Annotated in this window: 98 protein-coding genes and 1 pseudogene (1 of these 99 only partly in view); 83 read left to right on the forward strand and 16 right to left on the reverse strand. The window is 41.7% G+C overall.

Annotation, left to right across the window (positions count from 1 at the left end; translation table 11 throughout):
- The 6 genes and pseudogenes from LQ203_RS27670 to LQ203_RS14865 all read left to right on the forward strand — a co-directional run.
- Window positions 1-107, forward strand: a pseudogene (locus tag LQ203_RS27670) (permease DsdX); its annotated part reaches 43 nt to the left of the window's first position; the annotation flags it as partial.
- 22 nt (window positions 108-129) lie between these two features.
- On the forward strand, window positions 130-1,674 hold the full coding sequence (gene gntK, locus LQ203_RS14845; RefSeq protein ID WP_230159153.1) for a gluconokinase: 1,545 nt from the start codon (window positions 130-132) through the stop codon (window positions 1,672-1,674).
- A 94-nt stretch (window positions 1,675-1,768) separates the two neighbouring features.
- A complete protein-coding gene (gene ybaK, locus LQ203_RS14850; protein ID WP_230159154.1) occupies window positions 1,769-2,245 on the forward strand; it encodes a Cys-tRNA(Pro) deacylase in 477 nt (158 codons plus the stop codon).
- 90 nt (window positions 2,246-2,335) lie between these two features.
- Window positions 2,336-3,454, forward strand: a complete 1,119-nt coding sequence (locus LQ203_RS14855) for a PRK06851 family protein (protein WP_230159155.1) — start codon at window positions 2,336-2,338, stop codon at window positions 3,452-3,454.
- A gap of 166 nt (window positions 3,455-3,620) precedes the next feature.
- Window positions 3,621-4,490, forward strand: a complete 870-nt coding sequence (locus tag LQ203_RS14860; RefSeq protein WP_230159156.1) for a Cof-type HAD-IIB family hydrolase — start codon at window positions 3,621-3,623, stop codon at window positions 4,488-4,490.
- 27 nt (window positions 4,491-4,517) lie between these two features.
- Complete coding sequence (locus LQ203_RS14865) at window positions 4,518-5,612, forward strand: sorbosone dehydrogenase family protein (RefSeq protein ID WP_230159157.1); 1,095 nt, start codon at window positions 4,518-4,520, stop codon at window positions 5,610-5,612.
- A gap of 120 nt (window positions 5,613-5,732) precedes the next feature.
- Here LQ203_RS14865 and LQ203_RS14870 read toward each other — a convergent pair whose 3' ends face one another.
- Window positions 5,733-5,993: a hypothetical protein gene (locus tag LQ203_RS14870; protein WP_230159158.1), complete on the reverse strand. Its 261-nt coding sequence runs from the start codon at window positions 5,991-5,993 to the stop codon at window positions 5,733-5,735.
- A gap of 17 nt (window positions 5,994-6,010) precedes the next feature.
- Window positions 6,011-6,865 (reverse strand): hypothetical protein, encoded by an 855-nt coding sequence (locus tag LQ203_RS14875; RefSeq protein ID WP_230159159.1) that lies wholly within the window; start codon window positions 6,863-6,865, stop codon window positions 6,011-6,013.
- A 139-nt stretch (window positions 6,866-7,004) separates the two neighbouring features.
- Between LQ203_RS14875 and LQ203_RS14880 the strand changes: the two genes are divergently transcribed.
- Complete coding sequence (locus LQ203_RS14880; RefSeq protein WP_230159160.1) at window positions 7,005-7,424, forward strand: MarR family transcriptional regulator; 420 nt, start codon at window positions 7,005-7,007, stop codon at window positions 7,422-7,424.
- Between the two features lie 18 nt (window positions 7,425-7,442).
- Window positions 7,443-8,648 (forward strand): MFS transporter, encoded by a 1,206-nt coding sequence (locus LQ203_RS14885; protein ID WP_230159161.1) that lies wholly within the window; start codon window positions 7,443-7,445, stop codon window positions 8,646-8,648.
- Between the two features lie 147 nt (window positions 8,649-8,795).
- Here the strand turns inward: LQ203_RS14885 and bshB2 are convergent, their stop codons facing one another.
- The 3 genes from bshB2 to pdxK all read right to left on the reverse strand — a co-directional run bounded on the left by bshB2 (window position 8,796) and on the right by pdxK (window position 10,847).
- A complete protein-coding gene (gene bshB2 / locus LQ203_RS14890; RefSeq protein ID WP_230159162.1) occupies window positions 8,796-9,461 on the reverse strand; it encodes a bacillithiol biosynthesis deacetylase BshB2 in 666 nt (221 codons plus the stop codon).
- Between the two features lie 86 nt (window positions 9,462-9,547).
- Window positions 9,548-9,895, reverse strand: coding sequence for a YojF family protein (locus LQ203_RS14895; protein ID WP_096339115.1), 348 nt, complete (start codon window positions 9,893-9,895; stop codon window positions 9,548-9,550).
- A gap of 124 nt (window positions 9,896-10,019) precedes the next feature.
- Window positions 10,020-10,847: a pyridoxine/pyridoxal/pyridoxamine kinase gene (pdxK, locus tag LQ203_RS14900; protein ID WP_230159163.1), complete on the reverse strand. Its 828-nt coding sequence runs from the start codon at window positions 10,845-10,847 to the stop codon at window positions 10,020-10,022.
- Window positions 10,848-11,252: 405 nt separating this feature from the next.
- Here pdxK and LQ203_RS14905 point away from each other — a divergent pair, with 405 nt between their 5' ends.
- The 4 genes from LQ203_RS14905 to LQ203_RS14920 are packed head-to-tail and all read left to right on the forward strand — an operon-like array spanning window position 11,253 to window position 13,610.
- A complete protein-coding gene (locus LQ203_RS14905; protein ID WP_230159164.1) occupies window positions 11,253-11,873 on the forward strand; it encodes a molybdenum cofactor guanylyltransferase in 621 nt (206 codons plus the stop codon).
- Window positions 11,874-11,875: 2 nt separating this feature from the next.
- Window positions 11,876-12,340: a molybdenum cofactor biosynthesis protein MoaE gene (locus LQ203_RS14910; RefSeq protein WP_230159165.1), complete on the forward strand. Its 465-nt coding sequence runs from the start codon at window positions 11,876-11,878 to the stop codon at window positions 12,338-12,340.
- Window positions 12,333-12,566, forward strand: a complete 234-nt coding sequence (moaD, locus tag LQ203_RS14915; protein WP_230159166.1) for a molybdopterin converting factor subunit 1 — start codon at window positions 12,333-12,335, stop codon at window positions 12,564-12,566. Before LQ203_RS14910 ends, moaD begins: the two co-directional genes overlap by 8 nt.
- Before the next feature lie 24 nt (window positions 12,567-12,590).
- The gene (locus LQ203_RS14920) at window positions 12,591-13,610 is read left to right on the forward strand and encodes a MoeB/ThiF family adenylyltransferase (protein ID WP_230159167.1); all 1,020 of its coding nucleotides are present in this window, start codon (window positions 12,591-12,593) and stop codon (window positions 13,608-13,610) included.
- Between the two features lie 78 nt (window positions 13,611-13,688).
- Here the strand turns inward: LQ203_RS14920 and LQ203_RS14925 are convergent, their stop codons facing one another.
- Window positions 13,689-14,036, reverse strand: a complete 348-nt coding sequence (locus LQ203_RS14925) for a general stress protein (RefSeq protein ID WP_230159168.1) — start codon at window positions 14,034-14,036, stop codon at window positions 13,689-13,691.
- Window positions 14,037-14,173: 137 nt separating this feature from the next.
- Window positions 14,174-15,607, reverse strand: coding sequence for a phospholipase D family protein (locus LQ203_RS14930; protein ID WP_230159169.1), 1,434 nt, complete (start codon window positions 15,605-15,607; stop codon window positions 14,174-14,176).
- Between the two features lie 151 nt (window positions 15,608-15,758).
- On the opposite strand from LQ203_RS14930, the gene LQ203_RS14935 reads away from it, so the two are divergent.
- The 3 genes from LQ203_RS14935 (at window position 15,759) to LQ203_RS14950 (ending at window position 17,350) form a co-directional block, all read left to right on the forward strand.
- On the forward strand, window positions 15,759-16,439 hold the full coding sequence (locus tag LQ203_RS14935; protein WP_230159170.1) for a uracil-DNA glycosylase: 681 nt from the start codon (window positions 15,759-15,761) through the stop codon (window positions 16,437-16,439).
- Between the two features lie 263 nt (window positions 16,440-16,702).
- Complete coding sequence (locus LQ203_RS14945; protein WP_230159171.1) at window positions 16,703-16,960, forward strand: YwdI family protein; 258 nt, start codon at window positions 16,703-16,705, stop codon at window positions 16,958-16,960.
- 21 nt (window positions 16,961-16,981) lie between these two features.
- On the forward strand, window positions 16,982-17,350 hold the full coding sequence (locus LQ203_RS14950) for a DUF423 domain-containing protein (RefSeq protein WP_230159240.1): 369 nt from the start codon (window positions 16,982-16,984) through the stop codon (window positions 17,348-17,350).
- A 113-nt stretch (window positions 17,351-17,463) separates the two neighbouring features.
- On the opposite strand, the gene gerQ is transcribed toward LQ203_RS14950, so the two are convergent.
- Window positions 17,464-17,973, reverse strand: coding sequence for a spore coat protein GerQ (gene gerQ, locus LQ203_RS14955; RefSeq protein WP_230159172.1), 510 nt, complete (start codon window positions 17,971-17,973; stop codon window positions 17,464-17,466).
- Window positions 17,974-18,393: 420 nt separating this feature from the next.
- Window positions 18,394-19,143, reverse strand: coding sequence for a hydrogen peroxide-dependent heme synthase (hemQ, locus tag LQ203_RS14960; protein ID WP_230159173.1), 750 nt, complete (start codon window positions 19,141-19,143; stop codon window positions 18,394-18,396).
- 258 nt (window positions 19,144-19,401) lie between these two features.
- Between hemQ and pta the strand changes: the two genes are divergently transcribed.
- Both pta and LQ203_RS14970 read left to right on the forward strand, forming a co-directional pair.
- Window positions 19,402-20,388, forward strand: a complete 987-nt coding sequence (pta, locus tag LQ203_RS14965; RefSeq protein ID WP_230159174.1) for a phosphate acetyltransferase — start codon at window positions 19,402-19,404, stop codon at window positions 20,386-20,388.
- Between the two features lie 34 nt (window positions 20,389-20,422).
- Window positions 20,423-21,271: a lipoate--protein ligase family protein gene (locus tag LQ203_RS14970; protein WP_230159175.1), complete on the forward strand. Its 849-nt coding sequence runs from the start codon at window positions 20,423-20,425 to the stop codon at window positions 21,269-21,271.
- A 220-nt stretch (window positions 21,272-21,491) separates the two neighbouring features.
- Here LQ203_RS14970 and LQ203_RS14975 read toward each other — a convergent pair whose 3' ends face one another.
- Complete coding sequence (locus tag LQ203_RS14975) at window positions 21,492-22,238, reverse strand: RsfA family transcriptional regulator (protein WP_230159176.1); 747 nt, start codon at window positions 22,236-22,238, stop codon at window positions 21,492-21,494.
- Window positions 22,239-22,528: 290 nt separating this feature from the next.
- Between LQ203_RS14975 and LQ203_RS14980 the strand changes: the two genes are divergently transcribed.
- From LQ203_RS14980 to LQ203_RS14990, 3 genes are all read left to right on the forward strand, one after another.
- Complete coding sequence (locus LQ203_RS14980; protein ID WP_230159177.1) at window positions 22,529-22,750, forward strand: DUF1450 domain-containing protein; 222 nt, start codon at window positions 22,529-22,531, stop codon at window positions 22,748-22,750.
- Window positions 22,751-22,987: 237 nt separating this feature from the next.
- On the forward strand, window positions 22,988-24,295 hold the full coding sequence (locus LQ203_RS14985) for an HD domain-containing protein (protein ID WP_230159178.1): 1,308 nt from the start codon (window positions 22,988-22,990) through the stop codon (window positions 24,293-24,295).
- 32 nt (window positions 24,296-24,327) lie between these two features.
- Window positions 24,328-24,837 (forward strand): YwgA family protein, encoded by a 510-nt coding sequence (locus LQ203_RS14990; protein WP_230159179.1) that lies wholly within the window; start codon window positions 24,328-24,330, stop codon window positions 24,835-24,837.
- A gap of 29 nt (window positions 24,838-24,866) precedes the next feature.
- Here the strand turns inward: LQ203_RS14990 and LQ203_RS14995 are convergent, their stop codons facing one another.
- A complete protein-coding gene (locus LQ203_RS14995; RefSeq protein ID WP_061465772.1) occupies window positions 24,867-25,052 on the reverse strand; it encodes a 2-hydroxymuconate tautomerase in 186 nt (61 codons plus the stop codon).
- A gap of 145 nt (window positions 25,053-25,197) precedes the next feature.
- On the opposite strand from LQ203_RS14995, the gene LQ203_RS15000 reads away from it, so the two are divergent.
- Both LQ203_RS15000 and LQ203_RS15005 read left to right on the forward strand, forming a co-directional pair.
- Window positions 25,198-25,854 (forward strand): site-2 protease family protein, encoded by a 657-nt coding sequence (locus LQ203_RS15000; RefSeq protein WP_230159241.1) that lies wholly within the window; start codon window positions 25,198-25,200, stop codon window positions 25,852-25,854.
- Window positions 25,855-25,892: 38 nt separating this feature from the next.
- On the forward strand, window positions 25,893-26,402 hold the full coding sequence (locus tag LQ203_RS15005; RefSeq protein ID WP_230159180.1) for a YwhD family protein: 510 nt from the start codon (window positions 25,893-25,895) through the stop codon (window positions 26,400-26,402).
- 147 nt (window positions 26,403-26,549) lie between these two features.
- On the opposite strand, the gene LQ203_RS15010 is transcribed toward LQ203_RS15005, so the two are convergent.
- Entirely contained in the window at window positions 26,550-28,619 is a 2,070-nt protein-coding gene (locus tag LQ203_RS15010; RefSeq protein WP_230159181.1) for a PBP1A family penicillin-binding protein, read from the reverse strand.
- Window positions 28,620-28,826: 207 nt separating this feature from the next.
- Between LQ203_RS15010 and speE the strand changes: the two genes are divergently transcribed.
- The 4 genes from speE to argS all read left to right on the forward strand — a co-directional run bounded on the left by speE (window position 28,827) and on the right by argS (window position 32,946).
- A complete protein-coding gene (gene speE / locus LQ203_RS15015; RefSeq protein ID WP_053348438.1) occupies window positions 28,827-29,654 on the forward strand; it encodes a spermidine synthase in 828 nt (275 codons plus the stop codon).
- Between the two features lie 14 nt (window positions 29,655-29,668).
- Complete coding sequence (gene speB / locus LQ203_RS15020; protein ID WP_230159182.1) at window positions 29,669-30,547, forward strand: agmatinase; 879 nt, start codon at window positions 29,669-29,671, stop codon at window positions 30,545-30,547.
- Between the two features lie 284 nt (window positions 30,548-30,831).
- Window positions 30,832-31,272 (forward strand): DUF1934 domain-containing protein, encoded by a 441-nt coding sequence (locus LQ203_RS15025; protein WP_230159183.1) that lies wholly within the window; start codon window positions 30,832-30,834, stop codon window positions 31,270-31,272.
- A 3-nt stretch (window positions 31,273-31,275) separates the two neighbouring features.
- Window positions 31,276-32,946, forward strand: a complete 1,671-nt coding sequence (argS, locus tag LQ203_RS15030) for an arginine--tRNA ligase (protein ID WP_230159184.1) — start codon at window positions 31,276-31,278, stop codon at window positions 32,944-32,946.
- Between the two features lie 142 nt (window positions 32,947-33,088).
- Here argS and uvsE read toward each other — a convergent pair whose 3' ends face one another.
- Both uvsE and cls read right to left on the reverse strand, forming a co-directional pair.
- Window positions 33,089-34,042, reverse strand: coding sequence for a UV DNA damage repair endonuclease UvsE (gene uvsE / locus LQ203_RS15035; RefSeq protein ID WP_230159185.1), 954 nt, complete (start codon window positions 34,040-34,042; stop codon window positions 33,089-33,091).
- A 28-nt stretch (window positions 34,043-34,070) separates the two neighbouring features.
- Window positions 34,071-35,273 (reverse strand): cardiolipin synthase, encoded by a 1,203-nt coding sequence (gene cls / locus LQ203_RS15040; protein ID WP_230159186.1) that lies wholly within the window; start codon window positions 35,271-35,273, stop codon window positions 34,071-34,073.
- Between the two features lie 293 nt (window positions 35,274-35,566).
- Between cls and LQ203_RS15045 the strand changes: the two genes are divergently transcribed.
- The 10 genes from LQ203_RS15045 (at window position 35,567) to LQ203_RS15090 (ending at window position 49,439) form a co-directional block, all read left to right on the forward strand.
- Complete coding sequence (locus LQ203_RS15045; RefSeq protein WP_230159242.1) at window positions 35,567-37,696, forward strand: (Fe-S)-binding protein; 2,130 nt, start codon at window positions 35,567-35,569, stop codon at window positions 37,694-37,696.
- A 196-nt stretch (window positions 37,697-37,892) separates the two neighbouring features.
- A complete protein-coding gene (locus LQ203_RS15050; RefSeq protein ID WP_230159187.1) occupies window positions 37,893-39,083 on the forward strand; it encodes an acetyl-CoA C-acetyltransferase in 1,191 nt (396 codons plus the stop codon).
- Window positions 39,084-39,113: 30 nt separating this feature from the next.
- The gene (locus tag LQ203_RS15055; protein ID WP_230159188.1) at window positions 39,114-39,965 is read left to right on the forward strand and encodes a 3-hydroxybutyryl-CoA dehydrogenase; all 852 of its coding nucleotides are present in this window, start codon (window positions 39,114-39,116) and stop codon (window positions 39,963-39,965) included.
- A gap of 35 nt (window positions 39,966-40,000) precedes the next feature.
- On the forward strand, window positions 40,001-41,137 hold the full coding sequence (locus LQ203_RS15060) for an acyl-CoA dehydrogenase (RefSeq protein ID WP_230159189.1): 1,137 nt from the start codon (window positions 40,001-40,003) through the stop codon (window positions 41,135-41,137).
- Window positions 41,138-41,166: 29 nt separating this feature from the next.
- Complete coding sequence (locus tag LQ203_RS15065; RefSeq protein ID WP_230159190.1) at window positions 41,167-42,306, forward strand: acyl-CoA dehydrogenase; 1,140 nt, start codon at window positions 41,167-41,169, stop codon at window positions 42,304-42,306.
- A gap of 100 nt (window positions 42,307-42,406) precedes the next feature.
- Window positions 42,407-43,057: a TetR/AcrR family transcriptional regulator gene (locus tag LQ203_RS15070; RefSeq protein ID WP_230159191.1), complete on the forward strand. Its 651-nt coding sequence runs from the start codon at window positions 42,407-42,409 to the stop codon at window positions 43,055-43,057.
- Window positions 43,058-43,068: 11 nt separating this feature from the next.
- Entirely contained in the window at window positions 43,069-46,335 is a 3,267-nt protein-coding gene (gene icmF, locus LQ203_RS15075) for a fused isobutyryl-CoA mutase/GTPase IcmF (protein WP_230159192.1), read from the forward strand.
- A gap of 136 nt (window positions 46,336-46,471) precedes the next feature.
- Entirely contained in the window at window positions 46,472-46,633 is a 162-nt protein-coding gene (locus LQ203_RS15080; protein WP_230159193.1) for a hypothetical protein, read from the forward strand.
- A 201-nt stretch (window positions 46,634-46,834) separates the two neighbouring features.
- The gene (gene rpoE / locus LQ203_RS15085; RefSeq protein ID WP_356714543.1) at window positions 46,835-47,425 is read left to right on the forward strand and encodes a DNA-directed RNA polymerase subunit delta; all 591 of its coding nucleotides are present in this window, start codon (window positions 46,835-46,837) and stop codon (window positions 47,423-47,425) included.
- 406 nt (window positions 47,426-47,831) lie between these two features.
- A complete protein-coding gene (locus LQ203_RS15090; protein ID WP_230159195.1) occupies window positions 47,832-49,439 on the forward strand; it encodes a CTP synthase in 1,608 nt (535 codons plus the stop codon).
- 43 nt (window positions 49,440-49,482) lie between these two features.
- Here LQ203_RS15090 and LQ203_RS15095 read toward each other — a convergent pair whose 3' ends face one another.
- Window positions 49,483-50,013: a DUF2529 domain-containing protein gene (locus LQ203_RS15095; protein ID WP_230159196.1), complete on the reverse strand. Its 531-nt coding sequence runs from the start codon at window positions 50,011-50,013 to the stop codon at window positions 49,483-49,485.
- Between the two features lie 315 nt (window positions 50,014-50,328).
- Here LQ203_RS15095 and LQ203_RS15100 point away from each other — a divergent pair, with 315 nt between their 5' ends.
- The 46 genes from LQ203_RS15100 (at window position 50,329) to spoIID (ending at window position 94,884) form a co-directional block, all read left to right on the forward strand.
- Entirely contained in the window at window positions 50,329-50,700 is a 372-nt protein-coding gene (locus LQ203_RS15100; RefSeq protein WP_061465740.1) for a response regulator, read from the forward strand.
- Window positions 50,701-50,944: 244 nt separating this feature from the next.
- The gene (locus LQ203_RS15105; RefSeq protein ID WP_230159197.1) at window positions 50,945-51,802 is read left to right on the forward strand and encodes a class II fructose-bisphosphate aldolase; all 858 of its coding nucleotides are present in this window, start codon (window positions 50,945-50,947) and stop codon (window positions 51,800-51,802) included.
- Window positions 51,803-51,986: 184 nt separating this feature from the next.
- Entirely contained in the window at window positions 51,987-52,637 is a 651-nt protein-coding gene (gene fsa / locus LQ203_RS15110; protein ID WP_230159198.1) for a fructose-6-phosphate aldolase, read from the forward strand.
- A 210-nt stretch (window positions 52,638-52,847) separates the two neighbouring features.
- A complete protein-coding gene (locus tag LQ203_RS15115; protein WP_230159199.1) occupies window positions 52,848-54,131 on the forward strand; it encodes a UDP-N-acetylglucosamine 1-carboxyvinyltransferase in 1,284 nt (427 codons plus the stop codon).
- Window positions 54,132-54,230: 99 nt separating this feature from the next.
- Window positions 54,231-55,193, forward strand: coding sequence for a class II fructose-bisphosphatase (glpX, locus tag LQ203_RS15120; RefSeq protein WP_230159200.1), 963 nt, complete (start codon window positions 54,231-54,233; stop codon window positions 55,191-55,193).
- A 327-nt stretch (window positions 55,194-55,520) separates the two neighbouring features.
- Window positions 55,521-56,810: a transcription termination factor Rho gene (rho, locus tag LQ203_RS15125; protein ID WP_063234168.1), complete on the forward strand. Its 1,290-nt coding sequence runs from the start codon at window positions 55,521-55,523 to the stop codon at window positions 56,808-56,810.
- Between the two features lie 149 nt (window positions 56,811-56,959).
- Window positions 56,960-57,160 (forward strand): 50S ribosomal protein L31, encoded by a 201-nt coding sequence (gene rpmE, locus LQ203_RS15130; protein WP_034315847.1) that lies wholly within the window; start codon window positions 56,960-56,962, stop codon window positions 57,158-57,160.
- Between the two features lie 138 nt (window positions 57,161-57,298).
- Window positions 57,299-57,904, forward strand: a complete 606-nt coding sequence (locus LQ203_RS15135) for a thymidine kinase (protein WP_230159201.1) — start codon at window positions 57,299-57,301, stop codon at window positions 57,902-57,904.
- A gap of 272 nt (window positions 57,905-58,176) precedes the next feature.
- On the forward strand, window positions 58,177-58,632 hold the full coding sequence (locus LQ203_RS15140; protein WP_230159202.1) for a hypothetical protein: 456 nt from the start codon (window positions 58,177-58,179) through the stop codon (window positions 58,630-58,632).
- Window positions 58,633-58,794: 162 nt separating this feature from the next.
- The gene (gene prfA / locus LQ203_RS15145; RefSeq protein WP_230159203.1) at window positions 58,795-59,865 is read left to right on the forward strand and encodes a peptide chain release factor 1; all 1,071 of its coding nucleotides are present in this window, start codon (window positions 58,795-58,797) and stop codon (window positions 59,863-59,865) included.
- Window positions 59,858-60,727, forward strand: a complete 870-nt coding sequence (gene prmC / locus LQ203_RS15150; protein ID WP_290370590.1) for a peptide chain release factor N(5)-glutamine methyltransferase — start codon at window positions 59,858-59,860, stop codon at window positions 60,725-60,727. The genes prfA and prmC overlap by 8 nt, the downstream gene beginning before the upstream one ends.
- Window positions 60,728-61,033: 306 nt before the next feature.
- Window positions 61,034-61,969, forward strand: coding sequence for a stage II sporulation protein R (spoIIR, locus tag LQ203_RS15155; RefSeq protein ID WP_230159204.1), 936 nt, complete (start codon window positions 61,034-61,036; stop codon window positions 61,967-61,969).
- 282 nt (window positions 61,970-62,251) lie between these two features.
- Window positions 62,252-63,301, forward strand: coding sequence for an L-threonylcarbamoyladenylate synthase (locus LQ203_RS15160; RefSeq protein ID WP_230159205.1), 1,050 nt, complete (start codon window positions 62,252-62,254; stop codon window positions 63,299-63,301).
- A gap of 75 nt (window positions 63,302-63,376) precedes the next feature.
- Window positions 63,377-63,943 carry a manganese efflux pump MntP family protein gene (locus tag LQ203_RS15165; RefSeq protein ID WP_230159206.1) on the forward strand — a complete coding sequence of 189 codons (567 nt, stop codon included), beginning with the start codon at window positions 63,377-63,379 and terminating at the stop codon, window positions 63,941-63,943.
- Window positions 63,944-64,077: 134 nt separating this feature from the next.
- Window positions 64,078-64,521, forward strand: a complete 444-nt coding sequence (locus LQ203_RS15170) for a low molecular weight protein arginine phosphatase (RefSeq protein ID WP_230159207.1) — start codon at window positions 64,078-64,080, stop codon at window positions 64,519-64,521.
- A gap of 21 nt (window positions 64,522-64,542) precedes the next feature.
- A complete protein-coding gene (locus tag LQ203_RS15175) occupies window positions 64,543-65,832 on the forward strand; it encodes a HAMP domain-containing methyl-accepting chemotaxis protein (RefSeq protein ID WP_230159208.1) in 1,290 nt (429 codons plus the stop codon).
- Between the two features lie 128 nt (window positions 65,833-65,960).
- Window positions 65,961-66,407 (forward strand): ribose 5-phosphate isomerase B, encoded by a 447-nt coding sequence (gene rpiB / locus LQ203_RS15180; RefSeq protein WP_253074192.1) that lies wholly within the window; start codon window positions 65,961-65,963, stop codon window positions 66,405-66,407.
- An 82-nt stretch (window positions 66,408-66,489) separates the two neighbouring features.
- Window positions 66,490-67,083: a TIGR01440 family protein gene (locus tag LQ203_RS15185; RefSeq protein ID WP_230159210.1), complete on the forward strand. Its 594-nt coding sequence runs from the start codon at window positions 66,490-66,492 to the stop codon at window positions 67,081-67,083.
- A 384-nt stretch (window positions 67,084-67,467) separates the two neighbouring features.
- Entirely contained in the window at window positions 67,468-68,709 is a 1,242-nt protein-coding gene (glyA, locus tag LQ203_RS15190; protein WP_230159211.1) for a serine hydroxymethyltransferase, read from the forward strand.
- A gap of 237 nt (window positions 68,710-68,946) precedes the next feature.
- Window positions 68,947-69,576, forward strand: coding sequence for a uracil phosphoribosyltransferase (gene upp / locus LQ203_RS15195; protein ID WP_034315825.1), 630 nt, complete (start codon window positions 68,947-68,949; stop codon window positions 69,574-69,576).
- A 24-nt stretch (window positions 69,577-69,600) separates the two neighbouring features.
- Window positions 69,601-70,743: a UDP-N-acetylglucosamine 2-epimerase (non-hydrolyzing) gene (gene wecB, locus LQ203_RS15200; protein ID WP_230159212.1), complete on the forward strand. Its 1,143-nt coding sequence runs from the start codon at window positions 69,601-69,603 to the stop codon at window positions 70,741-70,743.
- A gap of 86 nt (window positions 70,744-70,829) precedes the next feature.
- Complete coding sequence (locus LQ203_RS27525; RefSeq protein WP_290370592.1) at window positions 70,830-73,058, forward strand: S8 family serine peptidase; 2,229 nt, start codon at window positions 70,830-70,832, stop codon at window positions 73,056-73,058.
- A 286-nt stretch (window positions 73,059-73,344) separates the two neighbouring features.
- Window positions 73,345-73,728 carry an ATP synthase subunit I gene (locus LQ203_RS15210; protein WP_230159213.1) on the forward strand — a complete coding sequence of 128 codons (384 nt, stop codon included), beginning with the start codon at window positions 73,345-73,347 and terminating at the stop codon, window positions 73,726-73,728.
- A gap of 6 nt (window positions 73,729-73,734) precedes the next feature.
- Window positions 73,735-74,451, forward strand: coding sequence for a F0F1 ATP synthase subunit A (gene atpB / locus LQ203_RS15215; protein WP_230159214.1), 717 nt, complete (start codon window positions 73,735-73,737; stop codon window positions 74,449-74,451).
- Between the two features lie 72 nt (window positions 74,452-74,523).
- Complete coding sequence (gene atpE, locus LQ203_RS15220; RefSeq protein ID WP_034315818.1) at window positions 74,524-74,748, forward strand: F0F1 ATP synthase subunit C; 225 nt, start codon at window positions 74,524-74,526, stop codon at window positions 74,746-74,748.
- Between the two features lie 150 nt (window positions 74,749-74,898).
- A complete protein-coding gene (gene atpF / locus LQ203_RS15225) occupies window positions 74,899-75,417 on the forward strand; it encodes a F0F1 ATP synthase subunit B (RefSeq protein ID WP_230159215.1) in 519 nt (172 codons plus the stop codon).
- Window positions 75,414-75,950, forward strand: coding sequence for a F0F1 ATP synthase subunit delta (locus tag LQ203_RS15230; protein ID WP_230159216.1), 537 nt, complete (start codon window positions 75,414-75,416; stop codon window positions 75,948-75,950). Before atpF ends, LQ203_RS15230 begins: the two co-directional genes overlap by 4 nt.
- A 24-nt stretch (window positions 75,951-75,974) precedes the next feature.
- Entirely contained in the window at window positions 75,975-77,483 is a 1,509-nt protein-coding gene (gene atpA / locus LQ203_RS15235; protein ID WP_230159217.1) for a F0F1 ATP synthase subunit alpha, read from the forward strand.
- 37 nt (window positions 77,484-77,520) lie between these two features.
- Window positions 77,521-78,381 (forward strand): F0F1 ATP synthase subunit gamma, encoded by an 861-nt coding sequence (locus tag LQ203_RS15240; protein WP_230159218.1) that lies wholly within the window; start codon window positions 77,521-77,523, stop codon window positions 78,379-78,381.
- Between the two features lie 87 nt (window positions 78,382-78,468).
- Window positions 78,469-79,866, forward strand: coding sequence for a F0F1 ATP synthase subunit beta (gene atpD, locus LQ203_RS15245; protein ID WP_230159219.1), 1,398 nt, complete (start codon window positions 78,469-78,471; stop codon window positions 79,864-79,866).
- Window positions 79,867-79,891: 25 nt separating this feature from the next.
- Window positions 79,892-80,293, forward strand: coding sequence for a F0F1 ATP synthase subunit epsilon (locus tag LQ203_RS15250; RefSeq protein ID WP_230159220.1), 402 nt, complete (start codon window positions 79,892-79,894; stop codon window positions 80,291-80,293).
- A 362-nt stretch (window positions 80,294-80,655) separates the two neighbouring features.
- Complete coding sequence (locus tag LQ203_RS15255; protein ID WP_230159221.1) at window positions 80,656-81,030, forward strand: NADH-quinone oxidoreductase subunit A; 375 nt, start codon at window positions 80,656-80,658, stop codon at window positions 81,028-81,030.
- Window positions 81,021-81,533: an NADH-quinone oxidoreductase subunit B gene (locus LQ203_RS15260; RefSeq protein WP_230159222.1), complete on the forward strand. Its 513-nt coding sequence runs from the start codon at window positions 81,021-81,023 to the stop codon at window positions 81,531-81,533. Before LQ203_RS15255 ends, LQ203_RS15260 begins: the two co-directional genes overlap by 10 nt.
- Window positions 81,534-82,652, forward strand: coding sequence for an NADH-quinone oxidoreductase subunit C (locus tag LQ203_RS15265; protein ID WP_230159223.1), 1,119 nt, complete (start codon window positions 81,534-81,536; stop codon window positions 82,650-82,652). It abuts the gene before it with no gap.
- 5 nt (window positions 82,653-82,657) lie between these two features.
- Complete coding sequence (locus LQ203_RS15270; RefSeq protein WP_230159224.1) at window positions 82,658-83,755, forward strand: NADH-quinone oxidoreductase subunit D; 1,098 nt, start codon at window positions 82,658-82,660, stop codon at window positions 83,753-83,755.
- On the forward strand, window positions 83,756-84,763 hold the full coding sequence (gene nuoH / locus LQ203_RS15275; RefSeq protein WP_230159225.1) for an NADH-quinone oxidoreductase subunit NuoH: 1,008 nt from the start codon (window positions 83,756-83,758) through the stop codon (window positions 84,761-84,763).
- Between the two features lie 33 nt (window positions 84,764-84,796).
- On the forward strand, window positions 84,797-85,216 hold the full coding sequence (nuoI, locus tag LQ203_RS15280) for an NADH-quinone oxidoreductase subunit NuoI (RefSeq protein ID WP_048685828.1): 420 nt from the start codon (window positions 84,797-84,799) through the stop codon (window positions 85,214-85,216).
- Window positions 85,213-85,731, forward strand: coding sequence for an NADH-quinone oxidoreductase subunit J (locus LQ203_RS15285; RefSeq protein WP_230159226.1), 519 nt, complete (start codon window positions 85,213-85,215; stop codon window positions 85,729-85,731). The genes nuoI and LQ203_RS15285 overlap by 4 nt, the downstream gene beginning before the upstream one ends.
- Window positions 85,728-86,042: an NADH-quinone oxidoreductase subunit NuoK gene (nuoK, locus tag LQ203_RS15290; RefSeq protein ID WP_057911923.1), complete on the forward strand. Its 315-nt coding sequence runs from the start codon at window positions 85,728-85,730 to the stop codon at window positions 86,040-86,042. The genes LQ203_RS15285 and nuoK overlap by 4 nt, the downstream gene beginning before the upstream one ends.
- A gap of 34 nt (window positions 86,043-86,076) precedes the next feature.
- Window positions 86,077-87,951 carry an NADH-quinone oxidoreductase subunit L gene (gene nuoL, locus LQ203_RS15295; RefSeq protein ID WP_230159227.1) on the forward strand — a complete coding sequence of 625 codons (1,875 nt, stop codon included), beginning with the start codon at window positions 86,077-86,079 and terminating at the stop codon, window positions 87,949-87,951.
- A complete protein-coding gene (locus LQ203_RS15300; RefSeq protein ID WP_230159228.1) occupies window positions 87,948-89,471 on the forward strand; it encodes an NADH-quinone oxidoreductase subunit M in 1,524 nt (507 codons plus the stop codon). The genes nuoL and LQ203_RS15300 overlap by 4 nt, the downstream gene beginning before the upstream one ends.
- 3 nt (window positions 89,472-89,474) lie before the next feature.
- Window positions 89,475-91,001: an NADH-quinone oxidoreductase subunit NuoN gene (gene nuoN, locus LQ203_RS15305; RefSeq protein ID WP_230159229.1), complete on the forward strand. Its 1,527-nt coding sequence runs from the start codon at window positions 89,475-89,477 to the stop codon at window positions 90,999-91,001.
- A 148-nt stretch (window positions 91,002-91,149) separates the two neighbouring features.
- Entirely contained in the window at window positions 91,150-91,392 is a 243-nt protein-coding gene (locus LQ203_RS15310) for a DUF1146 family protein (protein ID WP_061465671.1), read from the forward strand.
- 162 nt (window positions 91,393-91,554) lie between these two features.
- Window positions 91,555-92,304 carry a YwmB family TATA-box binding protein gene (locus LQ203_RS15315; RefSeq protein WP_230159230.1) on the forward strand — a complete coding sequence of 250 codons (750 nt, stop codon included), beginning with the start codon at window positions 91,555-91,557 and terminating at the stop codon, window positions 92,302-92,304.
- Window positions 92,305-92,336: 32 nt separating this feature from the next.
- Window positions 92,337-93,638, forward strand: coding sequence for a UDP-N-acetylglucosamine 1-carboxyvinyltransferase (gene murA / locus LQ203_RS15320; RefSeq protein ID WP_230159231.1), 1,302 nt, complete (start codon window positions 92,337-92,339; stop codon window positions 93,636-93,638).
- A 208-nt stretch (window positions 93,639-93,846) separates the two neighbouring features.
- Window positions 93,847-94,884 (forward strand): stage II sporulation protein D, encoded by a 1,038-nt coding sequence (gene spoIID, locus LQ203_RS15325; protein ID WP_230159232.1) that lies wholly within the window; start codon window positions 93,847-93,849, stop codon window positions 94,882-94,884.
- Between the two features lie 20 nt (window positions 94,885-94,904).
- On the opposite strand, the gene LQ203_RS15330 is transcribed toward spoIID, so the two are convergent.
- Window positions 94,905-95,330 (reverse strand): VanZ family protein, encoded by a 426-nt coding sequence (locus LQ203_RS15330; RefSeq protein WP_230159233.1) that lies wholly within the window; start codon window positions 95,328-95,330, stop codon window positions 94,905-94,907.
- 152 nt (window positions 95,331-95,482) lie between these two features.
- Between LQ203_RS15330 and LQ203_RS15335 the strand changes: the two genes are divergently transcribed.
- Window positions 95,483-96,421: a M23 family metallopeptidase gene (locus LQ203_RS15335; protein ID WP_230159234.1), complete on the forward strand. Its 939-nt coding sequence runs from the start codon at window positions 95,483-95,485 to the stop codon at window positions 96,419-96,421.
- Window positions 96,422-97,184: the final 763 nt, after the last annotated feature.

A 97,184-nucleotide genomic window follows, 5' to 3' on the forward strand; every position in this document is an offset into this window, starting at 1 on the left:
AATTTTACTTTAACAGTTTTACAAACGTTAAAATCTTGGACGGTTATGGAAACGATAATATCAGTCGTTTCACTATCCTAATCTTACTATTGAATTCAATTGTTTAAGAGAAAGGAGCATGATGTAAGTATGAGACATTCAGGTTATATGATGGGGATCGATATTGGTACGACGAGTACGAAGGTCGTTCTTTTTTCAAAAGGAGGGGAGGTTGTACAATCTTGTTCGAAGGGATATCCTCTTCACAGTCCAACTCCTTCCGTTGCGGAACAAGATCCCGAAGAAATTTATAAAGCTGTCATTATTGCAATTGGCGAAGTTATGATTACAAGCGGAATAGAAAAAGATGAACTTGGTTTCATATCGTTCAGTTCAGCGATGCATAGCTTGATCGCCATGGGGAAAGACGGTAATACGCTAACGAATAGCATTACATGGGCAGATAATCGTAGTGTAGCCTATGCGGAGAAATTGAAGGCTTCAGAACAGGGGATGCGACTGTATCACAGGACGGGAACTCCCATTCACCCGATGTCCCCAATCACAAAAGTAATGTGGTTAAGAAATGAGCATCCAGGGATTTTTAACGAAACCGACAAATTCATAGGAATCAAAGAATACATCATCTATAAACTTTTCAATGAGTATGTGATGGATTATTCACTCGCTTCTGCAACGGGCATGTTCAATTTGAATGAATTGAAGTGGGATGAAGAAGCACTTGCCATTGCTGGAATTGGGGCAGATAAGCTGCCAACACTTGTTCCAACAACCCATATCCTCTCTGGATTAAGTCCGGAATTAGCGGCAAAAATGAACATTCAGCCAGGTACCCCGTTTGTTATTGGTGCGAGTGATGGTGTGCTTGCGAACTTAGGGCAAAACGCCATCAAGCCAGGTGTTTTGGCAGTGACAATCGGAACGAGCGGTGCGGTTCGAACCGTCAGTGACCGACCGCTTACAGATCCGAAAGGCAGGACATTCTGTTATGCCCTTACGGAGAATCATTGGGTAATCGGAGGACCGGTCAATAATGGGGGAATCACCTTCCGATGGGCAAGGGACCAATTAGGCCGTGTTGAAATTGAAAAAGCGAAGGCTTCGGGACAAGACTCATATGAGATATTGACGGACATGGCTTCAAATATTGCCCCTGGCTCCGACGGATTGATATTTCACCCGTATATGGCTGGGGAACGAGCGCCATTATGGAGTGCCGATGCAAGAGGCTCCTTCTTTGGACTGGCTCTTCATCACACTCGTGACCATATGGTCAGAGCAGTACTTGAAGGTGTGATGTATAACTTGTACAGTGTTCTCCTTGCTGTAAGAGAGCTGACAGGTACTCCCGAGAAAATTCATGCAAGCGGTGGGTTTGTCCGCTCGAAGCTATGGCGTCAAATCATGGCCGATGTATTTAATCAGAACGTGACAATTCCTGAAAGCTTTGAAAGTTCAAGCTTAGGTGCTGCCGTTCTTGGGTTATACGCTTTAGGGGAAATCGAAAGCCTCGATGAGGTTGAAGGCATGATTGGTGCTACAAATGAGCTTGTTCCAATCGAGCAGAACGTTAAAGTGTATGAGGAATTAATGTCGATTTATTTATCCGTAAGCCGCCAATTGGAAGGCGACTATAAGAGGATCGCTGATTTTCAAAGACGTCATTTAGAATAATTTGATGGAAAGCACAGATGCGCAGGCACTGTGCTTTCTTTTTCCCTATATTTAAAAATGGTAAGATGGAAAAAAAGCAAAGGGGAATGTTAAGATGGGAGCCAGTAAAACGAATGCAATGCGAATTCTTGATAACAAACGTATTGAGTATGGCATGATGAGCTATGATGCCAACGATGGAAAAATCGACGGGATCACTGTTGCGGACAAAATTGGAAAAGCGCAAGAAACCGTTTTTAAAACGCTTGTTACCCATAGCGGGCCGCAGCAGCTATATGTATTTGTCATTCCTGTAGCCACTGAACTGGATTTGAAAAAAGCAGCGAAGGCGGCAGGGGCAAAAAAAGTTGAAATGCTTGCTGTTAAAGATCTACAAAAATACACAGGGTATATACGGGGAGGCTGCTCACCGATCGGTATGAAAAAGCAATACCCGACCTTTATCGACGAAAGTGCATCAAGGCTGCCGGAAATCATCGTAAGCGGTGGGAGGATCGGGACACAGATTGTCTTAAAGCCCTCGGAATTCCTAGAGGTCACACAAGCCGATGCAGTGGCCCTTATAAAATAATCGTTTCCACCCTTAGGCATTCACCTATTTGTTTTTTTCTGCATACGCTGTCTTGAAGATCACATCTTTATTGTGAGGGAGAGTGTGAAAGTGACTGGAAAAGTGATGCACTATTTCGCTGGAGGCAATACGGCTAAAGGTTTTTATAGTTTATATGATTCCAATTTAGCAGGTTTGGAAAGACTATTCATTTTAAAAGGCGGACCTGGTTCGGGCAAATCAACCATTATGAAAAAAATCGGCCAAGAATGGCTGGATAAAGACTATGACATTGAGTTTTTACATTGCTCGTCCGATAATGATTCCATTGATGGAGTAATCATACCGGCTTTGAAAATCGGACTTGTGGATGGGACAGCGCCGCATGTGATTGAACCTAAGGCGCCAGGGGCCATTGAGGAGTATGTCAATCTAGGGGCTGCCTGGAATTCTCAGCAGCTGGCTTCTGAAAGGGCGACTATCATAAGGCTGACGAATGCGAGAAGCAAGAGTTTTGAGAAGGCCTATTCCCTTTTCGCTGAGGCATTAAGGATACACGATGAATGGGAAGATATTTATAAGGCAAACATAGATTTCGCTAAATTGAATGGGTTGACCAATAAATTGATAGAAGGATTTTATAGAGATATCGTCCTTAACAAGAAGGCTGATGTTCGCCACCGTTTTTTAGGTGCTGCCACACCGAAGGGAGCGGTTGATTTCATTCCCAATATCACGGAGGGTGTACAAAAACGCTACTTTTTAAAGGGCCGTCCGGGTTCAGGTAAATCAACGATGCTGAAGAAGATTGCAAAGGCTGCAGAGCAAAGAGGCTTTGATGTGGAAGTGTATCATTGCGGTTTTGATCCGCATAGCTTGGACATGGTAATCGTCCGGGAGGTAGGAATCGCCATTTTTGACAGCACATCACCACATGAATATTTCCCAAGTTGTGAAGGTGATGAAATCATTGATATATATAAAACAGCCATCCTGCCAGGAACAGATGAAATTTATGCCGATCAGATAAAGGATGTTTCCTCCAGGTACAGGGATAAAATGAATGAAGCGACAGCAAATCTGGTTAAAGCAAAAGATGCGCATGACGAACTCGAAAAGATTTATGTAAAAGCAATGGATTTTACAGCCATCGATGACATTCAAAGTGACATCAACGAACAAATTATTGAACGGTCACAGGCAGTTGATAGCCAAACCATTCTACATTAAGACAAAACTGCACCTATCTCAATTAGGTGCAGTTTATTTATATACATAATTGGAGCTTTTACATGACTGAATTCACACCAAGGAATATATCCAAGTTTGTAAAACGTGTTTATCCAGTCTCTTTCGGTTAAAATAGGAATTATATTGAAAAAAGGAGCGGGTTGAATTGATAAAGACGATAGCGATTGATATGGACGGAACATTGTTAAACAAAGTGCAAAAGGTCAGTGAGGCAAATAAAGACGCAATACAAAGGGCTCAAAGAGAGGGCGTGGAAGTGATCATTGCTACTGGAAGATCCTACGTGGAAGCTAGGTTTGCATTAGATGAAGCAGGCATCGTTTGCCCTGTCATCTCAGTAAATGGTGCTGCCCTTTTCACGGAGGACGGAAAGATTGCCACTTCCAATCCGATGTCAGTTGGGACTGCTAGCATGGTTGCTAAATTACTCGAAGAACGAGGAGTTTATTTCGAAATTTATACGAGTCAGGGAATCTATTCTAAAAACTATGAAAACGCCATATCTGCTTTGGTGGATGTATTTGTTACAGCCAATCCGGACGTTGACCCTGAGAGGATGAGGAAATTTGCAGAGGAGCGTTTACAGCTTGGACAAGTTACGTCCATTTCCGATTATTCCGAGTTATTCAGCCATTCTAATGTGGAATATTATAAAATTCTCAGCTTTTCAAAGGATTTAAGTTTATTGAATCAAATTTCTTCTGAATTAAATGAGGAGGATGGAATTACAGTCACCTCATCAGGACGTGAAAATGTGGAAATCATGAGTGGGGCGGCTCAAAAAGGTACGGCACTTGAAACATATGTGAATGAAAAATCCGGCTCGATGCAGGAAACGATGGCTATTGGGGATAATTATAATGATGTATCCATGTTTGAACGAGTAGGTTTGTCTGTCGCGATGGGAAATGCACCGCTCGATATTCAAAAAATGTGTGATGAAGTAACAGGCAAGAATGATGAATCCGGTGTTGCGGAGGCCATTTTAAAGGTACTTAAACAGTCAGCCTATTAAACTCATGAATCGAAAGGGGAAAAGCTTTTGAAAAGATGGATCTTATTTTTCCTTATGACTACATTTACTTTAATTGGGTGTAACATGAATGAAAAGGACGGTAATACCAAGTCTAAGCCTGATAAAGAAGTGACGGGCACTTTAGGACAAGATCCGGATGTTCTGGTAACGAACCTGCATGCACCATGGTCGATTCAGAAAAATGGGGGCACGATGTATGTGTCAGAGCGGACAGGAACTATCGTAGAATGGGACAAGGGTAAGATGACAAGGCAAAAGGTCAACCTTAAAAAGCCATTGTCGGCAAAAGCGGAAGCTGGGTTGCTTGGATTTTTGTTAGCTCCCGATTTCGCTAAGAGCGGGCAAGCTTTCGCTTATTATACGTATGAAGAAGGTGGCGATTCCATCAACCGAATCGTCCTGCTGCAAAAGGTTGAGGATATGTGGCTGGAGAGGGAAACCTTAATCGACCGAATACCAAGCGGTGATTTCCATCATGGTGGCCGGATCAAGATCGGACCGGATGATAAGCTATATGCTACAACTGGTGATGCAAGAAATTCGGAGATCGCACAAGACATTGAATCTTTAGGCGGGAAGGTTTTGCGCATGAATCTGGATGGCACCGTACCAAAGGATAATCCTTTCAGGAATTCATATGTCTATTCATACGGTCATCGGAATCCACAAGGTCTGGCATGGGATGAAGCGGGACAGATGTATGAAAGTGAGCACGGAGATTCGGCACACGATGAATTAAATAAAATTGAACCAGGTAAGAATTATGGTTGGCCAGTGATACAGGGCGATGAGAAAAAAACGGATATGGTAAATCCATTGATTCATTCCGGTGAAAATACATGGGCCCCTTCTGGAATGGCTTATTTTGACGGGAAGCTTTATTTTGCAGCCTTAAGGGGCGAAGCGCTTAAGAGCTATGATGTAAAGAACGGAAAACTGACTAATATCATTACGGGTTCGGGAAGGATACGTGATGTATTCGTAGATGAAGATTACCTTTATTTTATAAGCAACAATACGGATGGCCGTGGAAACCCTGATGAAAAAGATGATAAACTTTATCGTTTACCACTATCTCGGTTAAAAGGAAATATGCCTTGAATTTATCAAGTCGTGATTTATAATAACTCTCATGTTCCAACTGTTTCGAATAGAAGAACGAAAGGAGCCTTCGCTAAATAGCGGAGGCTTCTTTTGTTTAGGGGCTTGAAGCATCGATCCCTATGTAGCAGCATGGCATCGATTTAATGCCCCAAGCTCACGAGTAAGTCTCGAACTCGAGTAGCGCATGAATTCACGAGTAAGTCTCGAACTCGAGTAGCGCATGAATTCACGAGTAAAAGGGCAAAACTCACGAGTAAACGTCCCAAAACTCACGAGTAAAGGGGCAAAACTCACGAGTAAACGTCCCAAACTCACGAGTAAAAGCGTCAAACTCACGAGTAAAGGCGTCAAATTCACGAGTAAAGGGGCAAAACTCACGAGTAAGCACTCCAAATTCAAGAGTAAGGCTCGAATTCATGAGAAAACGCGTCAAACTTACGAGTAAACACGCGAAACTCACGAGTAAGCACTCCAAATTCACGAGTAAGGCTCGAACTCGAGTAGCGCATGAATTCACGAGTAAAAGGGCAAAACTCACGAGTAAACGTCCCAAACTCACGAGTAAACGCGCGAAACTCACGAGTAAGCACCCCAAATTCACGAGTAAAAGCGTCAAATTCACGGGTAAAAGGGCAAAACTCACGAGTAAGCACCCCAAATTCACGAGTAAGGCTCGAATTCATGAGAAAACGCGTCAAACTTTCAGTAAACGTCCCAAACTCACGAGTAAAAGCGTCAAATTCACGAGTAAAGGCGTCAAACTCACGAGTAAGGCTCGAATTCATGAGTAAAGGCTTCAAACTCACGAGTAAGTCTCGAACTCGAGTAGCGCATGAATTCACGAGTAAAGGCGTCAAATTCACGAGTAAATGTCCGAAACTCGAGTAGCGCATGAATTCACGAGTAAAAGGGCAAAACTCACGAGTAAAAGCGTCAAATTCACGAGTAAAGGCGTCAAACTCACGAGTAGACGCGCGAAACCCACGAGTAAGGCTCGAATTCATGAGTAAAAGCGTCAAATTCACGAATAAACGTCCCAACTCACGAGTAAAAGCGTCAAATTCACGAGTAAATGCCCGAAACTCACGAGTAAGCACACCAAATTCACGAGTAAGGCTCGAATTCATGAGAAAACGCGTCAAACTTTCAGTAAACGTCCCAAACTCACGAGTAAAAGCGTCAAATTCACGAGTAAAAGCCCGAAACTCACGAGTAAGGCTCGAACTCACGAGTAAACGTCCCAAACTCACGAGTAAAAGCATCAAATTTGTTGTGTTAAAGCCGTGGAGATAACGGCAATCTAGTTGTTTTTCTTCATCTGAAGGCTGGACATTTCTAATTTACAGGTGTATAGTTACCTAGGTAACTATAATATAGGAGGAAATACTTTTGTCCTTTCATAATGGTTTTTTTCATCATAACTTACAATTTTCAAGGTCATTTACCAAAAAGTTGAATGAACAATTGGCTAAGGTTGATCTTTTTCATTCCCAGTGGCTGATTGTTTATTATCTGTATCAGTATGGCTGTTCTACGCTTGTTGAAATAAGTACTTATCTAGATGTGGAGAAACCGACGGTAACCCGGACGGTAAACCGTTTGGAAGAACGTGGTTTGATTGAACAAATCCCAGGAAAGGATAAGCGGGAGCGGAGAATACAGTTAACGGAGCCTGGTGTAAGGACTTATCAAGAGGCCAAAAAGGTAGTTGAAGAATTTGAACTTCAATTAATGACCGGTTTGGCTGAAGAGGATCGAGAAGCAACGTTACGAACTTTATTATTTCTAAAGGAAAAATTAAAACAATAGTAAGGAAGAAGGATTGAAATGAATCAAAAACCGAAATTGTGGACGAAAGACTTTCTGATTGTGTCGTCTGCGAACTTTTTTCTATTTTTAACTTTTTATGTCTTGATGGTGACATTGACCATTTACACGATTGATAACTTTCATGCATCGCAAGCACAAGCAGGACTTGCCTCAAGTATCTTTGTCCTCGGGGCCGTGCTTGTTAGACCGATTGCAGGGAAAAAAATTGACAAGATCGGCCGCAGAAAGATGTTGCTGGGATCCTTGGTTTTATTTCTGATTGCGTCCGTTGGTTATTTCCTCGTGAATAGTTTATCCCTCTTATTGATCGATCGACTGATTCACGGATTTGCTTTTGGCCTTGCCACTACGGCAACTGGAACGATTGCTGCAGATATCATTCCGAATGAAAGACGTGGGGAAGGTACAGGTTATTTTGCCATGAGTACAAACTTGGCAATGGCATTCGGTCCGTTTATTGGATTGCTGATCACACAGCATTTTAGTTATTCCATCATTTTTTATGCTGGCTCTTTATTTGCTGCATTTTCTTTAGTCGCATCGCTATTCATGAATGTTCCTGAAGGAGAAAAAGGAAAAGCTTCACCGCAAAAAGGGTTTAAAATCAGTGATTACTTTGAAAAAAGGGCCCTGCCCATTTCCATTTTTATCGGATTTGCCGGATTTACGTATTCGAGCATCTTGTCCTATTTAACATCTTTTGCAAAAGAAATGAATCTAATGGATGCCGCAAGCTTTTTCTTTGTGGTATTTGCTGTATTCCTTTTGGCGTCCCGTCCGTTTACAGGACGAATGTTTGATGTGAAGGGAGAGAATGCAGTTATCTATCCATCGCTCTTCCTATTTGCCGTCGGTATGGTCATCCTCAGTCAATCTCATCATGGAATCACGCTTCTGATTGCCGGTGCCTTTATTGGAGTGGGATATGGTACGTTCCAATCAAGCTGTCAAGCTATTTCCATTAAAGAAGCCCCATCAAATCGGATGGGATTAGCCACATCCACGTTTTTTACAATGTATGATTTTGGGATTGGTGTTGGCCCATTCCTATTGGGATTCCTCATTCCATTTACCGGGTTCAAAGGTTTGTTCATAGGAATGTCGATCTTTGCATTCATTCTTATTGGAATTTATTTCTTGGCACATGGTAAAAAAGCCTCTGTAAGAAAGAAAATGCAAATAGAGGAACGTTTGTCTGCTTAATTTTTTGGATGCCTGTATAAAATCGAAAATTTTGGGGATGCTTATATTATGATTGATTTTCCAAAATATCCCCCTTTTCTCCGCCTGTAATCCACAGGCGTTTTTTTTTATGTCATAAACAAAAAAACCGCCTTATCGGCGGTTTCTTTAAAACTTATAGGTCCATAATCGTTCTTTGCGGATCCAGTCAAGAAAATCAGCGTCCTGATTTTCGAATTTCTTTTTCCATTCGATCACCATTGCCTGCGTTTGCGAACGGTGTGCAGTAAATGCTGCTACCTTTTTTTCTTCGACGGCAGAGATATCATGGATGATGTCAGGGTGCCCTAACTCGTCGATGCAGTTATTGGAGAACGCGACACAATGAAGTTTAGGTCTCTCTTTTTCTTCCATTCTTTCCACAGCCCGAACCACAGCCCGTGCTGTCGCTTCATGGTCTGGATGGACACTGTACCCTGGGTAAAACGTAATGATCAATGAAGGATTCAATTCAATTATGGCATCCGTAAATAATGAAGTCAGCTTTTCATCATCTTCGAATTCTATCGTCTTATCACGCAAACCTAGCATGCGTAAATCTTGGATGCCAATCGCATTCGCTGCATCGATTAATTCCTTTTGGCGAATTTTAGGGAGCGATTCTCTTGTTGCAAATGGTGGATTTCCTAAATTACGTCCCATTTCTCCTAGTGTTAAGCATAAATAGGTAACAGGCGTGCCCGCTTCTCTATGGAGGGCAAGTGTTCCAGAAACCGAAAAGGCTTCATCATCGGGATGTGGGAATATAACGAGTACATGACGTTCTTTTTCCAAGGTATATTTCTCCTTCCGTTCTACTTACAGTGGGGTATTATTATCGGTGAATGGTAGTTATTCATCGTATATCAATCATGTTGTAATCATTCAAAGGGAGTGGGACTGAGTTGCATGGAGACAGCAAGCTTTCCGGAAAAATCAAGACCTGCCAACAGCAGTCTCCCTTGTTCATCCATTTCGAAGTGGTTCACGCCTTCTGCATATACCCAGCCAATATTGAGCTTTAAGCCGATGCGATAAGGTCCATCGCCAACTATCTTCCCGTGTTCATATTGTATTAAAGCATTACGAATATAAGCGCCTGCCGAAAAGAAAGCTTCATCTACATGAGTGGCATAGGCACCATTTGTCGTTTCAAGGTGAAGATATACATCTTGTCCGGCAAAAGAATCAATAGCATTTTGCACCTCTGTACGGTCTATAGGTTTCATTCTATAATTTCCTCCTTAACTGGGCGGCTAGATAAGCTTTTCCTTCTTTCTATTTTACTAAATAAAAGCAAAAAAAGCGAAAAAGGCCGCTCGATTAATTTGAGCGGCCAGTAAATTAGATGTTTTATTTTTGTGTGTGTTGAGCAGCACCATATTTATGGTATGCGCCATGATTGACAGGTCCTACATAGTCATTCATCCTCCAAGAATGGCGAACTGCTTCGGTAATGAAGTCTTTTGAAATATAGATAGCCTCACGTGGACTTTTTCCTTCAGCCAATTGAGCGGCAATGGCTGCTGAAGAAGAACAGCCGGCACCATGTGTATTGGTTGTTTCGATTTTCTCGGATTCAAGAATCTCGAATTCGTTTCCGTCAAATAAAAGGTCGATTGCTTTGTCATGATCGAGCTTATTTCCGCCTTTGATCAAGACATATTTTGCACCAAGTGCATGGATTTTTTCAGCTGCACCCTTCATATCATCGATCGTTTTGATTGGCGCTGTTCCTGCTAACTGAGCAGCCTCGAACAAGTTTGGCGTAACAACAGTTGCGCGTGGGACAAGAAGGTCGCGCAGAGCTATGGCCGTTTCTGGGTGCAATACTTCATCTTCACCTTTACATACCATAACTGGATCGATAACGACTTTGTCCAGTTTCAACTCGTCTATTTTACGGGCAACAAGTTCAATGATTTCTACTGATCCAAGCATTCCCGTTTTCATGGCATCAATGCCGATTGATAGAATCGTTTCGATTTGGGCTTCCAAAACCTCGACAGGTGTGGGGAAAACATTATGAGACCAGCCATTCTTAGGATCCATCGTCACGATTGTCGTTAAAGCGGACATACCGTAAACTCCAAATTCTTGAAATGTCTTTAAATCAGCTTGAAGACCTGCACCGCCGCTGGAATCCGATCCAGCAACTGTCATAGCTCTTTTCATAGTCATTATGTGACCTCCTCAGGAGAATTAGATATCGATATTATCAGCATACCAGGTAATATCCTGTTTTTAGAATATACCAAAATTTCTTTTATGTAAAACTTAGTTTTCACCTTAAAATGATTGCCTTTAGGATGGACATGGCATGGCCTCGTATAAGCTTTTTTTAAAAGTGGATGAATACATGGTATTGAGAATTGAATAGATGGAAATCCTGCTTTTTAGATTGGTTCATCCAAGAAATATGCGCTATTCAATCTTTTAATATGTAAGCAAAGTTTGTGAAAGTGTCATTATTCTCAAAGTTGATTTAAAATATTTAAATATAGTGGATGCTATTTTAAAGGACACAATTATTATACTTTACCGTAGGATGTTGGATTAAACCCCAAAATAGGAAGGGTGAGTCTGATGGAATGGACGATGTTGCTTTTAGCTGGTGGTAAATCAAGCCGTATGGGTGTGAATAAAGCCCTGTTGACAATAGGGGGAGTTGTGAACATTTCAAGAGTTGCCTCCGAGCTGAAAAAGGTGTCGGAAAAAATTCTGGTCATTACAAATACATTTGAAGATTATCGCTTTCTGCAGCTTCCGTTAATATCGGATTTACATAAAGATCAAGGACCTCTTGGCGGATTGCATGCAGGGATGAGCTCCTCGAAAACAGATCTGCAATTCCTGACAGCCTGTGATATGCCCTTTGTGAGTGCAGAAGCCATAAAAGAAATCATTTCTTTTTATGAAACGGATTTCGATGCTGTCATTCCAGAAATAAATGGCAGGATCCAGCCGCTTTTTGCTGTTTATCATAAAAGGTGTCTTCCTGTATTGACAGAGTGTTTAGTAAAGCACGAATTAAAAATGGGTCGGTTTTTGGAAAAGATTTCGGTGAAAATCGTAAAGGAAACGGACTTTATGTTATATCATGAGAATCCTGAACATTTTCAACACCTCTTTTTCAATATGAATACGCGGGAAGATTATCAAGAAGCAGGGTATATTAATCAAACTGAATTATATAAAGGGTGGTAGACATGAATTATCATATTTCAAAAGAGCCTATTGTCATCCAGGAAGTGATAGATAAAGTAATCGAGCGGAATGCAGGTGCCATTACGACCTTTATTGGTACAGTAAGGGAAATGACCAAGGGAAAAAAGACACTTTTCTTAATTTACGAAGCATATGTACCGATGGCTATTAAGAAATTGGAGCAAATTGGATCTGAAATTAAGGAACGTTGGCCTGATGCAGAAACGGCGATCACCCATCGAGTTGGCAAACTTGAAATCACGGATATCGCAGTCGTTATTGCTGTTAGTACGCCACATCGAAATGATGCATATGAAGCAAATAGGTATGCGATTGAAAGAATTAAAGAAATCGTCCCAATTTGGAAAAAAGAACACTGGGAAGATGGGGAGACATGGGTGGGAAACCAGCTGGAAACTGTTCCTTATCCAACAGGAAAACCAATAGAGGTGGATAGCAATGATTAATGTACTTTTATTTGCCCAATTGAAAGATGAGCTAGGCAAAGAGACCATTTCTATAGAAGGAAATGGAATGAGTGTGGCCAAGCTTAAAGGAAAGATGAAGGTGGAATTTGAATTGGAAGGTCTCGAAACCGTGATGACAGCGGTCAATGAAGAATTTGCCGATGATGACACGATTTTATCTGATGGAGATACAGTAGCCTTCATTCCACCTGTCAGTGGAGGCTGAGCAAATCGGTAAGGAGGTTTCAAAGTGACAGAGCGATATTCAAGACAGACCTTATTTTCCCCCATCGGTGAAAGGGGCCAATTAAAAATTCAGAAGAAGCATGTCTTACTTCTAGGGGCAGGGGCTTTGGGGTCTGCAAACGCAGAAGCCCTTACCCGTGCAGGAGTGGGGAAGCTTACTATTGTGGACAGGGATTATGTCGAGACTAGTAATTTACAGCGCCAGCAAATGTATACGGAGCAGGATGTGGCGGAAAAACTGCCAAAGGCTGAAGCGGCAAAGCGCCATTTACTTGATATTAATCATGAAGTGGATGTGAAAGCCGTCATCATGGATGCCACCGCCCAGAATCTTGAACAGATGCTTGGTGATGTTGATTTGATATTGGACGCCACCGATAATTTTGAAACAAGGATGATCATTAATGACCTGTCACAAAAACTTCGTATTCCGTGGATTTATGGGGCATGTGTCGGCAGTGTCGGCATGACCATGACCATCCTGCCAGGTCAGACACCCTGTTTGCACTGTTTACTTAAAACGATCCCCATCCAAGGAATGACCTGTGACACAGGAGGGATCATATCACCAGCTGCAACGATGGTGGTAGCCCATCAAACCGCTGAATCTTTGAAAATACTTGTTGAAGATTGGGAATCGGTTCGACCTGCACTCGTTACATTTGATTTGTGGCGCAATCAGTACCAAACTGTTAAATTAACAAAAGCGAAAAAGAAAGATTGTCTCTCTTGTGGTGAGCAGAGGACATACCCTTTTTTAACTATGGAAAATGCAACGAAAACTGCGGTTCTTTGCGGCAGGGATACTGTACAGGTCAGACCGCCAAAACCTTTGAAACTGCAACTTGAGAAGTTAGCCAAAGATTTGAACGGAAGTGGTTATTTGGTGAAGTTCAATCCATTCCTGCTCTCTTGTGAAAAAGATGGGGAACGTATTGTCATTTTCGAGGATGGCCGGGCATTGATTCACGGTACAAAGGATATGGTTCATGCAAGGGCCACTTACCAAAGTATCCTGGGATAATGAATAGTAAAAAGCGAGGCCGCCGGTTTTGGGGCCTCGCTTTTAGATGAATCCATATAGGGTAAGGGTTAACGGATATTAGTGTGTAACCTCATCTTTATTCTCTTGTTTGGAAGCAACGATGACGACTTTCCCTTCGTCAAGTACTTCCTCGTAACGTTCTGCTTCCATATCCGTAAGACCAAGATTGCTCATGCGATTACGAAGTTCGTCCCCACGTGATTTAAAGAGATTTCCAACCGTATCAAGGAAGCCTTGTTCCTTCATGCCTACATCTTCCGTATTTGTATTCTCGGTAAGGTGCTTCGAACGCGTTTTATCATGGGCAAACAAATATACATCGTCCTTCGTATATCCTGAAGTAACTAAATGATCGATTTTTTCCTTTGCTTGTAAACCGTTTTCTACTACATGTACTTGATACATATAAACTCCTCCTTGAATTTTAGTGTAAGATTCTCTTGGTAATAGGTAAATAGAATCTTGCTTATCGTGGTTGTTGATTGGCTATAGTAGTATATAACCTTGTTTGGGCATCGATAAACATCATTCACCGAAATAATTTAGTAAGTGGTGAAGCGGAGCACCTTTTGAATGCGATAGGTCAAATATTTGAAAACAGGTAGCTTCTTTTGATATTCACTATAATCTACAGTGTATGTTCCATCTTGATTTGTCCAAAGTCTTTGAAAATAGTTTTCGACATCATTAGAAACGTCCGCATCATTTGGAGCATGGATTTCAATATTTGCTTCAAGATTATAGTCATCTAGATTGCGTGTGGTGTAATTAGCCGATCCTCCAAGAACAATCGTTTCTTTAGGCGTTTGTATCATCATCAGCTTTGTATGGAACTGTTCTTTTTCTGTTTTATACCAGCGAATCGAGATGTTATCATCTCCCAGTTTATCGAATTCAGCGGCAACTGGAAGATTAGGAAGCCCGATTTTTTCACTTCCGAACGCGTTTTGATTCGGATCCAATATCATTTGAATCTTCACACCTCGTTTAGCTGCATCCGTTAACGCCTCGACAACATCGCGATCAGCAATGTAAAACATGGCAAGATGGATTTTGTCCCCTTTTTTCGTATCCCTTATTGACTTAAGGACATGTTTATTAATTTTTCCTTCCGTTAGCAATTGTACGGATATCTGACCCTTATCGGCAGTTGCCCCTTTAAATTCCGGAAATGTCTTTGGGCCTCCTGAAAAATCGTAAGCAGCTTCTTCCGCTTTAACAAAGTCACCGATGATATTCCCACCCATCTGAAACGCAATATTGGAATGGAATCCACTTGCGTCATGAGGATTGGCCGATGAGATGATGGCCGTTTTTTCAGTAGCGACCACTTTTCTGTGATTGGCCTTGATATTCATCAGTCTAAGATAAGAACGCATGGTGACCTTTGGAGCACTTTTTGCCATGGGATTCACAATCCAGCCTTCCCCGCTTTCACCGAACCATTGGAAAAAGGTCCGATACACACCTGAATAGAGAGGATTCGGATCTCGAAGCCGGTCTAAATTGGTAACGATAACATCAATGCCATTTTGCTTCATCGTTTCGAGTGCCTCTAATTGGTAGGCATTATAGGAAGTATTCACTTCATCAGTAATGAATATCACCTGGAGTTTTGGTTTCTTTTTCTTCTGGTCTATCAATTTATCCGTCAGGGTCTCGGATAACTTTGGATAGTTTATCTTTTCATCATAAAAAGCATTAAACAAAAACATATCGATTACGATATAAGAATCAGCATCCTCAATGGCTTGATTAATGGTTTGGAAAATTCGCCGCTCATGCTGAGGATTCCCTTGTTCATCGTGATAGGAAAGGTCATAGATGAAATCAATATCCTCGACATGATGAACCTTCCCTTCATATGAAAGGCCTTCGGGGAGGGGCTTGTAGCTGTTATAGACGATCACGGCTGTAATGACGATCAAAATGCTGACAAGCAGATAAAATCGTTTTCTTTTGTACCATTTTTTCATAGGGAATCCTCCAACAGAGTTAAATGACGTGCTAACTATCTATCTTCCCAAGTTAGGGGTATATAGAAACATAAATCGTAATCTATGGAAACGGGTAGGGCTATTAGTTTGATATAATATAGTTTCAAAAAGAGGAAAGGGGCTATGGCAAATGAAAAAGCAGTTATTAACAAATGATTGGTGGCCTCTATTGGAAGAGGAATTCAAAAAAAGTTATTATCAAGAGCTAATGGAATTTGTAAAACAAGAATACAGTCAGCAAGTCATTCATCCGGATCAGGATGACATCTTCAATGCGCTTCACTTTACTTCATATGAAAATGTAAAGGTGGTCATCCTGGGACAGGACCCTTACCATGGACCGCATCAAGCGCATGGCCTTAGTTTTTCCGTAAAGCCGGAGGTTCGCATCCCACCATCTTTAAGAAATATCTTTAAAGAGTTACACACTGATCTAGGTTACGATGTTCCAGACAATGGTTACCTTGTTGAATGGGCGGAACAGGGAGTGCTTCTATTGAATGCAGTCTTGACCGTCCGTGAGGGAGAAGCCCACTCACACCGGGGAAAGGGATGGGAAACCTTTACAAATCAAATAATTCGTCTGCTGAATGACCGGCAGAAACCGGTCGTTTTTATCCTGTGGGGAAAACCGGCTCAAACTAAAATCCCTTTGATTGATGAAAACCGGCATAAAATCATTAAGTCAGTCCATCCAAGTCCGCTGTCGGCATCCCGTGGTTTCTTTGGCAGCAAACCGTTTTCCAAAACAAATCAATTCCTGATTGAATCAGGGGAAAATCCAATTGATTGGAAAATCTCAAAGCGATGAAGAAAATGGAACGGGTGAATTGTATGGCGTGCCGCCATTTTTATATAACTTGGGATCCAACCTTCCCAAAAGGCTGCCGTGCTTTTCAATTCAAAACATCCAGGCTCCCCTCTCTTGATGTTTTTCGCTCATCGGGACAGCCATGCTTGAAATTTCAATCCAAGCCAATTGATAAGTAGGGGAATATCCAAGGTGTTTTCTTCTCTGATTTTTGCTATGCTAGTTATGAAAGTTTTGACCTGTATATAGACGAGGTGGTAAAGTTGGATATTTCATCAAAACAAATGTTAGATAAGATCGAAGAGCTTGTTTTGAAAGCGAAACAGGTAAATTCAGAGGATAAGGTGCAGGGGTATGTAATTGCCATTAAAGCTCTATGTGAAGTAATGGTTGATGAAAAAGCTGGGAACATCAGCATTCCGAAGCCAATCACAATGACCCAGTCCGTTATGCCGGCTACATCGAATGTAGAACCGGTTAAAATGGATGAGGCCAATGGGGAGTCCTTATTCGATTTTTAAGAGAAGGGGAGCGAAATGCTAGTGAAACTGTTTATCATTTTAGGTGCATTGAATGCGTTTATTGCCGTAGCACTTGGCGCTTTCGGTGCACATGGGCTGGAAGGGAAAATTCCCGATAAATATTTAGAAACGTGGCAAACCGCTGTTCAATATCAAATGTTCCATGCGGTAGGTTTATTAGCGATCGGTTTACTGGCTGGGAAGATTTCAAGTCCGCTAATCAATTGGTCTGGCTGGCTTATGCTAATAGGAATCATCCTGTTTTCCGGAAGTTTATTCGTTCTAAGCGTTACGCAAATAAAAGTGCTAGGGGCCATCACACCACTTGGCGGAGTGTCATTCTTGGTTGCTTGGGTCTTGATGATCATTGCTGCATATAAGTACTTGTAATTAAGTTAGCTGATCTTTCTAAGGTCAGCTTTTTTAATTCGTTATGGAAAAACGATCCATAAAGAAGAGCCTCAAAATCAAAAAGATTCTGAAGCTTCTTTATGGCATCCTCTTTACCTTGGCGAATAGGTGGCAAGCCCAGCGCCTCCAAATGGGTATTCATATTCGATTTCTTCATCAAACGTTATATAATCTAAGTATACCATCGGGATTAAGTACCGTTTTCCCGTTTGAGGGTCGCTTATGATCAAATGATCTCGGCCCGCAGCCTCGATGATTCCTTTGAAGATTTTTGCATTCCATTCCTTGTTGTTTTCAAACGTCGTATAAACAGTGGCTAATTTTCCTTTATTCAATCTCAAGATGTTCTCGATGTACGATGCTTCGACTGGAAGCATGCCAGGCACCTGCGGACCGGAAGGGGACGGCATTGGCGCTTGTTGTGGCGTACCCGCTGTGGTGGGCTGTTGCTGTTGGTATTGTGGTTGTTGGTATGCTTGCTGCTGGTAAGCTTGTTGCTGGTAAGGTCCCTGCTGCTGCCGCGGGTCAGCCTCATTATTTTCATAGGGGTAATAGGGGCTTCCTCCGTACGGATAATTACCATAAGGATTATTTTGTGACATTGCATTCCCTCCTAATTCAAGGTTTATTTGTTTTTGTGGAATTTGGACAATCCGAGAGTGTGGACTGGGAGAAACAGTGCGATTTATAGCGACCGGTAGTATTGTATTTGTTTGTGAAGTTCTGACAATCCCCGGGTGGCTTAAAAACCCACAATGAATGTTAAATGATACGTAACGGTTGCCTTGCATGTTTTACGGGTAAGGTTATACCCTCTTGTCGGCTAAAAAGTAACGTTCCTTCACCTCGCTGGAGTTAGGCATTGCCTTGGTCATTTTTCTGGAAGTTGATTGGGACTGTGAAAAAATAAATTCATCACTATTGAAAATGTATGGGATATGGGGTGGATTTATTCCACAGCCGGGGAAAATAAAAAGGAGATGGAGCAAAAAAAGCTTCCGGAAACCGGAAGCTCACTCGTCTTATACGTATAGGAAAGAAGATACATTTTCTTCCGGCAGGATATTGCCTACAAAGAAAGAGCCGAACGCAGCGTAACGAGCACTTACTTCATCAAATCGCATTTCATAGATTAACTTTTTGAATTGAAGGACATCATCTGCAAATAGTGTAACGCCCCATTCATAATCATCAAAACCGACAGAACCGGAAATGATTTGTTTTACTTTACCTGCGTAACTGCGGCCAATCAAGCCGTGGGAGCGCATTAAGCCTTTGCGTTCTTCCATGGAAAGCATATACCAGTTATCATCACCATCACGGCGCTTGTCCATTGGATAGAAGCATATATGTTTGGACTTTGGAAGGATTGGATACAATCTAGAACGTACATGAGGGTTCTGGTAAGGGTCCTCACCATCTCCACTTGCTAAGTAATTGCTTAATTCCACAACGGAAACGTATGAATAAGCAGGAACTGTATATTCGGCAAGTTTCGTTTTGTTGAATTCGGTTTCAATTGCATTCAATTCCTCCATGGTCGGGCGGGCGAACATTAGCATGAAATCCGCTTTCTGACCAACGATGGAATATAGGGCGTGGCTTCCTTCATTGTCACTTTGTGTCATATTCCATTTATCCAGTAAACCTTGGAATTCTGAGATAGCTAATTGGCGTTCGTCACTTGATAACGTTTTCCAAGAAGCCCAATCGATCAGACGGAAATCATGTAAACAATACCAGCCGTCCAGTGTTTGTGCTGCTTCACTCATTACAATCACTCCTAAGTCTTATTATAACTTTAATATAACATAGTTTCAGTATAAGGAAATTTATATCAACCCGCAAACACCATCACTGTTTTTAGGTGTTCAAACAAATGTCAAAATTGCCGAATGTCAGGGTACCAAAGTGGCTGGAATTTACCTTGCTCCTAGAGTATTCTTAAAAGAAGACGACTTTGGAAAGATTACCAGATGGTTAAATATAGAAAAAATAGGGGAAACGTATCTAAAAAGGAGGAAGTGCCAGTGAGTGATTTATTTGAAATGCTGGAATCAAAAATTATGGGGCATAATTTAAAGATCGTTTTTCCGGAAGCATTGGATGAACGAATTTTGGGAGCGGCAGGAAGGCTTGCCAAGAGCAAACTAATGACACCAGTATTGATCGGAGATATTGGTTCGATTACTGAAAAGGCTAAGGATTTAAAAATCTCCCTTGATGCAATCGAAATATATGATCCGAAGAATTATATCATGATGGATGAAATGGTTGAAGCGTTTGTAAAGGTCCGTGAAGGTAAAGCGTCTGATGTACAAGCACGTGAAACCTTAATGGATGAGAACTATTTTGGAACCATGCTCGTCCATATGAAACTGGCACATGGAATGGTGAGCGGTGCAACGCATTCGACTGCAGATACGGTTCGTCCCGCCCTAAGGATCATCAAAACAAAGCCAGGAGTCCAAAAAACATCAGGTGTATTCATCATGGTCCGTGATGAAGAAAGGTATGTGTTCGCGGATTGTGCGATTAATATAAACCCTAATTCTCAGGATCTCGCGGAGATTGCCGTAGAAAGTGCAAAGACGGCACTCATGTTTGATATCGAACCGCGTGTGGCGATGCTGAGCTTTTCGACGAAGGGGTCGGCGATATCACCCGAGACCCAAAAGGTCATCGATGCTGTCGATTTAGCAAAAGAAATGGATCCGCAAATCATGCTGGATGGGGAGTTTCAGTTTGATGCGGCTTTCGTTCCTTCGGTAGCAAGAAAAAAAGCACCTGATTCTCTTATTCAGGGAGATGCGAATGTTTTTATTTTCCCAAGTCTTGAAGCGGGGAACATTAGCTATAAAATGGTACAGCGTTTGGCTGGCTTCGAAGCGGTCGGCCCGATCCTTCAAGGGCTGAACCGTCCTGTAAATGACCTTTCAAGGGGATGCAATGAAGAGGATGTATATAAACTGGCCGTCATTACAGCTGCACAAGGCTTTGTGGCTCAGTATAAATAGGCCATTTCAGGATTAAATGTAGAGGGAGTTTTCTATGAGTGAAACAGAATCATTATTAATGCAACAAGAGTGGCGGGTTATTGATCAATCTTCCGTAGGGCCTCAGTTTCCTGCTCTAGAGTCCTTTGCCATGGATGATACATTTTGCGCTTCTGTAGGGTCAGGAAAATCAGCGGCCGTAGCCAGAGCGTGGGTACACCATCGAACCATCGTCCTGGGTATACAGGATACGAAGTTGCCTTTTCTTAAAAAGGGTTTGGATCATTTAGAAGAACATGATTTCCAGGCTATCGTTCGGAATTCCGGAGGACTGGCTGTTGTGCTTGATGAGGGGGTCCTCAATTTCTCGCTCATTTTTCCGGAAAACGAGCAGAAAATTGAAATCAATCGAGGGTATGATGCGATGTGGGAGCTTATCCAATTGATGTTTTCCGATTTCCCAGTCAGGATTGAGGCAAGGGAAATCGTTGGTTCCTATTGTCCTGGAAGCTATGATTTAAGTATAAATGGGAAAAAGTTCGCCGGTATATCCCAACGCAGGATTCGTAATGGCGTAGCGGTGCAAATCTACTTATGCGTCAATGGGAGCGGGGCTGAGCGGGCAAGTCTCGTAAAGGGTTTTTATGATGCAGCTAAAGGAAATGCAGAAACAAAATTCCTCTATCCTGATATCGTACCTTCTGTTATGGCATCACTTTCAGAATTACTGGACGTACAATTGAGTGTTCAAGATGTGATGCTCAGGTTCCTACATATATTGAAGGAACACAGCGGAAGGATATTCTCTGACAACCTTTCTGTTGAGGAATGGCCGATGTATGAGGCGTACTTAACAAGAGTGGCAGAACGCAATGATAAAGTATTCGATGCATTAAAAGATTAAACATGTAAAAAGCCGTACCTATAAAAGGATCGGCTTTTTATATTTAATACGACCTTAGCATTCACTGAAACTGTAAAAGGGACTGCATGATTGGTAGCAGAGGTTATACTGGACTTTAAGCCATGAAAAAAGAGCCTTATTTAGACTCTCTTTTTCGAATGGAGATGAATGGGCCTTTATCATGTGGTTGATCTAAGTAACGGAACCCCACATTATTTCATTACTCGGCCATTTTCTCCAAATTGCCATTCCGATCCATCTTGAACTTTGTTGCCGGGCGTTCCTCTTCCTCTAACAATACCAGCTTTCTTGCTCGATTCATGATATTCATCAAAGTCTCATAATCTTCTTGCATCAAACCGCTATTTTGTTCTAGGTGGCTGATCTTATTCTCCAATTCTTCGTTTCGCTTTTTCAAACCCTTAATTTCAAGCTTCAATCTTTCATTTTCGGTTTTTAATACTTCGGCTTGAAGCATTCTGCCGTTCATGGATTCTAAATAGGCGATGACGGTATCAAGGTTCATGACCTTATCCATGATTACTGGAGTATTCTGTGGCTTAGGGGTTAAAGCTTCCGCCACTACAAATTCTTCTGCTGCTTCATAATTGGTAGTATCGACTTCGGATTCCAACTCTAGTTCCTCTTCTAGTACATGTGGAACCATTATGTCGGAAATCGTAGGGGACGGCGGTGTATAAAGAAGCCGTTTTTTCCCTCCTTGATCTTTTCCAAGAATCCTTTGTCGCTGCTTACGTTGTTTTTTAGCTAGGGATAGCGCTTTATCATAATTATGGCGGACAACTGCATTCCAACGGAATCCGCATGCGGCAGAGGTGCGATTCAGCTTATCCCCTACCTCTTCAAAAGCATTCAGCTGTGTGCTGCCTTCCCGCACATGGCGCAATACCGTTTCTGCCAAAAGCAAATCATCTTCTTCTGTCCAGGCGTCTTGACGAACCTTCATTTCTACATACTCCCTTTCTGGTAACTTTTAAAATAAATAACTATATAAAATATCCTGTGGCAATGATTTATGGTGTTCTACTAGCATTTTGGACAAAATTTGGTTTTTTTATACAAAAAGGTTAAAAGGATACTAGTTTTTTGATTAAATACATCCTTTGCATCTGGCTGCACTTTCCTTTTCACATCATCCTGCCCTCTTGATATTCATAGGTAGAAACGGTAAAATACCCTTTAGTTGTATCAATGGAATGAAAAATAGTTTGTCATGGAAAGGATGGTGACCGAAGGATGTCCAATGAATTCAGAGTGTGCGATGACTGCTTGGCGGTAAACATTAAAACGTTGATCCCCCGTCTTGAAAAGCTTGATCCCGACGCGAAAATTGAAGTGGGCTGTCAATCCTATTGCGGTCCAGGCAGAAAGAAATCATTTGCTTTTGTCAATAACCGTCCAGTTTCTGCACCGACAGAAGACGAGTTACTAGAAAAAATTGATAAAAAACTAAAGTAGGATCCATGATAGGTATTTTAAGTGGATTGAATGCTTTTGATAAATGGAACAAGCTATCCATCACCCAGATTCAACACACTGCGGTGATTTTTTATTTCCTTATTTTCGAGACAAAATCCGTCGTGAACTTCCGTTTTCTTACAAAAAGGTCCCTCATACTTGCAAGGGGGAAGTTAGGGTTTTCTGTCAAAACACGCTATAATGAATGCATCGAGATTATGAAAAAGAGGGTAGTTCATGGAATATTCCGGCGAAAAATTACAAGAAGAAAAAGTATTCAAGGACCCGGTGCACCGATATATACATGTTCGGGACCGGGTTATATGGGATTTAATAGGGACGAAGGAATTCCAGCGTCTTCGCAGGATTAAACAACTTGGAACGACTTATTTAACCTTTCATGGTGCGGAGCATAGTCGGCTTAGCCATTCGCTTGGAGTATATGAGATTGTCAGAAGAATCGTCGATGATGTTTTTGAGGGCAGACCGGAATGGAAGCCAGAGGAACGGTTACTGTCCCTGTGTGCAGCCTTGCTGCATGATTTAGGTCATGGCCCTTTCTCTCATTCTTTTGAAAAGGTGTTTGACCTGGATCATGAGCAATTCACGCAACAGATCATTCTCGGCGATACGGAAGTGAATAAGATCCTGCTTAGGGTAGGGCGTGATTTTCCTAAAAATGTGGCTGAAGTCATTGCGAAAACCTATAAAGGCAAATTAGTAGTCAGCCTGATTTCTAGTCAGATCGATGCTGATAGAATGGACTATTTACAGCGTGATGCTTACTTTACGGGCGTGAGTTATGGACATTTCGATATGGAAAGGCTTTTGCGGGTAATGAGGCCAAGGGAAGAGCATGCCGTCATAAAACAAAGCGGGATGCACGCGGTTGAAGATTATATCATGAGCCGCTACCAAATGTATTGGCAGGTTTATTTCCATCCCGTTACGAGAAGTGCGGAGGTTATACTTACCAAGATTTTACACAGAGCAAAATATTTATATGAATCCGGATATGAGTTTGCTCAAGAACCGCACCATTTTTATTCATTGTTCAAGGGAGAAGTGACCCTAGCGGACTATTTGAAAATGGATGAAGCCGTGATGCTCTATTATTTTGAAGAATGGGAAGAGGAAAGCGATGCGATTTTAAAGGATTTATGCATTCGCTTCGTCAACCGGAAACTATTTAAATATGTGGAATTCCATCCATCAAACAGTCAGATGAACAGATTGATGGAATTAAGGACGTTATTCAAGAAGGCAGGTATCGATCCGGATTATTATCTCGTCGTCGATTCTTCATCAGATCTGCCATACGATTTTTATCGTCCAGGTGAGGAAGAGGAGAGGCTGCCGATTCACTTGCTGAAAAATAATGGCGAAATTCGTGAATTATCTCGTGAATCTGAAATTGTCGATGCAATTTCAGGGAAAAGAAGAACGGATCATAAGCTGTATTATCCAGCTGATATATTGCGTGATGAATCTACGAAGAAAAATATTAAAAAACAGATTCGTAAGCTTTTGGAGCTTTCGGATTAAAGCGGTACATTTTTGGTGAGGAGTGACGAGCCTTGTTTAAGGATCATGCAAACATTATCAATGCAATTTCTACTGCCGGTGAAATCTCGGGTCGGAAAAAATTACAAAAAATCGTATATATCGCAAAGAAGCTGTCCTTTCCATTTCATGAAAAGTTTCAATTTCACTTTTATGGACCATATTCGGAGGAGCTGACCTTACGGATTGAAGAGCTCTGTGAAATGGGTTACTTGAATGAAGTAAGGGAAAAAAAAGCGGGGTATTATCAATATTGTTATTCAATAACGGATGCCGGCCAGGATTTCCTATCCATTCAGGAAGTGGAGATGCCAGCTCTTGGGGCATGCTTACTGGATATGAACGAACAGAATGCCCGGTTTTTGGAGCTTGTTTCAACGGTGTTATACTTCGACACACTTGAAAAAGAGGAAGTCACCGAGAAAATTTTTACACTGAAAAGCAAACAAAAATATACGCCTGAAGAAATTGATGAGGCATATGAATATATTGAGCAGTTAAAAACAAAAGCTAAGCCGAATTGATGGCTTAGCTTTTCCCCATTATGTAAATCTTATTGGTCGCTTTTGCGGACACCGGCTACTGCTAAATGATTTTTTGACATTTCTTCAATGAAAATCGTCACGGCTTCAGCTGGTGCTCCGGTTGTTTCCGTAACGGCTGCAGTCACTTTTTCGACTAAAGCCTTTTTCTGTTCGTCTGTACGGCCTTCAAGCATTTTGACTGTTACATATGGCATCTCTTTTCCCCCCTTTCTCTCTTATCTTGTAGTGTTTCACAATGGAAAAAGAAATGCAAGACACGGAAGTCAGAGTTTTTTCACTTCTTGATCTTTTGATGTATACTAACGGTAATATATATTGGGGGAGAAGCTATTGGAGCAAATAGAAAGGTTTTTGGCTTATAGGTTGGAAGAACTTCCATATGTCATTGTGTCACTGTTAATCGCATTTACGGTTCATGAATTTTCCCATGCTTATGTGGCTTATAAGTTCGGTGACCCGACTGCAAAGAATGAAGGAAGAGTCACATTGAACCCGATTTCGCATTTGGATCCGATTGGAACATTGTTAATATTAATAGCTGGATTTGGTTGGGCGAGACCTGTACCGGTCAATCGTTTTCATTTTAAGAATCCAAAATTGGCAGGAGTGCTCGTCTCTTTTGCCGGTCCGTTTAGCAATTTGATTGTTGCAATTTTGGGGTTTTTAATTTTTTACGGGTTGCTAGCGGCAGGAGTTGGACCTGATTTACCTTTTTTCGTCGAGCCCTTCTTAAATGTGCTCATAAATTTAAATGTCCTTTTATTTGTATTTAATCTGATACCGCTGCCGCCGCTCGATGGTTATAGGATCATTCAGGATCTTGTTTCAGCAGACTTGCGGGCAAAAATGACCCAGTATGAGCAATATGGCTCCCTGATTTTTTTGATTTTGATCATCACGCCGCTGAGTCAATATACAATTAGGCCGATTTTGGATACTGGTATTAAATTTGTAGGTGGCACCTTGAGTCAATTTTTTTCACTTTTGTTTTTTTAACCAATAAAGAATGACAAACCATAAAGGGGGATATAAACATGGAAGAACAACCAAAGAAAAAGGTAGGCTTCAATATTATAAAAAACGATCCTACAGAAGGTCATGGCGGATATGGGGCAGGGGTTTTGACGCTCGATAATATTTCTCCGGTCATCATTGATGTGGACGCAGGTGAAGCCGAAGTAGATATAGGAGCGATGCATGCGAGAAGTGTAGTGGAAAAAGGGATTAAATTTTTAAAGACCAAAGAAGAGGTCCCGAATGCCAAACCTTACTGGCTTGTTTGGGTGACTATTGAAGCCACTCAAAATGGTCCGCATTATGCTGGTGTGACAGCCTGTGAAATGATGGTCGACCGGTCAATCAGGCGTGGGTACAAATCCCTTCCGGAGCATGTTAACCGGATGGATAAATCGCTAAAACGTCAGATCATCGTCGACGACATGGACGATAAATCAAAACGTGTGCTCGCAGACTTCTTGAAAAACCATGATGCAGGCATGTGGGAACGCTCGTCCGCCCAGGTCAAGGAGTCATTGACGGTTTAAATGTGATTTATGGATGAAATGTGAAGTTTAGTGAAAAATGCACTTGTAGGAAACGAATAAAATCAGTAAACTTAAAGACAGCAGTTTAGACACTGTGGAACTAGGACAGAAAAATCCCGAAGCCGCTACCGGCTTCGGGATTTTTCGTTATCCCCATGGTTTTAGGACTTTTTTATACCACGGGGTCCGCTTTTGTTCTTCATCTTTTGGCACAGGTCCCGGATTCTCACCCTTAAAGTGCTCTGCACAGTATTCGACAGGTTCGGTGCCCTTAACATAATAAGTCAATCTCGAGACAGGGCAATCTTTTGTTGCCAACTTACCGCTTACTGGATTCACGTTTACCCCGATTACATTTTCCGTTTCCTTAAATGACTTTGCGGGTTTCCCTTGTAGGCCCTTTTCCATATAGGATGCCCAGATTTTCTTTGCATAGCTTTTTTCTGCTGGAATCTCAATTTTTTTACCTTGATCATACCCAGTCCAGACTCCAGCTACAAGATCCGGCGTGTAACCAATCATCCAACTATCTGTCGGGGTCGAACCTGATTTACCGGCATATGGGCGGGTCAATTGGGAGCTAATTGTGCTGCCTGTCACTTTCGTATAGCCATTTAAGGTTTCATCGAAAACCCCGGTAAGCATCTGAGTCATGACAAATGCTTTATCCGCATCCAGAATCTGTTCAGGTTTCTTATTTTTATCAAAAATCACTTCACCTTTTTGGTTTTCAACCCTTTTGATGAACACGGGTTCAACCTTCTTGCCACCATTAGCAAGGATACTGTATGCATTAACCATTTCAATCGCCCTCACACCTGATGTGCCGAGTGCCAGGGACGGAACGGCATCCATTTTCGCTGTGATGCCGAAACGATGCGCCGTATCAACCAAAGATTGTTCCCCAAGGAACAAGTGTGTTTTTACGGCGAAGATATTATCCGAAAGAGCAATGGCTTGAGCCATCGTGATTTCGCCATCCGCATATTGATGGTTGTAATTATGCGGTGTGTAAGTTGAGTGACCATCATCGAAAGAAAATGTGGTGGTCTCGCTTTTTAAAGTGGTGGAAGGTGTGAAACCATTCTCCAGGGCTGAATAGTATAGCAATGGTTTCATAGTGGAACCGGGCTGGCGAACGGCCTGTGTCGCTCGATTGAATGGCGACTCCGTGTAATCTTTGCCACCTACCAGTGCTCGGACTTCCCCGGTGTCCGGTTCCATTGCCACTATCGAAGCTTGAAGGCCAGAAGATTTGGGTATGGTAGTAGATAGAACCTCTTCAGCCGCATCCTGCTGGGTTTCATCCAGTGTGGTATACACCTTAAGCCCACCGAGCTCGATCGTCCGGTCATCTAAATGAAGCTGGGATTTTAATGCCTGTTTGACTGCATCCTGGAAATAGGGTGCGGTTTTATTGGTAACCGTTCCGTGCTTGCCTTTTAATGTAAGTGGTGTTTGAAAGGCTTCAGCGATATTTTTCCGCGAGATGTAGTTTTTGATTTCCATGGCTTGCAGGACAACTTTCTGCCTTGATTTCGCTTTTTCCAAGTTATCCAATGGAGAGTAGCTGGAAGGTCCTTTAGGTATTCCGGCCAGCATGCTCGCTTCAGGGAGAGTCAAATCCTTGGCATCCTTGCCAAAGTAATATTGACTGGCGGCCTGAGCTCCATAGGCGCCATGACCGTAGTAAATCGTATTTAAATAGCCTTCTAGAATTTCCTTTTTGGAATAGTTCATTTCCAGCCGTATCGTATAAAAGGCTTCATTAAACTTTCGCGTCCACGTTTTGTCATGGCCGAGAAATAGATTCCTGGCATATTGCTGGGTAATCGTGCTTGCACCCTGGACTTTGGACATTGCCCGAATATCAGCAAGAATGGCTCCGCCGATCCTTTTTATATCAAATCCATTATGAGTGTAAAATTGACGGTCCTCAACAGCGACAGTTGCTTTGATGAGCTGTGGGGAAATCGATTCCATTCCAGCCCAATAACGTTTCTGGCCATTATCGGTTTCACCAATAACATTTCCGCTGTCACTATAATAGAGAGTCGACTGAGGCACGACCAAAGGCGGCGGACCTAATATTTTTGCGTACACCAGCAAAGAGAGAAGCAATACAAAGAGTATTGTAAGCCCGATTGTGGCAAGAATAATGAAGGCACGCACATATTTAGTTGTCCTTTTAAATCGTTCGCTTGGAATTAACTCCAATTGCTTTCACCTCTCTTATTTTTTTTAAAAAAGAATCTATTACTATTATGGAAAAAAAAGAAATTTTTAAACATAAGAACTGCATTTATGAAATTTAACTTGCAATTCTGCTAGATTCGTCTATAATTTTTCTAGCTAATGACAATAACGAAAATGGGGAACCTATTAGGTGACTGACTATATGAATTGGAAAAGGAGCGTTAATAAATGAGCATTTGGTTTACTGAGAAACAAACAGAGAATTTTGGTATTACGATGAAAGTGAATCGTACTTTACATACGGAGCAAACTGAGTTTCAAAAGCTGGATATGATTGAAACAGAAGAGTGGGGCAATATGCTATTGCTGGATGACATGGTAATGACTTCACAACGCGATGAATTCGTTTACCATGAAATGGTAGCCCATGTTCCTTTATTTACTCATCCTAATCCAGAGAACGTTTTGGTTGTAGGCGGAGGAGACGGTGGAGTTATTCGTGAAATCCTAAAACATCCAAGCGTAAAAAAAGCTACATTGGTGGATATCGATGGGAAAGTTATCGAATACTCTAAGAAGTTCTTACCTGAAATTGCGGGTATGCTTGAAGATCCACGTGTAGATGTACAAGTAGGGGATGGCTTCATGCACATCGCCAAAAGTGAAAATGAATATGACGTGATCATGGTTGACTCAACTGAACCAGTTGGACCCGCTGTCAACTTATTCACTAAAGGTTTTTATGCTGGGATTTCCAAAGCATTGAAAGAAGATGGGATTTTTGTGGCACAATCCGATAATCCTTGGTTTAAAGCAGACTTAATTCGCGATGTACAACGTGATGTGAAAGAGATATTCCCAATCACTAGCCTTTATTTAGCGAATATCCCGACATATCCAAGCGGCCTTTGGGCGTTCACGATCGGATCAAAAAAATATAATCCACTAGAAGTGACAGAAGACCGTTTCCATGAAATCGAAACGAAATACTATACAAAAGAACTTCACAAAGCAGCATTCGTTCTGCCTAAATTCGTTCAAGATTTAGTGAAATAAGGGAGGCATTAACCATGAAATTCGATGAAGCCTATTCAGGCAATGTATTCATTAAAAGCCACCCTGTTTTTGAGGAATCAGAAGCAGTGCTATACGGTATGCCGATGGACTGGACGGTAAGTTTCCGTCCGGGTTCTCGCTTCGGCCCTACCCGAATTCGTGAAGTTTCAATTGGTTTGGAAGAGTACAGCCCGTATTTGGATCGTGAATTAGAGGAAGTTAAATTCTTTGATGCCGGGGATATTCCATTACCATTCGGCAATCCGCAGCGCAGCATCGATATGATTGAAGAATACGTCGACAGCTTGCTGGATGCAGGTAAGTTCCCAATGGGTATGGGAGGGGAACACCTTGTCACATGGCCTGTCATTAAAGCCATGTACAAAAAGTATCCTGACATGGCCATCATCCATATGGACGCCCACACAGATTTACGTGAGGACTATGAGGGTGAGCCGCTTTCACATGCGTCCATCATCCGCAAATCTGCGGAGCTTATCGGTCCAAAAAATGTTTACTCTTTTGGCATTCGTTCCGGATTAAAAGAGGAATTTCAATGGGCAAAAGAAAACGGCATGCACATTTCTAAATTTGAAGTTCTTGAACCTCTGAAAGAAGTATTGCCGCAGTTAGCGGGTCGTCCAGTATATGTGACGATCGACATCGATGTTCTTGACCCTGCGCATGCACCGGGAACAGGCACCGTTGATTGTGGAGGCATCACTTCAAAAGAGCTTTTAGCTTCGATTCATGAGATAGCAAGATCTGAAATTAATGTAGTGGGCTGCGATTTAGTTGAAGTGGCACCGATCTATGATCCATCCGAGCAAACAGCGAACACGGCAAGCAAGCTGATCCGCGAAATGATTTTAGGATGGGTCCAAAAAGGTTAATCGTTAATGGACGGAAGACTTGACTGTTCCTGTTTTTAAACGGGAATGGTCTTTTTTTATCCATACCGGGAATAATGGATTTTGCAACAAGATGGGCTCTTTTTTAGTAATTCCACCCCATTTGGTCATTATTGCGTTAAAATCAAATGACGGCACCACAATGATTTCGCCAGTTTATCCTCGCCTTATGGATTTACAGTTTATTTTCCGCTCCAAGTTGAAACTTCCTTGAAGAATATTTATACTTATAAAGTTAAGAACGAGATGATGAAGGAAGTGTAGCTTTGACTCTTCATGATATAGATAAGCATACAATTAAAGTGACCTTACAGACAAAAATTAAGCATGGCTCAGAAATGGAAACGTATGAGCTGGTCACATTTGGTACAAAAATGTATAAAGGCTCCGATTTGTATCTGCAATATAAAGAGGAAAATGAAGCCGGTCAAACACAAACGACCATCAAGCACAAAACGGATGAAACGATCCTTCTTAGAAATGGTGCCATAAAAATGAGGCAGCTTTTTCGCTTGCAGGAAGCGACAAATGGACATTATGAAAGTATATATGGCAGGTTAGGGTTACGGACGACCACGAAGAAAATTCATCACCAATGGGATGAGCAGGCAAAACAAGGGAAACTTGTCCTTAAATATACGTTACATATGCAGGGAAGCGAACCTGGTCAATATGAGATGACGATTTCCTACAAGGAGGAAGCATAACACATGAATATAGTTAAAGAGGTACAGGAAAAACTGAAAGAAGAAATTAAAGCGGCAGTCATAAAAGCTGGTTTGGCATCGGAAGAGCAGATTCCAAATGTTGTATTGGAACTTCCAAGAGATAAAACACACGGAGATTACTCCACGAATATGGCGATGCAATTAACGAAGATTGCAAAGAAAGCACCAAAAATGATTGCTGAAGCGATCATTGAAAACTTTGACAACTCAAAAGCATCCATCGAAAAAATCGAAATTGCAGGACCTGGTTTCATAAACTTCCACATGAATAATTCTTATTTGACGGAATTGATTCCTGTCATTTTGAAAGTGGATGAAGCATATGGGGAAAGTGACTTTGGAAAAGGGGAAAAAATCCAGGTGGAATTCGTTTCCGCTAACCCAACCGGAGACCTCCATCTTGGTCATGCCCGTGGAGCAGCAGTCGGTGATACACTATGTAATGTTTTGTCTAAAGCAGGTTATGATGTTTCACGTGAATACTACATCAATGATGCGGGAAACCAAATTAATAATCTGGCCATTTCCATAGAAGCACGCTATTTCCAAGCTCTTGGCCTTGAAAAGGATATGCCAGAGGGTGGTTATCATGGCGAAGATATCATTGGAATCGGTAAAACGCTTGCAAGTGAATATGGTGATAAATATGTAAATGCCGACGAAAAAGAACGTTTTGAATTTTTCCGTGAGTATGGCTTGAAATATGAATTGGAAAAACTGAAGACAGATCTGGGCAATTTCCGTGTGGGATTTGATGTATGGTACTCTGAAACATCCCTTTATCAAGATGGTAAAATCGATGAGGCACTAAAAGTGTTAAGGGAAAGGGGCCATATCTATGAGGAAGATGGGGCAACATGGTTCCGCTCAACGGAATTGGGCGATGATAAAGACCGCGTGCTGATCAAACAGGATGGTTCTTACACATATCTGACACCGGATATTGCATACCACCGAAATAAGTTGGAGCGCGGCTTTGAAACGTTGATCAATATCTGGGGTGCGGACCATCATGGCTATATCCCGCGTATGAAAGCGGCAATCGAAGCATTGGGTTACAACCGCGAGCAGCTTGAAGTAGAAGTCATTCAGCTTGTTCATCTGTATAAAGATGGCGAGAAAATGAAGATGAGTAAACGTACTGGTAAAGCAGTTACGATGCGTGACCTTATTGATGAAGTAGGTCTGGATGCGACCCGTTATTTCTTTGCGATGAGAAGTGCGGATACACATATGGACTTCGATTTGGATCTTGCGGTATCTCAATCCAATGATAACCCGGTTTATTATGCACAGTATGCTCACGCACGTATTTCAAGTATTTTACGCCAAGGTGAGGAACAGGGATTCAGCTATGAAGGAATCACTAATTTCTCTGCACTTTCTACTGAAAAAGAAGTGGAGCTTTTGAAGAAATTAGGAGAGTTTCCGCAGGCAATAGCCGAAGCTGCCGAAAAACGGATGCCTCACCGCATGACGAATTATATATTCGACCTAGCTTCTACATTCCACAGTTTCTACAATGCAGATAAGGTTTTGGATGTTGAAAAGATGGAAAGAAGTAAAGCACGTCTAGGACTGGTCAAATCCGTCCAAATTACTTTAAGAAATGCATTAGCTATAATCGGTGTTTCAGCACCGGAAAAAATGTAATCGAAAAAGCGACTTGATTTACCATCCTGGCTCTCGCTTTTTAGCGGGCGGTCCGGGAGCTTCCGTTCCAATCAATTTTGTTTTGAAATTAGACAAATTGAAGCGACTGTTTCTAGCGAAACAGTCGCTTTTTTTAGGTTGGCTAGCATTCGACGGCACCACCGCTTACCCTTTTTACACCACGAACCTTAGATATATCTTCAACCAGCTGCAACATCGCCCGATCCTTCATCTTAGCTTCGATCATGAAATCCACATCTTGTCCAAGTTCCCTAAGTACTTTAAAAAGGGGCATGATGAATTCCAAATCGATATAATCAGCATGTGAGCGAAATTCCCCAGCGGATTTTGGGGAAGAAATATGAATCTTTGGTACAACACCTGCCTGACTCCAAGTGGAGATCACCTCGGTGAGCAGCTCGTTAAGCGGCTCATTTGAAAGATTTGCGAGATGGTGGTGGTAATCAAAGACAAGTGGAATCCCTTCCTTCTTACACACACTCAGGGTTTCTGACGCCGTATAGGTTTTATCATCATTCTCAAAGGTCATCCTTGCTTTCACGTACCCAGGGAGCAGCTTAAGATTGTCATGAACCCTCACGATGGCGGATTCTTTATCTCCATAGGCTCCGCCGACATGGATATTGATGAAAGAGGAGTCCGCAATCCCCATAGCATCAAGCATTTTATAGTGGAACTCCATATCTGTTACGGCATTTTGAGTAATCCCGGGTTTGGGGCTTGTGAACAACGTAAACTGATTAGGGTGAAAACTAACCCTCATTTTGTGTGCAGAAACCCAATCGCCAAGCTGTTTCCACTCTTTTTTAAAGGGATCGACGAAATCCCATTCAATTTCGGGATGTGTGGCTAAAGGAACGATTGAACTCGACATCCGGTAGATTTCTATTTGATGGGCCGTATTATATTGAAGGACCCTTAAGGTATTTTCAATGTTCTGCCTTGTCACACTCAGAAGCTTTTCCATCCCCTCGTCTGGGCCAAGCATGTTGTATCGCTTGAAAGTAACAGTCTTAGCTGGAGAGGCTTCCCATAAACAGGTGGCGTTTGATACAAATCCAAATCTTATTTTCATTATATATTCTCCTTAAACATTCGGGGTGTTAAAGAAAAGGAGAAAGGAGGGAAGCCAGTGATTCTTTTGCTGTACGGACTACATTCATCGAGGAAAGCGAGTCCCCGCACAATGGCTTGGATTCAGCAAGGTCAACTGCCAATTCCTTTTCTGCATCTTCTATAAATGTCCGGTCAAATATCAAACAATTGATTTCACTATTTAAAAAACAACTGCGTTTATCAAAGTTAGCCGTACCGATATCACAGATTATATCATCGATCAGTATCACTTTAGAATGGTAGAACCCTCTCTGGAATTGCATGATGGATGCCCCTTCTTTTATTAGTACCCGAAAATAGGGAAAGGAAGCCTCTTTGACAAGGGTGTGATCTGAATTTTCGGGAACGATGACCGTCACGGAAACATTGCGTGCAAGGGCTTCCCTTAATTCGTGAAACAGAGTATTGCTTGGAATGAAGTACGGCGTACCGATAATGATTTTTTCATTAGCTTGCTGAATCAAACGTGTCAAGGTCGGTTCAAGCTCATTTCCATTCGAGACAACAACCTGATGCGCCTGCGACCCGGGAGTCAAAGTTGGAAAATAAGCAGGCCTACCCCGATAGTCCTCGTTTGTATCGTAGAACCAATCCGTGAGGAAGACATCCTGTAGGTCCTTTACCCCCTCACCGGTCATTTTCAAATGGTAATCTCTCCAAGGATTTAGCTTTTCCCCTTGGTTTATATACTCCTTACCGATATTAAATCCGCCTAAATAGCCAATCTTACCGTCAATCACCGTTATTTTACGATGATTCCTTTTTTGTATTGTATAGAAAAGGAAGGGGAGTTTCGGTTTATAGCTGAAAGAAAAATGAACGCCGCTTTCTTTTAGCTCGTGAATGCTTTTGCGGGAAATCTTCTTACTTCCAACCCAATCGACTAAAAGTCTCACTTCGACGCCCGCTTCCGCTTTAGTTTGCAGTAACTTCAAAAAGTCCTTGCTGAATTTATCGTTATTTACAATATAAAAAAGGATATGGATGGAATCCTGAGCTCGTTTGATTTCTTTCATAAAATCATCAAACAGGATTTTTCCTGATGTGTATACGGTCATGTCGCTGTTCCGAGGCGGATATTTAATGTTCGTTGCCTGCTTCATAAAGCGCTTATGCCCTAATTTAAGGTCAATCCAGCACCAAGTGAAGATCAATAAAAAAATAGAAGCAAGCATGGTGATTATTTTCAAAAAAATCCCCCCTAAATGATTTCATTTAGTTTGGCTCAAATTCCCTGTAAGTAACCATCAAAAAGGGATGAAGGGAAACGCATTTTTTTTCGAAATATAAAAGGGTAATTTACAGAATTGTCGAACTATACAATAAGGTGTAGAAAATCACATATTTTTTAGAAAGAAAAAAGTTGACTGAATGCTCATTCATTATATAATGGAATTAATCAAATTTCAGAAAAATGCCAAATTTCCTAAAATGGTTACCTGGCATTTTACAATTTACTTAGAGGGGGAAAGACTGCATGGAAATGAATGGCTTACTGTGGATCAACTTAACTGCGTTCCTACTTGTAACCGCTTACGCCGCCGGTTTATTTATCTATTTGATAAAGACTCGTATAGCTTATATAAAACTCGGCAAAAAAGTGGAATTCGATAACCGTGTGAAAGATCGTCTTGTGAAAATAGGGGTTTATGTATTTGGTCAGAAGAAGCTCTTTAAAGATAAGAAGAGTGGAATCATTCATGCCATGCTTTTTTATGGTTTCATCTTAGTGCAATTCGGTGCACTGGACTTTTTCGTTAAAGGCTTAAGACCAGGATGGCATTTACCGTTTGGTCCTCTATATCCAGCCTTTACCTTCTTCCAGGAGATCGTGACGCTTACGGTTCTAGTCGCAATCCTTTGGGCTGCTTACCGTCGTTATGTGGAGAAGCTCGTTCGTTTGAAACGGGATTTCAAAGCAGGATTGGTTGTTATTTTCATTACAGGAATCATGATTACCGTGTTGTTGGGGAATGGAATGGGAATGATTTGGCATGAACATGACGCAACTTGGTCAGAGCCAGTTGCATCAGGCATAGCCTTCCTATTCGGCTGGATGGGAACAACAGCAGCGACCGCTGTTTTTTATGTAGCTTGGTGGTTGCATTTACTGATCATCTTATCGTTCCTTGTTTATATCCCACAATCTAAACACGCTCACTTGATTGCCGGTCCAATAAATGTATTCCTCAATCGTATGGACAATCCAGGTAAATTGAAACCAGTTGATTTGGAAGAAGAGGTTCTGGACAAAGAAGGTAATCAATATTACGGTGCCAAATATATCGAAGACTTGACGCAGTATCAAATGGTGGACCTATATGCCTGCGTGGAGTGTGGACGTTGTACGAATATGTGTCCGGCAACTGGCACCGGTAAAATGCTGTCACCGATGGATATCATCATCAAAATGCGAGACCATTTAACAAATACAGGTGCCGCTGTTACGACAAAGCAGCCATGGGTACCATCTTTCGTTTTTGGAAATACGAAAGGAAATAAGATAGCGCTGGCAAGTAGTGGGCAGGGAGCGCAGGAATCAGCAGCTGCATCTGAAGCTTACAGCCCAAGCCTGATTGGCGAAGTCATTACGGAAGAAGAACTTTGGGCATGTACCACTTGCCGGAACTGTGAAGATCAATGCCCTGTAATGAATGAACATGTGGACAAAATCATCGATATGCGCCGTTATTTAGTGTTGACTGAGGGCAGGCTTGATCCGGATGCCCAACGAGCAATGACGAATATTGAACGTCAAGGAAACCCATGGGGCCTTAACCGTAAAGAGAGAGAAGATTGGAGAAGCCTCCGGGAAGATGTTAACGTTCCTACAGTGAAGGAATTACAAAAGGCAGACGAAGATTTCGAATATTTATTCTGGGTGGGCTCCATGGGCTCGTACGATAACCGAAGCCAGAAGATTGCCCTTTCTTTTGCTAAGTTAATGAATCAAGCGGGCGTCAAATTTGCCATTCTGGGCAATAAGGAGAAAAACTCAGGGGACACTCCTCGCCGATTGGGTAATGAGTTTGTTTTCCAGGAGCTTGCCATGAAAAATATCGAAGAATTCCAGAAGAATGAGATCAAGAAAATCGTAACGATTGATCCACATGCATACAATATCTTTAAGAATGAGTATCCGGATTTTGGTTTGGAAGCGGAAGTGTATCACCATACTGAATTGTTAGCCAAACTAGTAAGCGAGGGCAGATTGGTGCCGCAGTATCCGGTGAATGAAACGATTACATTCCACGATTCCTGTTACTTGGGAAGGTACAATGAGGTGTATAGCCCACCGCGTGAAATCTTACAATCCATTGATGGTGTAAAACTTATTGAGATGGAGCGTAACCGCGAAAAAGGCATGTGCTGTGGAGCTGGAGGCGGTTTGATGTGGATGGAAGAGGAAACCGGAAACCGCATTAATGTTGCACGTACAGAACAAGCACTGGCCGTCAGCCCAACAGTTATCAGTTCCGGATGTCCTTATTGCCTGACCATGCTATCTGATGGAACGAAAGCAAAAGAAGTTGAAGAAAACGTTAAAACATATGATGTAGCTGAATTACTCGAAAAAGCGGTCATTGGTGAAAATAAAACGATGGCATCTTAATTTATAAGACAATTGCCTGCTTCTTCTATAATGATATGGATGTAATGGAAGCAGGCAATTTTTTATTATTTACAAACAAAATATTTTCATTTATGTAAAAAATATGTAAGATGATATTAAGCGCTTACAAAACTATTTTTTTTAACTCTATATTGAGCGAGCGTTCAATCAATGTTACTTAAAGGAGGAAATAATGATGTCAAAAACAGTGATTATTAGTGGTGTGAGAACACCTTTTGGTAAATTTGGCGGAGGTCTTAGCAGTTTGACAGCATCACAGCTTGGTGGAATAGCAATCAAAGAGGCACTTGAGCGGGCAGGGATTGAAGGCAGCCAGGTAGACGAGGTCATCATGGGGAATGTGCTTCAAGCGGGCCAGGGACAAATACCGTCACGGCAGGCGGCTCGTCATGCCGGCATGCCTTGGGAAGTGAAAACGGAAACGATCAATAAAGTGTGTGCATCAGGACTTCGCAGTGTCACATTGGCTGATCAGATCATTCGCTTAGGTGAAGAAGAAATCATTGTTGCAGGCGGGATGGAATCGATGAGCAATGCACCATATATTCTTCCAAAAGCGAGATGGGGCTTAAAGATGGGGGATGCACAGCTGAAGGATACAATGATTTCGGACGGACTTAGCTGCAGCTTTACAGGCGTTCATATGGGCACTTACGGAAACAGCACGGCTGAGGATCTTGAAATCTCCCGTGAGGAACAGGATAGCTGGGCTTATGAAAGTCATCAAAAAGCGATAAAGGCCATCGATGGCGGCATTCTTGCGGAAGAAATCGTTGCAGTACACGTCCCGGTTAGAAAGGGCGAACCAATTACCATTGAACATGATGAAGCTCCAAGAAAAGATACATCTGCTGGAAAGTTAGCTAAATTAGGCCCAGCTTTTAATAACGAGGGTACCATTACGGCAGGTAATGCACCAGGCGTCAATGATGGTGCAGGAGCACTCGTATTGATGAGTGAGGAACGTGCGGAAAAAGAAGGGAAAACGCCTTTTGCTTATATATTAGCTCATGCTGAAGTGGCTGTAGAGGCGAAGGACTTTCCTAAGACTCCAGGTTTGGTTATAAATGAACTTCTGAAGAAGACAGGTAAATCGATAGAGGACATTGATCTATTTGAGGTGAACGAAGCATTTGCAGCGGTGGCACTAGCCAGTGGGAAAATTGCCAACATTGAGCCGGGAAAAGTGAATGTTAACGGAGGGGCTGTAGCACTAGGTCATCCAATCGGGGCTAGCGGGGCACGCATCATCATCACGCTGATGCATGAACTGAAACGCCGTGGAGGAGGATTAGGCATTGCAGCAATCTGTAGTGGCGGCGGACAGGGAGATGCCATTCTAATCGAAGTGCCAAAGCAAGGATGATAGTTTCATAGATAATGAGGAGGGATTTTCATGAGCATTCAAAAAGTGATGGTCATTGGCGCGGGACAGATGGGTTCTGGCATTGCCCAGGTTTGCGCAATGAGCGGTTATGAGGTTCTTTTACATGATTTAAAAGATGAATACGTAGAAAAAGGCTTAGGGACAATTTCCAAGAACCTTTCCCGGCAAGTTGAAAAAGGAAAAATGGAAGCAAAGGATAAAGATGCAACACTTTCCCGGCTGACTTCGTCGACGGATTTAAAAAATGCAGCTGAGGTTGATTTAGTGATTGAAGCGGCAGTGGAAAATATGGAGATAAAAACAAAAATATTCGCAGAGTTGGATGAAATCACGCCACAACATGTAATTCTTGCATCCAATACTTCTTCACTTCCGATAACAGAGATAGCAGCTGCTACGAAAAGACCGGATAAGGTAATTGGCATGCATTTTATGAACCCAGTGCCAGTCATGAAGCTCGTTGAGATCATCCGCGGCCTTGCTACAGCGGATGAAGTGTATAAAAAGGTTGAAAATATGGCCGAAACCTTGAACAAGGTACCGGTGGAAGTCAATGATTTCCCAGGTTTTGTAGCGAATCGGATTTTGATGCCAATGATAAACGAGGCCATTTATACCCTTTATGAGGGCGTTGCCACTAAAGAGGCGATTGATGATGTGATGAAGCTAGGAATGAACCATCCGATGGGCCCGCTAACGCTAGCTGACTTCATTGGGCTCGACACATGCTTATACATAATGGAAACCCTTCACCAAGGGTTGGGAGACGATAAATACAGACCGTGTCCCCTGTTAAGGAAGTATGTAAAAGCAGGATGGCTAGGCAAGAAGTCAGGACGGGGCTTTTACGAATATAACTAATCATAGAAAGATTTGCAGCTAGGGAGGGATGAAGGATGGATTTAAAGTTTACAGAAGAACAGGAAATGATGCGGAAAATGGTAAGCGCTTTTGCGGAGAATGAGATTACCCCTCATATCGAGGCAATGGAAACAGGCGTGTTTCCAAAAACAATTCTGCAAAAAATGGGTGAGCTTGGTATGATGGGAATCCCGATTTCAGAAGAATACGGTGGCGCGGGTATGGACTTCATGTCTTATATCATCGCCATTAACGAGATTTCCAAAGTAAGTCCAACTCTCGGTGTCATACTGTCCGTTCATACTTCTGTTGGAACAAATCCAATCGTTTATTTTGGAACGGAAGAGCAGAAGCGAAAGTATGTGCCTAAGTTAGCCGCTGGTAAATATTTAGGCGCCTTTTGCTTGACTGAGCAAAGCTCAGGTTCCGATGCTGCGAGTTTGAAATCGAAGGCAGTGGCAGTAAAGGAAGGCGGAGAATATCGAATAAATGGGTCCAAGGTTTTTATCACCAATGGTGGGGAAGCGGATGTGTTTATTGTTTTTGCTTCAACCGACCCTCAGAAGGGAAGCAAGGGAATTTCTGCTTTTATCGTAGAAAAAGGGACTCCAGGCTTAATCATCGGTAAAGATGAACGTAAAATGGGCCTTCATGGATCGAGCACTGTACAGGTGACGTTCGAGGATATGAAAGTGCCTGATGCCAATCTCTTAGGCAAAGAAGGTGAAGGCTTTAAGATCGCAATGGCCAACTTGGATGCTGGAAGGATAGGCATTGCTTCTCAAGCTCTGGGAATTGCGGAAGGCGCCATGGAACATGCTGTCCAATATGCAAAAGACAGAGTTCAATTTGGCAAACCTATTGCAGCACAACAGGGGATTGGTTTCAAGCTTGCTGAAATGGCAACGAGTATAGAAGCTTCAAGGTTACTAGTCTATCGCGCGGCTTTTTTACGCTCACAGGGATTGAAGTGCGGTAAAGAGGCGGCCATGGCTAAGCTATTCGCTTCGAGGACGGCTGTTGATGTGACGATAGAAGCAGTCCAGGTATTCGGAGGGTATGGATATACAACGGAGTATCCGGTCGAACGCTATTTCAGGGATGCAAAGATAACCGAAATTTATGAAGGAACCAGTGAAATACAGAGAATGGTCATAAGTAAGAATCTATAATACAACGAAAAAGACGGGGGAAGATAGCCATGCAATTTAAACTAACGGAAGAACATGAAATGATCAGAAAAATGGTTCGTGACTTTGCCCAGAATGAAGTGGCTCCGACAGCTGCTGAGAGGGATGAAGAAGAACGATTTGACCGTGAAATCTTTGACAAAATGGCTGAACTTGGATTGACAGGGATTCCTTGGCCGGAGGAATACGGCGGAATTGGAAGCGATTACTTGGCGTATTGTATTGCGATTGAAGAACTTTCCCGCGTATGCGCTTCCACTGGAGTGACTTTATCAGCCCATACTTCCCTTGCAGGATGGCCGATATATAAATTTGGTTCTGAAGAGCAGAAACAAAAATACCTTCGTCCAATGGCACAGGGCGAAAAAATCGGTGCATATGGGCTGACTGAACCTAGCTCAGGCTCTGACGCAGGGGGTATGAGAACGACTGCAAAGCTTGTAGGTGATGAATATATCATCAGCGGTTCAAAAATTTTCATTACGAACGGCGGGATTGCTGATACCTATGTTGTCTTTGCTTTGACTGACCCTGAATCAAAACAAAAAGGAACGAGTGCCTTTATCATTGAAAAGGATTTTCCGGGTTTTAGTGTGGGCAAAAAAGAGAAGAAGCTGGGGATCCGTTCATCACCGACCACGGAAATCATCTTTGATGAATGCCGAGTGCCTAAAGAAAATCTCCTTGGTAAAGAAGGAGAGGGGTTTAAAATAGCGATGATGACGCTTGATGGCGGACGTAACGGAATTGCCGCCCAGGCCGTGGGGATCGCCCAGGGTGCATTGGATGCCGCGGTGGGTTATGCAAAAGAGCGCGTCCAATTTGGCAAGCCAATTTCTGCACAGCAAGGTATCGGTTTTAAATTGGCGGATATGGCAACCGGTGTCGAAGCATCTAGACTATTAACCTATCAGGCTGCATGGTTGGAATCTGTAGGCCTTCCATATGGAAAAGAGTCGGCCATGTCCAAACTTTTTGCTGGAGATACAGCCATGAAAGTGACGACAGAAGCCGTGCAGGTTTTTGGAGGTTATGGATATACAAAGGATTATCCTGTAGAACGGTATATGCGTGATGCGAAAATCACCCAAATCTACGAAGGTACACAGGAAATTCAAAAGCTGGTCATCTCACGGATGATTACTAAATAGGATTGAAAATGAGGTTTTCCGATGAGGCACTGCCCTTGCCGGAATACCCTTTTCAATTTCTTTGGAAATAAAATGATGGGTTTCAAAAAGGAGTTTGAAAATGGAGAAAAGAGAAGTTCTTGCGTCGGTGAAGGATGAGCGGCTGGTAGAAAAAAGGCGTACACAAATGATTAAAGGGGCGGTGACCCTTTTTAAGGAAAAGGGATTTCACCGTACGACAACCCGGGAAATAGCCAAAGCGGCCGGCTTTAGTATTGGCACGCTATACGAGTATATCCGAACCAAGGAAGATATATTGTATCTCGTCTGTGACTTTATCTACGATGAAGTCCAGGAAAAGCTTCAGAAAGAAATAGATCAGAGCGATGGGACACTGGAAAGCTTGAAGCTTACGATCGCCTATTTTTATAAAGTGATGGATGATATGCAAGACGAAGTGCTGGTCATGTATCAAGAGGTGAAAGCACTGACGAAAGATGCTTTACCTTATGTATTGAATAAAGAACTTCGGATGGTAGGCATGTTTGAAAAGGTCATAACAAAATGTGTTGAGAATGGGGAGCTATTGTTGACGGCAAAACAAATAAGCCTTGTTTCTCATAACATTTTCGTCCAGGGACAGATGTGGAGTTTTAGAAGATGGGCATTGCATAAAGAGTATACGCTTCAAGAGTATGTTGAACTACAGACGCAATTATTGATTCAAAATATATCGCTTCAGATAAATACTGAAATAAATTCGTTTCAATAAGGAGGAGCTCAATGGGTACAGTTGAGGTGTATAAACCGAAAAACCATATCAGATTCGTGACAGCTTCGAGTTTATTTGATGGACATGATGCATCTATCAACATCATGAGGAGGATCCTTCAGTCCAGCGGCGCGGAAGTTATTCACCTGGGACATAATCGCTCGGTGGAAGAAATCGTGAATGCGGCTATCCAGGAAGATGTCCAAGGCATAGCGATGTCATCCTACCAAGGCGGACATGTTGAATATTTCAAATATATGTATGACCTTTTGAAGGAAAAGGGAGCCCAGCACATTCGGATTTTTGCCGGCGGTGGCGGGGTCATCATTCCGAGGGAAATCAAGGAACTCCATGATTATGGGATTGCCCGTATTTTCTCCCCTGATGAAGGGCGGGAGTATGGGCTTCAGGGCATGATAAATGTATTGATGCAGGAGTGTGATTTCTCGACAGTCAAACCATCTTTACAGGAGCACTTTGATGAACTGATTGCAAGGGGAATAAATGCGATTGCGCAATATATTACCTTTGCCGAAAATAGACACGATGTTTCACATGAATCAGCGGCAGCGGTGGAGAGCCTCTTTGAGCAGATCAAGACATCCGAAAAGAAGGTTCCTGTCCTGGGGATTACAGGGACGGGCGGAGCGGGGAAGAGTTCTTTGACTGATGAATTGATACGCCGATTCATTAACGAAATTCCAGATGAGAAAGTGGCCATTCTATCTGTCGATCCGACCAAACAAAAAACAGGCGGTGCCTTGCTGGGTGACAGGATAAGAATGAATGCGATCTTTTCAGAGCGTGTTTATATGCGGAGCTTGGCCACGCGTCATTCAAAAAGTGAGTTGTCTTTGGCGATAAAAGATGCCATTTCGGTCGTTAAGGCAGCGGGCTTTGATTTAATCATCGTTGAAACGAGCGGAATTGGTCAGGGAGATGCAGAAATTGCCGAGATATGCGATGTATCCATGTATGTAATGACAAGTGAATTCGGTGCACCTTCCCAACTTGAAAAAATTGATATGATTGATTATGCAGACTTGATAGTCATTAACAAATATGAGCGCAAAGGATCTGAGGATGCAAAGAACCAAGTTCAAAAACAATATCAACGAAGTCGTACGCTTTTTGATCAAGATCCATCTGAGATGCCAGTATACGGCACAATAGCTTCCCAATTCAATGACCCAGGTACCAACGCTTTGTTCGCTGCATTGATTGAAAAGCTTAATGAAAAATCCGGAACGGGCTGGCGTACTGCCTTTTCGAAAGAAGCGGATGTTTACAAGCAAAATGTCATCATTCCAACCGATCGGCGTTATTACTTACGTGAAATCAGTGAAACGGTCCGAACATATCATAAGCGCGCGGCTGAACAAGTACGTATTGCCCGCAGGCTTTTCCAACTTGAAGGAGCCATTGAAGCAGTTAAGGAAAATGAAAACAATGAAGACATGGTAGCTTCTTTGGAAAATTTGAAAAAGGAAACCGCTTCCGAGTTATCTTCAGAATCAAAAAAAATCCTTTCAGGTTGGATGGATTTGAAAGAAAAATATTCAGGGGAGCAGTTTGTAACAAAAATCAGGGATAAAGAAATCGTCACAAAGCTGAAAACTAAAAGTTTATCAGGCTTAATGATTCCGAGAGTGTCACTGCCTAAATATGTGGATTATGGAGAGATTTTAGGATGGGTATTCCGTGAAAACGTTCCGGGCTTTTTTCCGTATACAGCCGGAGTCTTTCCATTCAAGCGTGAAGGGGAAGACCCAAAGCGGCAATTTGCCGGTGAAGGATCACCCGACCGAACCAACAGACGTTTCCATTATTTATCAAAGGATGATAATGCTAAGCGGCTAAGTACGGCTTTCGATTCCGTAACGTTATATGGGGAAGACCCTGATCATCGGCCTGATATCTATGGAAAGGTAGGGGAAAGCGGAGTCAGTATCTGTACGTTGGATGACATGAAAAAACTGTATGCAGGCTTTGACCTATGCCACCCCTCAACCTCTGTATCCATGACCATCAATGGACCGGCACCCATCATTTTGGCGATGTATATGAATACTGCAATCGATCAGCAGATTGAACGAAAAGAAGAAGAGTTAGGCCGCCCCCTTACGGATGCAGAAGTGGAAGAAGTCCAGGCATATACTCTTCAAACTGTACGCGGAACTGTTCAAGCGGATATTCTGAAAGAGGACCAAGGACAGAATACATGCATCTTCTCTACGGAGTTTGCCTTAAGGTTAATGGGGGATATCCAAGCATATTTCATTGATCATAAAGTAAGGAATTACTACTCCGTATCCATTTCTGGTTATCACATTGCCGAAGCGGGCGCCAATCCCATTTCACAACTGGCTTTTACACTGGCGAATGGCTTTACTTATATCGAATATTACTTAAGTCGCGGAATGAATATTGATGATTTTGCCCCGAATCTATCTTTCTTCTTCTCTAATGGGCTCGACCCGGAATATACGGTTATCGGGAGGGTGGCAAGAAGGATTTGGGCGACCGTCATGCGGGATAAATATGGTGCGAATGACCGTAGCCAGAAGCTGAAATATCATATACAGACTTCAGGACGCTCGCTTCATGCTCAAGAAATTGATTTTAATGATATCAGAACGACACTTCAGGCGTTAATGGCACTGCAGGACAACTGTAACTCCCTGCATACCAATGCGTACGATGAAGCCATCACGACGCCTACCGAAGAATCCGTACGCCGTGCGATGGCCATCCAAATGATCATTACAAAAGAGCATGGGCTCTCAAAAAATGAAAACCCGATGCAAGGTGCCTTCATCATCGAGGAAATGACGGATCTGGTTGAAGAGGCTGTATTGCAAGAGTTCGATCGCATCAATGATCGAGGCGGTGTATTGGGTGCAATGGAGACGCAATATCAGCGCGGAAAAATCCAGGATGAATCCATGCATTATGAAATGAAAAAGCATACGGGGGAATTGCCGATCATTGGGGTCAATACGTATTTGAATCCTAATCCTCCTTCCGAAGAGGCTGTGAATAATATGGAAATCGCCCGTGCAACAAAAGAAGAAAAGGAAGGGCAAATCATAAACTTACAAGCATTTCAGGAAAGGAATAAGGAGATTACTGATGAAGCCCTGACAAAATTAAAATTGGCAGCCATGGATGGGAACAATATCTTTGCTGAACTCATGAATTGTGTGAAAGTGGCCAGCCTGGGCCAGATAACCCGTGCGCTGTATGATGTTGGCGGACAATATCGAAGAAATATGTAGAGGTAAGAAGGGGGATCCAGGTAGGGTCCCCTTTTTTGATAACTTCCGTATTTTTTTCACAAAATGTAAATTTTCCCTTATAATTAATTGGAAAAGGGGCAAAAATGATGAATCAGCCCCCATTGGAGTTGAGGAAATGAACCTGAAAATGATTGGATTAATCATAGGTTACATTCTTGCCATCATTTTTTTATTTGAGCTGTATGAGCATCAATTGGGTGCCATTTCTTTTTTTATCCTGGCTATTGTTTTTTTTTCGGCAGCCTATCGTCAGAAATCGAAGAAAGAGAGTAAATAATTTTTGCTTTTGGGTTCCTGATAACATAGACATCAAGGTAAATCTGTGAAAGTATCAGATAGAACTAGCATAAACCCATTTAGATTGTTTATAATGGAGTATATGTCTAGCAGGAATTGTCGTTATTTTATCGAAATACTGTTTTAGATTATTTTTTTATGTAAAAAAACACGGCATTCAGTGTTTGAATAGAGAAGGGAAGTGCGGAATTTGAGTTTAAAACAATACTCAAAAGAGCAATTATTGGAAATGTCCTTAATAGAGATGGCATATGATTTATTAGTGGAAAGAAATGAACCGATTCCATTCAAAGATTTAATAAGTGAATTAGCTTCGCTGCATAATTTATCTAAAGCGGCAGTGGCAAAAAAAATTGCACAATTCTATACGGATTTAAATGTGGATGGCCGCTTCACTTCACTTGGTGACAACCGCTGGGGATTGAAAACATGGTATCCAGTTGACCAAATTGAAGAAGAAGTCGTACATGTTGTAAAACCGAAAAAGAAAAAGAAAGCTAAAAAAGCTGCTGTCGTTATCGATGATTTTGATGAACTTGAAGATGAAGATCTTGATTTTGAAGAAGATGTCGATGATTTGGACGAGGATGAAGATGACGAGGAAGATGATATCCTAGGTTCTCCAGTTCTCGACGAAGTGCTATTGGATGATGAAGTGGATGAAGATGACGATCTGGAAGAAGAAATAATTGAAGATGATGCATTTGTCCTGGAAGATGATGAGGACGAAGATGAAGACGAAGAAGAATTCGATGAAGAGAAAGATAAATAAATAATCGCCCTTGACTTTTTGAGGCGAAATTTGTAGAATCATTTTTGGGCTCCTTAAAAAAGGACACAATGATTAAATTATACCGCTCCCTTACTTTTATTGTAAGCGGAGCGTTTTTGTTTTTAATGATGGAATGAATAAATGACATCATTTTTTTATTTTTAAAAATGATTTCTCGTAGAATTGTAAAAACTATAGAGAACATATTTTGTTTTACTGTCATTTAAGGAAATTTTCTCTTGTTCATGCATCCTGCATGACTCTCACTAAAGACCTTTAAGTGATTAATGGTTTGTACTTGTTTACGTTTTTTTTGCTTTTAACCGCTTATATGGCGGCGATCTGATGCAAGTTCGATCTCATGGTGAACAGCATTGGAAGAAAACATTCTATAGGAGGATATGAGATGACAAAATATATTTTTGTGACAGGTGGAGTAGTTTCTTCCTTAGGAAAAGGGATAACTGCCGCTTCTTTAGGTAGACTTTTAAAAAATAGGGGATTGAATGTTACGATTCAGAAGTTTGACCCTTATATCAACTTGGATCCTGGTACGATGAGTCCATATCAACATGGTGAAGTGTTTGTGACGGATGATGGCGCTGAAACGGATTTGGATCTAGGACACTATGAGCGTTTTATTGATATCAACCTTGGTAAACACAGCAATGTGACGACAGGTAAAATTTATTCAACCGTCCTGAGAAAAGAACGACGCGGCGATTATTTAGGCGGAACAGTTCAAGTCATTCCCCATATAACGAATGAAATTAAAGAACGGGTTTTCCGTTCAGGTAATGAAACGAATGCGGATATAGTCATAACTGAAATTGGCGGTACTGTAGGGGATATCGAGTCTCTTCCATTCCTTGAAGCGATTCGCCAAATTAAAAGTGATATCGGAATCAATAATGTGATGTATATCCACTGTACACTTGTTCCTTACATCAAAGCTGCTGGTGAAATGAAAACAAAACCGACACAGCATAGTGTAAAAGAATTACGCAGTCTGGGCATTCAGCCGAATATCATCGTTGCACGTACAGAAAGCCCAATTTCACAAGATATGAAGGATAAAATCGCTTTATTCTGCGATATCGATAAAAATTCAGTTATTGAATGTCTTGATGCGGACACGCTTTACTCCATCCCTCTTGCGCTTCAAGCACAAAATATGGACCAAATCGTTTGTGATCACCTGAAATTGGACTGTGGCGAAGCGGATATGGAAGATTGGAAGGAACTTGTCAAAAAGGTCACTTCTTTATCAAAGAAAACGAAAATCGCGCTTGTCGGAAAATATGTTGAATTGCAAGATGCTTATCTTTCTGTAGTGGAAGCACTTAAGCATGCAGGCTACGCATTTGATGCAGATGTTGAAATCGAATGGGTGAATTCTGAAGATGTAACAAAAGAAAATGTTGCAGAGCTTCTTCAAGATTCAGATGGAATCCTTGTTCCTGGTGGATTTGGAGACCGTGGAATCGAAGGGAAAATTATAGCTACCGAATATGCCCGCACGACAAAAACACCATTCTTCGGAATCTGTTTAGGCATGCAGTTGGCATCGATTGAATATGCACGTAACGTATTAGGATTGCCGGAAGCACACTCAGCTGAAATAAAAGAGGATACTCCAGATCCAATCATCGATCTTCTTCCTGAGCAAAAGGATGTAGAAGATTTGGGTGGTACACTGCGCCTTGGTCTATATCCATGTAAGCTTATCGAAGGAACTAAAGCATACGAAGCATATAATGACGAGGTTGTTTATGAACGTCACCGTCATCGTTATGAATTCAATAACCATTACCGTCAGGCCATGGAAGAGGCAGGATTCATCTTCTCCGGTACAAGCCCAGATGGTCGTCTAGTTGAAATCGTTGAATTAAAAGATCATCCTTGGTTTGTGGCTTCTCAATTCCATCCGGAATTCACGTCACGTCCAAACCGTCCACAGCCACTATTCCGTGACTTCGTCGGTATGTCTTTAAAGCGCAGCGAAAAACTTTAATACAAAAAAAAACAGCCTTTGGGCTGTTTTTTTTGTTTAATAATTATTCTTCATCTTTATATTCTCGTATAATTTCTTCAAGTGTGAATTTAATTCCATAATAAGCGAAAAGAGCAGCAATGAGGGTGGGGTACCCATATCGATTGCCGGTTTCATCGGGAATCAATCCTCGTTGGATTCGTAAATCGATATGTACGTCAGCCAGCTCTGAAAGAGAATCTTCTTTAGGAGGAACGGATGTAGATACCGCAACAAATGGTATATCTTTTTCCTTTAGTTGTTGTGCCAGCTTCAATGCTTCCATATCATCGGAATGGCGACTGAATATAAGAAAACGATCTTCTCGGGAAATGGTTTCGCCTTCTTCGTACCTTTTTACGCTTGGAAATGGTTCTGCCCCTTCCACAGCCTCGGCAGTGACACCTTGCATTTCACCAAAACCGTGAATGAAAATGGAGCCATCCCCAACCGCGGCCTGGGCGAGCAGGCGACCGGCATCCTCCATTTCAAAGGTTTCATTTTCAATCATTTTTTTAAATAAACCGCTTATCTGTGTTGAGAAAATTTTTAACATGATCAGGGACTCCTTTAAAAAATAGTACCTTTATTATAAAGGACTTTCCCTTGCATTGACAGGTTTCGGGGCTTTTGATCCTAAGGGTTGAATTTACTAAATCGATCGAAAAAACAAAAAAATTAAAATTCCTTTTAGCTATATAGCAGGAATTTTGTTACAATTATCGAATATGAACAAAGAAATCATGAATGAGAATAAATGCATTAGGCCTCACAATTTGACGCAATCTATGTAACTACCCTTTTTTGGGTAATATGTCGATTAGGCTGATACATTTAATTTTATAAAATCTGAAAGAGTAGAGGTGATAAAATGTCAGGGAAAATATTAATTGTTGATGATCAATTTGGGATACGTATTTTATTGAACGAGGTTTTACATAAAGAAGGGTACGAAACATTTCAAGCCGCAAATGGCATTCAAGCCCTGGAAGTGCTAAATAATCATTCACCTGATCTTGTATTACTGGATATGAAGATTCCGGGAATGGATGGCATAGAGATCCTGAAAAGGATGAAAGTGGTCGATCCGGATATCCGGGTCATAATCATGACCGCATATGGTGAACTTGATATGATTCAAGAAGCAAAAGATTTAGGGGCAATGACCCATTTTGCAAAGCCATTTGATATTGATGATATCAGAAAAGCCGTTCGTGAATATTTACCTATTCAGTCCAGTTAATGGTCTGAAATTTAATAGGATGGACTGAAGAATTGTCGCGGCTATCTTTTTAAGATGGGCCGTGTTTTTTTGGAATGAAATTTGAGACGCGATATAGTGTATTTGTTGCTGTTTTTTTGATGTATTGATATGCTAAAAGAGGAGAGATATTCTGATTAATAAGCGTATGCTACTTTGGTTTTAGGGAATATCTAGAAAGAATTAACTTTAAAAATAAAAACACCCACTAGTAGGAGGAAATCGAATGCCTTTAGTTTCTATGAAAGATATGCTGAATAAAGCTCTTGATGAAAAATATGCAGTAGGTCAATTCAATATCAACAACCTGGAATGGACTCAAGCTATTCTAGCTGCTGCAGAAGAAGAGAAATCTCCAGTCATCCTTGGTGTTTCCGAAGGGGCTGCCCGGCATATGGGTGGTTTCAAAACGACTGTCATGATGGTTCAAGGATTGTTGGAAGACATGAAAATTACAGTTCCTGTGGCCATTCACCTTGACCATGGTTCAAGTTTTGATAAATGTAAAGAAGCCATCGAGGCTGGATTCACTTCAGTAATGATCGATGCATCACATCATCCGATTGAAGAAAACATCGAAACAACTAAGAAGGTTGTTGAATTCGCTCACGCACGAAATGTTTCCGTTGAAGCAGAAGTCGGCACAGTTGGTGGACAAGAAGATGATATAATCGCTGATGGAGTCGTATATGCGGATCCTCAAGAATGTGAACAATTAGTTAAGGAAACGAATGTTGATTGTTTTGCTCCAGCATTGGGATCCGTTCACGGGCCATATAAAGGTGAGCCTGACCTTGGCTATAAAGAAATGGAAGAAGTACGGGATTTAACTCAAAAACCTTTAGTTCTTCATGGCGGCACAGGCATTCCTACTAAAGATATCCAAAAAGCCATTTCACTTGGAACATCAAAAATCAATGTGAATACGGAAAACCAAATCGTTTTCACAAAAGCTGTCCGTGAGATTCTAAATAACGATGCAGAAGTATACGATCCGCGTAAATACATGGTTCCTGGCCGTGAAGCGATTAAGGAAACTGTCATCGGCAAAATTCGTGAATTTGGTTCAAACGGTAAAGCATAATTTCAAATGCAACCAGGGCTTACATCCCTTAAATGCATGAAAACAAAGGTAATAACTCCATTGGGGGGCATCCCCCCTAATGGTTTCTTTTAAATGCAGGGCGGAATAGGAGCTCTATTTTTTGAACAATTAGATTTCAAAAAATAGAGAATGAAAAAAATCGATTACATACGGAGGATAATTTATGAAATTCTTTATAGATACAGCAAACATGGAAGAAATCGAACAAGCGCACCAACTTGGCGTTTTAGCAGGAGTTACGACTAACCCATCCCTTGTTGCAAGAGAAAAGGGAGTTTCTTTCCATGACCGCCTTAAAGAAATCACAAACCTTGTTAAGGAATCCGTTTCTGCAGAAGTCATCGCGCTTGATTTTGAAGGAATGATGGCTGAAGCGAAAGAACTTGTTGCAATTGCACCTAATATCACGATTAAAGTACCAATGACTCCAGACGGTTTGAAGGCTGTTGCAGCTTTAACAAAACAGGGTGTCAAAACAAATGTAACCCTTATTTTCAGTGCTAACCAAGCATTATTGGCTGCTAGGGCTGGAGCAACTTACGTATCGCCATTTTTAGGGCGCTTGGATGATATCGGCCAAAATGGTTTGGATTTAATCTCGGATATTGCTGATATCTTTGCAATCCATGATATCAATGCCGAGATCATTGCAGCTTCTATCCGCCATCCGATGCACATTACGGAAGCGGCACTTAAAGGAGCGCATATTGCAACAATCCCTTATAAAGTTTTAATGCAATTATTCCACCACCCATTAACGGACAAAGGAATTGAAGCTTTCTTGAAGGATTGGAATTCACGTACAGAAGCATAATTCCTTGCCGCTAAGTCGCTATAGATTGCACCGGTAAAATAAAAATTAACATAAATTAGAAATTTTTATCTTTTTTTTACATGAATTTTCTACTTTTGTGTAAACTAAAGAACTAGATAGTGAATGTTGTCGGATTATGCAATTTTCTTGTGGTAAAATATTACTTTTGAAAAGTAGCTTCTAAGTGCTTAGCGTGGAAGGGAGTATATTATGGAAAAACTTAAAATTGCCGGTGGCTATCCTTTAAAGGGAAGCATTCGTGTCAGCGGTGCAAAAAATAGTGCGGTCGCCCTTATCCCTGCAACAATTTTAGCGGACTCTCCTGTAACGATTGAAGGCCTGCCTGATATATCGGATGTACAGATGCTGAAAGCGTTAATGGAGGAAATTGGCGGCGAGGTTTCCTTTGATGATGGAGAAATGACAGTGAATCCCAGCAAGATGATTTCAATGCCTCTTCCCAATGGACGAGTGAAGAAGTTACGTGCCTCTTATTATTTAATGGGGGCTATGCTTGGTAAATTCAAGAAGGCAGTGATTGGCTTGCCTGGTGGCTGCCATTTAGGACCTCGCCCAATAGATCAGCATATAAAAGGGTTTGAAGCACTTGGCGCACAGGTGACGAATGAACAAGGAGCCATTTACCTTAGGGCGGACGAGCTACGGGGCGCACGCATTTATTTGGATGTCGTTAGTGTCGGGGCAACGATTAATATTATGCTTGCCGCCGTTTTGGCCAAAGGCCGCACCGTGATCGAAAATGCTGCGAAAGAACCGGAGATCATTGATGTTGCCACTTTGTTGACTAATATGGGTGCGAAAATCAAGGGTGCCGGAACAGATATCATTCGTATTGATGGTGTGGAAAGTTTGCATGGGTGTAAACATACGATCATACCAGATCGGATTGAAGCAGGGACTTTCATGATTTTAGCCGCTGCAGTCGGTGAAGGAATCTTGATTGATAATGTCATCCCCCAGCATTTGGAGTCATTGACTGCTAAAATGAGGGAAATGGGTATAAATATTGAGGCCGGTGATGATCAGATATTTGTCTCACCAGGAGAAAAATATAAATCCGTTGATATTAAGACATTGGTTTACCCTGGCTTTCCGACAGATCTTCAGCAGCCTTTCACGTCTCTTTTAACAAAAGCAAGTGGTTCGAGCATGGTGACAGATACGATTTACGGGGCACGATTTAAGCATATTGATGAGCTGCGACGCATGAATGCTAAGATCAAGGTCGAGGGCAGAGCGGGCATCATTGATGGTCCTGTCCAACTTCATGGAGCAAAAGTGAAGGCGAGCGATTTACGTGCCGGAGCGGCTTTAGTCATTGCTGGCTTAATGGCCGAAGGGATTACTGAAGTGACCGGGCTTGAACATATAGATCGTGGATATAGCCATCTAGTTGAGAAACTTTCAGGTTTGGGAGCAACGATTTGGCGTGAAGAAATGACACAAGAAGAGGTGGAGCAGCTGAAAAGCTGATCCCTTTTCTTGTTACCTCATTGTGTTACTATATATGATATAATGTGTTATACTAATATATAAATAAATCATGCTATTGTACATGAGGGGGAACCGGAAATGGAAAGAAGTTTATCGATGGAGCTTGTTCGCGTAACAGAGGCGGCGGCACTGAATTCTGCTCGTTGGATGGGAAGAGGAAAGAAAGACGAAGCAGATGATGCAGCAACCTCTGCAATGCGGGATGTTTTCAATACAATTCCTATGCAAGGAACAGTTGTAATCGGTGAAGGGGAAATGGATGAAGCGCCAATGCTTTATATTGGCGAAAAACTTGGTACTGGTCTTGGGCCACTAGTGGATGTTGCGGTGGATCCATTAGAAGGAACGAATATCGTTGCATCAGGCGGCTGGAATGCTTTGGCTGTCTTGGCTATAGCCGATAAAGGGAATTTGCTTCATGCACCGGATATGTATATGGATAAAATAGCCGTTGGTCCTGAGGCTGTAGGTCAGATTGATATCAATGCTTCTGTATTGGACAACCTGAAAGCGGTAGCTAAGGCAAAAAATAAAGATATCCAAGACGTAGTTGCCACTGTATTGAACCGCGATCGTCATTCGAAAATCATTCATGAACTTCGTGAAGCAGGGGCACGTATTAAGTTGATTAACGATGGAGATGTAGCGGGAGCCATCAATACGGCTTTCGATCTTACTGGTGTTGACATCTTATTCGGTTCAGGCGGAGCTCCAGAGGGTGTCATTGCAGCTGTTGCTTTAAAATGCCTCGGTGGAGAAATCCAAGGTAAGCTTCTTCCTCAAAGTGATGAAGAAGTGGAACGCTGTGGAAAAATGGGCCTAGATTTAGGAAGAGTTCTAAGAATGGAAGACCTTGTTCGCGGAGATGACGCAATTTTTGCTGCAACAGGTGTGACGGATGGGGAACTTTTACGTGGCGTTCAATTTAAAGGGCATTACGGCGAAACACAATCCGTGGTCATGCGTGCCAAATCAGGAACAGTTCGCTTCATTGATGGGCGTCATAGTCTAAAAATTAAACCAAATGGTTTGATAGACTGAGATCGTTTTTCAGAAAAAACACCGAGAGAAAGCGAGCGGTTCCATCGCTCGCTTTCTCTTTTAAAAAATTTAAGTTGAATAATTAAAATAAAAAAAGTAAAATAAAGCTTGGTCTACTATTAATTGATTGATATATATAAAATCTGCCCTTTCACTCCAAACTTCAAGAAGCCTTCAAATAATTTTCTTCTTTACATGTAAAAATGTATCATCCTTTCTAAGAAAACTCTGGTCGGGTACATGGATTGCGGTTTTTCTTCCATCTAACAAACCATTTCTTTTTCAGTATGGGTGAAAACGTTTAATTAATAAAAGTGTGGTGTCATAATGAATTTAACTATTTCTAATTTAGAAAACATGAAACTAAAGGATCTCTATGAGCACGCGCGTGAATATAAAGTTTCCTATTACAGCAAACTTTCAAAAAAGGAACTTATTTTCGCTATCCTAAAAGCACAAGCTGAGCAGGATGGTCTCCTATTCATGGAGGGCGTTTTAGAGATCATCCCTTCTGAGGGCTTCGGTTTCTTGCGTCCAATTAATTATTCTCCAAGCTCGGAGGATATTTATATTTCTGCTTCACAAATCCGGAGATTCGATTTGCGAAATGGAGATAAAGTGTCCGGTAAGGTAAGGCCTCCGAAAGAAAACGAGCGCTATTATGGGTTGTTGCATGTTGAAGCCGTCAATGGCGATAATCCAGAGTCAGCTAAAGAGCGAGTTCATTTCCCGGGCTTAACACCACTGTATCCAAACAGGCAAATTAAACTGGAAACTACACCGAAGAACATATCAACAAGAATTATGGATGTTCTGGCACCGGTTGGTTTTGGACAGCGGGGATTGATTGTCGCACCGCCAAAAGCTGGTAAAACGATGCTTATCAAAGAAATTGCCAATGCGATAACAACGAACCACCCTGAATCGGAATTGATTGTGCTATTGATCGATGAACGTCCGGAAGAAGTGACGGACATTGAACGTTCCGTTGCTGGTGATGTGGTAAGTTCAACGTTCGATGAAGTGCCGGAAAACCATATCAAGGTGGCAGAACTAGTGTTAGAACGTGCGATGCGCCTAGTGGAGCATAAACGGGATGTCATTATTTTAATGGACAGCATAACTCGTCTTGCCCGTGCATACAACCTTGTCATTCCGCCGAGCGGGCGTACACTATCCGGAGGGATTGACCCTGCTGCATTCCACCGTCCAAAACGCTTTTTCGGTGCTGCAAGAAATATCGAAGAAGGCGGTAGCTTGACGATTCTTGCTACAGCTTTGGTGGATACGGGATCAAGGATGGACGATGTCATTTATGAGGAATTTAAAGGTACTGGTAATATGGAACTTCATTTAGATCGTGCCCTTGCCGAAAGACGTATCTTCCCGGCGATCGACATTCGCCGCTCAGGCACTCGTAAAGAGGAATTGTTAATTCCGAAAGATCGCCTGGATAAACTATGGGCCATTAGGAAAACGATGTCAGATTCACCTGATTTCTCAGAGAAATTCCTTCGCCGTCTAAAACAGACAAAAGGTAATGAAGAATTTTTCAGTAAGTTGGATGAAGAGATGTCAGAAATGAAAAAGGGGCCAGCGAGCGTAAAACGTTCTTAAACCCTGTTAGAAACAAACAGTTGCACAACTAGTCTTAAGTTGTTATAATGAGTTCATGTGTTTTTACAATAAATGTGAGGGTGTTTTTCCCTCAACTTGAAGTATATAACTCTGTTTCGAATGATTCAGGGCATAAGGAGATGAAAAGAATGAAAACTGGAATTCATCCAAATTATAAGCTTTCAAAAGTAATTTGCTCTTGCGGAAACACTTTTGAAACTGGTTCAGTTAAAGAAGAGATCAAAGTTGAGACTTGTTCAGAGTGCCATCCATTCTATACTGGTCGTCAAAAATTCGCTGAAGCTGGCGGACGTGTTGATCGTTTCAACAAAAAATACGGTATTAAATAAGCCGGACTTTTTAAAAAACAGGCAAGTATTTTTCTTGCCTGTTTTTTCTTTTTCATAAACAAGTAAGAATTTATATAAAGCCGGGTCCACTTCAATTATGGCCAAGGGATCGACAGGTGGAAGGGAGTAGCTGTTTCCATGTATGTAATGAAACAAACAGGCTGGATCGAGCTTATTTGCGGAAGCATGTTTTCAGGTAAATCTGAGGAATTGATTAAACGAGTCAGCCGTGCTCAATTTGCTAAAGAGCAAATAGCTGTATTTAAACCAGCTATAGATAATCGCTATGCGGAAGAGGCTGTCGTATCACACAATGGCTCTTCTGTGATGGCAAAACCGATTGCCCATTCAACGGATATTTTTAAGTGTTTGGACAAGCCCCTGGATATCATTGCAATAGATGAAGTTCAATTTTTTGATCATGAAATTATCGGGGTTGCCCAGCATCTTGCGGACAGCGGTTATCGAGTGATTATGGCTGGACTCGATCAAGATTTCAGAGGTGAACCATTCGGTCCTATGCCTGTTCTATTATCGCTAGCAGAATCAGTGACTAAGCTACAGGCTGTGTGTGAAGTGTGCGGATCACCTGCGAGCAGGACACAGCGTTTGATTGATGGGGCGCCGGCCTCCTATGATGAGCCGATCATTCTTGTGGGTGCATCGGAATCATACGAGCCACGTTGCCGCCATCATCACGAAGTTCCAGGTAAGCAGGCGGCTGGGATTAAAGAACATATTTGAATGATGATGCCCTATGATCCAAGAGATCATAGGGCATTTTTGAATTTTAGGGAAGTGGATGAAAAGAATGGTGTACTCTACATCGTTATTCTTCTGATGCGAAGATAAAAAGTTAGTGTATAAGAACTATGTGAAAAACTTGGTAATAAGTATGGCGGATAGTGTGGTGGGACCAATACATGGTAAGGAAATAAAAGATTAAATATTGCCCCATGTTGGGAAGGCTAACTTAGGAAATGTTCTTCTTAAAAATTCAAAATGGAGGGAAAAATATGAAATCCATACTGCTTTTTATGACGGCTTTTCTTCTTGCTGCACTAACAGCATGCGGTCAAAACGACAATGCAATAAATAATGATTCGGAATATGGGGATCAAACCCGGGATGGCCAAGATTTTGTGGGCAAAGGTTTAAAGCGAGTGTCCAATGATGATTGGGACAATGAAGCGGAACGGCCATCGGATCAAGTCCTCAACACTCCGCATCATACATCCAATAATTCTATATCCATGGGGCAGGAAATAGAGAAAATCCGAGAAATCATTAAGTCGGAAACGAATTATGAGGCAGGCACCGTTATGTTTAATGGCAATACCATACATGTTACGGTCCATGATAAAGGTGAAATCAAGACTGAGGAAGAAAGAAACAAGGAAAAGAAGCGATTGAAGGACCTGATAACCAGGGGCGTGCCCAGCTACAATATAGATATTGATTTAAAGAAATGACCATAACCTTGAATCCTCTTTGACGTTGATTATTCACCTATACTATAATTAACCTAGAAGTGAACTGAGCTGGGGCACTGAACTACTTATTTATAGTAAAAAAAGATGGATTACTTCCAATTCATTATGTAGATGAATTGGAAAATTTATGAGGTGAATAATTTGTTTGATCGATTGCAAGCAGTAGAAGATAGATATGAAAGATTGAATGAACTATTGAGTGACCCGGAAATCATTAATGATTCGAAGAAGCTAAGGGAATATTCGAAGGAGCAATCCAGCATTCAAGAAACCGCATCGACTTATAAAGAATATAAAGCGGTTCGTGAGCAACTCCAGGAAGCTAAGGCGATGCTCGAGGATAAACTTGATGCGGATATGCGTGAAATGGTTAAAGATGAGATCAACGAACTTGAAGAGACGATACAAGGTCTTGAAGATAAGCTGAAAATATTGCTCATTCCAAAAGACCCTAACGATGATAAAAACGTAATTATGGAGATCCGCGGTGCTGCAGGCGGTGATGAGGCGGCCTTATTTGCTGGTAGCCTATATCGGATGTATAGCCGTTTTGCCGAGGTCCAGGGTTGGCGGACTGAAGTCATTGAGGCCAGCCCTACGGGTCTTGGAGGCTACAAGGAAATCATATTCATGATTAACGGCAATGGAGCCTATTCTAAATTGAAATTCGAAAATGGAGCCCATCGAGTTCAGCGAGTTCCTGAAACTGAATCAGGCGGACGGATTCATACATCTACAGCCACTGTTGCCGTTTTGCCTGAAGCAGAGGAAGTAGAAGTGGAAATCCATGATAAGGATGTGCGGGTCGATACCTTTGCATCAAGTGGTCCGGGAGGGCAAAGTGTCAATACGACAATGTCAGCCGTGCGATTGACGCATATTCCGACTAATACCGTTGTATCTTGTCAGGATGAAAAGTCACAAATCAAGAACAAAGAAAAAGCAATGAAAGTATTGCGTGCCAGGGTGTATGATAAAATCCATCGCGAAGTGCAGGCGGAGTATGATCAAAACAGGAAGCTTGCTGTTGGAACGGGCGATCGATCTGAACGGATACGCACGTATAACTTTCCGCAAAACCGCGTTACCGACCACCGTATTGGTTTAACGATTCAAAAGCTGGATCAAATCATGGAAGGTAAACTGGATGACATCGTGGATGCTTTAATCATGGAAGACCAATCTTCAAGGTTGGAAAATGCGGATGAATGATTCTGCATTGAAAGTATTTGAGGCCCTTAAATGGGCTTCTTCTTTTTTAAAGGAAAACGATCGGGATTCCAATGCGGGGGAAATACTGTTACAGCATTTTTTAAAACAAACTCGTTCCCAGCTCCTAGCGAACATGCATGAAGAGCTCGGTGAAGCGGTTTTTGGACAATTTAAGGCAGCTGTTGAGTTGCATGCTCATGGAACACCCGTCCAATATATAATAGGAAGTGAAGAGTTTTATGGGCGGACCTTCTTTGTGAATGAAGAAGTGCTGATACCGAGACCTGAAACAGAAGAATTGATTTATTATACACTGCGTAAGCTCCCGGCAATTTTTAAGGAGGGACAGGCGCTTAGTTTAGCGGATATTGGGACAGGCAGCGGCGCTATCGCCATTACGATGAAGCTTGAGGAAACAAACTTGTTGGTGACGGCCACGGATATAGCAGAGCCTTCAATTGAAGTGGCGAGGAAAAATGCTGAATCACTTGGTGCCGCCGTGCGATTTATGCAAGGTGATATGCTTTTGCCATTCATTAAGTTAAACCAGAAGGTGGACATCCTTTTATCGAATCCGCCATATATACCAAATGATGATCAAAAATCCATGTCTGTAGTCGTAACGGGCCATGAGCCACATCGCGCCTTATTCGCCGGTGTCGATGGTCTGGACTTTTACCGCCGCTTTATGGAACAATTACCGCTAATCATGAAGGTGCCAGGATTGATCGGTTTTGAAGTGGGTACTGGTCAGGGGCAGGCGGTTGCCGACTTACTGAGACGGACATTTCCTGGGGCGGAAGTATCCATTGAAAATGACATTAACGAAAAAGATCGAATGGTCTTTGCTGTATTAAAATGAGGGTTCATCTACATTTTAAAAACAAGTTGCTTGGAACGGGTGAGTGAGGCTCCTGCGGGAATACGCGTCCAAGGGAGACGCCAAGGCGCAAAGGCGCCGAGAGGGCGGGACCGTCCGCGGAAAGCGAGTGCCCTACGTTTCAAGCAATGTTCTGAACCCGTCTCTACTATGAGACGGTTTTTTTATGTACACCAACCTCATAATCCAATTAGGAATCTATATTTCCAGCTATCAACTTTTTTTGTTTTTACTAGTTTAAGATAGCTGCAAAATGGTGAGACTAATTCATGTGAGGGGGCGAAGGCGATGAAAACAAAACATTTAGCCATTATTTATCTATTAATCTTAACAATAGGAACGATTGTGAGTATATATATGCCTAAGGCCGAAACGGCAAGCGCTGAAGAAACGATGGTGATCCCGGATGAAGCAATCCGTCTGCGGATACTTGCTAATAGTGATACAGAAGAGGATCAAACGGTTAAGCGGCTGATCAGGGATAAAGTAAATCAAGATATAACGAAGTGGGTTGCGGAGCTTACATCTTTGGAAGATGCAAGAGATGTGATTACCTCCCATTTACCTGATATTCAAGCGACGGCGGAAGCAGTCGTAAAGGAAAATGGTTTGGAACAGTCAGTAAAAGTAGATTTTGGACAAGCGAAATTTCCAACGAAACTTTACGGGCAATATTTATATCCTGCAGGGGAGTATGAAGCTGTGATTATCACCCTTGGTGAAGGGGAAGGGGCCAATTGGTGGTGTGTGTTATTCCCCCCATTATGTTTCTTGGATTTTTCAAATGGGACGGCTGTAAGTCAAAGCCCGATTGTTGAAGATGAAGATGAAGGATCCGTAACTACGAATGGAAAGGCGTATGCTGCAACGAATGAAGAGAAAGAAACTGTTCCGGAGGAAGAAGTTAAAGATGAAGTCATAGATGATAATGTAAAGGAATCAGAGGAAAAAGTTATAAAGGAAAGTGTAAAAGAGGAAGCACCTGAGGAATCTCAAGAAGAAACGGTAAAAGATGAGGTTATAGAGCCGAAGGTAAAAGAGGAAGTGACAGAAGTAGAAGGGAAGGAAGAAGTAACACAGGAAATCATTGATGGGAATGTTGAAGAAAACAAAGATAAACTTGCGGATTCAAGTAAGCAAGGTCAACAATTATATGAAGGGGATAAGGAGCCTGAGGTAGAAGTGAAGTCCTTGTTTGCGGAAATTTTCAATGAAATTTTTTAAAGTGAGGGCAGCTGCCCTCATTTTTTGCGATTAAATAAAACATATCCACAGGGTTATTAACAAAATATCAAAAAAGTCTGTCATTAATCTTTAATATCCACAAACTTATCCACCGTTTCGATATGTTTATCCACAATTTGTGGATAACACTTGAATTATGTGTATACTTCTTTTATACTTTCAAGGTACTTTTAAGTAAAATTAGTACGTTAAGTTGAAAATATCGTTCATATAAAAGCGATTATATAAAATAAGAAATGTTAAAAGGCGATGGTGTTTAAGATGAAAACGAAAGTTTGGTCAGTGGATAAAAATGTGGATAATTTACAAAGTTATCCCCAGATTACACAATCAGCGGAATTATTAAAGGCTAATCAAGTGGTTGCTTTCCCTACAGAGACCGTTTATGGATTAGGTGCGAATGCCAAAAGTGACGAGGCGGTCAAAAAAGTGTATGAAGCAAAGGGGCGTCCGAGTGATAATCCTTTAATCGTTCATATAGCCTCTGAAGACCAGCTGTTAGATATTGTTGAAGACATTCCGGAGCAGGCACGGAGGCTCATGGCAGAATTTTGGCCGGGTCCCTTGACTTTGATCATGAAACGAAAACCGGGCCAGCTATCAAACCTTGTGACTGCAGGATTGGACACGGTGGCAGTCAGGATGCCAGATCATCAGGTCGCACTCGGTCTTATTCGTGCGAGTAATTTGCCCATTGCTGCCCCGAGTGCAAATACTTCAGGGAAACCGAGTCCCACTTCAGCTAAACATGTCGAAGATGATCTGATGGGACGAATTGCAGGTATAGTCGATGGCGGGACTACAGGTGTAGGTGTAGAATCCACAGTCCTGGATTGCACACTGGAAGTTCCTGTTATTTTACGGCCTGGCGGGGTTACTCTAGAACAACTGGAAGCAGTCATAGGGGAAGTTGGGCAAGATATTGCTTTGAAGAATCAGGAGACGGCCCCAAAAGCTCCGGGCATGAAATATACCCACTATGCTCCGAAAGCCCCTCTTTACTTAGTCAAGGGTAAACAAGCATTCCTACAAAAGCTTGTGGATGAAAAAAGAAGTGACGGGTTAAAGGTCGGAGTCATAACAGCTCGCGAACATCAACAGGAATATAAAGCGGATTATGTGGTTGTCCCTGGTTCATTAGCGGACATGCAAACAATTGCCACGGGGTTATATGATACTTTACGAAAATTTGATGAGTTGGATGTCGATATCATTTTCAGTGAAATGTTTCCTGATTCAGGAATAGGGGCTGCGATCATGAATCGACTTGAGAAGGCTGCAGGTCATCAAATCATCGAGGAATATGTGTAATAAGGACTGATTTATTCTTCTAATTCTTTTCGGACATGCATAACATGTAGTAGGCACGTCCGAGGGAGGATTGGAATGAATACATTTGCTGGAGAAATCATCACCTTATTGCTAATGGCATTTGCGTTGGGAATGGATGCCTTTTCAGTCGGCCTTGGAATGGGAATGTTTAAGCTGAGGTTAAGGCAAATACTTTATATAGGGCTGATAGTAGGCATTTTTCATATGTGGATGCCCTTGCTTGGTATGGGGGCAGGCCGTTTCATTTCAGAGAAATTCGGGACCTTTGCTACATACGCCGGAGGTCTATTGCTGATCGTTCTTGGCATACAGATGTTTATCCCAGGTAAAAAGGGTGAAGCCGGTAGCAGGGAAAATAAGATGCTGGCACCTGTTGGGAAAGGTCTATTCATTTTTGCTTTAGGCGTAAGCTTGGATAGCTTTTCGGTGGGATTGACCCTTGGAATTTATGGTGCGAAGATGATTTTGACGATTCTGTGTTTTGGGATGGCCGCCACTCTTTTAACGTGGGCAGGGCTTTTGCTTGGAAGAAGAATGCAGGGATTGCTTGGTGTTTATAGTGAGATACTTGGAGGAAGCATTCTATGTGCATTTGGTTTGAAATTATTGTTCTCTTTTTAATGTATGTAACTACATATCTTTCCTTCCTCAACTGTTCCGATTACCGGGGCGGTTTTTATTTTTTTATGACGATCTCAATAAAGGGAGAAGATTTGGGGTGATAGCTTATAATGAATAAAAAAGGAGGCGTTAACATGATTCGAGTATTATTTGTATGTACAGGCAACACATGCAGAAGCCCCATGGCAGAAGCGATTTTAAAAAATAAGAATATTGCGGGGGTTGAAGTGAAGTCCGCCGGTGTTTATGCTTCAGCTGGCCAAGATGCTTCAATGCATGCTAAAAATGTTATAACTGAAAATGATATAGTGCATAACCATTATTCAACGCCTTTATCCGAGAAGGAAATGGAGTGGGCTACTCATATTTTCACCATGACGGAAGGGCATAAAGCAGTCATTATCAGAGCAAACCCCAAAATAATTGATAAGACGTTTACTTTAAAAGAATTCATTATTGACGATAAATATGATAGAGACATAATAGATCCATTTGGTGGTTCAGAAGACCTTTATCGGGAAACGTTCAGACAACTGCAAGAGCTAATAGAAGAATTAGTTATACGGCTGAAAGAGTAAACAGTCTACAGGGGGAAAAGAATGGCGGAAAGAACACGTTATAAGTTTGGCTTGCGAAAAAAATTAGTTATCTTCATCACAGTCCTTGCTCTGATCACGTATTCGAGCTCGGCATTTTTCATATTCGTGGTCCATCCTATGTTTTTTGAAAAAATGAGTTCGCTAAGTTTTAATGTAGTGACGCTGATGTTAGGTATATTGTGGTCAGGAATTCTTGCGTTTTTTGCAGCCGGCCTTATTACTAAACCCCTGCAAAGACTAGAAAAAGTTGTGTTACGTGCGGCAGAGGGAAGGGTAAGTGAAGAAGTCGTGTTGTCGAAGACGGATGATGAAATCCGTTCATTAGGCACTGCTTTCAACCATATGCTTTCTAACCTGCGGGAAATGGTTCAAAATATTGAAGAGAATTTCCATGAGACCAACCAAAAGGTCATCCATATCTCGCGAGAATCTTCCAAAGCATCGGAACAGGCTGAAAATATAGCAAGAACCATTGAGGAAATTTCAAAAGGGGCAGATACATCTGCCACTTCCATCATGAATACTGCAGAATCCATTGATGATGTCATCACAATTGCCCAAAAGGTTCAAACTAAAGCACAGGAATCATTTGGATTGTCCAGTGAAATGGCTAATGAACTCATTCAGAGTAAAGAGGTGGTCAAATCCTTGGTTGATGGCATTAAACAATTGGCTGAAGAAAATCAACAGTCGCTGAAAACAGTCAAGCGTTTAGAAGAAAATGCCAAAAAGGTGGAACGAATCATCGAGCTTGTCGGCAATATTGCAGCTCAGACAAACCTGCTGGCACTGAATGCTTCCATTGAGGCTGCACGGGCAGGTGAACATGGAAAAGGGTTTGCTGTTGTCGCTGAAGAAGTCCGCTTGTTAGCAGATCAAAGTGCTAAGGCTGTTCAAGGCATTTCGAACTTAGTCCAAAATATTCAAGTTGAGGTCCAGGCTGTTGTGAAACAAATCAACGATCAGGTCATCTCTGCAAATGAAGCAGCCCAAAAGGGGACCGATACGGATATGGCGATTCGTGGAATGACAAAAACGGTACATAATGTTGTCGTTGCGGTAAAAGATATTACTGAGCTTGTTGACCTTCAAATGGAAAGTGTAGAGGAAACATCAAGGCAGTCCCAAGAAGTGGCTGCGATTGCAGAAGAAACATCTGCTGGAGCGGAAGAAGTAACGGCTACGACGAACGAGCAAGCAATCGTCATGGAAAACGTCGAAAAATCGGCGATGGAACTTAAAGAGCAAGCGGAAAAATTGAATAGGACCATTATTCGCTTTCACACTTGAGATTTTCCTGCAGGAAACCTAAGCCGGTTTCCTGCTTTTTTATGCGCTTAAAAAACGTCGGCCATCCTTTATCTTTTCATAATTTTGTGACACAATAAAATCAAATAAAAAGCAAGAGGAGGATTTTGATGAAAGTTGCGATTGCTTCGGATCATGGTGGTATTCATATTCGTGAAGAAATAAAGAATTTAATGAATGAGTTACAGATTCCATATGAGGATTTTGGCTGTGAATGCAGTACGTCAGTGGATTATCCGGATTATGCCCTGCCGGTTGCAGAAAAAGTAGCAAATGGTGAGTTTGATCGTGGAATTTTAATCTGTGGCACAGGAATTGGGATGAGCATTGCAGCGAATAAGGTTAAAGGGATACGATGTGCTTTGGTTCATGATGTCTATAGTGCGAAATTGACCCGTCAGCATAATGACACCAATATGTTAGCAATGGGGGAACGTGTAATTGGCCCGGGTCTTGCCAGGGAAATTGCACAAACATGGCTGACCTCGGAATTTGAAGGCGGTCGTCATCAAAACAGGATCGGTAAGATAGCCGAGTATGAAGGGAAACACAGCTAATCGTTAAGGTTGTGGAAAAAGAGCTAGAAAGACCTCTCTTTTCTTCCAACAGCAAGTTTTCATATTGAAAGGAGGCGTTTTCATGACAAGTGATGCTACAATTTCAAACGAGCTTGATATATGGGAAAACCAGTTTCGGATACTATTGAATGAGTTTCAAGAAGAGGCAGCTTTAAAAGAGAAACAGCTATTGGTAATCGGCTGCAGTACGAGTGAAGTGATCGGGAAGCGAATTGGGACCGAAGGAACGCTTGATGTTGCGGGGATGATTTTTTCTGTAGTGAAGGATTTTCAAGAAAAAACGGGCGTTTTTGTTGCTTTTCAATGTTGTGAGCATCTAAATAGGGCCCTGGTTTTACAAAGAGAAACGGCGGTTCGAAAAGATTATGAAGAAGTGTCGGTGGTACCGGTCAGAACAGCTGGGGGATCGATGGCAACGTACGCCTATCAACAATGGAAAGATGCTGTCGTCGTTGAGCATATTAAAGCGGAAGCTGGGATAGACATTGGGGACACCTTCATTGGCATGCATCTAAAACATGTGGCCGTTCCTGTTCGATCTACCATTAAAGAAATAGGACATGCACATGTGACCATGGCAAAAACCCGCCCGAAACTGATTGGCGGAGAGCGAGCCGTTTATCGGGACAGCTCCGAAAACAAGAGGTGTACGTAAACTTATAGGTAAGTGAGACAGCATTTCTCGGATGGGGAATGCTGTTTTTGTATAATTTGTTAAAAAGATAAAAAAATGTAAAGGTTAATAGTAAGATTCACAATAAAAAAGTTTTTATCTTACGTTAATCGAATGGTTTTTTCGCTAATCAAATATAGGGTAAAAGGGCTATTCAGCTTGAAATGGATGTCAAATACGAACGTTTTTAAAAGAAAAAACATTTAATGTTCGATAAAAATAGACTATCACTTCTAAAATAGACATGTTAAAATGGAATAGAATTTTCTAATAACTATAGGTAAGGCTTTTTCATGTCTTTTTGAAGACATGTTGCACATAAATACTAAAAAGCGAATCACGCACAATTTGGGGAGGAATTACGGAATGAATCGTTTAGCAAAGCAAGATGAGCAAGTGTTTAACGCAATTCAACTGGAATTAGGGCGTCAAAGAAGTAAAATTGAGCTTATTGCTTCTGAAAACTTCGTGAGTGAAGCTGTCATGGAAGCGCAAGGGTCGGTCCTAACTAATAAGTATGCAGAAGGTTACCCTGGAAAACGCTACTATGGCGGATGTGAGTATGTCGACATCGTTGAAGATCTAGCGCGTGAGCGTGCGAAAGAAATTTTCGGCGGGGAGTATGTGAACGTGCAGCCTCACTCTGGAGCTCAAGCCAATATGGCCGTTTACTTTACAGTACTTCAAACTGGAGACACAGTGCTTGGGATGAACCTTTCCCATGGAGGTCACTTAACACATGGAAGTCCAGTTAACTTCAGTGGCGTTAACTACAATTTTGTTGAATATGGTGTAGACGAAAAAGATCACCGTATCGATTACAATGACGTATTGGAAAAAGCACGTCAGCACAAACCGAAATTGATCGTAGCTGGTGCAAGTGCATATCCACGAGAAATTGATTTCAAGCGATTCCGTGAAATTGCAGATGAAGTTGGGGCTTATTTAATGGTCGATATGGCGCATATCGCAGGTTTAGTTGCGGCGGGATTACATCAAAGTCCGATTCCTTATGCTGACTTTGTAACGACAACTACTCATAAAACACTTCGCGGACCACGCGGAGGGATGATCATCTGTAAAGAAGAATTCGGTAAGAAAATTGATAAATCCATCTTCCCTGGAATTCAAGGCGGGCCGCTGATGCATGTAATATCCGCTAAGGCTGTTGCATTCGGCGAAGCGCTTCAAGATGATTTTAAAGTGTATGCACAACAAATCATCGACAATGCTAAACGCTTGGGCGAAGGCTTGAAGAAAGAAGGATTCACCCTTGTTTCTGACGGAACGGATAATCACTTAATTCTTCTTGATGTACGATCTACAGGATTAACAGGAAAAATTGCAGAACACGTTTTGGATGAAATCGGTATTACCGTTAACAAAAATGCAATTCCTTATGATCCGGAAAAACCATTCGTTACTAGTGGTATTCGTATTGGGACTGCGGCAGTGACATCACGTGGCTTCGGGTTGGAAGACATGGATGAAATAGCGTCAATTATCGGACTTGTTCTGAAAAACAATGAAGATGCAGCTACACTTGAAGAAGCAAAACAGCGTGTTGAAACATTAACGAATAAATTTGATTTATATACTTCATTGTAATATCGGAGCCGCTCCCATTTAAAGGGAGCGGTTTTTTTTGTACCTTCTGGAAGGTCAATGTGTTAGAAGAATCCGAATAGTGAAAATAGGTCTGACATCTAAACCTTTATTGAAGATTTAAACGTTTTTCTGTAAAATAGGTTGAAGTGAATTTTAAACGACACGAATATTTTTCTATTCGATTAGGGAAATCATAAAAAAACGCAAAACTAAGCAATGGAATTGGAGAGATGCTAAATGGGAAAAGTTTATGTTTTCGATCACCCGTTAATTCAACACAAATTAGCCTATATACGTGATATAAATACAGGAACAAAAGAATTCCGCGAACTAGTGGATGAAGTCGCATCATTGATGGCATTTGAAATCACAAGGGATATGCCGCTGGAAGAGGTGGAAATCCAAACACCGGTAAGCACGGCGAAAGTGAAAATGCTTTCTGGTAAAAAAGTGGGAATCGTCCCGATTTTACGTGCGGGCATAGGGATGGTGGACGGGATCATTAAATTGATTCCTGCTGCAAAGGTTGGCCATGTTGGTCTTTACCGTGATCCGGAAACATTGAAACCTGTTGAATATTATGCGAAAATGCCGAGTGATTTGGCAGAAAGAGAATGCATTGTCGTTGACCCGATGTTAGCTACAGGCGGTTCTGCCATCGAAGCGATCCATTCTATTAAAAAGCGCGGTGCAGTCAATATTAAATTCATGTGTTTGATTGCAGCACCAGAAGGTGTGGAAGCATTGAAAGAGGCCCATCCTGATGTAGATATTTATATTGCAGGACTTGACGAAAAACTGAATGAACATGGTTATATCGTTCCAGGCCTTGGAGACGCGGGAGATCGTTTATTCGGCACAAAATAAAGGAAAGAAACTGAGGTGTCACGAATGAACAAACCGATAAAGGTCATGACAATTTTCGGGACGAGACCAGAAGCTGTAAAAATGGCTCCCTTAGTACTCGAATTTCAAAAACACCCAGAATATTTCAATCCGGTCGTTGCTGTTACGGCTCAGCATCGCCAAATGTTAGATCAAGTTCTTGAATTATTTTCCATACAACCAGACTATGATTTGAACATAATGAAAGAAAGGCAAACGCTGGCTGATATTACAACAAGAGCATTAAGTGGTCTTGATTCCATAATGAAGGAAGCTAAACCTGATATTGTTCTTGTCCATGGTGATACAACGACAACGTTTGTCGCAAGTCTGGCAGCTTTTTATAATCAGATCGTCATTGGACATGTAGAAGCTGGGCTGCGCACTTGGAATAAGTATTCTCCATACCCGGAAGAGATGAATCGACAACTTACCGGTACGATGGCGGATTTACATTTTGCGCCCACTTCAAAAGCGGAAGAGAATTTGCTGAATGAAAACAAGAGAGATAATATCTTCGTGACGGGAAATACGGCAACCGATGCTTTAAAAACGACTGTACGTTCTTCGTATTCTCATCCTGTTTTAAATGGACTGGGAGAGGATAAGCTCATTTTACTTACCGCTCATCGCAGAGAAAATCTAGGGGAACCCATGAAGAATATCTTCAGGGCAGTCAAAAGAATCATTGCCGAGCATGATGACATTCAAGTGGTATATCCTGTCCATTTAAATCCGCTTGTTCAAGAATTAGCAAACGAAATTCTCGGGGACGATCCGCGTGTTCATTTGATCGAGCCGCTGGATGTATTGGATTTTCATAACTTCGCTTCAAGAGCCTATTTGATTTTGACCGATTCTGGAGGAATCCAAGAGGAGGCGCCATCACTTGGAGTACCTGTTCTTGTTTTAAGGGATACGACTGAACGCCCAGAGGGGATATTAGCTGGAACCTTAAGGCTGGCGGGTACTGATGAACAGACCATATTTAATATGGCACATGAATTGCTTACCAATCAAGAAGAGCATAAAAAAATGGCAAAGGCTTCAAACCCATATGGGGACGGAAATGCTTCGGTCCGCATAGCTGAAGCCATCCGTTACTATTTTAAGCAAGTAAAAGTGCCACCAACTAGATTTGACTCATAAAAAAGGAAAAGCCATGCGGCTTTTCCTTTTTTATTTGCATACTCCAAGGCTGTTGAGAAAAGATAACTGCTAAGGGGATGATGATTATGTTGGGAAAGAAAAGGTTCATAGTGTTTGTTTTCCTTTTTATGTTTATTTATTCAAGTGAAAAGGGAGTAGCCTCCGTCATTCTGCCGCCCTTACCAAAACTATCCGAATCCAAGAAAGTAACGGTTGTCGTCACGATGGATACAGCATTTCAACAAAAAAAGATCAATAAACTGCTTGAAAAATATCCATCCCTTCAATTACGGACTGTTTATTCGGTTGCCCTGAATGGATTTTCCCTCCATGGAAAAAATACTGAAATAGAACAACTCAAAAAGGAGAATGATATTCAGACTGTTACTGAAGTATCCATGTATCATGCCGTATTGGATGAAAGTGTCCCATACATAGGAGGAGACAAAGTGAGGGGTTTCTTTGATAAGGAGAACCGTCGAATCACAGGGAAAGGGATAAAAGTAGGAATTATCGATACAGGGATTGATTATTCACATCCGGATTTACAACGTGCTTATAAAGGAGGTAAAGATCTAGTTGATGACGATGAAGATCCGATGGAAACCAAAAATCAAGGAGATCTAGATACATTACATGGAACTCATGTGGCCGGTATCATAGCAGCCAATGGAAAAATGAAAGGCGTCGCTCCAGATGCGGAGATATATGCATATCGGGCATTGGGACCGGGCGGAGCAGGAGATACAGAACAAGTCTTGACAGCTATTGAGTCAGCAATGAAGGATAAAGTGGATGTATTGAACCTCTCTCTTGGAAATAACGTGAATGGGCCGGATTTACCGATATCTCTTGCGTTGAATAAGGCAGTCGAAAGCGGCATCGTTGCCGTGACATCAAATGGGAATTCCGGTCCTGCTGTATGGACCGTCGGGTCGCCCGGTACAGCGGAAAAAGCGATTTCCGTTGGAGCATCGACACCTCCCTTAAAGGTTCCATATATGATTTACGGACTCGGTTCAAAAAAGTATAAAACCCATTTAACTTTATTTCAAGGTTCTAAGAAATGGAACCTGACGTTTTCGGAAGATGTGATATACGGGGGACTTGGAAATGAAAAAGATCTGAAGGATGTTCAGGGTAAGATTGTGTTGGTGGAACGAGGTATCCTCACCTTTCAGCAGAAAGTATCCTATGCACAAAAGGCAGGTGCAAAAGGTGTAATTATCTATAATAATACAAGCGGTACATTCACTGGAAGTTTAGAGAAAAAAATGAACATCCCGGCAGCTTCTATTAATAGAAGGGATGGAATGCTTCTGAAGAAGTTCCTGAAGCAAAAGCATAGCAAAACCGTTCAATTTGTTTATAAAAACGAGCAAGATAGACTCGCCGATTTTAGCTCAAGAGGCCCTGTAACCGTATCGTGGGGAATAAAGCCGGATGTGTTGGCTCCGGGAGTGGAGATCGAAAGCACCATTCCTAAAGGATATATGTCCCTGGATGGTACAAGTATGTCTGCACCGCATGTTGCAGGTGCGTGCGCTCTAATCTTGCAAAAGCACCCTGAATGGACTCCTGATCAAGTCAAATCAGCATTGATGAGCACTTCCAAGCCATTAAGGAAAACGGCCAATCAATTTTATCACACATATGAACAGGGAGCTGGCCGCATCCGGATTGATGAAGCATTAAAAGCGGATACGCTCTTGAATCCAAGCTCTTTATCCTTTGGGATGTATACGAAAAAAGAAGGAATTGAAGAGCATCATGAAACGATAGTCATTGAAAACACAGGAAAGCAGATGAGGAATTACTCTTTTATGGTTCCATTAAAAGAGAGAGGACTCACTTGGGAATTGCCGAAATCCCTGACTTTGAAACCGAAGGAAAAGAAAAAGATTAAAGTGGGGCTGCAAGTTAACCCGGCCGAACTTAGAAAAGGGGTCTTTGATGGTTACCTTATTATAATGGAAGGAACGAAAAAAATTTCCCTTCCTTATTTATATGTAAAGGAAGAGCCAGATTATCCGAGGGTAATGGGGTTTGACTTTGGCCAAGGAGACCAAGCAGGCACATATCGATATGAAATGTACCTGCCTCGGGGGGCTGAGGAATTCGGGATTGCTCTTTATGAGGAAGATAGCTTGAAATTCGTTGGATATTTGGATTGGTCGAGACCGGCACCCTCGGGATTGATCAAAAAAGATGTATTGAGGAAGAACTTACCGCCTAAAGGAGTGTATAAAGCGATAATCTTTGCGAGAAGGGATGGAAGGGAAGATCGGGTAGAAAAGACGTTACTTATTGAGTGAACAGAGAGCAATAAGTAAAATAAAATGGATGTCAATAGTATAAAAAAGATAATTTGTGAACAATTCGTTAATAATTACAAACCTGTGACAAATTTCACTAACCACTCATTGACATTGATTCTTGCCTATTGTATGCTAACTAAGGATGTAAAATGAGAGGGGTTTCATACGTTAATAATGTGTCAAATAGAAGTAAGTTTTTGACCTTCTATTTGGACTTGTTACGGGCAAATTCTCCTAGCTAAACACAGATACTACAATATTTCTAGGGAGATTACATGACAAAATGCTAGAATTGGAAAAAATGTTCAATAGGCAGCTAAAATACATGTTGTATTTAATGGGTATTTATGTACTTGGGGTGGTCTTCACTTCACATGATTCAGTCTTCCAAGGATTATTGCTTGGAACTGCCTTCAGCCTATTTATATTCTGGTCAATGGTCAAAAAAAACAAAAAGTTCGCTCAAGAGGTTGCCGAAGGTAAGAAAACGCGCTCCCTTGGTAGTTTAACTAGAATGTCTGTAGCGGGTTTAGCTGCAATTATTGCATTGAGATATCCTGATGAGTTTCAAGTAGTCTGCGTGGTTGTGGGATTAATGACAGTTTACTTTGTCATTATGATAGATTATTTTATGCAAAACATATGTAGTAGTAAAGAAGAGAGGTGAATACTGTTGAATCATGAAGCCCCTATGTGGGAATTTATGGATACCGGAATACATTTCAACTTGGCTAATGTTCTTATGATGACTATCGCAAGTCTCATTGTCTTCATAATTGCTGTTACAGCAACTCGTAAACTTGCGATGAAGCCAACAGGAATCCAAAACTTTATCGAATGGGTTATGGATTTTGTGAAAAACATCATCAACAGCAATATGGATTGGCGTACGGGTGGTCAGTTCCTTATGTTGGGAATGACGTTAATATTGTACGTATTTGTTTCAAATATGTTAGGATTGCCGTTCTCGATTGTAATAGGAGGACAGCTTTGGTGGAAATCACCTACATCTGATCCAGCAATAACTTTAACCTTGGCAGTTATGGTAATGGGTTTATCTCATTATTATGGTATCAAGATGAGAGGCATGAAAAATTATGCCAAAACTTATGTCCAACCAATGGGTTTCTTGTTTCCGTTAAAGATTATTGAAGAGTTCGCTAATACATTAACTCTAGGATTGCGGCTTTACGGGAATATTTATGCGGGTGAGTTACTATTAACTTTACTTGCTGGACTAGGAACAAGTAGTGTTTTGGGTGCAGCTACTGCTGTATTACCAATGTTAGCTTGGGAAGGATTTAGTATCTTTGTCGGCTCCATTCAAGCTTTTATCTTTACTATGTTAACGATGGTTTATCTTTCACATAAAGTAAGTGACGACCATTAATTATAAATATTGTTCATTTTGAACATTATATTGATGAAAAAATAAAACAACATTTCAAGGAGGAAATTTATCATGACAGGTTCTTTAGGTCTTATAGCTGCTGCTATCGCAGTTGGATTAGGTGCACTAGGTGCGGGTATTGGTAATGGTCTTATCGTTGGGCGTACAATTGAAGGAATGGCTCGTCAGCCAGAAGCTCGTGGTATGCTTCAAACTACAATGTTCGTTGGTATTGCGTTAGTTGAGGCACTTCCAATTATCGCTGTAGTTATCGCGTTTATTGTTATGGGTAAATAAGATAACTTGAAAAAGTTCAATAATGGCGAAGATGATCCAAGGAGACCCTTCGCCATTGCTCTGTGTTAAAGTGAACATTTATGGCAGTGATACTGTCAATTGAAAATACAGAACTTCAATAGTGAATCTCATGAAGGGAGTGAACCGAGCGTGTTAACAAGCAATTTTGTTCTTGGTCAAGCAGCCCACTTTAATGGTGGGGATATCATATTCCAGCTTTTTATCTTTATTATTTTGTTAGCGTTGCTTAAGAAGTTTGCATGGGGTCCGCTAATGGGCATCATGAAAGAACGTGAAGAGCATGTTGCAAATGAAATTGAAGCAGCTGAAGTTAGTAGAAAAGAAGCACTGAAGTATTTAGAAGAACAGCGTGAAATCGTAAAACAATCTCGCACAGAAGCGGGACAACTTATAGAGAATGCTAAGCAACAAGGCGAAGCACAACGCGAAGATATTATTAATCAAGCGCGTGCAGAAGCTGAACGTGTTAAAGAATCAGCAAAACGTGAAATCGTTCAAGAGAGAGAAAAAGCAGTTGCCGCCTTACGCGAGCAAGTAGCTTCATTATCTGTTATGATCGCATCTAAAGTGATTGAGAAAGAACTTTCATCAGCTGATCAAGAAAAACTAATCAATGAATATATTCAAGAGGCAGGAGAAGGTAAATGAGCGATATAACTGTAGCAGGACGTTATGCTGTAGCTCTTTTCCAAATTGCGAAAGAGCAAAATCTCATTAACCAACTTGAAGAAGAGCTTCGCATAGTGACTGAAGTTTTTACAAAAGATAAAGAGCTATTAGGCTTCTTGGCTCATCCTAAAATGACTAGCAGTGCAAAAAATGCATTGCTTGCAAATGCATTTGCAAGTCTATCATCTTCCGTTCAAAACACTGTAATGTTAATGGTGGAGCGTCATCGTACAGATGAAGTGACTGCTATGGCACAAGAGTTCATTGAACTTGCGAACGAAGAAAATTCAGTTGCGGATGCGACTGTTTATACCGTGAATCCTTTAACTGAAGCTGAAGCGGAAGCTGTGTCTTCAGCTTTTGCTGCAAAAATCGGCAAACGGAATTTACGTATTACCAATATTACGGATAGCAATATCATTGGCGGCATCAAACTTCAAATCGGTAACCGTATTTATGACGGAACGATAAGCGGGAAGCTTGATCGCCTTAGCAAACAACTATTAGGTTAATATTCACAGATAGGGGTGAAATTCATGAGCATCAAAGCTGAAGAAATCAGTGCGCTGATTAAAAAGCAGATTGAAAACTATCAGTCGGAAATTAAAGTAAGCGATGTAGGTACAGTAATCACTGTTGGTGATGGTATCGCTCGCGTTCATGGTTTAGATAATGCAATGGCTGGGGAGCTCTTAGAATTTTCTAATGGTTCAATGGGATTGGCACAAAACCTTGAGCAAAATAACGTAGGTGTTGTTATTCTTGGACCATTCAGAGACATTCAAGAAGGCAGTGAAGTACGCCGTACAGGAAGAATCATGGAAGTACCAGTTGGAGAAGAATTAATCGGACGTGTCGTGAATCCGCTAGGACAACCTTTGGATGGTCTTGGTCCAATCGCTACAACAAAAACTCGTCCAATCGAAAGCCCTGCTACAGGTGTTATGGACCGTAAATCTGTTCATGAGCCATTACAAACAGGGATTAAAGCAATCGATGCTCTAGTACCAATCGGACGTGGACAACGTGAGTTAATCATTGGTGACCGTCAAACTGGTAAAACATCAGTTGCGATCGATACAATCCTTAACCAAGCTGACCAAGACATGATCTGTATTTATGTTGCAATTGGTCAAAAAGAATCAACAGTTCGTGGAACAGTTGAGACACTACGTAAAAATGGTGCACTAGATTACACAATTGTTGTATCTGCATCAGCTTCTCAACCAGCACCACTTTTATACCTAGCTCCATATGCTGGTGTGACTATGGGTGAAGAGTTTATGTTCTCTGGCAAGCACGTTTTAGTGGTATATGATGATCTTTCTAAACAAGCATCAGCATACCGTGAACTTTCCTTGCTTCTTCGCCGTCCTCCAGGTCGTGAAGCATTCCCTGGGGATGTATTCTACTTGCACTCCCGCTTACTTGAGCGTGCAGCTAAATTGAATGACACTTTAGGTGCCGGTTCAATCACTGCGCTTCCATTTGTTGAAACACAAGCAGGCGATATCTCTGCTTACATTCCAACAAACGTTATTTCCATTACAGATGGACAAATCTTCTTACAATCTGATTTGTTCTTCTCAGGTGTACGTCCTGCGATTAACGCTGGTCTTTCCGTATCCCGTGTTGGTGGATCTGCACAAATTAAAGCGATGAAAAAAGTTGCTGGTACATTACGTCTAGACTTAGCTTCTTATCGTGAATTGGAAGCATTCTCTCAATTCGGTTCTGATCTTGATGCTGCTACTCAAGCAAAACTTAACCGTGGTGCTCGTACAGTTGAAGTTCTTAAGCAAGATCTAAACAAACCAATTAAAGTTGAAAAACAAGTCATGATTTTCTATGCATTGACTAAAGGTCATCTTGATGATATTCCAGTATCCGATATCCTTCGTTTTGAAGAAGAATACTATGTGTTCCTAGATCGTTCTCATCCGGAATTATTAGATCACATTCGCACAACTAAAGGTCTTCCTGAAGACGCTGCTATCGTTGGTGCAATTAACGAATTCAAAAAGAACTTCGTTATTTCTGAATAATAAGGTCTAACTAATTTATAAAGGGTGGTGAGAATGAATGGCCTCTTTACGCGATATTAAGTCTCGGATTACTTCAACGAAAAAGACGAGTCAAATTACAAAAGCCATGCAGATGGTATCTGCTTCTAAAATGAACCGTGCTGAAGCTAATGCTAAAGCATATGTTCCATATATGGAAAAAATTCAAGAAGTAGTGTCAAGTATTGCGAACGGAAGTACGGGTGCAACTCATCCAATGCTTGTCTCACGTCCAGTGAAGAAAACCGGTTACCTGGTAATCACATCGGACCGCGGATTGGCAGGAGCATACAACAGTAGTATCCTTCGCCACGTTCATAAAACTATTCTTGAACGTCATAAATCCAATGATGAGTTCGTCATTATCGCAATCGGAAGGGTTGGCCGTGATTTCTTTGTCAGCCGTAATATGCACGTAGAGCTTGAAGTAATTGGTGTTCCTGATCAGCCATCTTTCGCTGACATTAGCTCCCTTGCTAAATCAACAGTGAATTTGTATCTAAATGAACTGTGTGATGAGCTTTATATGTACTATAACCATTATGTCAGCCCAATCCAGCAGGATGTAACGGAAACGCAAGTACTTCCTTTAGCTGACTTTAATACTTCCAATGCAAAATTGACATCTTATGAATTTGAACCGAATGCAGAAGAAATTCTTGAGGTATTACTACCTCAGTACGCAGAAAGTTTAATTTATGGTGCTTTGTTAGATGGTAAAGCAAGTGAGCACTCTGCACGTATGACTGCAATGAAAAATGCAACCGATAATGCGAAAGAATTGATTGATTCACTTTCATTGCAATATAACCGTGCACGTCAGGCCGCAATCACTCAAGAAATCACGGAAATTGTTGGCGGTGCAGCAGCTTTAGAATAAAATTATTTAAGGGACGGTCGGCTCGGACGATGCTTGGCCGTTCCATAAACTTGATTGTCGTTATAAGCAACGTTAGGAGGGAAAACGATGAATATAGGACGCGTTACTCAAGTTATGGGTCCGGTTGTTGACGTGAAATTCGAAGACGGACAACTTCCTAAGATCTATAACGCGTTAAGAATCGAAAATACAGCGTCTGGTACAGGACTAACTCTTGAAGTAGCCCTTCAACTAGGTGATAATACAGTTCGTACTGTAGCAATGTCTTCCACGGATGGTTTAACTCGTGGTGCAGAGACTGTTGATACAGGAGCTCCAATTTCCGTTCCTGTAGGTGAAGTAACTCTAGGCCGCGTTTTCAACGTATTAGGGGAAAACATTGACCTATTTGAACCACTTACAGCAGAAGTACGTCGTGATCCAATTCACAGACAAGCACCAACTTTTGAGGACTTATCAACAACAGTTGAAATTCTTGAAACTGGTATTAAAGTAGTAGATTTACTTGCACCTTACATCAAAGGTGGTAAAATCGGTCTCTTCGGTGGTGCCGGTGTTGGTAAAACTGTACTTATCCAAGAACTTATTAATAACATCGCACAAGAGCACGGCGGTATCTCTGTATTCGCTGGTGTAGGTGAGCGTACTCGTGAAGGAAATGACCTTTTCTACGAGATGACTGATTCTGGTGTTATTAAGAAAACAGCGATGGTATTCGGACAAATGAACGAGCCACCAGGTGCACGTATGCGTGTAGCTCTAAGTGGTTTGACAATGGCTGAATATTTCCGTGACGAACAAGGACAAGACGTTCTTTTCTTCATCGATAACATCTTCCGTTTCACTCAAGCAGGTTCAGAGGTTTCTGCCCTTCTAGGCCGTATGCCTTCAGCGGTAGGTTACCAACCAACCCTTGCTACAGAAATGGGTCAATTACAAGAACGTATCACATCAACTAATAAAGGTTCTGTTACATCTATTCAAGCGATCTATGTACCTGCCGATGACTATACGGATCCGGCTCCAGCTACAACTTTCGCTCACTTAGATGCAACAACTAACCTTGAGCGTAAACTTTCTGAAATGGGTATCTACCCAGCAGTTGATCCATTGGCTTCTTCTTCTCGTGCTCTTAGCCCAGAAGTCGTTGGAGCTGAGCACTATAAAGTAGCTCGTCAAGTTCAATCAACTTTACAGAAATATAAAGAACTTCAAGATATTATTGCGATCTTGGGTATGGACGAGTTAAGCGAAGGCGAAAAAATAATCGTTGGCCGTGCTCGTAGAATTCAAAACTTCTTGTCACAAAACTTCCACGTGGCTGAACAATTTACTGGTCAAAAAGGATCTTATGTACCAGTTAAAGAAACAGTCCAAGGATTCAAAGATATCCTAGCTGGAAAATATGACGAACTTCCTGAAGATGCTTTCCGTCTAGTTGGTCGCATCGAAGAAGTTGTTGCTAAAGCAAAAGAAATGGCTTAATTAAAGGGACCTAGGAGGGAATGAAATGAAGACCATTAAAGTCAATGTTGTTACTCCCGATGGCCCAGTATATGATGCAGAAGTTGAAATGGTAAGCACTAAAGCTAAAAGTGGTGAGCTGGGAATTATGGCTGGACACGTTCCAACTGTAGCTCCTCTTACCATCGGTGCTGTCCGTCTTAAAAATGGAAGCAACACAGACTATGTAGCTGTAAACGGTGGCTTCTTAGAAGTTCGCCCTGATGTGGTAACCATTTTAGCTCAATCTGCTGAAAGAGCTGAAACTATCGATCTTGCACGAGCTCAAGAAGCAAAAGCACGTGCGGAACAAAGATTGCAGAATAATGATGGATCAAATGATACCAAAAGAGCTGATTTAGCACTTAAACGTGCTATTAATCGGATTCAAATTGCAGAAATGCGATAACTTAAAATGATAAAAAACCTGATCAAACCATTCGTGGTAAGATCAGGTTTTTTTATCCCTCAAAAAAGTTTTTGAAGTTTTTTGTCATGGAATGTCGAAATGACCTGCTGAAGATTTGAAAATATTATCGAATTATAAAAAAAAGTATTTTCCATATATATCCTAGGCTCATCGACATACCATTATTTTGATGTTATAATGTATACGCTTACATATATTACTTCAAACCTCCTCCAGTCACGTATGCTTCTAAAAGATTGTTACCCTGCATAAATATTTAAAAAGGTATCCTACAAAAAAAGAAGACAAGCAATAGTAAAATGTACCCATTAAACATGATTTATCCATAAAGGGAGATGAATATGGGACAACTGCATATTTACCAAAATAATTATTTAATTGTATTTGTTTTTCTTTGTCTCGGCATTTTATTACCAGTGATTGCATTATTTCTTGGCAGACTGCTTAGGCCCCATAAACCGACAGATATGAAATATACGACTTATGAAAGTGGAATCGAGCCTTTTCAGGATTCGAGAGTTCAATTCAATGTCAGATACTACTTATTCGGCTTGATGTTCGTCATATTTGACGTAGAAACGGTTTTTCTATATCCATGGGCGGTAGCTTATGATGAGCTCGGATTGTTTGCCCTGATTGAAATGCTATTTTTTGTTCTTATCCTTATGTTGGGACTAATCTATGCTTGGAAAAAGAAGGTGTTAAAATGGAATTGAAGTTAGACGAACTTACTCCCGCAGAAATGGAAGAAATGCGTAACAGTATTTTTTTATCGACACTTGAACAAATAAAGGGATGGGCTAGAAGTAATTCACTTTGGCCAATGACTTTCGGTTTAGCATGCTGTGCAATTGAAATGATGGGTGTGGGCTCCTCACATTATGATTTGGATCGTTTTGGTTCATTTTTCCGGACATCACCAAGACAATCTGACGTCATGATTGTCTCAGGAACGGTAACGAAAAAAATGGCCCCGATAATAAGTAGATTGTACGATCAAATGCCTGAACCGAAGTGGGTAATTGCAATGGGATCTTGTGCTACAGCAGGCGGACCCTATGTGAAATCCTACTCGGTGGTCAAAGGAGTAGATCAAATAGTACCTGTCGATGTATATATTCCGGGGTGTCCCCCAAACCCGGCAGCACTTATATATGGAATCAATAAATTAAAAGAGAAAATCCGTTATGAGGCGAAAACCGGAAAGCGGGTGATATAGATGAGCGAGAAGCAGGACTTAGCCCAACAAAAGAAAGAGGCAGCGGCTAAGGCGAAGGCCACCGCACTGGCCCGAAAACATGCGAAGGAGGAAGCGAAGGAAAAGCCGGAAGGTGAACTGAATCTGTTGAAACAAAAGGCGGCCGCAGCAGCCAAGGCGAAAGCTGTAGCTCTGGCTCGGAAAAAGGCGAAGGAGGAAGCAGTCGAAAAGCCGGAAGGTGGACTGGATCTAGCGAAACAAAAGGCGGCTGCGGCAGCCAAGGCGAAAGCGGCAGCTCTGGCTCGGAAAAAGGCGAAGGAGGAAGCAGTCGAAAAGCCGGAAGGTGGACTGGATCTAGCGAAACAAAAGGCGGCTGCGGCAGCCAAGGCGAAAGCGGCAGCTCTGGCTCGAAAAAAGGCGCAGGAGGAAGCGGTCGAAAAGCCGGAAGGTGAATTGGATCTAGCGAAACAAAAGGCGGCCGCGGCAGCCAAGGCAAAAGTTGCCGCGCTGGCTCGAAAACAGGAATCCAGTGATAATGATGATGATCTTGAAAAAGCCAAGGCAAAGGCAATTGCAGCTGCCAAGGTGAAAGCTGCTGCTGTTGCGAAGGCCAGGAATAGTGTAATGGAAAGCAAGGAAGATCAAATTCCAGATGAACCCTCTCCAAACCAGGCCAAACTCGATCAAATTGTTCATGCTATTGAAAGGAATGTGGGACAAGAGGCATTAATAGACCACTATATTAATAGACTATCAAAAGATGTACCCACAATAGTAGCTAATCCAGATACATATTTCTCAATAGCGAAATTCCTTCGATATGATGAACAGCTTAACTTTTCGTATTTATCGGAACTTCATGGAACGGATTTCGAAACCCATATGGAAATTTATGTACATTTGCATTCATTCAACATGAATCAATCAGTTGCCTTGAAGGTGAAGCTGGACAGGGATTCTCCCGCTATTCCATCATTGGTTCCATTATGGTCAGGAGCCAATTGGCCGGAATGTGAGGCGTATGATTTATTAGGTATTCATTTTCATGAACACCCTGATTTAAAGAGGATTTTACTTGGTGATGATTGGAAAGGGTATCCCCTTAGAAAAGATTATCAGCCTTATGATGTGGAGGTGTAACCCCAATGTTAAGGACAGAAGAAATGCTTCTCAATGTCGGGCCGCAGCATCCGAGTACACATGGTGTTTTTCGGCTTGTCATCAAAATCGATGGTGAAATTATAAAAGAGGCTACCCCTGTCATTGGGTATCTGCATCGTGGTACGGAAAAACTAGCGGAAAACTTGCAATATACACAAATCATTCCATATACCGATCGGCTGGATTATCTGGCCGCAATGACAAATAATTATGTGCTTTGCCATGCTGTTGAAACAATGATGGAGATGGAAATCCCCGATAGGGCAGAATATTTGCGGGTAATCGCAATGGAGTTGGGCAGAGTTGCAAGCCACCTTGTCTGGTGGGGTACATACTTGCTTGATATAGGTGCGACGAGCCCTTTTTTATACGCTTTTCGTGAACGGGAAATGATCGTTAATTTACTAACTGAATTGTCAGGGGCACGGCTTACTTTCAATTATATGCGTGTTGGTGGTGTAAAATGGGATGCCCCTGAAGACTGGATTGAAAAGGTGGCCGAGTTTGTGCCGTATATGAGGGAACAGCTTGCCGGTTACCATGAGCTTGTAACAGGGAATGAAATCTTTGTGAATCGAGTTAAAGGGGTAGGCACCTATACGAAGGAAGAAGCGTTGCAGTATTCGCTTAGCGGGGCAAACTTAAGATGTACAGGTGTGAACTGGGATTTACGAAAAAATGAACCATATTCCATTTATGACAGGTTCAACTTTGATGTACCTACACGGACAGAGGGCGATGCCTTTTCACGCTATCACTGTAGAATGGAGGAGATCGAAGAATCATTGAAAATTCTTGAGCAGGCGGTCGAGCAATTTCCAGAAGGGCCGGTCCTTGCTAAGGTCCCGAAAATAATAAAGGTTCCCAAGGGTGAAGCATTTGTCCGAATTGAATCACCAAGAGGGGAGATCGGCTGTTATATTGCGAGTGAAGGGAAAAAGGAGCCATATCGTTTGAAATTTCGCCGACCTTCATTTTATAATCTGCAAATACTTCCGAAGTTATTGGAAGGGGAAAATATGTCGAACTTGATAACGATATTAGGTGCAATCGATATTGTTCTAGGGGAGGTGGATGGATAAATGATCAAGGATTTGCTTCACTCCACTCCAAGCTTACTGAATTTTGGCATTTTTTTTGGTTTGGCAGTCCTGCTGCTATTCGTTGTGTTAGGGTTTGTTACCTATGGAATCCTATCAGAACGGAAAATCATGGGGTTCATGCAGCTACGGGTGGGTCCCAACCAAATTGGAGGAAAATGGGGTCTCTTGCAGACCGTTGCCGATGTTTTGAAACTTCTGATCAAGGAAGATACGATACCCAAAAAAGCCGATAAGCCGCTTTATATATTAGCGCCAGTGATTGCTTTTGCTCCAGCCTTCATGGTCCTTGCCGCCTTGCCGTTCACGGATGCCTTCCAATTTGCCGATATAGGTGTAGGGCTTCTGTATTATATGGCCATTTCCGGCATATCGACAATCGGAATCGTCACGGCTGGCTGGGCATCCAATAATAAGTATTCGTTGATCGGCGGGATGCGGGCAGCCGCACAAATGATATCTTATGAGATTCCGTTGGTGATGTCGCTAGTGGGAATCGTACTCTTAACAGGTAGTTTAAACTTGAATGAAATAGTCGCAGCCCAGGAGAAGGTTTGGTTCATTTTTCTTCAGCCGATTGCATTTATCGTGTTTTTTATTGCATCGGTTGCCGAGTTGAACAGGGTACCTTTTGATCTTCCGGAAGCGGAATCTGAACTTGTTGCGGGGTATCATGTTGAATACTCTGGTTTTCGCTGGGCCTTCTTTATGTTATCCGAATATGTATATATGTTTGCAATGGCCACGCTAACCACTGTATTATTTTTAGGGGGATGGAATTCTATTCCGTTTTTGGATTTTATTCCTGCGGCTATCTGGTTCGGTCTGAAATTCAGTGCTGTGTTCTATGTACTGGTTTGGATCCGTGTAACCTTTCCTCGTATAAGGGCCGATCAATTGATGGAGTTCGGATGGAAAGTACTGCTCCCGGTTGCGTTAGCTAATATATTTTTGACAGCACTTATAAAAGAATTAATCAACCTTTTTTAAAAACTTAAGCTGGTCAGAAAGCGAGGGATTTAAATGCTTGGTTTAGCAAAAGGTTTAACCTATACATTAAAGAACTTGACCCGGAAAAAAGTGACCTATGACTACCCGAATGAGCCGCTGCCGCTCCCTGACCGATTCCGCGGAATCCAGAAGTTCTACCCTGAAAAGTGCATTGTATGTAATCAATGCGTGACGATTTGTCCAACGGATTGTATTCAATTAACCGGTAAAAAGCATCCTGATCCGTCGAAAAAAGGAAAGATCATCGATACGTATGACATTAATTTCGAGATCTGTATTTTATGTGATCTATGTACGGAGGTCTGCCCTACAGAAGCAATCGTAATGACGAACCAATTTGAGCTGGCGGAGTATAGCCGGGATCATTTATTTAAAAATCTGGAGTGGTTGGATGAGAACGATGAGAATATCCGGAAGGTGAATAAAGTATGACTTTATCCGGTGAATTAATTGCCTTTTTTGGCTTGGCACTTGTAGCCATATTAGGCGGGGTGCTGCTAATTACGTTAACTAAAGTGGTCCATATGGTCATTGCACTTGTTTTTACTTTCTTAAGTATTGCCGGCATTTATTTGTTGCTCTCGGCAGAGTTTGTCGCCGTCGTCCAAATCCTGATTTATTCAGGGGCCATTACGATCGTGATGTTATTTGGCATTATGCTGACTAAACACCAAGAAAGTGACGAACCGGCAAAAGGAGGCTGGGGGAAAATCACTTTGCTATTAGCGATTGCTGGATTCGCCGTGGCGGTTTATCTGGGGATTTATAATCTGGATATACCTGTACAGCCAGCCACCTTGCATGAGGAAAATACAAAACAAATAGGAATCGAACTTTTTTCAAAATATGTAATCCCATTTGAAGTAATGTCTGTACTCCTGCTTGTAGCTTTAGTTGGTGCCATCGTATTAGCTAAAAAAGATGATGAGGAGGGAGATCAATCATGACGGGAGTTCCCTTGTCAGCTTATCTCGTATTGGCACTCGTTTTATTTTGTATAGGGTTGTATGGAGCATTGACAAAAAGAAATGCTGTCATTGTTTTGATTTCAATCGAGCTGATGCTAAACGCCGCGAATATCAATTTAGTTGCCTTCAGTAAATTAGGGGTAACGCCATCTATTACGGGTCAAGTGTTTTCATTATTCACGATTACAATTGCTGCAGCCGAGGCAGCTGTAGGTCTGGCTATATTAATGTCCCTATATCGCAATCGGAAGACGGTCAATGTCGATGAAATGGACATTATGAAGCATTGAAGGTTCATATAAATGAAGAAGGGGATTTGATACGATGATGGAGAACGCTTGGCTCATACCGATCTTTCCACTCGTCACGTTTCTGGTTCTGCTTCTATCAGGTGGGCGGTTGCGGGAAAGAGGGGCATATATTGGAATAATATGTACTCTTGCTTCGTTTATTTTATCGTTGCTTGTCTTGATGGAACGGTTTAAGGAACCTACTTATAAAATAACGATAGATTGGCTTTCCATCGGAGGGACGCAACTTAAAGCGGGATTTGAAATCAATCAGCTTAATGCTTTGATGCTTGTGATCGTTTCTCTTGTCAGCCTGCTTGTCCAGTTATATTCGAAGGGATATATGAAGGGTGAAGAGCGATTCTCAACTTTTTATGCTTATCTGGGCTTTTTCACATTTGCCATGCTTGGGCTTGTCATGGCACCCAATTTATTACAACTTTATTTTTTCTGGGAATTGGTAGGGGTGGGCTCCTTCCTGCTGATCGGATTTTACTATTATAAACAGGAAGCCAAGAATGCAGCGAAGAAGGCGTTCATCATGACCAGAATTGGGGATGTAGGGCTCTTGGTCGGTATTATTCTACTTTTCTGGGGAACAGGTAGCTTTGAATATGGAGAGATCTTTCAAGCCGTTCAATCGGGCGTGATATCAAATGAAGGCTTGACGTTGATTGCCATTTTAATTTTTATCGGTGCGGTTGGGAAATCTGGACAATTTCCTCTTCATTCATGGCTTCCCGATGCAATGGAAGGCCCGACTCCAGTTTCCGCACTGATTCACGCAGCAACCATGGTTGCTGCAGGGGTTTACCTGGTAGCGACCATGTTCCCATTATTCCTGGCTAGTTCTGCTGCGATGCAAGTCGTGGCGATAACAGGCGGATTTACAGCCATCTTTGCCGCAAGCATTGCTCTTGTGCAAAAGGATGTTAAGCGAGTATTGGCCTATTCGACTGTCTCTCAGCTTGGTTTTATGATGCTTGCTTTGGGTACTGCTGGATATGTGGCTGGCGTGTTTCATTTAATGACCCATGCCTTTTTTAAAGCATTGCTGTTTTTGGCAGCAGGCAGTGTTATTCATGCTATACATACACAGGATATAGAAAAAATGGGTGGCTTATGGGGGAAATTGAATTGGACTGGGCCGCTGTTCTTGACTGGCACTTTAGCGATATCAGGATTTCCCTTACTCTCGGGTTTTTTCAGTAAAGATGAAATTCTAATGGCAGCATGGGAGAATGGTAATTATTTGTTGTTTGCACTAGCGGTGATCACCTCCTTTTTAACTGCGTTTTACATGTTCCGGCTGTTTTTCATGATATTTACAGGAGAATCACGCAGTCAAGTGAAGCAGGTCAAGGAATCACCTTCAATCATGTTGCTTCCCATGCTTGTATTGGCGTTCCTTGCAGTAATCAGTGGATATGTCCAAACACCATGGTTCGGAACCTTCCTTGGTGAGTGGCTAATGGAGGGAAATGAAACGCTTCTTGGAGGTAATAGCCATAGTGAGGGTCCCGTTTGGATTATGGTCATGGCCGTGCTTGTATCGCTGGCAGGTATATTCCTTGCTTATATGATATACGCTAAAAAGAAGTTACCTCGGAGCTGGCTTGTTCAAGAAAACAACGAGTTTTATAGAGTTTTGGATAATAAGTATTATATTGATGAGATTTACCATTTTACCGTAGGCTATGCAATCAAAGGCTTAAGTTTATTCCTATCTTATATCGAAAGGTTCATTGTCGGTGGGGTGGTATCCACTGTAACAATCTCGATAGAGGGGTTGGGGAAAATAGGGTCTAAACTGCAAACGGGACAGGTACAGCGTTACGGCATGATAGCCTTTTTGGGACTTGCGGTATTGTTGGTCATTTTTGCAGTAACTGGGGGGTATCTAAGATGAATGTCTATTTGCTCTCACTTTTAGTGTTTTCACCCTTGCTGGGTATTGTGATGGTTGCCCTTATGCCGAAAAAAGAGGAAAGGACGATTAAACAATTTGGCTTTTTCGGAACGCTGCCTCCTCTTTTCCTCTCGTTCTTTCTATGTAGTCAATACTATTCAGGTGTTGCCCTTTCCCTCTTTGACATTAAGGTGAATTGGATCAGGTTTGGGAATCTGGAGGTGTATGATCCCAAGCTCTTCACAGTTAATTTTGAGTTGGGTCTGGATGGATTAAGTCTAATCTTCATATTACTGACAACAATCATTTCTTCACTGGCAGCAATCGCCTCCATCTATATAAAACAAGAATGGAAAGGGTATTATTTGCTATTTTTGATCTTGGAGATTGGCATGCTCGGTGTATTTACAGCAGAAAATTTGATCCTTTTTTTCATCTTTTTTGAAATGACCTTGATTCCCGCTTTCTTTTTAATTGGCAGATGGGGCTTTCTGGAGAGGGAGAAAGCATCTTATAGTTTCTTAATTTATAACGGCATTGGTTCGGCAGTTTTATTGGTGGTTATTTTAATTTTATTTGCCCGGACAGGTACAACCAATATTGCGGCTTTGACGCAGATGATGACAATGGGCGGTGTATCGCTTTTTGCACCCATATCCGGTTCGATGAAGTATGGCTTATGTCTGGCCTTCCTCATTGCATTTGCAGTAAAGCTGCCGGTATTCCCTTTTCACAGTTGGATGGTGCGGGTCCATGCAGAGGCACCTCCATCCATAGTCATGATTCATGCAGGTGTCTTATTGAAAATAGGAGCGTACGGAATCATCAGGTTTGGAATGGGGATATTTCCAGAGCAATATAAAAGCTTGGCCTTCACCGTTGTCCTATTTGGGGTCCTCAGCTTTTTATATGGTGCATTTTTAGCGTTGGTACAGACGGATTTCAAGCTCGTTTTAGCATACTCATCGATTTCGCATATGGGTATCGTCATGATGGGGTTGGGAGCCTTGAATGAAGCGGGCATTCAGGGAGCCATCTTTCAAGTCATCTCACATGGGTTAATTGCTGCTCTGTTGTTTTTCTTGGTGGGTGTATTATACGAACGGACGGGAACCACCATGCTTCCTAAGCTTGGGGGATTGGCCAAGTCGATGCCGGTTTTTTCCGGGTTTATGTTAGCGTGCGGGATGGCTTCACTCGGTTTGCCTGGCATGTCTGGCTTCATCAGTGAATTCATGGTATTTCTCGGCTTATTCAAGAGCCAACCAACGCTTGCTGCAGTTGGGGTGATCGGGCTGATTTTAACGGCAGTATATATACTGAGGGCAGTTATGTTGATGACCTTTGGTAAAACTAATAGTTTGGTAGAAAAAGAGAAATGGGACCTTAAAGGGCTGGAGTTTGTACCGGCATTGGTTCTTCTCGGTTTGATCATATCCGTTGGGGTGTACCCAAATTTGTTAGGCGGGCCTCTTCAAGGAACGATTGAAGCCATGATGCTAGCTTTAGGGGGGCGATGAAGGATGGATTGGAACACGATGCTTTCTTATAATTGGGGAGCGATGATGCCGGAATTCATCATCCTTGGAACGGCCATGATTCTTTCGATATTGGATTTATTCTGGCCTAAGCACTTTAATCGAAGGAAACTGGCCTGGCTCGCGCTAACAGGCATCATTTTAGCCTGTTTGTCACTGATTAGCTTATTATCCTTTGAGTCAGTAAGTATCTTATCCGATACATTTCGGTTAGACTCTTTTGCAAAAGCATTTAAGCTACTCTTATTATTCGGAGCAGGTCTTATCATCCTTCTGGCTGAAAGCTATGAACCGCAAGAGGGGTTGCATGAGCATAGGGGGGAATTTTATTATCTGTTCCTGACCGCCTTGCTTGGAGCGATGATCATGTCCTCAAGCGGGGATTTGATAACCCTGTTTGTTGGGCTGGAACTGCTTTCACTTTCATCGTATATATTAGTCGGTATACGTAAACATGATCTGAAGTCTAACGAAGCGTCCATGAAGTATGTAATAAACGGCGGTATTTCCACGGCGATCACTTTATTCGGGATGAGCTATTTATATGGTGTGACTGGTTCAGTCAACCTAGCCGAGATGAGCCGGACGATGGCCGCACTGACGGATGGTCAGCTGCAATACATTATGGGTCTCGCTTTCTTCATGGTTTTTGTCGGATTATCCTTCAAGATTGCTGCGGCTCCATTTCATATGTGGGCACCGGATGTTTATGAGGGGGCACCAACACCAGTCGTAGCCTTCTTAAGTGTAATATCGAAAATAGCAGGTTTCGTCATTATCCTGCGCATTTTTCTTTCGTTATTTCAAACAGCGTCCGGTGACGTGTTCGGAGCGCTTGACTTTTTGGAGAAAAATAATATCTATATAGCTTCATTGGCAGGTCTGACGATCATCATTGGGAATGTGATTGCGTTAAGGCAGCAAAATTTAAAACGATTATTCGCCTATTCAAGCATCGCCCATGCGGGTTACCTCCTTGTAGCGGTAGCTACATTGGGTGGAGGATATTTCCTGATGGACACAGTCTGGTATTACTTACTGGCATATGTATTAATGAATATCGGTGTATTTGCAGTCATTCAACTGCTTTCCAGTCAAAGCGGATCAGATGACATTAGCATTCTTGCAGGACTAGGGAAAAAATCGCCGTACCTTGCCATTGCATTTACGGTCTTTATCCTTTCGCTGGCCGGAATTCCCGGGACGACAGGCTTTATTGGCAAACTGAATATTTTTCTTGGAACATTCATTACGGAACCTGGACATTTTGTCCTTGCAGGAATCATGATTGCAGGTACCATCGTATCCTATGTGTATTATTTCGGATTATTGGTTCAAGTCTTTTTCCGACCCTTTCATTCAGACAAGGTCATTAAAATCCGTTCTGGTCTATATACCGTGTTAATCATTTGCGTAATAGGCACGATCATTTTCGGGGTAGCCCCTAATCTTGCCTTTGACTTCATTCACGATCAATTTGGTGATTTTACAGACTTTATTTCGAGTAAATGATATAATATCTGTATCAGAGGCTCATTCCATTGGATTAGCCTCTATTTACAGTTTTAAAAAGATATTTTGCAATTCTTCCTTTTTAATTCCAAATACGAAGGGGTTTTGTGTTAGAATATAAGACGGGTGTCTTTTAGGAGGTATGTACATGTTTTCAGCAATGGGACAGCAGGCTTTAACAGGAATAATTGCGCACTTGTTTTTCATTGCAGTTACCTGGTGGGCTCTACAGGCATTACATTTTGATAAAATTTTAAGATCCAATTCGGTCATCAAGGCCAGGGTTTTATATATTTTATTAACGGTTGCCATCGGTTCAGTTGTGAGTAATTTCTTCCTTGACTACCTGGGATTTGCAAACCAACTCCCCTATATGTTTAGTGATGACTGATAAGCTGTAAAGCTCTGCTTATAGCAAAATATGATTCTACTCTTGTATTCGCCATGCTTCTCCTGTAACTTTTTCAGGTGGAAGGTGTCACCAATTGTCGGAAAACTCGAAGTATGATCTCTCTCCTTATGGAAATAATGTTTAAAAGGGGAGGGATTTAACATGTATAGTTTGAACAAAAAAATGTTAATATACATAATATTTCTTGGTTTAATGGTGATTTTAATTGGGAATAGTACGATTGTGGCAGAAAACAAACCAGATATAGTCAAATTGGTGGGACTGTTACAAAAGGATAAGGATTTAGACATAGGTAATTGGTCTGTGCTCGCTAGAGAAATAAATAAAGAGATTACTACTAAACAAGAGTTTGGAAGAGAAGTTTCAGCTTTGAAGCAAAAATACCCTCAATTTCAATGGCATCGGAAAGATGATGCTTCCGGCTGGAAGGCTGAGGCGTTAGCTTACAATGTCGATTCAGGTCTAACCGAGTCTATTAAAATAATGACAACAGAAGAGGAATTTGATAAAGTTACCTATGTTATTTACGAAGTGAAGGGACAAAAATGGGAAAAAGCCAATTCAACGTTTTTTACAACTACGTTCCAGAACAGGGTGAATGACCTATTTATAGGGACTCCTTCAATTTTTTCTTGTATTAAAGGGTCTATCAATGATAATATGGATTCGGTTTTAAACTCTAAAACTGAAGACCTGTTAGATATGTTCCAAGCAAGGGAAATTGAGAGTGTGCATGAAACAAACTTTACATCTATATCTGCACATTCAACATTGTTTAAACAACCTTTGACAAAAGAAAAATTAAATTTGCAGTTTGGGCTACGGACAGAAGGATTGGGTGACCGAACGAACTTTGTAGTTGGCACACCAATCATAACGTTTGAATATTAATATAGAGAAAATGGACGCGGAGGGGAATACTTTTGGAAAAAATCATCGTCCGCGGCGGAAAAAGGCTTAGCGGGACAGTTAAAGTAGAAGGTGCTAAAAACGCCGTTTTGCCAGTTATCGCTGCAACATTATTAGCAAGTGATGGGAAAAGTATCATTAAAGATGTTCCTACGCTCTCCGATGTATATACAATCAATGAAGTATTGCGCAACTTAAATGCAGATGTTGCCTTTCATGACAATCAAGTTACTGTAGATGCATCAAGAGAGTTATTAGAAGAAGCACCATTTGAATATGTACGTAAAATGAGAGCTTCCGTTTTAGTGATGGGCTCATTACTAGCAAGGAATGGCCGGGCCCGCGTTGCTCTTCCAGGTGGCTGCGCCATCGGATCACGTCCTATCGATCAGCATTTAAAGGGTTTTGAAGCGATGGGAGCAAAAGTGAAGGTCGGTAATGGTTTTATTGATGCCGAGGTAGAAGGAAGACTTAAGGGTGCAAGAGTGTATCTTGACTTCCCGAGTGTGGGTGCCACTGAAAACATCATGATGGCAGCAACACTTGCTGAAGGTATAACTATTCTTGAAAATGTGGCCAAAGAGCCTGAAATAGTAGATCTTGCGAATTTCCTTAATAAAATGGGTGCCAAAGTCAGAGGTGCTGGTACGGGTACGATGAGAATCGAAGGTGTCGATAAATTATATGGCACTGAACATGCGATTATACCTGACCGTATCGAAGCTGGTACATTCATGACAGCGGCTGCTCTTACTGGCGGCAATGTTCTTGTTCAAGGAGCTGTACCTGAACACCTTACTTCCCTTATTGCTAAAATGGAAGAAATGGGCGTTAAAATTCTTGAAGAAGAAGATGGATTACGCGTCATCGGTCCAAAAACCTTGAAGGCCATTGATATCAAAACAATGCCGCATCCTGGTTTCCCGACTGATATGCAATCACAAATGATGGCATTATTATTGCGTGCTGAAGGAACAAGTATGATTACGGAGACCGTTTTCGAAAACCGTTTCATGCATGTTGAGGAATTCCGTCGCATGAATGCCAATATTAAAATCGAAGGTCGTTCTGTAATCGTTAATGGACCAACTAACATTCAAGGGGCAGAAGTAGCTGCAACAGATTTACGTGCCGCGGCAGCACTCATCCTGACTGGATTGGTTGCAGATGGCATTACTCGTGTTACAGAATTAAAGCATCTTGACAGAGGATACGTGAACTTCCATGGTAAATTGGCATCTTTAGGTGCTGATGTGGAACGTATTAACGAAGATGTGCCTGCAGAAACGAAAAAAATTGCCGATCTAAACGCTTAAGATATTTATAAAAACCATTCATGTTTGAGTCATTGAAACGTGAATGGTTTTTTTTGTTTTGTTCCAGAATTTACGGCCTCCAACTAAATCGTTGTTTGTTTTTCTATTCATAAAAGCTTGTCCTTCAACATACATTTGTTATGTAAAGATACCTGCTGGATGTGGAGATTTTACGGCAGAGAAAACAAGTGTAGGGAGGCTCAGGAATTTGAAAGCAATCAAACCGATGATCGTACTATTCATAGCAGTAGCATTCGTAATTATCATGATTCCAGCAGTGCTTGTGCTTCCATTTTCAAATGATAAGACAAGTGGGGAGTTAGCCGAACAATTAGAAAAGAACGTGAAGAAGGAAGGTAAAGAAGTAAGTGCAAATGAAATGAGTTCCGTAGAAGTTGCCGTATACCGTACATCTGCAAAAAAGATTGAAAAACTGCCAATTGAATCGTATTTGACTGGTGTGGTTGCAGCTGAAATGCCAGCGGATTTTGAAGAAGAAGCACTGAAAGCACAAGCGCTGACGGCGAGAACTTACATTGTCAATCAGCTCATAAGTGAAAGTCGTTTGGGTTTACCGGACGGTGCTGATGTAAGCGATACGGTCATGCACCAAGTATATATGAATAATGATGAGCTAAAAAAGCAGTGGGGCTCTGATTATAAATGGAAGATGAAAAAAATTAATAAAGCTATAAAGGACACAGCGGGTCAAATCCTAACTTATGAAGGAAAGCCGATTACAGCCACTTTTTTTTCGACCAGCAATGGTTACACGGAAAATTCAGAGGACTATTGGGAAGCGGATTTCCCCTATTTAAAAAGTGTATCCAGTCCATGGGATAAAGAAGAATCCCCCAAGTTTTATAATAAAGTTGTAGTGAATACTGCAGATTTTGAAAGCAAACTCGGTGTAAGTCTATCATCGGGAGCAACAATAGGGACTGTCATTAAAAGGACTTCCGGTAATCGCGTGGGTGTGGTGGATATCGGAGGAAAGAAAATGACAGGTAAACAGATTCGTGAAAAGCTAGGGTTGACATCATCTGATTTTAACTGGGAGCGCCAAGGCAACCGCATTGTCATCACGACAAAAGGATCTGGACACGGAGTTGGTATGAGCCAGTACGGTGCAAATGGAATGGCAAGAGAAGGAAAAAACTATGAAGACATCGTAAAGTACTATTATAAAGGTGTTAAAGTTCAGTCTTCAAATAAGTGGCTGAATACGATGACAGCGAAAAAATGAGAGATGGGGAATCCCATCTCTCATTTTTTTGTGCTTAATTTCTCTATAATGGTCAAAAAGCCCCGTTCATGCTTGAAATAATGATATTGGACATGAAAATAGACTGCAGCTACTCCAATGATATCTTTAATGACATCTATTAAGGTAGAGGAGCGGTATGGGACGAAAGATTGGTGGTATTCGTCAAGTACTCCGTAAAGGCAAGCGACAAGGGCCGCCAACAGGCTTAAACCAGGTTTCAGTTTTTTGTTTGCAGCAAGGGCCGAAACGAATAATATGTACAACAGGGCAAATTCGACTAAATGGAGTGCCTCTTTAATAAATCGGTCAATTGAGGATGATGGAAGATCAAGAATCATATCATCGGGATTGCTCGACATTATCCAAATGGCAATCATATATAGAAAAGGCAATAACGTTAACACGAGTTTAATGGTTTTTTTCATGAATTAGACATCCTTCAACAGTAAGATACCAAACATTTTACCATTCTACGAATAAAATCGGTTTCATTTCCACAAAATAAATCTAAAAAAATTTTTTTCTGAATGTATATAATCTTAACAAAATGTTCAGAATGATTGCTGAGGTGATTAATATGAGAGAGGAAGAAAAGAAACCAACTTCCACAATCCGACGTATACTAAAACAACGTTGGGCATTATCAGCAATCTATATCGCAAGTGCAGCCATAATCTTAGCCGCGGCCTTCTTATTACAAAATAGTTTTGATGATTCAGCTAAAGATGGCAAAGAGGAATCAGCTGAAACAGGAAAAAACTATGGTCAGCCTTCTGTTGAGGTCAACAGTAATCTTGAGACAATCAAGATGCCTGTAGCCGATGCAGACAAATCGGTTATCAAGAAACAATTTTATGATGTGAATGCGGATGAAAAGGCACAAGAAGAAGCATTGGTTTTCTACAACAATAGATATGAGCAAAACAAAGGTATAGATATTGCAATGGAAGATGGAAAGTCTTTCGATGTAAAAGCATCATTAAGTGGAAATGTAACGAAAGTTCAAGATGATGCGTTACTTGGAAATTTAATTGAAGTAGAGCATGAAGATGGTGTCGTTACTCGTTATCAATCTGTTAAAGACATTAAGGTTGCAGTTGGTGACAAAGTGAAACAAGGACAAGCAATTGCTACAGCTGGAAAAAGTCAAATCAACGAAGAGGCGGGCGTACATGTCCACTTCGAAATCAGAAAAGATAACATTGCGTTAAACCCAACTGATTTTATTGATAAACAAGCTTCTGCCATCCAATCTGCAACTGAAATGGAAGGCAGTGAACTTGACGATTCGGCTAACAAAGAAGAAACGCCTGCAGTCGAAGAATCTAAAACTGACAAAGAAGAAACACCTGCGGTCGAAGAATCTGAGACTGGCACGGATGAAACGCCAGCCGTTGACGAAACTGACGAGAGCACTGATTTAGAGAATGGCACTGATAAAGAAGGCTCTACCCCAGGTGAAGATACAACTGAGGAAAGCGATTCCTTAAAAGATTCGTTAAATCAATCTAATTAATAATAAAATCAAAACAAAAACCTTAAGCGTTACGAATGACAACAACTGAAAATTTGGTAAAAGAAAGCCGTTCATTTTGAACGGCTTTCTTTTTTTCGTGCGCCCGGCATGGGTGCAATCTATAGGGTGTGAGTCCCGAACCATGAAGGCAGTAGTAGTGGTTAGCTTAATGCAAGGGTGTCCACGGTGACGTGGAATCTGAAGGAAGCAAGCGGCAAACCTCCGGTCTGAGGAACACGAACTTCATATAAGGCTAGGTATCATTGGATGAGTTTGCGAAACAAAACAAAGTCCTTACTGCCGAAGGTGGTACAGAGTAAATGAAGCAGATAGATGGAGGGAAAGATTGCGCTCTTACCCGGGGAGGTCTAATGACAGCCAAGTACACTTGGTAACCTGTCCAGTGATGGACAGCTGAATCATTAGAAGTCAGCAGAGGTCATAGTACTTGTCTACTCGAGAAGATAAGGAAGGACCGAACAGATTGAGGAGGACGGATACTAGGCGTTCGTTATTTTGCGAAGAAGCAAACAATTCCTAACGGAACTTATTTGAAGGAAGAAGTGGTGAATACACGGGGAACTTCAAAAGGGCGGAGCAGATAAAGGCACAAATAGACCATCTCGTCCACGCAGGGAAAGGATATCAACGATGTTAATGGAACAGATACTAGAGAGGGAAAACTTAATACAGGCATTGAAGCGTGTAGAAAGAAATAAGGGAAGCCATGGTGTAGATGGAATGCCGGTTCAAAACCTGAGAC

Source organism: Peribacillus sp. Bi96, assembly GCF_918698115.1.
In the GTDB taxonomy this organism is placed as follows: domain Bacteria; phylum Bacillota; class Bacilli; order Bacillales; family DSM-1321; genus Peribacillus.

Excerpts from the sequence above, each read along its gene's own strand:
- moaD (WP_230159166.1), top strand. The coding sequence starts at position 12,333 with ATGATTAATGTACTTTTATTTGCCCAATTGAAAGATGAGCTAGGCAAA.
- LQ203_RS14925 (WP_230159168.1), bottom strand. The coding sequence starts at position 14,036 with ATGTATCAAGTACATGTAGTAGAAAACGGTTTACAAGCAAAGGAAAAA.
- prmC (WP_290370590.1), top strand. The coding sequence starts at position 59,858 with ATGAATGATTCTGCATTGAAAGTATTTGAGGCCCTTAAATGGGCTTCT.
- rpiB (WP_253074192.1), top strand. The coding sequence starts at position 65,961 with ATGAAAGTTGCGATTGCTTCGGATCATGGTGGTATTCATATTCGTGAA.
- LQ203_RS14930 (WP_230159169.1), bottom strand. The coding sequence starts at position 15,607 with ATGAAAAAATGGTACAAAAGAAAACGATTTTATCTGCTTGTCAGCATT.
- LQ203_RS14975 (WP_230159176.1), bottom strand. The coding sequence starts at position 22,238 with ATGAAGGTTCGTCAAGACGCCTGGACAGAAGAAGATGATTTGCTTTTG.
- LQ203_RS15300 (WP_230159228.1), top strand. The coding sequence starts at position 87,948 with ATGAATGTCTATTTGCTCTCACTTTTAGTGTTTTCACCCTTGCTGGGT.
- nuoK (WP_057911923.1), top strand. The coding sequence starts at position 85,728 with ATGACGGGAGTTCCCTTGTCAGCTTATCTCGTATTGGCACTCGTTTTA.
- speB (WP_230159182.1), top strand. The coding sequence starts at position 29,669 with ATGAAATTCGATGAAGCCTATTCAGGCAATGTATTCATTAAAAGCCAC.
- LQ203_RS15260 (WP_230159222.1), top strand. The coding sequence starts at position 81,021 with ATGGAATTGAAGTTAGACGAACTTACTCCCGCAGAAATGGAAGAAATG.
- LQ203_RS15330 (WP_230159233.1), bottom strand. The coding sequence starts at position 95,330 with ATGAAAAAAACCATTAAACTCGTGTTAACGTTATTGCCTTTTCTATAT.
- pdxK (WP_230159163.1), bottom strand. The coding sequence starts at position 10,847 with ATGACTATGAAAAGAGCTATGACAGTTGCTGGATCGGATTCCAGCGGC.
- LQ203_RS15065 (WP_230159190.1), top strand. The coding sequence starts at position 41,167 with ATGCAATTTAAACTAACGGAAGAACATGAAATGATCAGAAAAATGGTT.
- LQ203_RS15230 (WP_230159216.1), top strand. The coding sequence starts at position 75,414 with ATGAGCGATATAACTGTAGCAGGACGTTATGCTGTAGCTCTTTTCCAA.
- LQ203_RS14995 (WP_061465772.1), bottom strand. The coding sequence starts at position 25,052 with ATGCCATATGTAACAGTCAAAATGCTTGAAGGCCGTACAGACGAACAG.
- atpD (WP_230159219.1), top strand. The coding sequence starts at position 78,469 with ATGAATATAGGACGCGTTACTCAAGTTATGGGTCCGGTTGTTGACGTG.
- LQ203_RS15060 (WP_230159189.1), top strand. The coding sequence starts at position 40,001 with ATGGATTTAAAGTTTACAGAAGAACAGGAAATGATGCGGAAAATGGTA.
- LQ203_RS15105 (WP_230159197.1), top strand. The coding sequence starts at position 50,945 with ATGCCTTTAGTTTCTATGAAAGATATGCTGAATAAAGCTCTTGATGAA.
- LQ203_RS15250 (WP_230159220.1), top strand. The coding sequence starts at position 79,892 with ATGAAGACCATTAAAGTCAATGTTGTTACTCCCGATGGCCCAGTATAT.
- LQ203_RS15005 (WP_230159180.1), top strand. The coding sequence starts at position 25,893 with ATGGAAGAACAACCAAAGAAAAAGGTAGGCTTCAATATTATAAAAAAC.
- LQ203_RS15055 (WP_230159188.1), top strand. The coding sequence starts at position 39,114 with ATGAGCATTCAAAAAGTGATGGTCATTGGCGCGGGACAGATGGGTTCT.
- LQ203_RS14970 (WP_230159175.1), top strand. The coding sequence starts at position 20,423 with ATGAGTGAAACAGAATCATTATTAATGCAACAAGAGTGGCGGGTTATT.
- LQ203_RS15310 (WP_061465671.1), top strand. The coding sequence starts at position 91,150 with ATGTTTTCAGCAATGGGACAGCAGGCTTTAACAGGAATAATTGCGCAC.
- LQ203_RS15165 (WP_230159206.1), top strand. The coding sequence starts at position 63,377 with ATGAATACATTTGCTGGAGAAATCATCACCTTATTGCTAATGGCATTT.
- LQ203_RS15255 (WP_230159221.1), top strand. The coding sequence starts at position 80,656 with ATGGGACAACTGCATATTTACCAAAATAATTATTTAATTGTATTTGTT.
- LQ203_RS15070 (WP_230159191.1), top strand. The coding sequence starts at position 42,407 with ATGGAGAAAAGAGAAGTTCTTGCGTCGGTGAAGGATGAGCGGCTGGTA.
- wecB (WP_230159212.1), top strand. The coding sequence starts at position 69,601 with ATGAACAAACCGATAAAGGTCATGACAATTTTCGGGACGAGACCAGAA.
- LQ203_RS15080 (WP_230159193.1), top strand. The coding sequence starts at position 46,472 with ATGAACCTGAAAATGATTGGATTAATCATAGGTTACATTCTTGCCATC.
- nuoH (WP_230159225.1), top strand. The coding sequence starts at position 83,756 with ATGATCAAGGATTTGCTTCACTCCACTCCAAGCTTACTGAATTTTGGC.
- LQ203_RS15175 (WP_230159208.1), top strand. The coding sequence starts at position 64,543 with ATGGCGGAAAGAACACGTTATAAGTTTGGCTTGCGAAAAAAATTAGTT.
- uvsE (WP_230159185.1), bottom strand. The coding sequence starts at position 34,042 with ATGAAAATAAGATTTGGATTTGTATCAAACGCCACCTGTTTATGGGAA.
- rpmE (WP_034315847.1), top strand. The coding sequence starts at position 56,960 with ATGAAAACTGGAATTCATCCAAATTATAAGCTTTCAAAAGTAATTTGC.
- LQ203_RS14895 (WP_096339115.1), bottom strand. The coding sequence starts at position 9,895 with ATGAAACCTATAGACCGTACAGAGGTGCAAAATGCTATTGATTCTTTT.
- upp (WP_034315825.1), top strand. The coding sequence starts at position 68,947 with ATGGGAAAAGTTTATGTTTTCGATCACCCGTTAATTCAACACAAATTA.
- atpA (WP_230159217.1), top strand. The coding sequence starts at position 75,975 with ATGAGCATCAAAGCTGAAGAAATCAGTGCGCTGATTAAAAAGCAGATT.
- hemQ (WP_230159173.1), bottom strand. The coding sequence starts at position 19,143 with ATGAGTGAAGCAGCACAAACACTGGACGGCTGGTATTGTTTACATGAT.
- LQ203_RS15095 (WP_230159196.1), bottom strand. The coding sequence starts at position 50,013 with ATGTTAAAAATTTTCTCAACACAGATAAGCGGTTTATTTAAAAAAATG.
- LQ203_RS27525 (WP_290370592.1), top strand. The coding sequence starts at position 70,830 with ATGTTGGGAAAGAAAAGGTTCATAGTGTTTGTTTTCCTTTTTATGTTT.
- nuoI (WP_048685828.1), top strand. The coding sequence starts at position 84,797 with ATGCTTGGTTTAGCAAAAGGTTTAACCTATACATTAAAGAACTTGACC.
- LQ203_RS14935 (WP_230159170.1), top strand. The coding sequence starts at position 15,759 with ATGAAAAAGCAGTTATTAACAAATGATTGGTGGCCTCTATTGGAAGAG.
- LQ203_RS15090 (WP_230159195.1), top strand. The coding sequence starts at position 47,832 with ATGACAAAATATATTTTTGTGACAGGTGGAGTAGTTTCTTCCTTAGGA.
- gntK (WP_230159153.1), top strand. The coding sequence starts at position 130 with ATGAGACATTCAGGTTATATGATGGGGATCGATATTGGTACGACGAGT.
- LQ203_RS15115 (WP_230159199.1), top strand. The coding sequence starts at position 52,848 with ATGGAAAAACTTAAAATTGCCGGTGGCTATCCTTTAAAGGGAAGCATT.
- LQ203_RS15285 (WP_230159226.1), top strand. The coding sequence starts at position 85,213 with ATGACTTTATCCGGTGAATTAATTGCCTTTTTTGGCTTGGCACTTGTA.
- gerQ (WP_230159172.1), bottom strand. The coding sequence starts at position 17,973 with ATGTCACAAAATAATCCTTATGGTAATTATCCGTACGGAGGAAGCCCC.
- LQ203_RS15265 (WP_230159223.1), top strand. The coding sequence starts at position 81,534 with ATGAGCGAGAAGCAGGACTTAGCCCAACAAAAGAAAGAGGCAGCGGCT.
- LQ203_RS14910 (WP_230159165.1), top strand. The coding sequence starts at position 11,876 with ATGAATTATCATATTTCAAAAGAGCCTATTGTCATCCAGGAAGTGATA.
- ybaK (WP_230159154.1), top strand. The coding sequence starts at position 1,769 with ATGGGAGCCAGTAAAACGAATGCAATGCGAATTCTTGATAACAAACGT.
- LQ203_RS15140 (WP_230159202.1), top strand. The coding sequence starts at position 58,177 with ATGAAATCCATACTGCTTTTTATGACGGCTTTTCTTCTTGCTGCACTA.
- LQ203_RS14985 (WP_230159178.1), top strand. The coding sequence starts at position 22,988 with ATGGAATATTCCGGCGAAAAATTACAAGAAGAAAAAGTATTCAAGGAC.
- atpE (WP_034315818.1), top strand. The coding sequence starts at position 74,524 with ATGACAGGTTCTTTAGGTCTTATAGCTGCTGCTATCGCAGTTGGATTA.
- LQ203_RS15045 (WP_230159242.1), top strand. The coding sequence starts at position 35,567 with ATGAATGGCTTACTGTGGATCAACTTAACTGCGTTCCTACTTGTAACC.
- glyA (WP_230159211.1), top strand. The coding sequence starts at position 67,468 with ATGAATCGTTTAGCAAAGCAAGATGAGCAAGTGTTTAACGCAATTCAA.
- LQ203_RS15335 (WP_230159234.1), top strand. The coding sequence starts at position 95,483 with ATGAGAGAGGAAGAAAAGAAACCAACTTCCACAATCCGACGTATACTA.
- LQ203_RS15210 (WP_230159213.1), top strand. The coding sequence starts at position 73,345 with ATGCTAGAATTGGAAAAAATGTTCAATAGGCAGCTAAAATACATGTTG.
- icmF (WP_230159192.1), top strand. The coding sequence starts at position 43,069 with ATGGGTACAGTTGAGGTGTATAAACCGAAAAACCATATCAGATTCGTG.
- nuoN (WP_230159229.1), top strand. The coding sequence starts at position 89,475 with ATGGATTGGAACACGATGCTTTCTTATAATTGGGGAGCGATGATGCCG.
- speE (WP_053348438.1), top strand. The coding sequence starts at position 28,827 with ATGAGCATTTGGTTTACTGAGAAACAAACAGAGAATTTTGGTATTACG.
- spoIIR (WP_230159204.1), top strand. The coding sequence starts at position 61,034 with ATGAAAACAAAACATTTAGCCATTATTTATCTATTAATCTTAACAATA.
- glpX (WP_230159200.1), top strand. The coding sequence starts at position 54,231 with ATGGAAAGAAGTTTATCGATGGAGCTTGTTCGCGTAACAGAGGCGGCG.
- LQ203_RS14885 (WP_230159161.1), top strand. The coding sequence starts at position 7,443 with ATGAATCAAAAACCGAAATTGTGGACGAAAGACTTTCTGATTGTGTCG.
- LQ203_RS15170 (WP_230159207.1), top strand. The coding sequence starts at position 64,078 with ATGATTCGAGTATTATTTGTATGTACAGGCAACACATGCAGAAGCCCC.
- LQ203_RS15270 (WP_230159224.1), top strand. The coding sequence starts at position 82,658 with ATGTTAAGGACAGAAGAAATGCTTCTCAATGTCGGGCCGCAGCATCCG.
- LQ203_RS15240 (WP_230159218.1), top strand. The coding sequence starts at position 77,521 with ATGGCCTCTTTACGCGATATTAAGTCTCGGATTACTTCAACGAAAAAG.
- LQ203_RS14980 (WP_230159177.1), top strand. The coding sequence starts at position 22,529 with ATGTCCAATGAATTCAGAGTGTGCGATGACTGCTTGGCGGTAAACATT.
- nuoL (WP_230159227.1), top strand. The coding sequence starts at position 86,077 with ATGATGGAGAACGCTTGGCTCATACCGATCTTTCCACTCGTCACGTTT.
- LQ203_RS15160 (WP_230159205.1), top strand. The coding sequence starts at position 62,252 with ATGAAAACGAAAGTTTGGTCAGTGGATAAAAATGTGGATAATTTACAA.
- LQ203_RS15185 (WP_230159210.1), top strand. The coding sequence starts at position 66,490 with ATGACAAGTGATGCTACAATTTCAAACGAGCTTGATATATGGGAAAAC.
- LQ203_RS15050 (WP_230159187.1), top strand. The coding sequence starts at position 37,893 with ATGTCAAAAACAGTGATTATTAGTGGTGTGAGAACACCTTTTGGTAAA.
- LQ203_RS15315 (WP_230159230.1), top strand. The coding sequence starts at position 91,555 with ATGTATAGTTTGAACAAAAAAATGTTAATATACATAATATTTCTTGGT.
- LQ203_RS14905 (WP_230159164.1), top strand. The coding sequence starts at position 11,253 with ATGGAATGGACGATGTTGCTTTTAGCTGGTGGTAAATCAAGCCGTATG.
- LQ203_RS15135 (WP_230159201.1), top strand. The coding sequence starts at position 57,299 with ATGTATGTAATGAAACAAACAGGCTGGATCGAGCTTATTTGCGGAAGC.
- rho (WP_063234168.1), top strand. The coding sequence starts at position 55,521 with ATGAATTTAACTATTTCTAATTTAGAAAACATGAAACTAAAGGATCTC.
- fsa (WP_230159198.1), top strand. The coding sequence starts at position 51,987 with ATGAAATTCTTTATAGATACAGCAAACATGGAAGAAATCGAACAAGCG.
- argS (WP_230159184.1), top strand. The coding sequence starts at position 31,276 with ATGAATATAGTTAAAGAGGTACAGGAAAAACTGAAAGAAGAAATTAAA.
- LQ203_RS15100 (WP_061465740.1), top strand. The coding sequence starts at position 50,329 with ATGTCAGGGAAAATATTAATTGTTGATGATCAATTTGGGATACGTATT.